This window comes from Myroides sp. TSA_177.3 (assembly GCF_052691955.1).
In genome coordinates this window covers 288,358-376,823 of the sequence record NZ_JBQZGD010000002.1, presented here as the reverse complement: position 1 = coordinate 376,823, position 88,466 = coordinate 288,358, and the positions used below count along the sequence as shown (strand labels likewise).

Annotated in this window: 86 protein-coding genes (1 of these 86 running past the window's edge); 55 read left to right on the top strand and 31 right to left on the bottom strand. The window is 35.2% G+C overall.

The genetic code is table 11. The features are described 5' to 3' along the window. The first annotated feature begins 75 nt into the window (after nucleotides 1–75). The 4 genes from ACUTSE_RS03755 (at nucleotide 76) to ACUTSE_RS03740 (ending at nucleotide 3,550) form a co-directional block, all read left to right on the top strand. Nucleotides 76–849 (top strand): hypothetical protein, encoded by a 774-nt coding sequence (locus tag ACUTSE_RS03755; RefSeq protein ID WP_445639292.1) that lies wholly within the window; start codon nucleotides 76–78, stop codon nucleotides 847–849. Nucleotides 850–859: 10 nt separating this feature from the next. Then, entirely contained in the window at nucleotides 860–1,264 is a 405-nt protein-coding gene (locus ACUTSE_RS03750) for a hypothetical protein (RefSeq protein WP_445639291.1), read from the top strand. A gap of 962 nt (nucleotides 1,265–2,226) precedes the next feature. Then, complete coding sequence (locus ACUTSE_RS03745) at nucleotides 2,227–2,985, top strand: hypothetical protein (RefSeq protein ID WP_445639290.1); 759 nt, start codon at nucleotides 2,227–2,229, stop codon at nucleotides 2,983–2,985. A gap of 1 nt (nucleotide 2,986) precedes the next feature. After that, entirely contained in the window at nucleotides 2,987–3,550 is a 564-nt protein-coding gene (locus ACUTSE_RS03740) for a hypothetical protein (protein ID WP_445639289.1), read from the top strand. A 153-nt stretch (nucleotides 3,551–3,703) separates the two neighbouring features. On the opposite strand, the gene ACUTSE_RS03735 is transcribed toward ACUTSE_RS03740, so the two are convergent. Then, complete coding sequence (locus tag ACUTSE_RS03735; protein WP_445639288.1) at nucleotides 3,704–3,892, bottom strand: hypothetical protein; 189 nt, start codon at nucleotides 3,890–3,892, stop codon at nucleotides 3,704–3,706. Between the two features lie 250 nt (nucleotides 3,893–4,142). Between ACUTSE_RS03735 and ACUTSE_RS03730 the strand changes: the two genes are divergently transcribed. From ACUTSE_RS03730 to ACUTSE_RS03655, 16 genes are all read left to right on the top strand, one after another. Next, complete coding sequence (locus ACUTSE_RS03730) at nucleotides 4,143–4,811, top strand: hypothetical protein (protein ID WP_445639287.1); 669 nt, start codon at nucleotides 4,143–4,145, stop codon at nucleotides 4,809–4,811. A gap of 4 nt (nucleotides 4,812–4,815) precedes the next feature. Beyond that, the gene (locus tag ACUTSE_RS03725) at nucleotides 4,816–5,313 is read left to right on the top strand and encodes a hypothetical protein (protein WP_445639286.1); all 498 of its coding nucleotides are present in this window, start codon (nucleotides 4,816–4,818) and stop codon (nucleotides 5,311–5,313) included. A 339-nt stretch (nucleotides 5,314–5,652) separates the two neighbouring features. Beyond that, nucleotides 5,653–6,189 (top strand): hypothetical protein, encoded by a 537-nt coding sequence (locus ACUTSE_RS03720; protein WP_445639285.1) that lies wholly within the window; start codon nucleotides 5,653–5,655, stop codon nucleotides 6,187–6,189. Further along, a complete protein-coding gene (locus tag ACUTSE_RS03715) occupies nucleotides 6,186–6,599 on the top strand; it encodes a hypothetical protein (RefSeq protein WP_445639284.1) in 414 nt (137 codons plus the stop codon). Before ACUTSE_RS03720 ends, ACUTSE_RS03715 begins: the two co-directional genes overlap by 4 nt. After that, nucleotides 6,556–7,212 (top strand): hypothetical protein, encoded by a 657-nt coding sequence (locus tag ACUTSE_RS03710; RefSeq protein WP_445639283.1) that lies wholly within the window; start codon nucleotides 6,556–6,558, stop codon nucleotides 7,210–7,212. The genes ACUTSE_RS03715 and ACUTSE_RS03710 overlap by 44 nt, the downstream gene beginning before the upstream one ends. A 41-nt stretch (nucleotides 7,213–7,253) precedes the next feature. Next, nucleotides 7,254–7,985, top strand: coding sequence for a hypothetical protein (locus ACUTSE_RS03705; RefSeq protein ID WP_445639282.1), 732 nt, complete (start codon nucleotides 7,254–7,256; stop codon nucleotides 7,983–7,985). Nucleotides 7,986–8,026: 41 nt separating this feature from the next. Then, a complete protein-coding gene (locus ACUTSE_RS03700) occupies nucleotides 8,027–8,305 on the top strand; it encodes a hypothetical protein (protein WP_445639281.1) in 279 nt (92 codons plus the stop codon). Between the two features lie 106 nt (nucleotides 8,306–8,411). Then, nucleotides 8,412–8,822: a hypothetical protein gene (locus ACUTSE_RS03695; RefSeq protein WP_445639280.1), complete on the top strand. Its 411-nt coding sequence runs from the start codon at nucleotides 8,412–8,414 to the stop codon at nucleotides 8,820–8,822. A 14-nt stretch (nucleotides 8,823–8,836) separates the two neighbouring features. Next, complete coding sequence (locus ACUTSE_RS03690) at nucleotides 8,837–9,346, top strand: hypothetical protein (protein ID WP_445639279.1); 510 nt, start codon at nucleotides 8,837–8,839, stop codon at nucleotides 9,344–9,346. A gap of 26 nt (nucleotides 9,347–9,372) precedes the next feature. Beyond that, the gene (locus ACUTSE_RS03685) at nucleotides 9,373–9,588 is read left to right on the top strand and encodes a hypothetical protein (RefSeq protein WP_445639278.1); all 216 of its coding nucleotides are present in this window, start codon (nucleotides 9,373–9,375) and stop codon (nucleotides 9,586–9,588) included. 71 nt (nucleotides 9,589–9,659) lie between these two features. Beyond that, nucleotides 9,660–10,076, top strand: a complete 417-nt coding sequence (locus ACUTSE_RS03680; RefSeq protein ID WP_445639277.1) for a hypothetical protein — start codon at nucleotides 9,660–9,662, stop codon at nucleotides 10,074–10,076. Between the two features lie 326 nt (nucleotides 10,077–10,402). Next, complete coding sequence (locus ACUTSE_RS03675) at nucleotides 10,403–10,909, top strand: hypothetical protein (RefSeq protein ID WP_445639276.1); 507 nt, start codon at nucleotides 10,403–10,405, stop codon at nucleotides 10,907–10,909. Nucleotides 10,910–11,572: 663 nt separating this feature from the next. Further along, nucleotides 11,573–12,013 (top strand): nucleoside 2-deoxyribosyltransferase, encoded by a 441-nt coding sequence (locus ACUTSE_RS03670; RefSeq protein ID WP_445639275.1) that lies wholly within the window; start codon nucleotides 11,573–11,575, stop codon nucleotides 12,011–12,013. A gap of 57 nt (nucleotides 12,014–12,070) precedes the next feature. Then, nucleotides 12,071–12,715 carry a hypothetical protein gene (locus ACUTSE_RS03665; RefSeq protein ID WP_445639274.1) on the top strand — a complete coding sequence of 215 codons (645 nt, stop codon included), beginning with the start codon at nucleotides 12,071–12,073 and terminating at the stop codon, nucleotides 12,713–12,715. After that, the gene (locus ACUTSE_RS03660) at nucleotides 12,712–13,728 is read left to right on the top strand and encodes a hypothetical protein (RefSeq protein WP_445639273.1); all 1,017 of its coding nucleotides are present in this window, start codon (nucleotides 12,712–12,714) and stop codon (nucleotides 13,726–13,728) included. Before ACUTSE_RS03665 ends, ACUTSE_RS03660 begins: the two co-directional genes overlap by 4 nt. 76 nt (nucleotides 13,729–13,804) lie before the next feature. Continuing rightward, nucleotides 13,805–14,125, top strand: a complete 321-nt coding sequence (locus ACUTSE_RS03655; RefSeq protein ID WP_445639272.1) for a rhodanese-like domain-containing protein — start codon at nucleotides 13,805–13,807, stop codon at nucleotides 14,123–14,125. A gap of 38 nt (nucleotides 14,126–14,163) precedes the next feature. On the opposite strand, the gene ACUTSE_RS03650 is transcribed toward ACUTSE_RS03655, so the two are convergent. The 7 genes from ACUTSE_RS03650 to ACUTSE_RS03620 form a co-directional block, all read right to left on the bottom strand. Continuing rightward, nucleotides 14,164–14,388: a hypothetical protein gene (locus tag ACUTSE_RS03650; RefSeq protein WP_002985766.1), complete on the bottom strand. Its 225-nt coding sequence runs from the start codon at nucleotides 14,386–14,388 to the stop codon at nucleotides 14,164–14,166. A gap of 161 nt (nucleotides 14,389–14,549) precedes the next feature. After that, nucleotides 14,550–18,218 carry a phosphoribosylformylglycinamidine synthase gene (purL, locus tag ACUTSE_RS03645; RefSeq protein WP_445639271.1) on the bottom strand — a complete coding sequence of 1,223 codons (3,669 nt, stop codon included), beginning with the start codon at nucleotides 18,216–18,218 and terminating at the stop codon, nucleotides 14,550–14,552. 67 nt (nucleotides 18,219–18,285) lie between these two features. Next, nucleotides 18,286–19,770, bottom strand: coding sequence for a hypothetical protein (locus ACUTSE_RS03640; protein ID WP_445639270.1), 1,485 nt, complete (start codon nucleotides 19,768–19,770; stop codon nucleotides 18,286–18,288). Between the two features lie 50 nt (nucleotides 19,771–19,820). Beyond that, nucleotides 19,821–20,585, bottom strand: coding sequence for a glycosyltransferase family 2 protein (locus tag ACUTSE_RS03635; RefSeq protein WP_445639269.1), 765 nt, complete (start codon nucleotides 20,583–20,585; stop codon nucleotides 19,821–19,823). A gap of 45 nt (nucleotides 20,586–20,630) precedes the next feature. Further along, the gene (locus ACUTSE_RS03630) at nucleotides 20,631–21,380 is read right to left on the bottom strand and encodes a glycosyltransferase family 2 protein (protein WP_002985758.1); all 750 of its coding nucleotides are present in this window, start codon (nucleotides 21,378–21,380) and stop codon (nucleotides 20,631–20,633) included. A 57-nt stretch (nucleotides 21,381–21,437) separates the two neighbouring features. Beyond that, complete coding sequence (locus ACUTSE_RS03625) at nucleotides 21,438–23,309, bottom strand: LTA synthase family protein (protein WP_445639268.1); 1,872 nt, start codon at nucleotides 23,307–23,309, stop codon at nucleotides 21,438–21,440. A gap of 81 nt (nucleotides 23,310–23,390) precedes the next feature. Then, nucleotides 23,391–24,206, bottom strand: a complete 816-nt coding sequence (locus ACUTSE_RS03620) for a 2,3,4,5-tetrahydropyridine-2,6-dicarboxylate N-succinyltransferase (protein ID WP_002985754.1) — start codon at nucleotides 24,204–24,206, stop codon at nucleotides 23,391–23,393. 495 nt (nucleotides 24,207–24,701) lie between these two features. Here ACUTSE_RS03620 and ACUTSE_RS03615 point away from each other — a divergent pair, with 495 nt between their 5' ends. Then, nucleotides 24,702–25,736 carry a hypothetical protein gene (locus tag ACUTSE_RS03615; RefSeq protein ID WP_445639267.1) on the top strand — a complete coding sequence of 345 codons (1,035 nt, stop codon included), beginning with the start codon at nucleotides 24,702–24,704 and terminating at the stop codon, nucleotides 25,734–25,736. A gap of 92 nt (nucleotides 25,737–25,828) precedes the next feature. Here the strand turns inward: ACUTSE_RS03615 and ACUTSE_RS03610 are convergent, their stop codons facing one another. Further along, nucleotides 25,829–27,163, bottom strand: a complete 1,335-nt coding sequence (locus ACUTSE_RS03610; RefSeq protein WP_445639266.1) for an amidohydrolase family protein — start codon at nucleotides 27,161–27,163, stop codon at nucleotides 25,829–25,831. A 161-nt stretch (nucleotides 27,164–27,324) separates the two neighbouring features. Between ACUTSE_RS03610 and ACUTSE_RS03605 the strand changes: the two genes are divergently transcribed. Continuing rightward, nucleotides 27,325–28,038 (top strand): SDR family oxidoreductase, encoded by a 714-nt coding sequence (locus ACUTSE_RS03605; protein ID WP_445639265.1) that lies wholly within the window; start codon nucleotides 27,325–27,327, stop codon nucleotides 28,036–28,038. A 53-nt stretch (nucleotides 28,039–28,091) separates the two neighbouring features. After that, on the top strand, nucleotides 28,092–29,480 hold the full coding sequence (locus ACUTSE_RS03600; RefSeq protein ID WP_445639264.1) for an aminopeptidase P family protein: 1,389 nt from the start codon (nucleotides 28,092–28,094) through the stop codon (nucleotides 29,478–29,480). Nucleotides 29,481–29,644: 164 nt separating this feature from the next. Here the strand turns inward: ACUTSE_RS03600 and creD are convergent, their stop codons facing one another. Genes creD through ACUTSE_RS03585 form a run of 3 tightly spaced genes read right to left on the bottom strand, consistent with a single transcriptional unit; the run spans nucleotide 29,645 to nucleotide 31,895 of the window. Further along, the gene (gene creD / locus ACUTSE_RS03595; protein WP_445639263.1) at nucleotides 29,645–30,931 is read right to left on the bottom strand and encodes a cell envelope integrity protein CreD; all 1,287 of its coding nucleotides are present in this window, start codon (nucleotides 30,929–30,931) and stop codon (nucleotides 29,645–29,647) included. 52 nt (nucleotides 30,932–30,983) lie between these two features. Continuing rightward, entirely contained in the window at nucleotides 30,984–31,283 is a 300-nt protein-coding gene (locus ACUTSE_RS03590) for a winged helix-turn-helix domain-containing protein (RefSeq protein ID WP_002985740.1), read from the bottom strand. A 6-nt stretch (nucleotides 31,284–31,289) separates the two neighbouring features. Beyond that, nucleotides 31,290–31,895 (bottom strand): hypothetical protein, encoded by a 606-nt coding sequence (locus ACUTSE_RS03585; protein WP_445639262.1) that lies wholly within the window; start codon nucleotides 31,893–31,895, stop codon nucleotides 31,290–31,292. 191 nt (nucleotides 31,896–32,086) lie between these two features. On the opposite strand from ACUTSE_RS03585, the gene ACUTSE_RS03580 reads away from it, so the two are divergent. From ACUTSE_RS03580 to ACUTSE_RS03565, 4 genes are all read left to right on the top strand, one after another. Then, on the top strand, nucleotides 32,087–32,479 hold the full coding sequence (locus ACUTSE_RS03580; protein ID WP_445639261.1) for a hypothetical protein: 393 nt from the start codon (nucleotides 32,087–32,089) through the stop codon (nucleotides 32,477–32,479). A gap of 198 nt (nucleotides 32,480–32,677) precedes the next feature. Next, nucleotides 32,678–33,241: a DUF3347 domain-containing protein gene (locus ACUTSE_RS03575; protein WP_445639260.1), complete on the top strand. Its 564-nt coding sequence runs from the start codon at nucleotides 32,678–32,680 to the stop codon at nucleotides 33,239–33,241. A 71-nt stretch (nucleotides 33,242–33,312) separates the two neighbouring features. Further along, nucleotides 33,313–33,768 carry a heme-binding domain-containing protein gene (locus tag ACUTSE_RS03570; RefSeq protein WP_445639259.1) on the top strand — a complete coding sequence of 152 codons (456 nt, stop codon included), beginning with the start codon at nucleotides 33,313–33,315 and terminating at the stop codon, nucleotides 33,766–33,768. A 4-nt stretch (nucleotides 33,769–33,772) separates the two neighbouring features. After that, nucleotides 33,773–35,872, top strand: coding sequence for a heavy metal translocating P-type ATPase (locus tag ACUTSE_RS03565; RefSeq protein ID WP_445639258.1), 2,100 nt, complete (start codon nucleotides 33,773–33,775; stop codon nucleotides 35,870–35,872). A gap of 108 nt (nucleotides 35,873–35,980) precedes the next feature. Here ACUTSE_RS03565 and ACUTSE_RS03560 read toward each other — a convergent pair whose 3' ends face one another. From ACUTSE_RS03560 to ACUTSE_RS03520, 9 genes are all read right to left on the bottom strand, one after another. After that, nucleotides 35,981–36,331: a hypothetical protein gene (locus ACUTSE_RS03560; protein ID WP_115090759.1), complete on the bottom strand. Its 351-nt coding sequence runs from the start codon at nucleotides 36,329–36,331 to the stop codon at nucleotides 35,981–35,983. 34 nt (nucleotides 36,332–36,365) lie between these two features. Next, the gene (locus tag ACUTSE_RS03555; RefSeq protein ID WP_445639257.1) at nucleotides 36,366–37,475 is read right to left on the bottom strand and encodes an FUSC family protein; all 1,110 of its coding nucleotides are present in this window, start codon (nucleotides 37,473–37,475) and stop codon (nucleotides 36,366–36,368) included. 239 nt (nucleotides 37,476–37,714) lie between these two features. Next, on the bottom strand, nucleotides 37,715–38,248 hold the full coding sequence (locus ACUTSE_RS03550) for an NADPH-dependent FMN reductase (RefSeq protein WP_002985725.1): 534 nt from the start codon (nucleotides 38,246–38,248) through the stop codon (nucleotides 37,715–37,717). A gap of 218 nt (nucleotides 38,249–38,466) precedes the next feature. Next, nucleotides 38,467–38,724 carry a DUF6952 family protein gene (locus ACUTSE_RS03545; RefSeq protein WP_002985723.1) on the bottom strand — a complete coding sequence of 86 codons (258 nt, stop codon included), beginning with the start codon at nucleotides 38,722–38,724 and terminating at the stop codon, nucleotides 38,467–38,469. Between the two features lie 17 nt (nucleotides 38,725–38,741). After that, a complete protein-coding gene (locus ACUTSE_RS03540; protein ID WP_002985721.1) occupies nucleotides 38,742–39,050 on the bottom strand; it encodes a thioredoxin family protein in 309 nt (102 codons plus the stop codon). A 29-nt stretch (nucleotides 39,051–39,079) separates the two neighbouring features. Further along, nucleotides 39,080–39,718 (bottom strand): peroxiredoxin, encoded by a 639-nt coding sequence (locus tag ACUTSE_RS03535; RefSeq protein WP_002985718.1) that lies wholly within the window; start codon nucleotides 39,716–39,718, stop codon nucleotides 39,080–39,082. 380 nt (nucleotides 39,719–40,098) lie between these two features. Beyond that, nucleotides 40,099–41,547 (bottom strand): Na+/H+ antiporter NhaC, encoded by a 1,449-nt coding sequence (gene nhaC / locus ACUTSE_RS03530; RefSeq protein WP_445639256.1) that lies wholly within the window; start codon nucleotides 41,545–41,547, stop codon nucleotides 40,099–40,101. A gap of 422 nt (nucleotides 41,548–41,969) precedes the next feature. After that, a complete protein-coding gene (locus ACUTSE_RS03525; RefSeq protein WP_445639255.1) occupies nucleotides 41,970–42,410 on the bottom strand; it encodes a tetratricopeptide repeat protein in 441 nt (146 codons plus the stop codon). A 2-nt stretch (nucleotides 42,411–42,412) separates the two neighbouring features. Further along, entirely contained in the window at nucleotides 42,413–43,009 is a 597-nt protein-coding gene (locus ACUTSE_RS03520) for a superoxide dismutase (RefSeq protein WP_445639254.1), read from the bottom strand. A 272-nt stretch (nucleotides 43,010–43,281) separates the two neighbouring features. On the opposite strand from ACUTSE_RS03520, the gene ACUTSE_RS03515 reads away from it, so the two are divergent. From ACUTSE_RS03515 to ACUTSE_RS03500, 4 genes are all read left to right on the top strand, one after another. Beyond that, nucleotides 43,282–44,208 (top strand): bestrophin family protein, encoded by a 927-nt coding sequence (locus tag ACUTSE_RS03515; RefSeq protein WP_445639253.1) that lies wholly within the window; start codon nucleotides 43,282–43,284, stop codon nucleotides 44,206–44,208. A 184-nt stretch (nucleotides 44,209–44,392) separates the two neighbouring features. Next, a complete protein-coding gene (locus ACUTSE_RS03510; RefSeq protein ID WP_445639252.1) occupies nucleotides 44,393–45,019 on the top strand; it encodes a 2OG-Fe(II) oxygenase in 627 nt (208 codons plus the stop codon). 266 nt (nucleotides 45,020–45,285) lie between these two features. Beyond that, nucleotides 45,286–46,182 carry a LysR family transcriptional regulator gene (locus tag ACUTSE_RS03505; RefSeq protein WP_115090751.1) on the top strand — a complete coding sequence of 299 codons (897 nt, stop codon included), beginning with the start codon at nucleotides 45,286–45,288 and terminating at the stop codon, nucleotides 46,180–46,182. Between the two features lie 71 nt (nucleotides 46,183–46,253). Then, nucleotides 46,254–47,195: a YeiH family protein gene (locus tag ACUTSE_RS03500; RefSeq protein ID WP_445639251.1), complete on the top strand. Its 942-nt coding sequence runs from the start codon at nucleotides 46,254–46,256 to the stop codon at nucleotides 47,193–47,195. Between the two features lie 1,023 nt (nucleotides 47,196–48,218). Here the strand turns inward: ACUTSE_RS03500 and ACUTSE_RS03495 are convergent. Further along, nucleotides 48,219–49,847 carry an acyl-CoA carboxylase subunit beta gene (locus ACUTSE_RS03495; protein ID WP_002985701.1) on the bottom strand — a complete coding sequence of 543 codons (1,629 nt, stop codon included), beginning with the start codon at nucleotides 49,845–49,847 and terminating at the stop codon, nucleotides 48,219–48,221. Between the two features lie 200 nt (nucleotides 49,848–50,047). Here ACUTSE_RS03495 and ACUTSE_RS03490 point away from each other — a divergent pair, with 200 nt between their 5' ends. From ACUTSE_RS03490 to ACUTSE_RS03460, 7 genes are all read left to right on the top strand, one after another. Further along, entirely contained in the window at nucleotides 50,048–50,554 is a 507-nt protein-coding gene (locus tag ACUTSE_RS03490; RefSeq protein ID WP_445639250.1) for a hypothetical protein, read from the top strand. 281 nt (nucleotides 50,555–50,835) lie between these two features. Beyond that, nucleotides 50,836–51,480: a DUF47 domain-containing protein gene (locus ACUTSE_RS03485; protein WP_002985696.1), complete on the top strand. Its 645-nt coding sequence runs from the start codon at nucleotides 50,836–50,838 to the stop codon at nucleotides 51,478–51,480. A 17-nt stretch (nucleotides 51,481–51,497) separates the two neighbouring features. Continuing rightward, a complete protein-coding gene (locus tag ACUTSE_RS03480; RefSeq protein ID WP_445639249.1) occupies nucleotides 51,498–52,595 on the top strand; it encodes an anion permease in 1,098 nt (365 codons plus the stop codon). Nucleotides 52,596–53,104: 509 nt separating this feature from the next. Beyond that, a complete protein-coding gene (locus ACUTSE_RS03475; RefSeq protein ID WP_445639248.1) occupies nucleotides 53,105–53,797 on the top strand; it encodes a hypothetical protein in 693 nt (230 codons plus the stop codon). Between the two features lie 36 nt (nucleotides 53,798–53,833). Then, nucleotides 53,834–54,466 carry a hypothetical protein gene (locus tag ACUTSE_RS03470; protein ID WP_445639247.1) on the top strand — a complete coding sequence of 211 codons (633 nt, stop codon included), beginning with the start codon at nucleotides 53,834–53,836 and terminating at the stop codon, nucleotides 54,464–54,466. 44 nt (nucleotides 54,467–54,510) lie between these two features. Further along, the gene (locus ACUTSE_RS03465) at nucleotides 54,511–55,959 is read left to right on the top strand and encodes a hypothetical protein (RefSeq protein ID WP_445639246.1); all 1,449 of its coding nucleotides are present in this window, start codon (nucleotides 54,511–54,513) and stop codon (nucleotides 55,957–55,959) included. A gap of 9 nt (nucleotides 55,960–55,968) precedes the next feature. Continuing rightward, the gene (locus ACUTSE_RS03460) at nucleotides 55,969–57,483 is read left to right on the top strand and encodes a hypothetical protein (protein WP_445639245.1); all 1,515 of its coding nucleotides are present in this window, start codon (nucleotides 55,969–55,971) and stop codon (nucleotides 57,481–57,483) included. Between the two features lie 97 nt (nucleotides 57,484–57,580). On the opposite strand, the gene metK is transcribed toward ACUTSE_RS03460, so the two are convergent. Next, nucleotides 57,581–58,873, bottom strand: coding sequence for a methionine adenosyltransferase (gene metK, locus ACUTSE_RS03455; protein ID WP_445639244.1), 1,293 nt, complete (start codon nucleotides 58,871–58,873; stop codon nucleotides 57,581–57,583). Between the two features lie 389 nt (nucleotides 58,874–59,262). Between metK and ACUTSE_RS03450 the strand changes: the two genes are divergently transcribed. Together ACUTSE_RS03450 and can are read left to right on the top strand one after the other, a co-directional pair. Beyond that, nucleotides 59,263–59,901 (top strand): carbonic anhydrase family protein, encoded by a 639-nt coding sequence (locus ACUTSE_RS03450; protein ID WP_036462615.1) that lies wholly within the window; start codon nucleotides 59,263–59,265, stop codon nucleotides 59,899–59,901. An 11-nt stretch (nucleotides 59,902–59,912) separates the two neighbouring features. Continuing rightward, the gene (can, locus tag ACUTSE_RS03445) at nucleotides 59,913–60,563 is read left to right on the top strand and encodes a carbonate dehydratase (protein WP_445639243.1); all 651 of its coding nucleotides are present in this window, start codon (nucleotides 59,913–59,915) and stop codon (nucleotides 60,561–60,563) included. On the opposite strand, the gene ACUTSE_RS03440 is transcribed toward can, so the two are convergent. The 5 genes from ACUTSE_RS03440 to ACUTSE_RS03420 form a co-directional block, all read right to left on the bottom strand. After that, on the bottom strand, nucleotides 60,560–61,708 hold the full coding sequence (locus tag ACUTSE_RS03440; RefSeq protein ID WP_259187949.1) for an LETM1-related biofilm-associated protein: 1,149 nt from the start codon (nucleotides 61,706–61,708) through the stop codon (nucleotides 60,560–60,562). The two genes, can and ACUTSE_RS03440, sit on opposite strands and share 4 nt — an antisense overlap. A gap of 52 nt (nucleotides 61,709–61,760) precedes the next feature. Next, complete coding sequence (gene rimK / locus ACUTSE_RS03435) at nucleotides 61,761–63,125, bottom strand: 30S ribosomal protein S6--L-glutamate ligase (protein ID WP_002985675.1); 1,365 nt, start codon at nucleotides 63,123–63,125, stop codon at nucleotides 61,761–61,763. A gap of 145 nt (nucleotides 63,126–63,270) precedes the next feature. After that, nucleotides 63,271–65,829 (bottom strand): ATP-dependent Clp protease ATP-binding subunit, encoded by a 2,559-nt coding sequence (locus tag ACUTSE_RS03430; protein ID WP_445639242.1) that lies wholly within the window; start codon nucleotides 65,827–65,829, stop codon nucleotides 63,271–63,273. Between the two features lie 1,398 nt (nucleotides 65,830–67,227). Continuing rightward, complete coding sequence (locus ACUTSE_RS03425) at nucleotides 67,228–68,292, bottom strand: CNNM domain-containing protein (RefSeq protein WP_259187950.1); 1,065 nt, start codon at nucleotides 68,290–68,292, stop codon at nucleotides 67,228–67,230. A 427-nt stretch (nucleotides 68,293–68,719) separates the two neighbouring features. Next, a complete protein-coding gene (locus tag ACUTSE_RS03420; protein WP_445639241.1) occupies nucleotides 68,720–69,154 on the bottom strand; it encodes a helix-turn-helix domain-containing protein in 435 nt (144 codons plus the stop codon). Between the two features lie 303 nt (nucleotides 69,155–69,457). On the opposite strand from ACUTSE_RS03420, the gene ACUTSE_RS03415 reads away from it, so the two are divergent. The 12 genes from ACUTSE_RS03415 to sucD all read left to right on the top strand — a co-directional run bounded on the left by ACUTSE_RS03415 (nucleotide 69,458) and on the right by sucD (nucleotide 81,801). Then, nucleotides 69,458–70,612, top strand: coding sequence for a M14 family metallopeptidase (locus tag ACUTSE_RS03415; RefSeq protein WP_445639240.1), 1,155 nt, complete (start codon nucleotides 69,458–69,460; stop codon nucleotides 70,610–70,612). A 90-nt stretch (nucleotides 70,613–70,702) separates the two neighbouring features. Beyond that, on the top strand, nucleotides 70,703–71,182 hold the full coding sequence (locus ACUTSE_RS03410) for an Lrp/AsnC family transcriptional regulator (RefSeq protein WP_002985664.1): 480 nt from the start codon (nucleotides 70,703–70,705) through the stop codon (nucleotides 71,180–71,182). 81 nt (nucleotides 71,183–71,263) lie between these two features. Continuing rightward, nucleotides 71,264–72,277 carry a metal-dependent hydrolase gene (locus ACUTSE_RS03405; protein WP_445639239.1) on the top strand — a complete coding sequence of 338 codons (1,014 nt, stop codon included), beginning with the start codon at nucleotides 71,264–71,266 and terminating at the stop codon, nucleotides 72,275–72,277. Between the two features lie 33 nt (nucleotides 72,278–72,310). After that, nucleotides 72,311–73,078: a peroxide stress protein YaaA gene (gene yaaA / locus ACUTSE_RS03400; RefSeq protein WP_445639238.1), complete on the top strand. Its 768-nt coding sequence runs from the start codon at nucleotides 72,311–72,313 to the stop codon at nucleotides 73,076–73,078. A gap of 28 nt (nucleotides 73,079–73,106) precedes the next feature. Then, nucleotides 73,107–74,609 (top strand): histidine ammonia-lyase, encoded by a 1,503-nt coding sequence (gene hutH, locus ACUTSE_RS03395; protein ID WP_445639237.1) that lies wholly within the window; start codon nucleotides 73,107–73,109, stop codon nucleotides 74,607–74,609. 114 nt (nucleotides 74,610–74,723) lie between these two features. Continuing rightward, nucleotides 74,724–75,962 (top strand): HD domain-containing protein, encoded by a 1,239-nt coding sequence (locus ACUTSE_RS03390; RefSeq protein ID WP_259187955.1) that lies wholly within the window; start codon nucleotides 74,724–74,726, stop codon nucleotides 75,960–75,962. A gap of 30 nt (nucleotides 75,963–75,992) precedes the next feature. Then, the gene (gene lpxD / locus ACUTSE_RS03385; RefSeq protein WP_002985654.1) at nucleotides 75,993–77,009 is read left to right on the top strand and encodes a UDP-3-O-(3-hydroxymyristoyl)glucosamine N-acyltransferase; all 1,017 of its coding nucleotides are present in this window, start codon (nucleotides 75,993–75,995) and stop codon (nucleotides 77,007–77,009) included. A 30-nt stretch (nucleotides 77,010–77,039) separates the two neighbouring features. Further along, nucleotides 77,040–78,431 carry a bifunctional UDP-3-O-[3-hydroxymyristoyl] N-acetylglucosamine deacetylase/3-hydroxyacyl-ACP dehydratase gene (locus ACUTSE_RS03380; RefSeq protein WP_002985652.1) on the top strand — a complete coding sequence of 464 codons (1,392 nt, stop codon included), beginning with the start codon at nucleotides 77,040–77,042 and terminating at the stop codon, nucleotides 78,429–78,431. An 11-nt stretch (nucleotides 78,432–78,442) separates the two neighbouring features. After that, on the top strand, nucleotides 78,443–79,228 hold the full coding sequence (lpxA, locus tag ACUTSE_RS03375; protein WP_002985650.1) for an acyl-ACP--UDP-N-acetylglucosamine O-acyltransferase: 786 nt from the start codon (nucleotides 78,443–78,445) through the stop codon (nucleotides 79,226–79,228). 22 nt (nucleotides 79,229–79,250) lie between these two features. Further along, nucleotides 79,251–79,817 (top strand): elongation factor P, encoded by a 567-nt coding sequence (gene efp / locus ACUTSE_RS03370; protein WP_002985648.1) that lies wholly within the window; start codon nucleotides 79,251–79,253, stop codon nucleotides 79,815–79,817. A gap of 24 nt (nucleotides 79,818–79,841) precedes the next feature. Next, nucleotides 79,842–80,783 carry a UDP-3-O-(3-hydroxymyristoyl)glucosamine N-acyltransferase gene (locus tag ACUTSE_RS03365; RefSeq protein WP_002985646.1) on the top strand — a complete coding sequence of 314 codons (942 nt, stop codon included), beginning with the start codon at nucleotides 79,842–79,844 and terminating at the stop codon, nucleotides 80,781–80,783. 145 nt (nucleotides 80,784–80,928) lie between these two features. Further along, complete coding sequence (gene sucD, locus ACUTSE_RS03360; RefSeq protein WP_445639236.1) at nucleotides 80,929–81,801, top strand: succinate--CoA ligase subunit alpha; 873 nt, start codon at nucleotides 80,929–80,931, stop codon at nucleotides 81,799–81,801. Nucleotides 81,802–81,937: 136 nt separating this feature from the next. Here sucD and pheT read toward each other — a convergent pair whose 3' ends face one another. The 3 genes from pheT to ACUTSE_RS03345 form a co-directional block, all read right to left on the bottom strand. Beyond that, nucleotides 81,938–84,373, bottom strand: a complete 2,436-nt coding sequence (pheT, locus tag ACUTSE_RS03355; RefSeq protein WP_445639235.1) for a phenylalanine--tRNA ligase subunit beta — start codon at nucleotides 84,371–84,373, stop codon at nucleotides 81,938–81,940. Nucleotides 84,374–84,467: 94 nt separating this feature from the next. Continuing rightward, the gene (locus ACUTSE_RS03350; protein ID WP_002985640.1) at nucleotides 84,468–84,884 is read right to left on the bottom strand and encodes a thiol-disulfide oxidoreductase DCC family protein; all 417 of its coding nucleotides are present in this window, start codon (nucleotides 84,882–84,884) and stop codon (nucleotides 84,468–84,470) included. Next, entirely contained in the window at nucleotides 84,881–87,055 is a 2,175-nt protein-coding gene (locus ACUTSE_RS03345) for an endonuclease MutS2 (protein WP_002985638.1), read from the bottom strand. The genes ACUTSE_RS03350 and ACUTSE_RS03345 overlap by 4 nt, the downstream gene beginning before the upstream one ends. 166 nt (nucleotides 87,056–87,221) lie before the next feature. On the opposite strand from ACUTSE_RS03345, the gene ACUTSE_RS03340 reads away from it, so the two are divergent. The 3 genes from ACUTSE_RS03340 to ACUTSE_RS03330 all read left to right on the top strand — a co-directional run. Next, the gene (locus tag ACUTSE_RS03340) at nucleotides 87,222–87,785 is read left to right on the top strand and encodes a Crp/Fnr family transcriptional regulator (protein ID WP_445639234.1); all 564 of its coding nucleotides are present in this window, start codon (nucleotides 87,222–87,224) and stop codon (nucleotides 87,783–87,785) included. A gap of 58 nt (nucleotides 87,786–87,843) precedes the next feature. Then, entirely contained in the window at nucleotides 87,844–88,242 is a 399-nt protein-coding gene (locus ACUTSE_RS03335) for a DUF3995 domain-containing protein (RefSeq protein ID WP_445639233.1), read from the top strand. Nucleotides 88,243–88,355: 113 nt separating this feature from the next. Then, a protein-coding gene (locus ACUTSE_RS03330; protein WP_445639232.1) for an acetyl-CoA hydrolase/transferase family protein crosses the window boundary here: on the top strand, nucleotides 88,356–88,466 show its beginning. It continues 1,158 nt past the right edge of the window; only the first 111 of its 1,269 coding nucleotides appear in the window; it begins with the start codon at nucleotides 88,356–88,358; its stop codon lies off the right edge, out of view.

The following is an 88,466-nucleotide window of genomic DNA, read 5'->3' as shown; positions in this document are numbered from 1 at the left end:
CCGAGTCTTAAAAAAATAATAACGAGGAGGTAAACAGGTTACTATTACTATGGTGCGCGTTATTATGATCCGACGATGAGTATATTTTTGAGTGTGGATCCGTTGGCGGAGAAATATCCAAATATTAACCCTTATGTATATGTGGCTAATAATCCGATTAATGCAATTGATCCTGATGGTCGAGATATCATTCATTTAAATGGTAAGGGGAGTATTACTAAGGTTGTTAATGATAATAAATCTCATATTACCATTATGGATGGAGGAAAAGTTAGATCATTATCAGATTATTCGATTGGAAAAAGTTGGTTTGGTTTAAATAGTAGGGATAGACAATCTGTAGCTAATATTGTAGGTTATTATGCCAACCAAATTGGAGTTGAAGGGGTTGGCGCAACTAATGAAGTGGGAGGTATAGCGCATTATAATTCAAATAATAATAAAATTTGGATTGCTCCTGTCGGAGATAACGGTACAGTAAGTAGTTTATTGAATGATAAAAATAATTTGATGAATGTATTAGTTCATGAAAGAGAGCATAGGATTGATAATGCTAATGGAGTAATAACTTCATTCGAAAGTCATGTAGATGTTTATGTTAGACAGATGAGTGATGAATCTTTTAGTGGAACTACGGAGGACTTTCAGAAGGGAATGATTAGTGCAATGGCCTCATACTTAGGTGGTATAAGGAGCCGCAGTACACGTAGTGAATTGATTAATAAATTTAATAGTAATAATGTAGGAGGATATAAGCTAGAAGATTTTAAATCAGGGTACGGATATGGATTAGAAAAAAACGGTGAGAAAAAGTATTTTAGGGTTAAGGCACAAAAGGAACCTAATTAATGTTTTTAGTATGAAGTATATAAAATTGTTTTGTTTATTGTTATTATTGACTCATTGTGATAATCACAAAAATGATTTTTTGGATACATTGTTAAGTGATGCTAATGATATAAAAATTTGGAATTATTATGTGTTAGAAAACCGGCAAGAATTCCGTTATTTAGGATATAAATTTAAGTTTGAGAAAGATAAGTATGAAATTTATAGAGGAGACGTTAATGAGGCTGAGAATAATTTTTCTGAAGATTTTGAGATAGGTAATTTAGATAGTAATTGGTATTTTGATTCCAAATTGTTAATGCTAAATTTTGGATTAGATTCTTTTATAATAGAACGATATACTACTGATAGTATTTTTATGAAAGGCAATGGTTTTGAAGGTAATTTTCTTATGGTTAAGATGAAAGATTTATAATAATTAAGGTCTTATAAAAATGCGATTTTTTTAGTTGAAAAAAATACTTAAAGATGTAACTCTACCCCAACCTTCGAAACGGATCGTTGGGGTTTTGTTATTTAAGGGGTATTGTTTAGTGGATAAAAAGAAACACCCTACCACCGTTACACTATTTGGCCACCACGCCACCTGGCTCCATCGCTAAAAATGTCTACCAGACATTTTCTTAACGCTCGGCCCTGACATATCCAACGACAATGGTAAAGTGTTTCAAAAATGTAAAGTACAGCTGAAGACTACAAAAAAGCAACAGCGGAGTAGTAAAAGTAGTAGTTGGGTTTTGGGCAGTGGTTTATATAATAGCAAACAATTACAACGTAGACTGCAATCTAAAGGCGTACAATTGATTTAAAAAGTGTTTTGCAGTACGTTATCTATTGCAATAAACTAAATAGTTGTAGCGTATATTTTAAAAGTAGTTTATCGTCGGTGGAGTAGTAAAGAGGAACGAAGTGAGTCGAAGGCTACGACAGTGGGGAAAAATATGGTGGTACCATAGCGACCATTTAGGAAGTTCTTCTTACCTTACAGACATCAATGGAATACCAACGCATTACTATGGGTATCTACCGTTTACCTCATTAATGATTTTATTTGTTTTGGTATTCGGTGCACTGCGTGAGGAGAGCTGATGGTAGAACACAACAATAGTAATTATGATAATGTGTATAAGTTTAATGATTTCGGAGACTAAAGCGAGTAGCTTTAGTTGAACGAACCGCACGAAGTGCAGAGTTAGATTCACGAATCAAAACGCAGTGGAAATCGAAACGCAGTGTAGATTCATCGAACACCAAAACCAATATTAAATAGGTGAGATATATTCACCGAGTCTTAAAAAAATAATAACGAGGAGGTAAACAGGTTACTATTATTACGGTGCGCGTTATTATGATCCGACGATGAGTATATTTTTGAGTGTGGACCCGTTAGCGGAGCAGTTCCCAGGGTGGACACCGTACCATTATGTACACAATAACCCGATTAATATGACTGACCCTACGGGGATGAGTGCAAATCCAGTTTTTGGTTCTAATGGTGATTATAGAGGAAATACGAAGGAAGGATATACGGGAGAAGTACTTATTTATGATGGAAATAAATATTTCAGTAAGATGTCTGCGGATGAACTTCTCTATGATAATTTTGATGTAAATACACAACGTGGAGAAGGGAATACTTATGACCGAGTGAGAGGCGAATTATCAGGCAACTCTAAATCAAAAATTTGGACTCATATTGCATCTCAATTAGAAGGGCAACAGATATATGATGAAATATTTATTATGAATGATTTAGAAGGCGGTAAGATACATTTTAGTAATAGAAATGGAGCTGGTTGGATTTCTGAATATAGATTAGGAACAGGAACTGGCAAAATCTCAGGAACAGATAAATATCAATATGACACCACAGTAGAAAATATTCAATCATCTATAGGTGTTCATGAATTTTATTCTCATATTAAGAAGAATCAAGGAGGGCAAATATTCAGTTCTCACCGTTTAGTATATAAGAATGTAATAAATTTTAAATCTCTTTGGAATAACACAACAGATAACTATAAAGGATTTAATTTACAAAGATTACGAGATTATACTGAAAAAGAAACAGGTAGAAAAACAGTAGATCCGCTTTATCGAAATTTGTTTAATAAGTATGGTAAATATAGTTATTGATATGTTTAGAATGGTATTTTTTTTAGGATTGATAATAGTAGTTTCTTGTGGGGAGAATGGAAAAGGAGATAAGATTCAAAAAGTAACAGAAAGTACAAAAGTAGTTTTACCTGAAATAGATTCTACTGTATATGGTGAAAAGACAAAAATAGATAAGGATTCTTTATTTCTACCTTGTGATATAGATAGTGTTGAAATACTTTGTTTATTTTTTGGAGAATATGGGGAAAAATCTTTTAGAATCTTTCTCACAAATAAGGAGTATAGTATATCTAGAACTTCTGATGAAAGAAATGTGATTAGTCGTGGAGTTAATAATATTAAAGACTCATTAATAAGTAATATTACTCAATTTTATATAAATAAAGAAGATAAGATAATATTGAATAAGACAAAAAGAGACTATATAAGATCTATGGATTATCCCTACATAAAAGTTATAGGCTATCGGAATAAAAAGGAAATTTTTAATGAAGCTATGAAAATAGGAGATGAAGAATATGATATTGAATATAATCCCAAGTTTTTAGAGTTTTATGAATTCTTAGATCTTTTGGTTAAGTAAGAGTAAAACATCCCGATTGTGCGGACTTAACTTCGTTCAATTCGGCTAAAGTCTCGGGTGCAGTCCGTGCGCATCAATTATAAAAGAAGAAAACCCCGCTAATCTTTTGATTAGCGGGGTCTGTATTTTATATAAAATTGTGAATCAACTCTTTTACTTCTTAAATGCTTGTTTTGTTTTAAAATTTTGGATGTAGGTATCAATGACATTGAACAAGACTTTTTTAGTTTCGTCGTCCATTTTTTGTATATCGTTGATACGATTCACTGTTTCTTTGTCGTAGGAGGCATTTTCCCCTTCTCCAATTAAAAAGTCTACGGTTACGGAAAATACTTTAGCCATTTTAACTACCATTTCAATAGAAGGCAAATTTTCATTGCATTCATATTTACCGATAATCTCACGAAAACCTTTGATCTTTTTAATAAACGTGTTGTTTCAATTGAAATAAACTTTATTTTTATAAGGACAGGTGGTCTTGTAAAACAAGGTTGAGTTCGCGGGCGGGAAAAGTTGAGTAAATGTGGATCCGTTGGCGGAGCAGTTTGTTGGTTGGACATCGTACCATTATGTACACAACAACCCGATTAATTTGATTGATCCTACAGGGATGAGTGCGGAGGTGAGAGATGGAGGAGAGGATCATTGGGAAATAAAGAATGGAAAAGCTCATTTAATAGATACCAAAGGAGATGATATTTTTATTAGAAATGAAGGGGAGAAAGATTTTAAGAAACTCTCTGAATTTGACTTCACTAATAAAGCTAAAGCTGCTCAAAATATTATTGATTATTATTCAAAGGAATACCCATTGGCGTCATCTGATGAAGGAGGTTTTCAAGTTAAAGCAAATTATTTCTCAAGTAAAGAGAATGCTGAAAGTTATGGATATGGTTCTACTTTAATGGGACTTGATTATCCTACAGTTGATAAAGGAGGTTGGTTTAGAGATGATAAAGTTAAACTTAGGTTAACAATGCCTTTAATCGAAGGAAAGTTTAGTTGGATGTTGAACAATAAGTTTAACATGAGAAATACTATAGGACATGAGTATAAACACTATAAAGATTTTTTGCAATTGCGAACTTACTTTAATTATGGTTTTAATTTTAATACGGTGATAGGTAATGATTTTTTTAGTAGAGGTAATTTGGAAATCAGAGCAATAAATGAACAAATGTCTTTACCAAGTTGGGAAGATACTACTGACGTATATAAACAACACACTAATAATTATTTAAATAAGTTTAAAAAACAATAGACTGATGAATTATGTACGTTTTTATAGAATAGGAATAGTTATAGTTTTCTTATTTCTTATTATAGGGTGTAAGAATAATGATTATTTTGTTATTTCCAAAAAGGCGCCCAATCAACGATATTATGGAAAAATAGAAGAAATTAGAATTTATAACTCTCTTCCCAACAATATTTGTTTAGATCTTATCATTGATAATGAGATTTTAAATTTAGTAAAATCAATGGAGATCGGTTTTTATTTAAAAACAGAAGATCTACAATGCTATTTCTATAATTTTTATAGAATTGACGATAATAAATTAAGCATATGTATTTATGTTGATGAATTGAATTGTAGTTTAGATGATAAGGTTTTAAATGATAGAGAAAGAAGAGAAGAGTTTTTTAATAAAATTGAGTTTTATGTTGTTGATAATAAAATAAAAAAAGAATATCCTATCGATTTATCAAAATCTATGGTTTTTCTTAACGAAGTTGGAGGGGATTATCAAAGACCTCTTTAGCAACAACCCCAACCTTCCAAATTAGATCATTTTTTTAGTTAACAATAATACCAAGAATAAGAAAAGGAGAAGAACATTCAAAAATTAATAATGATAGCAATAATAATCCTATTTCCCCCAGTAGGAGACTTGGTGATAAAATAATCGTTTTGAATTATTTAAAGATAAAATATAAACAAGGCAATCTATATTTCTAGATTGTCTTGTTTGATTATTGCAATTTCTTGAAAGGTTTTTTTATAGAATTGTGAATGTTAATTTTTTCAAAAAATATGCTTACCTTTTCACAAAGAATAAAGTGGTTTTTTTCTTTTTTAATGGGTTTGAATGGGTATACGTATGAAATACAATTGGCTATTAAGTACACTTCTATTCCTTTTTATCGGAATAGGATGTGGCAAAGTAAAAAAACAAGTAACCTTTTCTCAATTAATAGCATATCAGGCAATCGATACAATGAAAAGGGTGAAACAAATAGACATCTATAAATTAGAGGTAGAATCTTTAAAAGACAAGATGGAAACTAGTCAACGAGATAGCTTTGAAACTGCGGAAGGAGGTAGGATAAAATACTTCTATATCAAAGAAGATACAGTAAAAAAAGAGCTGGATTATTATGGAGAAACAGGAAGAAAACATCTTGTGTTATATCAGGAAAAGGGAATACCATTGCTAATTGAAGAAATAGAGATTACGTATGAAACTCCTTTGGGTGTTGCTAATTCAGTTGAAATTAAGGATAGTGTAGTTCAAACTTTCTATTATCATGAACAAAAGTTGATCTATTGGTTGAAAAATGATCAACACGTTGATGTATCGAAATACGCAGTGAAAGAAGGAGAATTAGTTGATTTTTTTAAACATAATGAAGGATGAGAATACGACTCTTGTTTTTGTTTTTATGCGGACTATATACTTTTGCACAAGAGACTAAATTTGACTTAAAAGGAACAGTATGGCAATGTAGCATAAGTAAGGATTGTGTAAATCAATATTCTTTTTTAACAGCAGATACATTTGAATTTTATAGCTGTGAAAGGGAAGAAACTTACTACGGTGAATACTATTTTGAAAATGATTTTTTAATGATTTACGAAAAAGGTTCTTATGAAGAATCAGAGGATTATTATGAACAAAAATTATATAAAGTAAGTCTAAAAGCAGGATGTTTAGTTCATGTACAACTAAGTTACAAAAAGGGTGAACAATGGATAGCTTCTAATTTTGTATTGGATGATAAATATGAGTATTGTAAAGCAAAGAGTAAAATTTCTTCTTTGGATTAGTTGTAGTGTTTTAGTAGCATCTTGTTGGACAAAATCACGGGATAAAGGAGACACAAAAAATGAAATAGTAACTAATAGACAGGTAGATTCCTCTTTTTTACAAATCGGTTCGGAAACAATATCTTTTGTGACTGATACACTGGTGCTTAATTATCTTACGTTGCGTAATCACGAGGCTGTTTTTCAATTTGCACCTCAATTTAAAGGAGAAAAATTAGTTGAAAATGTAAGAGAAAGCCCCATTTTTATTTTTGTTAATCAAGATGATACGAGTTATTTATTTGCTTACCAATATGAAGGCTCAACACGATATGCTTTTGATTGTTTTGAAATTGGATATATACAGGACTTGGAGTACAAAAAGGAGGCTTTAAAAGTAGATCAGGCATTTTTTGTACTAGAAAGTGGTTTAAAATTAGGACTCTCATTAGAGGAATTAATTGAAATAAAAGGAGAAAAATACACGCAAGAAGGAAATCAAATTATATATCGAATAAATGATGAGATGCATAATCTTTTTTTAAAACAATACAATATGCCTAGTTACTTTCTCATTTGCACTTTAGTTCATGATGTGATTATAACTATCAAATTTGGATTTGAACAACCTTGAGAAACAATGTTTTTGTATAACAAACAGCTAAAATAGTACGGATGAAATCTTTATATACCCTTGTACTCCTATGTTTATTAATGAGTTGTAAATCAGCCAAAGATTTTGATATCAAAGCCTGTTTTGTTTTTGAAGAGCGATATAAGAAGATTGAAGATTTTCACCAAAGAAAAGGAGAGCTTCAAATGGATGAAATCACTCAAATGATTCGATTGACGGGAATTGAAGTAGATCATGATTTTTCAATTGGTATTATTTATTACTTAACTAAACGCAATTTAAAAGATTGGAAACAGTGGTATCAATTAAATAAAAAACAGTTGTATTGGAATGAGGAAATGCAAGAAATACAACTTAAAAATGGGGCAAGTGAAAAAGTAATTCCCGTTGAACCTTTATTCGGCTCCTGTACAAATAAGAAAGAATTGTTTTCTGAAGCATACCAGTTTGTAATCATTGATTTATGTATAACAGAAATTACCTCCAAAAGAGAATATTATCATCTAAAAGGGGTGAATGGAAAAGATACATTGGACTTAATAGCACCAAGTCTTTTCGTTTTAGTTAGAGAAAAGAAGAAAAGAAGAACTAGAGAAATAAAGGTAAATGATGTATACGAATTTGATTTGTTAGAACTATATAAAGCTCGTGATTTTGGAGGATTGCTTCAACCGGATGAAATAGAACTACTTACTCAGGGGGATTATCAGTCAAAAGCCCATTTTGGTCCAAAGTATTATCGAATTTTAAATCGATATGGCTTTGAAAAATAAGGGGAGTTAGTGATTTGTACTACTTTTTATACAAAAAAAATATGGCAATTAATATAGAAGAATTAAAGCAAATAACACTACGTGTGCTTTCAGAAATTCAATCATGTAGAGGAAATGAAATTGAGTTAGTTGAAGATTACTATTGGGATATTCCGAGCGCAGCGCGTTATAATCCATATGAGGAACCTAAACAATTGTCTTTAGGGCAATTGTCTTTTGATGAAGAGGAAGTAAAGCGATTGTTGCGTACTGATGATGCAGTTGCTTATGATTTAAAGCGAATTGCAGCTATTTTTTATGCTTTAAGTATAGATGGATAAATAAGTCAGTATGCGATATAAAATTTGGATCTATGGCCTAGGCATACTGATTTGTATGTCCTGTCAAAGACAAGCTTTTCAATCTGATATACTTTGCATTTTGAATATGAAGGCAAAAGAAATAAAATGTTTGGATGCTTATCATCAGTTTGGCGGATTTGGAGAGGGGTTTATACTGGAAGAATATAGTTTGTCTCCAAGGAGTGTTGCGGACTTTTTGTATTTAAAAAACAAAGTTTTACCAAGTAGAAATACAACCGATTCATGGCAAAAGTTAGATTGGAAACAAGGTCCTCCTGAGGAGTGCTTGGAAGAACTATTTTTATTGTGTTTAAGCTATGAAGATGGCAATAAAAGAATAACACAACAATTAAAGGAATTAAGACAACTTGTAGAATATACTTGGGTTTATTATTCCTTTTATTATCAACCTTCATTAGATATCCCAGAAGTAGTTCAACTGTTTATTTTGGATACAAGAACAAAAAAAATATACGCTATAGAGAGTAGTATTTAAATTAGATAAGATAAATGAGAAGAATCTGGATGTTTATACTTTTAATGGTCCTTTGTATAAGTTGCCATAATAAAATTGCAGGAACTTTAGGAGGAGGGTACGTTTATGAATTTGATTGTAGTGAAAATGAATTAAATTATTGCTTAGAATCTTTTAAAGAAAGACATTTAAACCTAGCTATTCCTGAAAAATGGAAGGAATTTGATGATTGGGAAAAACGTGGTTACCATTTTCTTAATGGGAAGATTTTTTATTTTGAAGGTAATGCTGATTTGAAAGAAGAGATGTATTATGTTACAGTACTAAGATTTAATGAAGAAAAGACAAAAGTAGCAAGGGTTTCGATACGATCAGTTTTTAGGAAAACAACAAAATTTGGGCAATGGCTTCTGTTTGAAGATTTAAAAAAATCAGAACAACAAAGGATTGAAAGAAGATTTCAAGAATTAGTATTGAACGAAATGATAAAAAATGATTGTAGTTGTAAGGAATATACAACTATTACAAATTGGCCTTCAAAATAAGAATATGGTTTTTTAGCTAGATAATAATGATAGTAATATTGATCCCTTTTCAGTCAGTAGGAGACTTTGTGTTTAAGTCGAAGATAAATAACTACCTAAAGAAATATTCATTTGAAGTTCGTGATTATTCATCTGATTTAGCGACACCAACTGTTCACTATTCAATTGAATTTCCTCGAATGACTTTGTTTGTTGAAAATGGTTTAATAGAGGAAATTGGTTGCTATGAAGATAGGTTGTAGATGGGAGGCAAAAAAATAATGAAGCAGATTCTCTTAGAGCTCTTAAAAAAAGTAGAAAAATTTAAATGCTTATGAAAAGAATAATAGTTTATTTGTTTTATGTTCTTTTTTTTATTTCATGCAAAGAAAAGAATGATATAGAGGAGATTTTATTAGATAAAAATGGGAAAAAACTCGAATATTGGGATTATTATGCTTCAGAAGATAGTGTTACTTATGAGTTTTTAGGGTATAAAATGTTATTTGTTTCAAAGAATAAATATCAATTATTTTATTTAAAAAGGAAGAACCAAATAGCTACAGATTATAAAAAAGAGGATAATTTAATCGAAAGTATCTCTGAAAGAGATTGGCATGTGGATACAAAGAATATGAAAATGAATTTAGATGTAGATTCTTTTATAATTGAAAAATATAATAAGGATACAATATTTATGAAGGGAGATGGCTTTGATGGAAAATTCATGCTTATAAAATATAGAAAATGATGTTGATAATGCTTGTGTTTTGAATGTGAATCCATTGTCTGAGTAAGAGGATAATACAAATTTCTACACTTATGTTGTAAATATTCCTGCAATTAACCTTGAAATTTGATAGCGATTATTTTGATTTTAATAATCTTGAGAATGTTGATAAAAGATGTTTTGGAATAAGGAAGAAACATTTTTTTTGAAAATATAGTATATAACCCCTTAATTTTCTAAAGCGGATCGTTAGCTTTTTTTAGCTAACAGTTGAGAGTAGTTATGTAAAAGGATAATTAGAACTGTACACAGTAAACTGCTTATTGAAAACCAAAGTATTATTGATTATGAAAATCAAATTTAAAATATATCTGTTACTGTTTTTTGCTATTGCCTTATTTTCATATTATAGTTTTAATCCTATTGTTTTGAATATAAATAATCAGTCTACAGTAAATGATGTAGAGAATTTACAAAAAGAAGTTGTTCCTATTTTTGATGGAATTAATTTTAATGTAGGAAGCTTTAAAGCACTTCTAATTATAAATGATAAGATAGATATTCACAGTAATTTTACTCGTGGACGTGTTTTTTATACAGAAGATGTTGATTTGTTGAAAAAAATGCAAAAAAAATGTGTATTTCATGTAACTAATTCTGATTTGACTACTGTCGAAAATAAACTTTTGCTCTATAAAAATGATAGTATTGTTTATGAAGAATATGTTGTATTAGAAGTGAATAAACAAGGAATACAGAATTCGAATCATGGATGGCTACTATCAAAATCACAAGATTTGATAAATTTTTTAAGTGAATTTGAAAGATTATATATTCCAATTGTTTTTATTTAAAATAGAGTACTTAATTAGTATTAAAATTAATTGCAACTCTAAGATTCCAAAGCGAAAAGTTTATCCTTTAGATAGAATATACATTACAAGAAGTTTTTTTGTTTCTAACATTTAGGAGGGTAGCTCAGATTACAAGAAGGAGAAAAAGTTTTCCTTTATTTTTTATACGAATAGATTTTTTGAAAAAATTTGTAATGAAACTAATGTATTAAAGGAGATATTATAGTAAAGCTACAATTAATTCAATTCAAAAATGAGAAAAAAAATATTGTTTTTAATACTTATTGGAGGGCTATATCTTATAGTAACTTTTATTATGAGTTTTTTTATAAAATTTCCACCTTTCAATCAAGGTTTATCTATTGGCTTTCCAGTCGTGTATTATCAGTTTAATACTTCTTCAAATGAATTGCAGTATGGGATTATAAGAGAAAATCTTTATTTTAATCTGTTGTTTATAGTTGTATTGTATATTATTATAAATAGATTCTTTAGAAGATCATAACTTTTAAATCGGACGGAGTTTACCATTAACGGATTACAAAAATTACTCAATAAAAGAGAATCAAAACAGTACACAGTAAACCAAATAAAACACCCAACAAGACAACAACCCGCGAAAAAAATTAACTTTGTTTCTGTTGCGTGTAAAAAGAATCGCGTGTGCATAAAAATAAATCGGACCAAACCATGAACAACCAAGTCTATATCTCTTGTAGTTTTGCTTTACGAAAGGCATTAGAACCAGAATTGCAAACGATGAAAGAGGTGTTGTTGAGCCATCAATATCAACCCTGGGTATTTGTAGAGCACTATACATTTACGGCACAACAAGAAAAAGAAATGATGCAACAGGCGATGCAGGATATTGAAAATAGCGCATTTTTACTCGCAGAGACTACGGATAAAGGAATTGGTATAGGTATAGAGGCAGGATATGCAAAAGCCTTAAAGAAACCAGTTGTATATTTGAGAAAAGAAACGGCAGAACATTCTACGACGTTGTCGGGATTAAGTGATTATCAAATTGTATATCAAGATACCACTGATTTAGCAAACAAATTAGAGGAAGTGATAAAGGCATTAAGGAAAAAGAAAGGATAATATTTTAGTTGAAAAGAGATTTTACTTTAAAAAACGAAAATACGTCCACATCAAAATATGAAAAAAGAAATTTTAGATCGAATTAGTCAATTAGGAGGTGATATTAGCCAAGTAAAAGGACAAACGATACTTGACGATTTGCTGTCTATTACCTTCAATACAGTGTTGTATAAAAGACCCGTGGATACACCTTGGGCAAAAGCAGAGGAGGAAGAACCTATTTTTGGATTAGGCGAATTCATTGAAGAACATCAAGAACTCGTAGAAACGAATCGAGAAGCGCTGTATCAAAAAATAATCACTCATTTTTATCAAAATACAGAAGAAGCGTATGGGCAAACTTTTTGGAAGCCTGTACTTTTTACGCCCTTTAAAGAAGGAACTGCGGATTATGACAATTGGTATGAGGGGTATTTTGATGATGAGACGCTGGTAGATTTAAGTGAAGTGGAGAAAGTAACAGGTACTCAAACGGGCGATTTCTTACAGTTGTTTTACAGCTATGGATTTCCAGATCAGTTGTATATTAGTTTAGATGATCCTGAAAAAGAGAATCCAACAGTGTTTGGTACGGATCATGAAGTATTTTTTGGAGAAATTACCAATGAAGGTGCTCTAGAAACATATTTCAATCAATTTATGACGAGGGACGAGCTTATTGAAATAGTAGCAAAAGCGTTAGATAAACAGCAAAACAAATGAAAATACAAGAACTACTAAAGCAGTTAACAGCAAAGGAGAAAGCTCAAATAAAAGCCGTTGAAGTGCGAGAGTTAGATGAGGAAGATACGGGACATTTTGTTGCTTTTGTTGATGAAGCAGAAGAAACCTATGATGTACATATTCAGTTAAACGAACAAAGTGTGCAACAGATGACTTGTGATTGTGGAACGGCTCAAAAAATTTGTATCCATCAAGGAGCTGTATTGTTGCAAATCACGGAAAAAGGATTGAAAGTGGCTCCAACACAAGTGGTCAAAAAAAGAAGAACAAAGGCCAAACAAACGGTTAGTGAAGCTTTGGTACTGGAGCAAAGCAAAGAAATATTAGCCCAATGGTTGATTGATGTGTTTAAGAAAAATAAAACCTTAGAACAGCAGTTTATTGTTACTTTTTCTCAAGAAAAAAGAGAGTACACCGTCGAATATGTGGAGGAAATCATGCAGCAAACATTTAAGGCTGTAGCGGGGAAACGCAAAACCCTAGAAGGAGTAAAGATTAAAAAAATATTGGATACCCTTGCTATTGCCTTTGAACCAGTCAATGATTTTATTACGGTGAATATGGTTAAGCCCATCGCATACGAACTCTTTTCAAAAATCATGTTGGATATACAAATCTTTGATAAGCGTATTTCACATCACAGTAAGAAATTCATCGATTTTTACCAAAGTTATAGCACTTGGTTTGCGCTAACATTGAATAATATGCAAAATCAACTTGCTTGGCAAACGCAGGTTCAACACGTGATTGATCGTGTGTTTTTGGAAAATAACACAACGAAAACAATTGATTGTGTGTTGTTAAAAGGCATTTATGACTGTGCGGATGCGAAGCAGCAGAAAGATTTTGCAGCAGCCTTATATCCAAGTGTATTTAAAACAACGCATACCCGATATGATTTCAAAGTGGATTTCATTAGCTTTATTCGAGATGTCGCTTTAACCTATGATTTCTTTGATGAATTACACCTGTTTTTTAAAATTAGAGCTTAAAAAAAACTGAGAATGTAACTTAAGTTACTGTAGGGGACCAAAAAGAGAAATACCTTCGTTTTTTAAATAGAACAAGATGTTACAGTGGTTTAAAAATATATTCGGCTCATCTGAGACAAAACCTTCTCTAGCAACACGAGTACAAGAAGGTGCTATATTGATTGATGTACGCACCCAAGGAGAATACCTCAGTGGGAGTGTAAATAAAGCAGTTAATATCCCTTTAGACCAATTGGTCGCTAAAAGTGGTAGATATAGCAAAGAAACGCCTTTAATTGTCTTTTGTAGAAGCGGTATGCGTAGCCAGCAAGCAAAAAGAGTATTAGAACAGCTGGGATACCGAAACGTATACAATGGAGGAGGAGTTCGCGCCGTGAGGAATCAATTAGATAAATAACAAAAAAAACCAACTGGAATTTCAGTTGGTTTTTTTGTTTATTCTTCTTTCTCGTCTGAGAAATATTGATTGTAAATTTTGATACTGTCAATCGGGTCAGGCATACCCATGGGAGCATTGTCGCGCTCGTATTTCTCAATTAGAATTTGTAGTACCTCTAGTTCATCTACAGTATCTTTATTTTGTGGACTACTTTCTAATAGTTGTACTTTGATCATAGCCATGTGGTAATCTTCTTCCGTACGAATAGGTCTTAATTTCATAATACTATAATTTATTGCACTTTTTGGTTGAATCAAGGCTCGTATTTTCTAGCCTTTCCTATAAAACTACACATTTTTTTTGATTAAAGCACCTGATCGATTGCTAATTACTGTTAAGAGCCATAAAAAAAGCCCTCTAGTAAGAGGGCTTTCATTGTCTATTATTTTGTTTGATTTGCTTCAATCCATTGACGTGCATTAACAAAAGCTTCCATCCAAGGAGAAACTTCGTCTTTGCGTCCTTCTGGGTAATTCGCCCAATGCCATTGGAACAATGAACGCTCAATATGAGGCATCATAACCAAGTGACGTCCTGTATTGTCACACATCATAGCGGTGTTGTAATCAGAACCATTTGGATTCGCAGGATAGCTATCGTAAGCGTATTTTGCTACAATATTATAGTTGCTTTCTGCTTCTGGCAAGTTGAATTTACCTTCACCATGTGAAATCCAAACACCTAAGGTACTACCTGCTAAAGTAGATAACATGATTGAGTTATTCTCTTGAATAGTAACAGAAGTAAAGTTACTTTCGTGTTTTTGAGAATCGTTGTGTAGCATTTTTCCGTGCACTGCATGCTCAGGATTAATTAACTCCAACTCCATAAACAACTGACAACCATTACAAATACCTACTGATAAAGTATCTTGACGTGCAAAGAAGTTTTTCAATGCTGTATTTGCTTTTTCATTGTACATGAAGGCACCAGCCCATCCTTTTGCCGATCCTAATACGTCCGAGTTAGAGAAACCTCCAACAGCTCCAATGAATTGGATATCTTCTAATGTTTCTCGACCTGAAATTAAATCCGTCATGTGAACGTCTTTCACATCAAATCCTGCTAAGAACATTGCGTTGGCAACTTCTCTTTCAGAGTTACTTCCTTTTTCGCGGATAATTGCTGCTTTTGGACGTGGTTTAGACGCATCAATTGCAGGTTTCTTACCGTCAAATTGCGAGGGGAAAGCAAACTGTAAAGGTTGGTTTTTATAGTTGTTAAAGCGCTCAGTCGCTTTGTTGTTTTTTGTTTGTTTTTGATCCAACAAATACGATGTTTTATACCATGTATCGCGGATTGCTGGAACACTATAGCTAAAGCTATCAGTTCCATTTTGGAACGATACCGTTTCTTCAGCTAAAACCGTTCCGATTTTAGTCACTTCAACACCTGCAGCGTTCATTGCTTTTTCGAAAGTTTCGTCGTTTTTCGCTTGAATCACTAAACCGATATTTTCGTTGAAAAGAACTTTTACTGTATCTTTTTCATTTAAAGCAGTTAAGTCATAACGAGCTCCTAAGTTGATGTCAGCAAATGTCATTTCTAAAAGTGTAGTGATTAATCCACCACTTCCAATATCATGACCAGCAGCAATTTGATTGTCTTGCACTAAGTTCTGAACTGCATTGAATGCCTTTTTGAAATAAGCTGCATCTTGAATTGTTGGTACTTCATGTCCGATTTTATTTAAAATCTGAGCAAATGATGAACCTCCTAATTTGAAATCATCTTGTGATAAACGGATATAGTAGATAGAACCTGCATTTTTCTTTAATGTTGGCTCTACGATTTTCGTAATATCTGTACAGTTTGCAGCAGCAGAAATAATAACCGTTCCAGGAGCAATTACCTCGTCATTTGGGTATTTTTGCTTCATGGATAAGGAATCTTTTCCAGTTGGAATATTGATGCCTAATTCAATAGCGAAATCTGAACACGCTTGTACGGCTTCGTATAAACGAGCATCTTCCCCTGGGTTATTACAAGCCCACATCCAGTTTGCAGATAAAGAAATTCCTTTCATTTGGTCTTTTAATGGAGCCCAAACAATGTTAGATAACGCTTCTGCAATCGCATTTCTACTTCCTGCAGTAGGATCAACTAAAGCAACAACTGGCGCATGTCCAACTGTTGTAGCAATTCCTTCTTTTCCTTTATAATCAAGAGCCATAGCTCCTAAGTTATTCAATGGTAATTGTAATGGACCTGTACATTGTTGTTTAGCCACACGACCACCCACACAACGATCCACCTTATTCGTTAACCAATCTTTAGAAGCAACAGCTTCTAATTGTAATAATTGAGTTAAATAAGTATCCACTTTTTCAACAGCATAATCTAAATCAGCGTAGATACGCTCGATGGTTTGATCTGCCATAATTGTTTTTGGAGAACTACCAAACATCTCTTCAATGGCAAAATCCATTGGTTTAGCTCCTGTTTTTGCAGATTCAATCGTAAAGCGATGATCATTAGTGATTTCACCAACTGTGTACATGGGTGCACGTTCTCTCTCCGCAATACGCTCCAACGTATCCATATCTTTTTTACCGATAACCAATCCCATTCTTTCTTGAGATTCGTTTCCGATTGTTTCTTTAGCAGAAAGCGTTGGATCTCCAATTGGCAACTGATCTAAATTGATATGTCCTCCTGTTTCTTCTACTAATTCAGATAAACAGTTCAAGTGCCCACCCGCACCGTGATCGTGAATGGACACGATAGGGTTGTGGTCTGCTTCAACTAAACCGCGAATCGCGTTCGCTGCACGTTTTTGCATTTCAGGGTTTGAACGTTGAATGGCATTCAATTCAATTCCAGATCCGAATGCTCCCGTATTTGCAGAAGAAACTGCTGCTCCTCCCATACCAATACGGTAGTTTTCACCTCCTAAGATGACTACTTGATCTCCGAGTTCTGGTTTGTGTTTTTTCGCTTGATCTAACTTTCCGTATCCGATACCACCCGCTTGCATAATCACTTTGTCAAAACCAAGTTTACGCGCATCTTCTTCGTGTTCGAAAGTTAAAATAGACCCCGTAATTAACGGTTGTCCGAATTTATTTCCAAAATCAGAAGCTCCATTAGAAGCTTTGATTAAAATATCAATTGGTGTTTGGTATAACCAAGCTCTTTCATCCATGGCTTTTTCCCAAGGACGATTCTCCTCTAAACGAGAATAAGAAGTCATGTAGATTGCAGTACCCGCTAAAGGCAATGATCCTTGTCCTCCAGCTAAACGGTCGCGAATTTCTCCTCCAGAACCTGTAGCTGCACCATTAAATGGCTCTACCGTAGTAGGGAAGTTATGCGTTTCTGCTTTTAATGAAATAACAGAATCAAATTCTTTTTCTGCATAAAAATCCGGTTTGTCCGCTGATAACGGAGCAAATTGCGTAACACGTGGTCCTTTTACAAAAGCCACATTATCTTTATAAGCAGAAACAATATCATTTGGATGAGTCTCTGAAGTCTTCTTAATTAATTTGAATAAAGAAGTTGGTTTTTCTTCTCCATCAATTACAAATGTTCCGTTAAATATCTTATGACGACAGTGCTCTGAGTTTACTTGTGAGAAACCGAAAACCTCTGAATCCGTTAGTTTACGGCCTATTTTTTGAGCTAAATCTTCTAAATAGGTAATCTCTTCTTCGTTTAGCGCTAATCCTTCTTCTTGGTTGTATTTCGCAATATCTTCAATGTAAATGATTGGCTCTGGTTGAATGTTAATCGCAAAAATATCTTGATCTAACAATTCAAACACTTGCGATAACATCGGATCAAATGCTTCTTGGTTAGCCTCAAAAAATTCTTCAATGCGAATAATTCCATTAATCCCCATGTTTTGCGTGATTTCAACCGCATTGGTACTCCAAGGTGTAATCATGGTAGCACGTGGACCAATAAATTGACTGTTAATTACTTTTTGATCTAAGTGTTTAGCGTTGCCAAAAAGCCAATTTAGTTTTTGAATATCTTCAATAGATAAAGCGTTCTCCACCTGTACAGCGTAGAACTTTTTCGAAGGGTTTTCGAAGAAATAAATCATTGCGATAAGATTATTTTAGTTGTTGTTGTAAGATGCAAAAATATACTAAAAAAAGACAATTAAAAAATTATTCTTTTGTAGTTTCAATATGTTGATAAGCACCCAAATCAGCGGATTGACGACGGTCTTTTCCATCGATATCTCGAGGAATACTACGCGCAATTTCTTTGTCCCCCTTGCCAATTAAGTGTGTCATCTGACTAGAGTAGTAGAAGAGGTTCTTTTTTGGGTCAGAAAAATCAATGGTCGCCGAGGAAGGGGTATCCATTAAAATAGTATTGAAATACATCATTTCATTGGCGTAATTGTAAACAGAAGCGTTGTTGTTTCGTTTACTTGTGTCTTTTAAAGCACTTGATTCAAAGCGAATATTAGCCGTTTCTTCAAGCTGAAGAACAAAACTTTGTGCAATCGATGCATGTAAAATACTGTTTTGAATCGTTAAATGCTCAAAAGGAGTTGCTGTATTATTTGCAATAAGCAAGGCCGTCTGATCGGGGCGGAGCCCTGTGTTGCTAAAGGTACAATGTTGGAATACATAATTCCCACCGTTGCGCAACACAACTGTTGCGTTTTGCGTATTAGAAGCAACGATATTTTGTCCCAGAACTTGCGAGTTTATTGCAACTAATGAAGAATATAAATGATTGAATAATTTTGTATTACGCAGCGTGAAATCTGTTGCATGATCAAGATACAAACCAATTTTGGCATGAGCGATTGTTACGTGATTGAAAACACTAGCGCCTGGATTTTGTAAACGAATTCCCGACCATTGACCCGCTGTATACTCATAAGCAGGTTCCAAACGATCATTGCGCATGATAATAGGTTGCTCTAATGTTCCTTGTGCTTGTATAGCGCTACCTGGTAAACCAATGATTCCAGAATTTTCATGAAAATAAAGTTCCGTTCCTTGTTTTAGGGTTAAGGTTTGATTTTCAGGAATGAATGCATAGCCATAGATGACATAAGGTTTCGTATTATCTAGGGTTAATGTATTTCGAACATGTACATCAGAATCACCCAGATAAAACCCTTCAACAGTGGTTTGATTGTCCAATTGAACGGAGTGTAAAACTTGTTTCTCCACCTTTCCAGGATGTAAAAAATAAGCATCCTTGATTAGGGTTACAAGTTCTATACTTTGAGGTTGTGCAGCTCCAAGTAGGCGTATTTGATCCGTATAAATAAAATCTTTCGCTTGAGGATCTGCTTTACCTAAGGTATGAACAAAAACGTACAAGCTATCTTTAGGGAGTAGTTCAACATTGGAGAACTGTTTTCCAGACACGCCCTCAATTAACAAATTAAAATAGGATTGCGCTCCTTTGCCTAAAGTTAATTGTGGAATTTTGATGTTTTTATTACTCGGATTGTAGATTTTTACCAAATAAGAGCTAGACTGTGTTTCTGTAAAAACAGGATCTAAGAATACGGTATCAGCAGAAAACAGCAAAGGTTGGGTATTGGGTTCAAAATCCATGTCTGTTCGGCAACTAACGATGCTAAACAAAACGATAAAGAACATAATAAACCTAGGTGTATTCATAGCTGATGTTTAATGGTAAATGTAGTGAAAATAACGAGACAATGAACAGGCTAATTGTTAATGTTGTTGCGTAACATCCAGAGTTTTACGTAACGTAAAAACGTCGCATAAGCATTCAACGAAGATAGAATTAATCCTGGTACACCATCTCTGAAACCTTGTTTCAAAATATAATGCTTGAGAAAGCGCATGCCTGGTTTAAAGATGAAATGATATCCTGTTAGCTTACCCGTTTTCTTATCGTAATCTTCGGCTTGTAAACTAGCATATCGACTCAATTTGGCAATGTGAAAATCAAATCCTCTATAGGTGTTGTGATACAGTTTAGCAGATAGATAACCAAGGGTGCCATTGACGTGTAAACACTCGTGAACGCGATTGGTATAACTAGAAATATCTTTTTTAAACAAACGGATAACCTTGTCATTTTGATAGCCCGAATAGTTGATTTCTCGATTAAAAAAGAAGTTTTTTCGATACACCCAATACGCATCATATGCATCTAATGTATTCTGTTCTTGTAAGGTTGTAATCTCTTGGTTTAGCTCTGGAGTCAACTGCTCATCTGCATCAAGTAAGAGAATCCATTCACTTGGCATTTGTGTAATCGCCCAATTCTTCTGATCGGAGTAATTGTCAAATTCTCGTACAAGTACTTTTGCTCCAAGTTCTTGTGCGATTTCTGCTGTTTTGTCTGTACTGAAAGAATCTACAATATAAATATCGTCCACTAAATTTTTAGCAGATAAAATACATGCTCTAATATTTGACTCTTCATTCTTTGTGGGAATTAAAAGAGTTATCTTCTTTTTCATAAATACGGTGACACAATTTAGTTTGTTTTCTGAAAAAATATACTTTTAGCTTTTGGATTTATGCAAACGAATGAGTTTTACATATTTCATAAACGAAAAGAATGATTGTATTATTGCAAAAGCCAAGCCATCTATACCATTTAAGACTCCTTTTTTGAAAAAATAACATCTTACAAAAGCTACTGCACCATTTAATACGGGTTTGAACGAAGAAACTTTTTTTCCTTTTTCGAATAATTGTTGCGCAGCCCAGGTCGAGTATTGGTTCTTTTTATCAATTACTTGTTTGTAATTTTGCCAACCATAATGAAGAATGTGTACATTCACACTTTTCTCCTGAGTAGTCACAATATATTGATGTGTAATATCAGCAGAAGGACCAGCTGTTTTTTTATTAAAAAAGCGAACTTTTGAATCTGGATACCATCCAGAGAAGTTAATCAATTTATCTCCTAAAAAGTTTTTAACTCTGAATTTATAGCCATCATATGGACTATGTTCATATTCTTTCTTTTGAATAAAAGCCAGTGCATCTACGTCTAGGAATTCATCTGCATCTAAATTCATAATCCAATCATGTTTACAGAATTGTAAACCGTGGGTGCGTTGTGGTCCATCTCCTAAAAAGGCTTGAAGATGAACTTGTGCTCCTTTGCTTTCGGCAATTGCTACTGTATTGTCTGTACTATTAGAATCAATGATGATAACTTCATCACAGTATTGAAATAAAGCATCAATACATTTGCCTATATTTTTTTCTTCATTAAATGTAATTACTAATCCACTGATAGCCATGGTATACTGTATTTTGTAACTTTAAATTGTTTGATAACCGTTGTAAAGATGCTAAAATTATAGCTTTTTTTTAACAATTAGTTGATTGTTTTTTACTCGTGAATTAAAAGTTTGTATATAAGCTTTTAAGAAACGCTCCATTTCTTTTACTTTTTCAGGGTTTTTGGTAAGCAGATTATCTTTTAATTCAGGATCAATTTTCCAATTGTAAAGGCCTAAACTTTTGGTCCCATCGAAAGCAAGGTAGTAGTCTCCTTCTTCATAGTTGTAAATATTGTTTAAATAACTGATGGCAAAGTCACGATCGGATTGATAAGATTTACCAAAAGAAACTACTTCTGTATTGATTTGCAAATAATCCATTAAACTTGGAAGGATGTCAATTTGCTGAAAGTTACGTTCTATTTTTGCTACTGGTATGCGCTCATCTCCAGGGGCATAGAATAAAATGGGAATTCTAAATTTACCTACATTGGTTTTCCATTTTTCTTCCTGGCCATCCGAAGAGGTATGATCGGCTACAACAATAAAAATAGTGTTGTTATACCAAGCTTTGGTTTTCGCTGTTTTAAAAAATTGTTGCAGTGCATAATCTGCATAGGCAATTGATTCGTGTATGGCAGCTGTTCCTTTAGGAAATTTCCCTTTGTATTGCTCAGGAATTGTATAGGGGTTATGAGAGGAAATTGTAAATAGAGTAGTGAAGAATGGAGCCTGGAAATCATCTAGTTTTTGAGCAAAAAACTGCAAGAATTCTTCATCAAAAATTCCCCAAGCACCATCAAAAGCTTCTGGACCTTCGTATTCATTTTTTCCATAATATTCCTTAAAGCCTGCTACCGTTGAGTATTGATCAAAGTTTTGACTTCCATTAAAAGCCCCATGGAAAAAAGCGGTATGATACCCTTGATCATTGAGGATTTTCGGTAGGGGATAAATGTCGTTTAAGGCATAACTTGACGTAATATATGTACGATCCATTAAGCTAGGAACACTTGAAATTGAAGAAGGAACAGCATCAATTGATACCTTTCCATTAGCAAATCCATTTTCAAAGAAATAGCTATTCTGAGCCAAAGAATCCATAAAAGGAGTCAAGCCGATGTTCATGTTTTCGCGTCCAAAGCTTTCGACAATTAATAAAACAACATTCTTTTTGTTGATAGAGTCATATTGAAATACTTGTACAGGATTAAAAATATCGAGTAATTCCTCTTCGCTGTAAAAATTATAATCGGGTAAAGTTTCCTTTTTACCCATCGTTTTCAAGACAGAGAAAGGGGTGTTTAATACTAAGGCCGTATTTTTCATTCCTCCATATCCCGCTGCATCAACTAAGCGAATGGGTTTGGGTTGAAATCCACCGCGTCCTAAAATAAGTAAAATACCCAAGACCAAAACAAGTACAATGACTTGTGAAAAATTGAAACGAGAATCGTGTATTTTGTAGTCTATTTTTCTGTATATCAACCAAAAGAAGAAAAAAGAACCCAGCATAAAAAGCGGAATCCACCAATAATCTACAATGAAGTTTTTCAGTAAACCAGGCAATTCATTTTCCATACCAGAAGCCGTGATAAAGGCATACGAACTGCGTCTACCAATAAAACGGAAGTATTCATAATCCACGAAATTTAAGCATAGAATAAAAATATTGACAAGGTAAAAACTGTAAAATAAAAACGTTTGATACCCCTTTTTGGTTTGGAACTTACCTGGCCAAAGATGCAAAAGAGCAAAAGCAAGGTTAATAAAGCCCAAAGCGGCGAAGTCGAATCGGATACCACCCCAAATGACTTTAGCATCAAAAGGGTCTAATAAGTGGTTGTTATACCAATAAAAACCGAGTCTGCACAATTGATAGAAAGCAAAAATAAGCAAGAAACGCAACGTGAAAACCTTGAGGTTTTTAGAAAATATTTTAGTCATAAAATAATCGTGTGATTTTAAAGCGAAATTACCACAGCCAATGCATGGACTGTGGTAATCTATTAGTTGTACGGTGCCGTATTAAACAGCAACATTGTATTCTCTTAAAGCATCGTTCAACGATGTTTTTAAATCTGTAGAAGGTTTGCGTTTTCCAATAATTAAGGCACAAGGTACTTGATATTCTCCTGCTGGGAATTGCTTGGTATAAGAACCTGGGATAACAACAGATCGCTCCGGAACGTACCCTTTGATTTCTACAGGAGTTTCTCCTGTTACATCAATAATTTTCGTTGAGGCAGTTAAGACTACATTGGCCCCTAAAACCGCTTCTTTTCCTACGCGAACTCCTTCAACAACAATACAGCGTGAGCCAATAAAGGCATGATCTTCAATAATAACTGGAGCCGCTTGTAAAGGTTCTAAAACACCTCCAATACCCACACCGCCAGAAAGGTGAACGTGTTTGCCAATTTGAGCACAAGAACCTACGGTTGCCCATGTATCTACCATGGTTCCTTCATCTACATAAGCGCCAATATTAACATACGAAGGCATTAAAATTACACCCGATGAAATATAAGCCCCATGTCGAGCAACAGCATTAGGTACAACGCGAATTCCCTTTGCTGCATAATGCTGCTTTAAAGGCATTTTATCGTGATACTCGAAAATTCCTACCTCAAAGGTTTCCATTTTTTGAATCGGGAAGTATAAAACAACCGCTTTTTTTACCCATTCATTAACTTGCCATCCTTCTGCCGTAGGTTCTGCAACGCGTAATTTACCTTGATCAACCGCATCGATTACTTCGCGGATTGCGTCTTGTGTATCTTGATGTTGAAGTAAGGAACGATCATTCCATGCCGTTTCAATAATGTGTTGTAGCTGATTCATTATCCGGTTGTTTTGAGATTAAAATTAATTTCGAATTGTCTTGCGATAATCCTTGTACTCGTTTGTTTTTTAGGTTTTACTCTTCTTTCGATGTAGTAAAATAAAAATCGGATAAGCTGCATCGTATTGACAGAGACAAAAACTGATTTTTTTACTGAAAAACAGCTACAAATATAAGTATAAATGTTTAGAAAAATTAAGCAGAAATGAAGGAAATCAGGTAAAAATCAAGGGTAAAAATAGAACAAGAAAGGGAGAGAAGAGGGTGAAATCAGAACGCAGTGAAAATCGAAACGCAGTGTAGATTCATCGAACACCAAAACCAATATTAAGTAGGTGAGATATATTCATCGAATACGAAAACAAATATAATTCCATGAGATAGATAATGAAAGGGCGAGGCGATGAGATTTAGGTGTTTGATAGTAAAAAATAGGATGATTTATAGTTTACCTTTACTTTTACAAAAAAATGTTAAAAAAGAAAAGACAGGGTATGCAAATAAAAAAAATAGGCTTTGGACTAGCAGCTCTACTATTGCTGGGGTATGTATTTATTTGGAGTAAATATGATTGGATGTATGAGGAATATGATCCTCAAAAAGCAGCAGAACTTTTTGCAGCCAAAAAAATAAGAACTCCAGTTTACGATACCTTGAGAGTGAATAACTTTAAGATTGGGTACTTGAGTAATAAGCGATATACTTATGTAGACGGATATGATTATTTAGGGGGTGTACGAAATCCTTACTTAGTTTTGGTGCCACGTAATGGAGATAATATTACCAGCTTATTGCCTTATTTTCTAGATGAGGAATTAACCAATAATTTTCATCTTATCGCCATCGATCGCATTGGGTTTGGTGGAAGTAAGGTAGGGAAGAATATTCAAGGAGAGCCCTATGGATACTATGATTCAAAAAAGGCTTTTGAAGAAAATGCGGTTTATGCTACTATTTCGATGCTAGATCGGATTGTAGACAACGAAGGAAAACACCTTGATGAAGGGCGTTTTATCTTAGGTGGACCTACAGCAGCTATGGGGTTAGGTGCTGCGTATTCCGCTTATTTGTCTTCAGATAAATTTTTGATGGTTGATGCAACTCTTACCAAGCGATTCCTTTTCAGTCAATGGTACAGCCAATTGGTGGTGAGTGGAATAGGACGTGCAATTTTTCCAGCCAATTACGTGAGTAAACAATGGGATTTATTGCTCAATGATCGCGTTTTAGCCGAATATAAAGAACCTTGGTTAGAAGGAGTAAAGTATACCGAAAATAAGGAAAATGAAAATGAATATAGCATGTACAAAGGGGCTTCTGAAGCTGGCATGGGAAAAATTTTGTTTTTCAGAGGTTTGAGTCAATCCGATAAGAAGGAAATAGAAGAATTAACGGACGAAAAAGCGTGGAAAGCTAAAGATCATGCAGTAGATTTATATGCTCCTGAAGAGGTGATGCAAGTGCTAAAAGAAATGGATGTTTATACGTTAAACTTTAACCGATTAGATCGATGGAAAACGACTGAATAGGATGAAGTGATAAATAATATTCAACTAAAAAGGTTCGATTGCATCCAATCGAACCTTTTTAGTTTCTTGTTTTTTCTATGGCTAGCGCACTATTATTTCGTTGTCAATTGATCCTTGAATACTTTACCATCCTTGACAATCAAAAGCAAATTGTTTTTAGGATCTCCAATCACAGCAATATCTTCTAGTGGACTTTTGTCAAATAGTAAAATATCTGCATAAGCTCCTTCTGCTAGGGTTCCTAAATCACTTGGATATGGATTTCTTGGACCGCTCATCTTTAGCAATTGTGCATTGTCATACGTAATCATCTTTAAGATTTCAAAATTGCTAAACCATTGTTGTAAATTCACCACTAATTCATTTTGTCTCAATGGATTTTTTGGTGGAGCAACTAAGTCTGTTCCAAAAGCGACTTTTACGTTGTGTTTTTTAGCCCAAGTATATACGTTTTCTGTTCCCATTCCTACCGCTCTTTTATTTGAAGCTTGCTCAGGGTTGGTATAAGCACTTGCATCTAAGTCAAAAGGTTGCATGCTCAACCAAATATTTTTCTCTCCTAAAAGTTTTACCGTTGCTTCATCTAATAAGTGACCGTGATCAATACATCTAACACCAGCTTCAACGGCTTGTCTTACTGCTTTAGGGGTATAAGCATGTACTGTTACATAGGTACCCCAATTGTCAGCTGCTTCTACTGCTGCTTTAATTTCTTTTGTTGTGTATTGTGTGGCATCTAAAGGGTCATAGATGGTCGCCACACCGCCGCCAGCCATCACTTTTAGTTGGGAAGCTCCTTTTCTTAATTGCTCTCTTGCCGCAACCGTAACTTCTTGTTCGCCATCTGCAATGATACTACCTCCTAAGACTTGAAATCGAGGGGGAGTATGATCAACCATACGAGGTTCTGACCAAGGAAAACTAGCGTCTCCATGTCCTCCTGTTTGTGATATCATTGCTTCACTAGGGTAAATACGAGGACCTTTATTGATGCCATAATCATTCGCTTGTTTAATTCCCATAACATGGCCACCTAAATCTCGAACTGTTGTAAAACCACGTTGTAAGGTGTTCTCCGATTCTTTTGCCGCATTGATAAACAGAAAACTCTCATCGCCCAACATAATCGCTTGGTTAGAGTTGGCTGCTAAAAAAGAATGCCAGTGGGCATCAATCATCCCTGGCATGGCAAATTTTCCTTTTCCATCAATCACTTGAGCTCCCTCAAGATCAGTTGCGGTAAGTGTTCCAGAAACAATTTTTACAATTTTATTCTTCTCTACAACAATAGACCCGACTTTCGTCTTGCTGTCTTTTCCATTAAAAATCTCTACGTTTTGAAGAACAAGTTTGTTTTGTGCAAAACCTGCAGTAGCCAAACAAAGTGCACCGAAAAGTAAACTAACTTTTAAAAAATTATGTATCATCTTAAATTTTTAGGGTAAATATACACTTATTAAATTTTATTTTGGCTTATTTTCAATTAAAAAAGTTATTTTGTCTGTATATATTGAGAATAATTTAATTTTTTCTTAAAAAGAGGGAATGTCATAGAAACTCAGCTAGCTTTGTGTGTAAATAAGTAATGATGACTAAAAAATATTTAATATACGGAATCAGCAAAGGTTTAGGAAGAGCCCTTGCACAAGCAATTCCTCAGGAACAAGACGTGGTATTTGGCGTTTCTCGATCAAAACCAACTGATGCGAAAGATAATTTGGTGTGGATTCAGGCTGATTTGTCTCAACCAACAGAAGCGGTAAGTGCGGTTGAAGCAATCGTAGGCGATACGCCTCTCGATTATCTGATTTACAATGTTGGTATTTGGGAACAAGAAGCATTTTCGGATGCTTATGATTTTGAACAATCTTCTACTGCTGAAATTGTACAAATTATACAAACAAATATTACGGCTTGTATTTTATCCTTACACGCTTTTCTTAAGAATCTAAAAGGCAGTGAAAACGCGAAGATTATCCTCATAGGATCAACTTGGGGGCTAGAAAACCACAAGGGAAAAGAGGTGGCTTTTTCAACTTCTAAATTTGCTTTGAGGGGCATGGTTCATGCCTTGCGCGAAACGTTGCGCGAGCACGCTATTGGCATTAGCATCCTCAATTTAGGATACTTGGCTACGGAATGTGATTATACTGTATCACCAGAGCAAGTAATCGAAGAAACAGCGGGTGCATTAATTCCTTTAACGGATGTATTGGCTGCTATTCGCTTTATCTTGAGTACAAGTAAAGCTACTTGTGTGAAGGAAATTGACATGCCAGCCATGCAAGATTTTAACGTATAAGTTGATTATCGTGCTCCAAATAAATCGTACCTTACTTTTTTAAATCAAACACCATGTTTAGTACACAAACCTATCTCAAACGAAGAGAAAAATTAATACAACGAGTAGAAGACACCGGACTTTTATTGTTCTTAAGTAATGGAGAAAATCCCATTAATTTTGAAGATAATACCTATCGTTTTAGACAAGATAGTACGTTTTTGTACTATTTCGGTATTCAACAGGCGCATATCGCAGCAGTTGTTGATTTGGATGCAAATAAAACGTTGATTTTTGGTGATGAATTGTCGATGGATGCTTTAGTTTGGATGGGAAGACAAGAAACGTTAAAAGCGAAATGCGAGAAAACAGGGGTGACAGAAACGCGGCCGTATGGCGAATTAGCAACGTATATTGCTGATGCTCAAAAAACAAAGCGCAAAATCCATTATCTGCCGCCTTATCAACCCGCAAACAAGATTGCACTCAGTGCATTACTTCACGTTGCAATCACTGATCTTCATCCTTCAACAGCGTTGATTCAAGCCATAGTGGCACAAAGAGAAATTAAAGAAGAACAAGAAATTAGCGAAATTGAAAAAGCCTTGACTATTTCTACACGTATGCATTTAGCAGCAATGCGTTTAGCAAAACCAGGGGTGAAAGAATACGAAATTGCAGCAGCTATTCAACAAATTGCAGCGCAAGAAGATTGTGCCTTAGCATATCCGTCAATTGTAACGGTTCAAGGAGGGATTTTACACAATCACTATCAGGGAAATACGCTACAATCGGGACAATTACTACTGAATGATTCGGGCTGTGAAGTGCCCATGGGCTATGCTTCCGATTTAACGCGAACTTTTCCGGTTGATCTGCGTTTTACAGCGGAACAACGCGATTTATATCAAGTCGTACTCACCGCTTTTGAAGAGGCGAAAAATCAATTGAAAGCAGGCGTAAAGTTTAAAGACGTACACTTGCATGCTGCCTTAATTCTTACGCAAGGATTAATAGATTTTGGATTGATGAAAGGGAATGCTGCAGATGCAGTAGAAGCACACGCACATACTATGTTTTTTCAATGTGGTTTAGGGCATATGATGGGATTGGATGTACATGATATGGAAGATTTGGGAGAACAATTTGTGGGGTATACGCCAAGTGAACCTAAAGAAAAACAGCAATTTGGACTTAAATCACTTCGTTTAGGTAAAGCGCTAAAAGCAGGCCATGTAGTAACTGTTGAACCTGGAATTTACTTTATTCCAGAACTGATTCAACGTTGGGAGGCTGAAAAGAAATACCTCGATTTCATCAATTATGAAAAGCTAAAACAATACCAAGGATTTGGTGGAATTCGAATTGAAGATAACTTTCTCATTCAAGAAAAGGGATATCGCCAATTAGGGCCTGAATTAATCCGTACAGTAGAAGAAATTGAAGCTTATAAAATGGGGTAGTACTTGTTATCTTCGTTTTTTGTAAAATGAAGTGATCGAGAAAGAATAACGGAGTAAAGTCAATGGAACTTAGCATAAAATAGAAAAACACGGTATGCAGTTAATTTTGCATGCCGTGTTTTTTTATGTTCATATTATAAAATAGAAATGTTCTTCAGTCTTTTTTATTCTTCCTCTTTTTTAGATGCTGTCATTTTGATCGAAAATTGCATTAAGACAGCAAGTATAATAAAGATACTGATACTTCCTACAAGTAAGGCCGTTTCTTTTAATTCGATTAAAAAGTAGAGTAAACCATATAGTAGTAGGAGTAGACCAAATATAGTTCCCGTACTGCTCTTGTTTTTGGAAATTTTCCAGGTAAAAATCGTGATGAGTATTATCGTAGATAAAGTGGAAAGAACATAGGAAATGCTAAATCCTAGGTATTCTGAAAAAGAAAGCAATAAAATGTAGTTTAGGAAAATAGCAAACCCAATCAAAGCGTATTGGATTAAATTGATTTTTAAGTTTTTAATATTCTCTAAAAAGTAAAAGACAATAAAGGTAAGTCCTACAAAGAGTAAGGCATACTTAATAGAACGATCAATTTTAGAATAAAAATTGTTGAGTTCTAAAAATTCAATCCCAAAGGTGTATTTATCAAACGTTAGGTTGCGTATAGATGTTGTATTTAGAGGTAAGGGCTGATAAATATTCCAAGTGCTATTAGCTTGTTCTTTCCCTTTTTCAGATTCCTCAGGCAGGTAATTTCCGATGTATTTTACATCGTGGTAATCGCTTTTTATATTGACTTTTGTCGTCGTTGCGTGAGCGAGAAATTGCAAATTTGAAGAGCCTTTTAGTTTGAGAGGGAGTTTGATTGCAGTTGGTGTTGATTCTTCTGCGGTATAGTCTAAGCTTAAAAAGGGAATTTGCTCTATAATGGGATTGTCGTTCAACGTAAATACTTTGCCAGGTGTATTCAATAAGGCTAGAGCTTCGGAAAGCCCTTTGGTATCCGAAATTCCATAGAGAATTTTCTTACTTGTAATTTCAGGATTCCCTTGAATACCAAGAGAGGCAAGGAGCTTTTCTTGTGCTTCAAATTGAGCCTCAATAAGAAGATCCGTATTGTATAACGTAACTTGGTACAAGCTTCTTTTTTTGGTTGTTGTTGAAATAGAACCTGTTATCGTTTGTGTTGTAGGGGAGAATAATGCTCTTTCTCGTTGATACAAGACTTCATTTTTTTCATTGATAGTAGCAACTCTGTATTCTAATAAGATAAATGGACCATATAAGGTCTGTTGATCTCCCCATTTTTCAGATACTTCTTGTACAACTTCGGTTTGAAAAGCTGAACGTTCAGAAATAATACTTCCGATGATTGGGATAAAAATTAGTAAGCCCAAGGTTAAGGCTGCGATGGCTAACCCTTTAAACAGGTGTTTTTTTGTTTCTTTTTCCATATTTTTAGTTTTTAAAAGTACTTTGTTTTTCAAAGTGAATGAGTAAAAAAAATTATTTTAGTTTCTGTATTAAATTTTCTAAATAAGCCAAGTGTTGTTTGAAGGCCAATTTGCCTTCTGCTGTAGCGCTATAAACAGTATTGGTTTTGCGACCAATAAAACCTTTGTGTACGGTAATATATTGACTGTCCTCTAAATTTTTTAAATGAGAAGCAAGGTTGCCATCGGTAAGTGCTAAGTATTCTTTTAAATCTTTGAAAGACAATGTTTCATTAACCATCAATCCGCTCATGATTCCAACGCGAATACGATTGTCAAATACTTTATTTAATTGTTCAATATCAAATTTCATGTCTTTCTAATTTGCTCTTTTGTCGTACTTATTCCATAAAATTAAACCATAAAGGAGATGAGTTAACCCAAATCCTAAAGCCCAAAATACAAGTGAATGTGCGGAAAAATAAAAAGCCAATAAACCCAATACAATTTCGATAAAAGCAATAGCTTTAATTTCTTTAACGGTATCTTCTTGAATACTGTACAAAGCTAACCCATAAAATAAAAGGGTAGTAGGTAACGTAAGTTCGAGGAGAGATTTAGAATAAAATACAATACACAGTATTCCTCCTAGTACTAGAGGAAATAAAAAGCGAAGGAGTAAGCGTTTCGTCACGTTAGTTAGAAAAGGGATACCTTGCTTTCTTGTTTTTTGGATCGTAAAGTAAAGTCCACCACCTAAAGCAACGCCAAGCGTAATTAACGCTAATAGGATTAAGTTTACAGCATTATAAGATAAAACTTGTGCTGCGCTTGTATTGGATTGCCATGTATATAAAATAGCACTTGCAGCTAAGCCACAAATACCAACCCAGATACCGCTCCAACCACTTAAGCTTAAAAACTTAGTAGAACGTTCCATGATGGACTTGATTTGCTGTAAATCTTCGATTGCTTTTGTGTTCATTTAAAAAGTACTTTGAAAAACAAAGTTATAAATAATTTTGATAAAAAAAAGGAAGAAGCAAAAAAAGAGTGAATTTGTAGAAAGGAAAGTTCTTACTTCGAATTGTAAAGCTTTAATAGTAGTTTCTCTTTCTTGTATTCCAAAAAATAAAACCTATCTTTGGTATTACTGTCAGAAATAGAAGACTTTGTATGCATAAAGTATGGAATATAGTAATAAAATTAGTTCTACTTGGAGTTTTTTTCCTTCCAAGTGAACTATTGGCTTGTGCTGTCCATACTGATGATATTAGGGTATCTCATGAAACAGTTGTAGGGACTACTATGTCTTGTTCATCAACCCATTATGAAGATAGTTTTTGCGGAAATGCTTGTTGTGCAGATGCAGGAGAAGGTTCTCGTTCTCATGGCGATTGTTGTCAATTTTTTTGCCAAGGTCCGTGCCATATTTTGCTACTTGCTCCATTGGAAAAGCAGTCTTATACTGTGCTTGTATTTAAAGATAAACACAGTTATCCCGTTTATCGTCAACCCCAATATCCTTCGGGGGAATTTTCAATTTGGTTACCTCCTAAAATAGGTTAAATAATAGGCTGTATAGCCTAAGATGTGTCTTGTCGAAAGCGAAAAATAGTTTTCGAATCCTTTATTTTCACAATCCTTCTTTGGTAAGGATTGCGCTAGCTGTTGTTCCATTTACAAGATTGAAAATAGAGTAGCGTATTGAAAATAAATGTTTTTATAAATACATAATATATAATCTAATTTAAAAATTCACAAAAGATGAAATACTTAGTTTTAGGGTTAATCGTCACTTCATTGGTTACTTTAACAGCGTGTAACGATAAAAAAGAAGCTGCACCAACAGTAGCGGATACACCAACGGAAACGATACAGGAAAAGCCAGCAGAAGCGGTAGATTTTACAGAGTTGTTGGGGCATTATGATCATATGACTTTTGCTTTGTCCTCTGATAATGCTGAAGAAACAGCTAAGGCAGCGACGGGGATGTTAGCGGCTTTACAAAAGATGAAGGGCGCTCATTTTGATGAAGAACACAAGGATACTTACCAAGATATTGCTGCTAATATTAAAGAAAATGCAGAACATATTGAAGATAATGTTGGGGATATTACACACCAAAGAGAACATTTAGTGGAAATTAGCACAGATATCTATGATTTAGTACAACTATTTGGTATTTCAAAACCATATTACAAAGTTTTCTGCCCTATGGTCAATGGAGGAGAAGGTGCTTTTTGGTTGAGTACAGCGAAAGATTTTAGAAACCCTTATATGGGCGAAAAAATGTTGTCTTGTGGGTCAATCCAAGAAGAATTAAATTAATTGCCCCCCTTTATTTTATCCCCTTTGATGTAAGCATATAAGGGGGTAAAATACTTTGTAATCTTAAGGCTATGTTTAGTAAAAGTAGTACCTATATCTTCTTCTTCTTACTGGTCTGTTTTGCTTTAATTCAATTGAAAAGACCAGAAATCAAGGCCTATACGGTACCTGCAGAGGAAAGTTTCAATGTGGCCTTTCAAGTTCCTTCAGAAGTGCAATCGATCTTGAAAACCTCCTGTTATGACTGCCATAGTAATGAAACGACGTACCCTTGGTACAGCAAAGTTCAACCGATGGCCTGGTTGATGGAACAGCACATTGTAGAAGGAAAAGAAAAACTGAACTTTGATGAGGTAGCTGCCTATGGAACGCGAAAAAGAAGGTCGAAGTTCAAGCAAATTATCAATCAGATTCAGCAAGGAAAAATGCCTTTGACGTCCTATACCCTAATGCACAAAGGGACAGCTTTGACGAAAGAGGAAGAAGAGATTTTAATTCGTTATTTTAATTCATTAGTAAAACCATAAAACAATGAAAAAATATACTTGTCCCATGCATCTTCAAATTTTAGAAGATCAGCCTGGAAAATGCCCCATTTGCGGAATGGATTTAGTTCCATTCGGAGCCACTGGAGGACATGCCGATGATGAACATCACCATCATCATATGGAACATACCCATGATAAACATAAAGGGCATAATACCAATGCTTTCTTAAGTAAATTTTGGGTGAGCTTAGCAGTGACGATTCCCATTCTCATCTTATCTCCCATGATACAGCACTGGTTGGGTTTTACTTTGAGCTTTACAGGTGATAAATATGTGTTATTTGCTTTGGGAACATTTATTTATTGCTATGGGGGAATGCCTTTCTTAAAGGGAATGATAGGGGAAGTAAAAGCAAAGAATATTGGAATGATGACATTAGTCGCAATTGCAATTACAGTCGCCTATACGTATTCAACGGCAGTTGTATTTGGCTTAGAAGGGATGGATTTCTTCTGGGAATTGGCTACCCTTATTGTTATTATGCTCCTTGGACATTGGTTAGAGATGCGTTCCCAAATGGCGGCTTCTAAGGCATTACAATCCTTAGTGGCTTTATTACCCAATGAAGTAACAGTAGAACGAGAAGGGGAGGCTGTAAAAATCAAGTTGAGTGAACTAACAGATAAAGAAACAGTCATTATCAAACCTGGTGAAAAAATTCCCGCAGATGGAGAAGTAATAGAAGGGATGTCCTATGTTAATGAGAGTATGCTGACGGGTGAAAGTGTTCCAGTGAAAAAGGAAGTAAAAGCAAAAGTAATCGCGGGCTCTATCAATGGCGATGGCGCGTTAAAAGTATGGGTAACCGGTGTTGGAAAAGACAGCTACTTAAACAAAGTTATTACCCTGGTTCAAGATGCACAAACAGCTAAATCGAATACCCAAAATCTAGCGGATAAAGTAGCGAAATGGCTAACTTTTATCGCCCTATTTGCTGGGGTTGCAACCTTTGCATATTGGTATAGTGTAGAAGGAAACTTGAGTTTTGCTTTAGAGCGTATGGTGACGGTTATGGTAACGGCATGTCCGCATGCTTTAGGTGTTGCAATTCCATTGGTTGTGGCTATTTCGACGACACTCTCCGCTACTAATGGGCTATTAATCAGAAACCGAACAGCTTTTGAAATTACCAGAAACTTAACGACTATTATTTTTGATAAAACGGGTACGTTAACTGAAGGTTCCCATGAAGTACAAGATATTATTCCTTTAGGGGATTATTCCTCCCAAGAAATTATTCAATACGCAGCTGCAGTTCAACAAAACTCAGAACATCACATCGCTAAGGGAATTATGCGCGTACTCCAAGCAAATGCTTATCCTTTGTGGAAATCAGAAGATTTTCTGTATATGCAAGGAATAGGTGTAAAGGGGAAGGTAAATGGAAAAGAAGTAATTGCTGCTGGACCAAACTATTTTACAACAAATAATCTCGCTGTCCCACCAATTCCAAAAGAAATAGATCAAGATACAGCCACTGTCAACTTTGTATTAATAGACAATCAAGTTGTTGGTATTTTAAGCTTAGCGGATAGAATTAGAACAGGATCCGCAGAGGCTATTGCAGAATTAAAAGCAATGGGAATTAAGTCCTTTCTGCTTACAGGTGATAATGAGAAAATAGCGGCTTCGGTAGCAGCTAAATTGGGTATGGATGGTTATTTGGCGAATGTACTTCCCCATAATAAACAAGAAATTGTGAAAGAATACCAAGCTAAAGGAGAAATAGTAGCGATGACTGGGGATGGAGTGAATGATGCACCTGCTTTAGCGCAAGCAAATGTAGGGATTGCCATCGGATCAGGAACGGATGTAGCGGCAGAAACAGCAGATATTATTTTAGTGAATAGCGACCCAAGAGATGTGGTAAAATTAATTGGATTTGGTAAGAAAACATACCGTAAGATGATTCAAAACCTTTTGTGGGCCGTAGGATATAACGTGATCGCAATACCTTTAGCTGCTGGAATATTGTATCCACATTTTATGCTTAGTCCTGCTTTAGGTGCGGTATTAATGAGTGCAAGTACAATTGTCGTAGCATTAAATGCAAGCTTATTAAAAATGAATACAATAAAATAACTTACTTTATGACAGTGGAAGTTATAAAGTGAAATACTTTGAAAACCGGTAGTTTGACTATCGGTTTTTTTTATTTACAAGTTTAATGGAACTGAAGTAAGAATCAAATTACAGTTTTTGATTACGCATGTATTGGAAAAAAGCATAGGTTTTGCGTTGCTTTAAATACGCAAGATTAGCTTCATTTTTATAGGCTTCTTGTTCAAATGAAATGGCGCGATACGCTTTTTTTCTGTTTCTCAAATATAGTAATCGAATGAGAAATTCAATTCCATACCAAAGATAAAAAGGAAGAATAAGAAGTTCGAGTTGTTGTTTTAGGTGAATGCGTTCATGATTGACTAGAATAGCATCTTCAGCAAAAGAGGCATCTTTGTAGATAATAAAGGGGTATAAGGTGAGGGCTGCTATATGTTTAGGCAGTTGTTTACAAACGATAACAGATTGCTTTTGCTTCATACCTTGCAAAGGTTAATAAGAAATATGAAGCAAATTACGCTTTTTTTCGTCTTCTTTTTAGGCTAATACGCGTGCTTCTAATTTGATCGACTGTATGGTGTCGTAAGTATTCGTGGTGTAGGAGCCAACCACCAATACCACCCAATAAACTGCCAATAACAATATCCGTTAATCGCGCTTGTATAAGTTCGTTAGGAGAGTGAATCAATGAACTTCCTGCTTCTGCTAATAAAACCGTTAAAGCGGTAATGAATATCACAGCAAGAGCATAGTTTCTCGAAATGAAAATTTCAATGATAAATTGCAAAAGCATGATGCAAATACACAAGTATAGCGGATCTTGTGAGATGGAAATAAGAATCCAACAAAGTCCAATGCCAATGAAAGTTCCCGCAATACGATGCAAGGCTCTTTGCCAGACGTGATAAAGGGAAATCCCTTGCATAATTGCCAAGCAAGAAATGGGAATCCAATAGGGATTGTTGAAATTCAGTAAATTACCAATCAATAGCGATAAGCACATAAAAGCCCCCACAATAAGAGAACGAATGAAGTAATCGACTTGTGTTTTTATAGGAACAGGTATAATAATGCGAACAGGCGTTTTAGAGGTGTATTTGCGCCCAACAATAAAGCTGTAAATCAAAGCTAAGGTACAAGCGAAAATAGTTCCCAAAACAAAATAGCCAATTCGCGTGGCAATGGTGTCAAAGTCAAACGGAGTATTACTAGCCATTGAGGCAATCATGATAAAGAAAAAACTACCAGGAGGAGGCATCGAAAAATACAAGGATATCCAGTGTACAGCTGTCGCAAATAATCCAAATACAAGGGCAGATACAATAAAATTAAAGCTAAAAATAACCCCTACTACATAGGAAAACATAAAGCCAAATGAACACACCAACATGATAAACATACGTTGAGGAGTAGGTAAATTGGAAGGGAGATATAAAATAACCAAACCGGCTAAACAAGCTAATAGACCTGCTTGTAAGTTATCAAAATACCACCCGACTAACAAGGGAACTCCAATGGCAAACATAGCCATAAAAGGAATGTGCCATAAGCGATCACTGTGTTTGAGTTGGAATAAATTTTTACTTTCTTGTTTGAGTAATTGAACGAAGAAGTTACTTCTCATGGTTAAAATTGGTTTTTTAGCTTACGATGAGTAAACTGTACTGCGTTGATTAATCGTGTCTTACATAAGAGGTAAAGGCCTTAATAATCAACTTGTAAGGTAGGGCAAAGGTACGAATCAATTTGCAGTTTAAAAATAGAAGAAACGAGTAAAATAGAGGACAAAAGAAGGAGATGAAATAATTCAATAAAAAAAGGCTATCCTCGAAAGGATAACCTCTTTTGTTGAAAAAGTAGTTGTTAGTTTTGGTGAAGCGTTGATTTAAAATCGTTTAATCGCGCTTCAAATTCTTGTTGTAAGTTGTCATTGACAATCGTTCCTTCTTTAAAATTATCCTGGAAACTTGGCAAGGAGAAATGAGATTTAATATTTCCACCAAAGAAAGGAAAGATTGTTTTGGCTGATTCCATAACAAACTGCCCTCCTCTAGGTCCAGGTGATGTTGATAATAATAGCATTGGTTTTTGTTGAAACAAAGCTTTATCCGCACGTGATCCCCAGTCAAAGATGTTTTTGAAAGCGGTACTGAATGTTCCGTTGTGTTCAGCGAGACCAATAACTAAGGCATCACTTTCTTTTAAGATTTGATTGAAAGCGAGTGCTTTTTCAGGAATACCGGCTTGGTTTCGCTCTGGCGAATAAATAGGCATCTCGTAATCGTTGAGGTCTAAAATTTGTATTTCGTATTCTTGTAAAGTATCTAAAGCGCTCTTTACTAACTCAAGGTTGATAGATTGCGTACTATTTGTAGCTGCAAAGGCTGTAATTTTCATGGTTGAATTGTTTTTTATTACACTACAAAGATACAAGCAGAAGACTCAACCGTTTCTTAATCTAGAATAAGAAAAAAAATAAGAGCAAATGATGATGTGACTTTTAACTTAAAAAGGAAAGATTCATAGAAGTAAATAGAAGTCACTCTTAAACATGGAAATAAAAAAAAAGCTGCAAAAAATAAATTTTGCAGCTTTTTGTATGTAAAATATAAAGATTATTTGTCGATTGACCCTAAAACGCGTTGCATAAAGCTATTTAAAGCTTCTTTTTGCGTTGCACCTTCTTTCATTAATTTCTGAACTTCTAGTGCTCCATACATATTGGAAATTAATTCGCCAATTACATCTAATTCTTCGTCTTTTAACGAAGGAACTTCCGTAAGGTTTTCCAATACTTCAAGGGTTTCAATGATATAGTCTTGGTCATTTTGCTCAATAAATTGAGTTAAATGTTTAATTACAGGTAATTTCATACTCGTTGTATTTAGAATTAAGCGATTTCACCAACTAACTCGTGTAAAACTTCCGTTTTATTTGTTTGCGTTTGGTTCACTAATTTTCCATTTACGAAAGTAGCGAATGTAGGTAGATTACTCACGTCAGCTAGTTTTCTAGATTCAGGGAATTTCTCAGCATCTGCAACTACAAATGTGATATTCTCTTTTTCTGTTGAAAGCTTTTTAAACTTCGGTTTCATAATTCTACAATTACCACACCATGTAGCTGAAAATTGAACAACTACTTTTTCATTTTGACTTACAATTTCTTGTAAGTTATCTTGATCTAATTCTAAAAGCATTTTTTAAGTTTTTTTACGTTAGTATCTAATTAGTGTTTGCTTAAGTAATCAGCAACACCTTTTCTGTCAGCATTCATTGCATCTTTTCCTTCTTCCCAGTTTGCTGGACATACTTCACCATGTGTTTGAACGTGTGTGTAAGCGTCGATTAAACGCACGTACTCATTTACGTTTCTTCCTAATGGCATATCGTTTACTGACTCATGGAAAATTTTTCCTGTCTCGTCAATTAAATAAGTAGCTCTGTATGTAACGTTTGATCCTTCGATTTGAACTGAATCTAACTCTTCGTTGTATACTTCACTTTCTACGTCTAAAATTCCTAATACAGAAGATAAGTTTCTTTGTGTATCAGCAATGATAGGGTAAGTAACTCCTTCAATACCTCCGTTGTCTTTTGCTGTGTTTAACCAAGCAAAGTGAACTTCGTTTGTATCGCAAGATGCTCCAATTACCATTGTATTTCTTTTTTCAAATTCAGGAAGAGCCTCTTGGAAAGCATGTAATTCTGTTGGACATACGAAAGTAAAGTCTTTTGGATACCAGAATAATAATACTTTTTTGTTATTTTTTGTAGCTTCTTCGAAAATGTTGATTCTTAAATTATCACCCATTTCTGAAATTGCATCTACTGTAATGTTTGGAAACTTTTTACCTACTAAAGACATAATGTTTATTTTTAAAAGTTAATATTTGTTTTTTTCTTTCTTATTTCTAGTACAAAAGTAGCCCACAAAAGTGGCTTATACTATTATTTCTGATTATTGTTTTTTATTTTACTATAAGATTTATTTATAGTAGTGAGGCCTGTCCGATTGATTTACGTTCAACTGTATATCAAATTTCGACGAGACTAAATATACGGAGAAAAAACGAGTTTTAGTGTGAAGGATTTGTTATAAATAGGGGTTGAGAGTTAAGAGTTAAGGGTTAAGAGTTAAGGGTTAAGAGTTAAGGTTATGGAGTGAGAGTTGTGGGGTGAGAGTTAAGAGTTATGGGCGACTTTTCACCTTTTACTGTCAACCGTCTACTGTCCACTGCCAACTGTCTACTGTTTACTATTCACAATTCGTCTTATTTTAATATCAAAAGCAGCGTACAACAAAGTAACAAATGGGCTTAAGTAATTAAAAAAGGCATAGGGTAAATAGGTGAGTGTTGGAATTCCCAATACTCCTGCATGATAAGCACCACAGGTATTCCATGGAATCAATACAGAGGTTACCGTTCCTGAGTCTTCAAGTGTTCTACTTAAGTTTTCAGGAGCGAGTCCTTTTTGTTTATAAGCATCTGCAAACATTTTTCCAGGTACTACGATGGATAAATACTGATCTGAAGTTGTGATATTAACCGCTAAACAACTAGCAACTGTACTGGCAAATAAACCAAATAAACTACTAGCAATAGACAGTAAAGCAGTAGATATTTTTTGCAATGCACCAATAGCTTCCATTGTTCCACCAAAAAACATGGCGCATAGAATCAACCAAACGGTATTAAGCATACTGGCCATTCCTCCAGCTTCAAATAGCCCATTGAGGCTTTCTAAAGGCGATAAAATGCGAATATCAGTGGTTAAAGCTAACATTACTCCCTTATATGCATTGTAGAAATTAAATTCTTCTCCACCTGCTACTGCAACAACAATATTGGGTTGGAAAATCAAAGCAAATACAGCACCTAATAAGGTACCAATTAACAAGGCTGCAATAGGTTGTACTTTCTTTACAATAAGAACAATAACTAATACTGGAACAATAAATAAAAGGGGGGTAATATGAAAGGTAGCACTAATAGCTTCTAGTGTTTCTGCAGTATTTACTTGACCTTCTGCACCATAGATAAATCCTAAAATGATAAATAAGATGAGGGTAACTACATAGGTAGGAACTGTAGTATACAGCATATAGCGAATATGAGTAAACAAATCCGTACCTGCCATTACAGGAGCTAAATTGGTAGTATCCGATAGCGGAGATAATTTATCTCCAAAATACGCACCAGAAACAACGGCTCCACCAATTACCCCTAAAGGCATCCCCAAGGCATTTCCGATTCCTACGAGCGCTATTCCGACAGTCGCAGAGGTGGTCCAAGAACTACCCGTTGCAATAGAAATAATAGACGTGATAATAACACATGCTGGTAGATAAATGGATGGATGTAGAATTTCTAAACCGTAGTAAATCATACTGGGAATAATACCACTCAATAACCAAGTACCCGATAAAGCACCTACTAACAGCAAAATAAAAATGGCATTCGACGTATCACGTACATTATTGACAATTTGCTGTAGAATCTTATCATAAGAAACGCGATTGTACATCCCTACAAGAATTGCAATAGCACCACCCAATAATAAAATGAATTGATTGGTTCCCGATAAAGCATCATCCCGGAATACATAAACATTAATAGCTAGTAATACAACGAGTAATACGACAGGAATTAATGATTGTGTGAGCGAAATTGACTTTTCTTGTTTTTCTTGCATTTCAAGTTTTGTTTAAAGTAATAATTGTTTAAAAAGTAAAAGTACTTAATTTTGATCGAATCGTAAATAATACCCCTCATAAACTGTACCAAAAAAGGGAAGGAAATATTTTTTTAAGGTCAGGTGGTGAGAGGTTAGGCGGTGAGAAGGTTAGGCGGTGAGAGGTTAGGCGGTGAGAGGTTAGGCGATGAGAGGTTAGGCGGTGAGAGGTTAGGCGGTGAGAGGTCAGGTGGTGAGAGGTCAGGTGACGAGAGGGGGAGGTGGTGAGAAGGTGAGAAGATGAGAAGATGAGCAAACCTCACAAAGTACAACCCTCACAAATCACTTTAAAAGATAGTCCCAAGTAAAAACCTCACCAATCTCACCCTCTCATCGCCTCACCACTTCACAAAGCACAAACCTCACAAAGAGCAAACCTCCCCCTATCGAGGTAGCGTTTGTATCAACCGATCTAGCGTAGTATCTTCAGCAGGATAAAATTGAGTACGCTGTTTAAAATCGGCATAAGCAAGTAAAGCTTGTTTGAGATCTCCCTGAATTGATTCCGTTGAAATTGCAATTTGTTCCACAAGGTGAATCAAAAAGTAAATGACGCGTTTTAAATAAGCATGTGCTTGATGGAGTTCCTGAAGTTCTTCGTGGGTATGTGCTAAGTTATTACACGAAATGATATATACTTGGATAACAGGGATCTTTAATCGCATGCACAATTCCCAATGGTTATTTAGTACTTCAGCTCTATACAGCGCCTCTTTGTAGCCCTCTAAGGCTTCCAGGTAGTTTTCCTGGTTGAATTTCTCATTGCTGGATACCGTCAAGGTTTTCCAATAGCGTTCTAGGTGATTTATACAAGTATCGCTCATAATTATTTTAAATTTTGATTCGCAAATTCCCAGTTGACCATTTCCCAAAAATTGGCAATAAATTGAGGTCTTGCATTTCTATAGTCAATATAATAAGCATGTTCCCAAACGTCTAAGGTTAGAATAGGCGTTTTGTTAAGCGTCAAAGGAGTATGTGCCTCTTTTAAGGGGATAATTTCCAACTTATCTTCTTCATTTTGAGCTAGCCAAGTCCAGCCACAACCAAAAAGCTTGGCAGCTGTAGTGGAAAAAAGTGTTTTGAAATGGTCAAAACTACCAAAATCACGAATGATTAAGTCCTTGATTTTTCCCGTAGGAGCTTTTCCTCCAGCAGGGGATAGGCTATGCCAAAAAAAGGTGTGATTCCAGTGTTGAGCGGCATTGTTAAAAATCGCCATATCACCTATTTGATAGCTGTGTAGAATAATTTCAGGTACAGATTTCTCAAGTAAAGGCGTATTTTGAATCAAATCATTGAGGTTATTGACATAAGCAGCATGATGTTTACCGTAATGATAGTCGAAGGTTTCTTCTGTAATTAAAGGGGTAAGTGCATTTTTTTCATAGGGTAATGCAGGTAATTGTAAGTCGATTTCCATTTTTGTTCATTTTATAATTAGTGGACTTATGTCCGTATTTAGGTGGTGTTTTCACCAAATGAAGTGAAGTATGTTTGTACAAATATAGTAGTTATTTAGTATTATGAAAATATAATTTTAGAGTAATCTAAAATTATATTTAGAGTATGTTGATTAATGAGAGTTTATCAAGCTGCCACACTGCGTTTCTATTTTGTTTTTATTTTTGGTGTTTTAGGAGCTATTTTTCCCTCAGTATGGGTTAATTTTGTAAAATATAAATTCTATAGCATATGATAGTTAGAGACAAAAAGCATATTATTCAAATGCTTTTTATTTGGAAAGGATCTGTGTTGAAGAAGATTGCGCCTACTTTATTAGCCATCTTTATTTTTTCTTGGTTAGTCTATTGGAGTCATTATTTTTTTCCAGACATCATTATACCCTTAAATGTTGGAGCATTTACCTTAGTGGGGATTTCCCTTGCCATTTTCTTAGGGTTTTGCAATAGTGCAGCCTATGATCGGTATTGGGAGGGACGAAAGCAATGGGGAAGTTTAGTGATCTACAGTCGCTCTTTGGCTTTTCAGCTGTTGCATTTCATCAAAGAAGATGACAATTTTACTTTGAAAGAGAAGCAAAAGGGCATTCAGTTGATTATTGCATTTTGTTATGCATTAAATAAGCAATTGAGAAATAAAACCGATTGGACGATTGTCCGTTCTTATCTAACGGAAGAAATGTATCAAGAGATGCTGACCAAGCGTTTTAAACCTGCTTTTTTGTTGAGTGAATTAACGAAGTGGGTGAATGAACAGTATAGAGCAGGGCGTATAGATTCAATTACACAGGCGAGAATAGATCAAAATATTGAACAATTGTCGATTGTACTGGCTGCTTGTGAGCGCATTGTACATACTAAGATTCCTTTTGTTTACTTTATTATCTTGCATCGTACTGTTTACGTTTATAGCTTCCTTCTTCCTTTTGGGTTGATTGATTTGATTGTATGGACGATGCCTTTCTTTGTGACCTTCGTGGCTTATACGTTCATCGCTTTAGATGCGGTAGTAGCGGAAATTGCTGAACCTTTTGGAGAAGAAGAAAATGATTTGGCTTTGGATCAAATGTGTGGCAATATCGCCTATTCGTTATCGGAAATTTCAGGACTAGAGCTTCCTGCTTTGGTACTACCAGACGAAAATTACATTGTAAAATAAGGGAACAAGCCCTATATGATAAAAAAAAACACGCCTAATTCGCGTGTTTTTTTGTCTCTAATGACATGGAGTCTTCTTTTTGTTAAGAAAAAATTAACGCAATCAATACCAAAAAAAAGTGACCTATTCGCATTATTTTTTTTGTCTTGTAAATTATTTTTGCTTAGTTTTTATCTAATGATATATGAGTGACTTTGAAGTAAATTCATTTTATGAGTTAATAATACACGATTTAGTGAATCGTGGTTACTCCGTGGTAGATTGTTTTTTCACTGAAAGGGAAATTGACCTGTTGCGCGCTAACTTTTTTATGAAACAAGATTTACAAGTGTTTAAAAAAGCAGCGATTGGACAAGCAAGTGAAGAGCAAATAGTGGAAGAGGTAAGAGGGGATTTTATTTTATGGTTGAATGAACAAACCCCCGATGAGGTTGAGGCGATGTACTTCCAAAAGATGAATGAATTTATTGCTTATGTAAACCGCACGTGTTTCTTGGGAATTAAAGAAGGAGAATTTCACTACGCAAGTTATCCAGTTGGTACAGGATATCAACGTCACTTGGATGTGTTTCACAAAGATACACGTCGTACTTTATCCGTTGTGTTGTATTTAAATGAAAAAGATTGGACCCCAGCTAATGGAGGGGAGTTAGTCTTATTCCTACCAGATGGAGAAGGAAATGAACGAGAGGAAATTGTGTATGCTTTACCAGGTCGATTAGTGATTTTTGACAGTAAATCTATTGAACACGAAGTTCGAACAGTAAACAAACCCCGCTATAGTATTACGGGATGGTTGAAAACAAGATAAGAGAGTTAGGAATACCTAACTCTTTTTTTATTATTAGTTCTTGTGCGAATTTATACATGTTAGAAGCGTATGAATAAATTAGAATAAATACAATAGGTCCAATTGGATTAAAAAGACTTGTTAACTAGTGTAATTAGTGTGATGTTATGAATCAATGTATTGCTGCTATCAAAACAAAAAAACACGAAGCATCCAATATTTTCAGTATTTTTGTTAACACAACAGATATTGCTTCCGAATAGAAGTATCATTTAATAGAGAAAACTATGTTTGATTTTCGGTTAAAAGTTTTTTATACCGTGGCAAAAAGAGAAAGCTTTACAAAAGCAGCCAAAGAACTATTGATTTCTCAACCCGCTGTATCGAAACATATTCGCGAAATAGAGGGACATTATCAAACGAAACTCTTTGTACGGGATGGAATCAATATTCGTTTAACTGAATCTGGACAATTACTCTATACCTATGCAGAAGATATTTTCTCTACCTATCGCAATTTAGAGTTTGACATGCATGCACTCAATGCAAAAATGGATGGTAACTTGCGTATCGGTGCAAGTACAACCGTTTCTCAATATGTTTTACCCCCGCTTCTAGCTGAATTTAGAGCTAAAGTTCACGATATACACCTCGATATTCTGTCTGAAAATTCAGCCGTAATAGAGCAACTACTCTTGAGTAAAAATATCGATGTCGGAGTAGTTGAAGGGTGTTCTAAAAATCCTCAAATCAAGTATATCGATTTTATTGATGATGAAATTGTATTGGTTTGTCGAGCGGATAACCCGAAATTCAAAACGGGAATTATTGAACCAGATGAATTAAAAGAGTATTCCTTCCTATTAAGGGAAGCAGGATCTGGTACGTTAGATGTGATTGAAAGCAACTTAAATCAAGTGGGAATGTCATTGAATCAGTTGCGAAATGAAATGAATTTCTCGAGTACTGAAAGTATCAAGATGTATCTAAAGCACTCCGATAGTTTTGCATTTTTGTCGATTCATGCTATTCTCAAAGAATTAAAATACAACGAATTGGTTGTCGTGGATATTAATGGCTTAGATATCAGACGAAAATTCAGTATTGTACAACGTCAAGGGCAAGAAAGTGCCTTAGTAGAATTATTTATTCGATTCATTAAATCATATAACCTAAAGTTATAACCGATAACTATTATGTATTTTTTCCGCTAGTATAGATGATTGACCTTTGTAGGGTTGAAAATAGATACGTTATGACAGTACAAAATAGCAATACTGCACTCGGTAGTAAAATAATATTCATGGGCTTAGCGATTCTAAGCTTATTTCCTTTTATTTCTTCTGCAACAGCTTTGGTGTTGGGAATCATTTACGCTCAAATCTTTGAAAATCCCTATGCGAAGCAAACGAAAAAAGCCACAGGACTTCTATTGAAGGTGGCTGTAGTTGGATTGGGATTTGGAATGAACGTTTACAGCGCTTTAGCTGCGGGAAAGGATGGCTTTGTCTTGACGATTTTCTCCATCTTTTTAACCTTAACCTTGGGATTCGGAATAGGGAAACTATTGAAAATTGACAAGAAAATATCCTACTTAATTTCTTCTGGAACAGCTATCTGTGGAGGTAGTGCGATTGCGGCTGTATCGCCTGTTATTGATGCAGACGAAAAACAAATCTCAGTTGCTTTGGGGATTGTATTTATCTTGAATTCAGTCGCTTTAATCTTATTTCCTCCTATAGGACATGCGTTAGGGTTGAGCCAAGTAGATTTCGGACTTTGGTCTGCGATTGCTATTCACGATACGAGTTCTGTAGTTGGTGCAGCTGCCAAATATGGAGATGAAGCGTTAGAAGTGGCTACAACGGTTAAATTAGCCCGTGCCTTATGGGTGATTCCAGTTGCATTTTTATCTACAATGCTCTTCAAAAATAAAGGATCTAAAGTGAAAATACCGTATTTTATTGGGTTGTTTGTTTTAGCAATGTTAGCCAATTCCTATATTCCTTTTATTCAACCTTTAGGACCATATATTGTTGAGGTTTCAAAAGCTGCCTTGACACTTACTTTATTTTTAATTGGTACATCACTGTCGTTTAGAACAGTGAAAAATGTGGGTGCCAAACCTTTTATTGAAGGAGTCTTGTTGTGGATCTTTATTTCGGTAAGTTCATTAGCATATATCTTGTATGTGTAGTTTTTTGTGAGGCGATGAGATGGTGAGATGGTGAAATCGGAACGCAGTGGAGATTCATCGAATACGCAAACAAATATAAACCCATGAGATAGATGGTGAGATGGTGAGGTTTGCTCTTTGTGAGGTTTGTGAAATCGGGGGTTTTATCGATTAAAGAGAATTGTTGCAAGAAAACAATACCCCCACAGTATCCCGCGCTCACGCTAGGTTGTGAGGTTTGTGCTTTGTGAGATTTGTGAAATCGTGGGTTTTATCGATTGAAGAAGATGAAATCAGACTATACCCATAATCTCATCAACCATAACCATAATGAGGAGCCACTCTTCTTTAACCGAAGAAATCATCAAAAAAAGCCTCTGACAAAAAAGCGAAAAAGCAATACTCTAATCAGTTGCTCCGCTCTGTATGTCCCCCTGACGAAGGAAGGGTCGCATCCCGTGCTCACGCTAGGCTGTGAAGTTTGTTCTTTGTGAGGTTTGTGAAATCGGGGGTTTTATCGATTAAAGAGAATTGTTGCAAAAAAACAATACCCCCACAGTATCCCGCGCTCACGCTAGGTTGTGAGGTTTGTGCTTTGTGAGATTTGTGAATTCGTGGGTTTTATCGATTGAAGAAGATGAAATCAGACTATACCCATAATCTCATCAACCATAACCATAATGAGGAGCCACTCTTCTTTAACCGCAGAAATCATCAAAAAAGCCTCTGACAAAAAAGCGAAAAAGCAATACTCTAATCAGTTGCTCCCGATTAGTAATCCCCCTGACGAAGGAAGGGTCGCATCCCGCGCTCACGCTAGGCTGTGAGGTTTGTGCTTTGTGACAATCCTTCAAAAAGGCAAAGAAGTGAAAAAGCAAAACACACTTTTTACAAAAACTAATTTGACCTTTATTTGAGTTAGTTGAAGGGTTTTTTGTTTCTTTTTTACCCTTTAAAAAAGAAAAGATTATTCTTTGTGAGGTTTGCTTTTGCGAAGCAATAAAAAAAAATCGGCAATTTTAAATTGCCGATTTTTTTTTATACTTATACTTGGATCACACCTAAGTTAAACGGTTTTTCGATAGGAGCGTGGTTCGCCGCTTCAATTCCCATAGAAATCCACTTTCTCGTATCTAATGGATCGATGATAGCATCAGTCCAAATGCGAGCAGCAGCGTAATAAGGAGAAACTTGTTTGTCGTATTTCGCTTTAATCTTATCGAATAATTTTTGTTCTTCTTCAGCTGATAATTCTTGTCCTTTTGCTTTTAAAGAAGAAGCTTCAATTTGCAACAATACTTTTGCTGCTTGTGCTCCTCCCATTACAGCAAGTTCAGCACTTGGCCAGGCAAAGATTAAACGTGGGTCATAAGCTTTTCCACACATTGCATAATTACCTGCTCCGTATGAGTTTCCTACAACTACCGTAAATTTAGGAACAACAGAGTTAGATACCGCATTCACCATCTTCGCTCCATCCTTGATAATTCCTCCGTGCTCTGATTTAGAACCTACCATGAATCCTGTTACGTCTTGTAAGAATACCAATGGAATTTTCTTTTGGTTACAGTTCGCAATAAAACGAGTCGCTTTATCTGCAGAATCAGAATAGATTACTCCTCCAAACTGCATTTCACCTTTTTTCGTTTTTACTACTTTACGTTGATTCGCAACAATTCCCACAGCCCATCCATCAATACGAGCATACCCCGTAATCAAGGATTGACCATATCCTGCTTTGTATTCTTCAAATTCAGACTCATCAACTAAGCGTTTGATGATTTCCATCATATCATATTGCTCTGCACGAGATTTAGGTAGAATACCGTAAATTTCATTTGGATCTGCAGCTGGTTTTTTAGCTGCAATTCGATTATAACCTGCTTTGTCAAAATCACCAATCTTATCTACAATATTTTTGATGGTATCTAAAGCATCTTTATCGTCTTTTGCTTTGTAATCTGTAACACCTGAAATCTCACAGTGTGTCGTTGCACCACCAAGGGTTTCATTGTCAATACTCTCGCCAATAGCTGCTTTTACTAAGTAGCTTCCAGCCAAGAAAATACTCCCCGTTTTATCTACGATTAATGCTTCATCACTCATGATTGGCAAGTAAGCACCACCTGCAACACAGCTTCCCATTACAGCAGCAATTTGCGTGATACCCATGCTACTCATGATTGCGTTGTTTCTGAAAATTCTTCCGAAGTGCTCTTTATCAGGGAAAATCTCATCTTGAAGAGGTAAATATACTCCAGCACTATCTACCAAGTAAATAATTGGAAGTTTATTCTCAATCGCGATTTCTTGTGCACGTAAATTTTTCTTTCCTGTAATCGGAAACCAAGCACCCGCTTTTACTGTAGCATCATTTGCTACAACGATACATTGTTTTCCTTTGATATAACCTATTTTGACTACAACACCAGCAGAAGGACATCCTCCGTGTTCTTCATACATCTCATCTCCTGCAAAAGCACCAATTTCGATACTATTAGTTTTAGGATCTAATAGGTAATCAATGCGCTCTCTGGCTGTCATTTTTCCTTGTTGGTGTAATTTTTCAATTCGTTTTTCACCTCCACCAAGTTTAACTTTTGCTAGTTTTCGTTTTAAATCTGAAAGCAATAACTTGTTGTGATCTTCGTTTTTATTGAAGTTAATATCCATAGTTATCTAGGTTGTTGTATAATGTTATTAGTTTTCGCTAAAGTACAAAATAAAAATTTATAGGAATAGCCATAGTGTGAATATTCAAGAATGCTTAAATATAAAAGACAATACAAAAGAAAGTAATTCATCCACAAAGAGAGCATCAAATAAATAGCTGTATTTTTGTTAAATTTATAGGGTCAACTAAAAAATAGCCTATGCAGGTGCGAGATTTATTTATTTTGGTAATTAAGCTTGTCGTATTAGTCTTGCTAATTGATATAGTTTTTTCTACCATTCCTTTTGTAGCCATAGAAGTTGCTACAACTCACAGTATTTTAGAAACAAATAAAGTCAATGGAGTAACCTTGCTGATTTCTCTTGTACTATTAATTCTACTCTTTCGATATGCTGGGAAATTGGTTGACTGGCTAAAAATCGAACAATGCTTTTCGAATCCAGTTCTTCCTTTACAACATATTACGTTGTCTATGCTTGCACAGTCGGGTATCTTTTTTGTAGGATTAAGCTTATTTATTCATAATCTCCCTTCTTTTTTGAGTAATACGTGGTTTTGGTTCAAAGCAACAGCAACAGAAAATCCGTATGAATATGTACAAACTGGCAATTATTGGTTTATTAGTGTATTCAATTTAGTTTTGGGGTATCTTTTGGTGTTTAATACACATCGTATCGCACGTTGGATGCTCAAGAATCAAGAATAGGGTGTGAAAAATTGAAAATATTGAATTTCAGTGGGTTAAATAAATGAGGTGCTAATAATATACCATGCTATATTACTCCAATGTTACCTTAATGTTAAGTGATTATTGAATTTTAATACTCATGTTAATTCTGTAAGTGGTTAAAAATCAATAAATAGTCGTAAATTGTATCAATAAAATAAAGGGAAACCGTGTTTTGACGTAAAAATTAACGTTAAGGAAACATTAGGTTGATTTTATTGCGTAATTTTGCCTCTGTTTATAACATATATTATTATATAATGTCATTGAATAACATTTTTCAATTTTTAGTTCCAAAGGACAAAACGTTTTATCCTTTATTTGAACAAGCAGCTGTAAAGCTTAAAAAATTATCAGAAACGCTGAATGAAGCTGTGAATACACCAGCTAAGGAGAGAGAGAAATTACTTAAAGATGTTGAAGTAATTAAGGTGGAAATCGAAGCGATCGCACAGAAAACAAGAATTGAATTGGGAAAAAACTTTATCACACCTTTTGATAGAGAAGATATCCACAGTTTAATTACTGCGGTTGATGATGTAGCGGATCACTTATCTGATGCTGCTTCTCGTATGAGATTGTATCAAATTGATAAAGTTACTAAGCCTTTGCGTAAATTAACGGAAGCGAATTTAGAAGCTTGTAGTGAGGTTTACAAAGGACTATTACACTTGAAAGATTTAAAAAAGCTAGAAGAGTTAGCTACTGTATGTAAAAACATTTCACGCTTAGAAAGAAAAGCGGATAAAGTTTTTGATAAGGCCGTGGCCGATATTTTTGAAAATGAAAATAACGCGATCGAAATTATAAAATACAAAGAGGTAATGGTGGCTTTAGAAACGGCTACAGATAGTTGTAGAGACGTGGCTAACGTTTTAGAAACTGTTATCGTTAAATACTCTTAATGATCTAGCGCAAGTATATGGAATTTTTTACAGAAATATTGAGTAATCAAAGCGGGATATTGCTAATTGTTATTATCATTTTAGCTTTAGGTTTTGATTATATCAATGGTTTTCATGATGCCGCAAACTCAATTGCTACTATTGTAACAACACGAGTTTTGACGCCTTTCCAAGCAGTGCTTTGGGCAGCGGCTTTTAACTTCGCAGCTTATTTTATCTCCTTATACATTATTGGTGAATTTAAAATTGGTAATACCATCGCCAAATCCGTAAATGAGAATTTTATTAGCTTAGAAGTTATTTTTGCAGGTTTAATTGCTGCGATTATTTGGAATTTAGCCACATGGAAGTTAGGTATTCCTTCTTCTTCTTCGCATACCTTAATTGGTGGTTTTATTGGAGCTGCTGTTGCTCACGCAGGTGGTTTCTCTATTGAAGGAGTTGATGTAGTGGTGTACTCGAAAGTAATTCCAATTTTCTTATTCATTTTTGGAGCTCCTTTATTAGGTTTAATACTCGCTTATTTTATTACCATCGCTATTATGTGGATTTGTAGAAATCAAAACCACTACAAATGCGAAAAATGGTTTAAACGCTTACAATTAGTTTCTTCTGCTTTGTTCTCTTTAGGACATGGAGGAAACGATGCTCAGAAAGTAATGGGTATTATTGGAGCTGCAGTAATTTTCTATCACGTAAATGTTGATATGGACCCAGATTACTTAGTAGATGGAGTAGATACATTTAAAGTGTTCGTAGAGCACTGGTGGTGGGTTCCGCTTGCTTCTTTCTTATTCATTGGTTTAGGAACGTTATCTGGAGGATGGAAGATTGTTAAAACAATGGGAAGTAAGATTACCAAAGTAACGCCATTAGAAGGTGTTGCTGCTGAAACAGCTGGAGCTGTAGCGTTATACGTAACAGAGCACTTAGGTATCCCAGTTTCAACAACACATACGATTACAGGTTCTATTATTGGGGTTGGTGTAACAAAACGCGTATCAGCGGTACGTTGGGGAGTTACAATTAACTTATTATGGGCTTGGGTATTGACTATCCCTGTATCAGCTATTATCGCTATGATTGTATATTATATCGTATCAGCAGTGATTTAATTAGACACAAGTTTTTAAGTATAGATAAAAAAGGAATGATTGAAAAATCATTCCTTTTTTTGTTGGATATACCTAGGTAAATAAGATTAGTAAAGCGAGAAGAAGTAAGGTTATGTGCTTTTATTCTTGACTCATAAAGAATAAATAACTACTACTAAAAAGGAGATAAAAGGATAACGTATTCTTATTTTTCTTTTCTTTTCTATAACTAGTTTGAAGGTTTAAAAAATAGAGGAAAAAGAAATAAAAACCACCAATAAGTAAGGCGGTGAAAATTTAAATAATTGAATTCTTTTTTTATAAAAATGCAACTGTATTTTATGCTTAACGCCTGTAATTCCTACAGGTGTATTCTTTTTATAGATTAGTGTCAAAAAGTTGTTTTTTAAAATATAAACACTTTTATCATCAAGGAAAAGAGTAAATACAAATTTACATGAACCTTTTTACAGTTTAAATCTGCTGTTTTTTCCATCTTTAGTTGTTTTGTACCATTAAATATGTAAAAAATGAAAAAGAAAAAAAGGTTAGTTGTTGGGCTAATTGCTTTAACTGCAACAACAATTCACGCACAAGATAACATTGGTATTGGAACTGCAGAGCCCCATCAAGCAGCAATTTTAGATATAAGTGCAACAGATAAAGGGGTATTATTTCCTAGGTTGGCTCTGAATACACAAACGGTTTTAACTGGTGGAACAAATCCTATTGGAGTTATTGTATTTAATGATGGAGCAGGAGAAATTTCTAAAAAAGGATTCTACTTCTGGAATGGAAATGGATGGGAATTATTAGCCTTAGAATCTGAAGTAACGATTGAAATTGATAAGGTCTATCAAAAAATAGAACAGATTAAAAGCCCTGCTCTTGTTATTGGTAATACTCCAGTTTTTGCCAATGAAATTCTAGATAATCGACAAGTGTATATTGGAAAATTTGAAATAGAAGTAAGTGCCCCTAATGCAACAACCTTGTCCTACAATACGACAATCAAACAACCGCTGACGGTAACTAATTTTGATCAAGTAATTGATGCAAAAATATACGATAGTACAGGCACTTTAGTTTTACAACATATTGCTGACATTACAACAAATGGCGGTTTGTCTTTCCATTTCGGAACAAAGGGAATGTATACTACATTACCTACAGGAACCTATACAATGATCTTAAAATACAAAACTACACTACCAACTAGTTAGAAACTAAATCGCATATATAATTATAAAGGAAAGAAAATGAAAAGTAAAATACTAATTACCTTATTGCTTGTATTGGGATATGGGCATTTGTTTTATGGACAAGTGGTTATAGGTGGGGCAACTTATCCTGTTGAAGGCGCTTTGTTGGATATCAAAGAATATCAGGCAGATGCAGAGAATACCACCGCAACGAAAGGACTCTTATTACCGCGTGTAAAATTGAGTGATTTATCTAGTTTAAAGCCAGTGGTACAGACCGAAACAGAGGCAAATAAAAAAGAACACATTGGTTTACAAGTTTATCACATCGGAGATGATGAAATCCCAGCGGGAGTAAAAACATGGAATGGCTCGATATGGACAGGTGGAGGAGGTGCGGAACAAGATCCTTGGATTTATATGCCTGCATTTCCCATTCAAATGTATAAAACAACAGAACAGAAAATTTACCTCTATGAGGAATATAAGAAACAATTGGGAACTGTTGGGGCTATGGTTATTTGGGAAGAAAATGAAGTGAAGTTTGTAGTGACAAGCTTTGATACTACTGCCTTTAGTACGGCTCCCACTGTTAAAACGGAAAATGGAAAACAGTATTTGGTCTATAAATCGAATGCCAATAAGGTGACAGCATCGAGTTACTTAAATATAATTATAGTGAAAATATAATGAGGACACATTTTTATTTGATATTGTGTTGTTACACAATTTTTATGTCTTCATGGACTGTAGTTTATGCACAATTGCCTTATAATAACACAGCTATTTCTGCGGACGAATTTAGTTTATTTACTGGGTCTGGTAAAGTTGAGTTTAAAGCTCACGGTATGGAATTAACAACAAAAGCGAATGAAACGAATGGGATATTCTTGAATGAAGTACTCCTTGCTTCGGAACGTGGGTTTGTTTTGGGGTTTGATTATCTCATGACGGGAAGAGGAGGAGATGCTAGTGAACAAGGAGCTCATGGCCTTGCTCTTGTGCTTTTTGATGGTAGTTTAAATAACCCCGCAATAGGCTCTAAAACTTCTGGCCTAGGATACAGTTATAGCAAAGCTACAGATGAAACTAAAGCTGTGCAAGGGATAAGTAGAGGTTTTTTGAGTATTGGATTGGATTTGTATGGTGGTTTTAAAGAGCGTACAGCACTTGATGCTGAATTTAGAAACGGAATCAAGATAACAACAAAACAGTCTAATCATATTACAGTGAGAGGGCAAGGAAATCAATTAGAAGGATATCCTGTACTACTTTCCCAGAGTGTTACTACTATTGGAGAACGCTATAAACTTGATTTAGATACTGGCGTTTATAGAAGTGTTTTTGAAGCACCTGATTCCAAGGGATTTAGTTTTAAATTGAGAGAGAACCAGGCCAATAATGAGTCTGATATTAATGCTGGTTTTGGGCATGCTTCGTATAGAAGAGTAATTGTAAATTTTTTGCCAGGTAAGAAGTCCGGAGATTCAGGGTTTTATTTGAATGTAGATATTATTCACGGTAGTGAAATGAGCCGAGTAATTAATGCTTTGTTTATTCCTATTAATTCTAATTTTAAGTATCAAGAAGCAATTTCTAAAACAGCTAATACTTTAAAAATAAAACAAATCATTGCACCAGCGTTTTTGAAGCTAGGTTTTACGGCTACTACAGGAACAGTATTTCAAAAAAATATCATTCGAAATATTAGTGTGAGCCTTCCTTTTTCTCCGGTAGTACAAGATGTACAAGTATCTAATGCTTGTAAAGACCATACTACTACTTTGGATGTATTAGCTAATAGTGTTGGTTTCGATACGGATAAATATGTAGAAGGACAAAATATTGCTGCCATAGGTAGTAAAGAACATTTAGATCCCTATAGTTTCAATTTTTTAACGCTAGTGGATAATGAGCGAGAAAATACGTTAGAACCTTATGTTGCAGTTACAGCCGCAGGTCGATATCAATACAATCCTCAAACAATGGAAGTTGTTTTTATCCCTAAAAAAGGACTAACGGCTGGGCAAGATGTGGTGTACTTTAGTATAAAAAATAAAAGAAAAGTAGTAGGAGATATTGATTTAGGAGGGGAGCAATATCGATCAGAAAGTGCTAAGATTGAGTTGAATTTTACCCATAATTGTAATGATATTATCATGGTAAATGGAAGTGCTTTATAAAAATATAAGATGAAAAAGAAAAAACAACAACAAATAAAATATGCATTACTCGGGTTTAGTTTACTTCAGAGCGTTATTTTTTATGCTCAGTTTCCCTATTTTACCTCTGGCCAAAATGAAGCAGATTTTCAATTAATATCCGAAAGTAAACCTGGTATAGTTCGTTTTTATCAATATGGTGTTAAATTGACACAGGATCGAAATGAGTTTTCAGGAGTGTATTTAAAGAATTTAAGTTTTACAACACAAAAAGGATTCATTTTAGAATTTGAATATGCTTTTGATATAGGAAATACAGAGAATGGTAAATATGGAGATGGATTGGCAATGATCCTCTTTGATGCAAGTGAGCCAACACCAAAGACAGGTGATAGAGGAGGAGCATTAGGATATGCTTATACTAAAACGGGGGCAAATGTTAATGAACCAGGGTTTACAAAAGGAATCTTTGGACTTGGTTTGGATTTATTTGGAAATTATAAGAAAATAAACCAAGGAAGAAATGAAATTAGAAATGGAATAACAACTAATGGAGATGGGAATTTTATTGTTCTTCGAGGTCCTTATAGCCCTCCACATGCATCAGAAGGGTATCCCGTTCTCTTTGCTGTAGGGACCCAAAAAAACAGTAATTTGTATTTAGATACGAATACAGGAGAAGTAATTAGTAAGCAAAAGGGATTTAAAGGGAAGCGATTTAACTTACGTAGTAGCGCATTGAACGCTAAGCCAGGAGAAGCGGGGTATAGAAAAATTCGCATAGCCTTCGTTCCCGGGATTGATGACTTTAGTCAACAACAAGGTTTTTTTGTTTTTGTTGACAATGTTAGCGGAATAAATAGTTCTTCTGTTATTAGAGACTATTTTATACCGATATCAGGGAATATCAAATACCAAGAGCAGGTAATTCAAAATGCTGTAGGAGTTCCAGAAATCAGAGATTTAGCTATTAATATTCCCACTTCAATGAAAATGGGCTTTACAGCTTCTACAGGAGGTGCTTCTACTCGTTCACATGTGCGAAATATTACTGTAAGTCTGCCTTTTTCACCTGTTGTACAAGATATTACTATTCCAGATGTGATTCGAAGTAGAGAATTCGTGTGCAACCCATTATATAGTGCGGTAGGATATGATACCAATAGCTATTCAATCCTTAATCCACCAAGTCCTTCAACGATGTTTTTAGATTTTACTTCTTTTCGATTTAAAGTATTTAATGAGACAACGAAGACTTATGAAGTGAATAGTGATCCTTTCAATTTGGCTGTGCGCAATGTAGGAGATTTCACTTATGACAAAGATACTGGAGCAGTTACTTTTACTCCTGTCCAAGGATATAAGGGGGCAAGTCATACGTTTTACTATGACATTAAAAATAAAAAACCTACTACAGGTGTAAATATTGGTGCGGAAGAATATCGATCAACTACTGCTTCCGTAACGTTGAATTTCACAGATGAAATTCCGCTCTACCAAAATCCGCCTTTGTTGGTCAATAAAGGGGTGAAAAAAGTAAAGTAATAAAAGTAAAATTTAATAGTAAGTCGGTTATTTTGATTCAAAAGAAAAACGCTTAGCCTTTTAAGGTTAAGCGTTTTTTATAGGATAAGAATAGCTTTTACAATTGAAAAGCTTGTTTGATATCTTCTACTCGGTCTAATTTCTCCCAAGTAAACAATTCAACTTCTACTTGTTTGGTTTCGCCACCAGGTCTAGTAAATGTTTTAGTTACTACTTGTGGTTTGCGTCCCATATGTCCATAAGCCGCTGTTTCACTGTAGATAGGATTACGCAACTTTAACGTTGTTTCAATAAAGTAAGGGCGTAAATCAAATAGCTCACTTACTTTTTTCGCAATCTCACCATCTGTTAGATTTACTTTAGATGTACCATATGTATTTACGTAAATCCCTGTTGGTTTTGCAATACCAATGGCATAAGAAACTTGCACTAAAACTTCTTCTGCTACACCAGCTGCAACAAGGTTTTTCGCGATGTGACGTGTAGCGTAAGCTGCACTGCGGTCTACTTTACTCGGGTCTTTTCCTGAGAAAGCACCTCCACCGTGTGCTCCTTTTCCTCCATACGTATCAACGATAATTTTTCTACCTGTTAAGCCTGTATCTCCATGAGGTCCTCCAATAATGAAAACACCTGTAGGGTTGATCAAGAACTCAATTTCTTCTTTTGATTCAAACAAGTATTGGTACTGTGGATATTTAGCTAATACACGTGGAATTAATACCTCGATGATGTCTTTTTTAATTTGAGCTTGCATCGCTGTTTCAGCTTTTGCTTTTGCCTCAGGAGTTGCATTTTCCGCCTGAATAAAGTCATCGTGTTGCGTAGACAGTACAATCGTTACAATGCGAACTGGTTTGTTGTCGTCATTATACTCTAAAGTAACCTGACTTTTTGCATCTGGACGAAGGTAAGTCACTTCTTTATTCTCTCTGCGGATTACAGCAAGTTCTTGCAATAATTTATGAGATAAATCCAAAGCTAAAGGCATATAGTCTTCGGTCTCCGTAGATGCATAACCAAACATCATTCCTTGGTCTCCTGCTCCTTGATCTTCTTTGTTTGTACGCTCAACACCTTGGCTAATCTCTGCCGATTGTTCGTGAATCGCCGATAAAATACCACATGAATTGCCATCAAACATATACTCACTCTTCGTATAACCAATCTTGTTGATTACATCGCGAGCAATTTGTTGTACATCTAAATAGGTTTTTGATTTTACTTCCCCAGCAAGAATGACCTGCCCAGTAGTAACTAAAGTCTCACATGCTACTTTTGATTCTAAATCAAAAGCCAAGAAATTGTCGATTAAAGCATCTGATATTTGATCTGCAATTTTATCAGGATGTCCTTCACTTACAGATTCCGATGTGAAGTAATAAGCCATATGATTTGTTTTTTTTAATGTTTTAAAAAAAGAGGAAATGGCTAAAGTGAAGATACAATATATTCTGCTTTAGCATTTTTTACCGAGGTTGCAATCAGTACAAATTTTTCCTCCCGTGAAATTCTTTGCAAATGTATTAACTATTTTTGAATCTATACAAATTTTCTCTTTTTTATATTTCCCTTAACGATTATGTGATTTTTAGTAATCCCGAGCAAATACACCTTTATATGAATTGGAACTGAAACATATAGAGCCATAAAATCCTTAAAAACTGTTATGTTTTTTTTAAATTGATAAAAATATAGAGGTTTATTGCTTTATTTATATTTTAAAAGTCATTTTTGGTTACATTTGTTTCGAATTATTATCGTACAAATCGCGTAAAAATGAGACTACATAATATAGACGATCAAAAGTCAATGACTCCGCAAATGGCGCTGTCTTTTTTAAAAGAAGGAAACAAACGCTTTGTTGAAAACTTAAAAGCACATGCTAATTTACTGGAGCAAGTAAATGAAACTAAAGAGAGCCAATTTCCTTTCGCTATTATCCTAAGCTGTATCGATAGCCGTACTTCTGCTGAACTTATTTTCGACCAAGGATTGGGCGATGTATTTAGCACGCGTATCGCTGGAAATGTATTGAATGAAGATATTATCGGTTCGATGGAATTCGCTTGTAAATTAGCAGGTTCTAAATTGATTATGGTTTTGGGACATTCACACTGTGGTGCAATCACAGGAGCGTGTAAAGACGTGAAATTAGGCCATTTAAGCAACTTATTAGCTAAAGTAGATCCTGCCGTTGAACATGTAAAAAAATACTACCCTGATTTAGATATTAAGTCGAAAGAAGGGGTTGATATGGTTGCGTTTTACAATGTTGAATACACCATCAATCATATTTTGACTAAAAGTACGGTACTTTGTGAGATGTATGAAAAAGGAGAAATCGGTATTGTAGGTGCTTTTTATAAAGTGGAAACGGGAGAAGTAGATTTCGTCAAAGAAATGTTTGTTGAATAAAAGAGGAAGTTTTGAAACACAACGAATTTTACAAAAAAATATTAGAGAATAACAAAGCTTGGGTAGAAGAAAAACTAGCCATAAATCCAGAATATTTTAAGCGCCTTTGCCACAGACAAACACCACCTGTTTTATGGATTGGTTGTTCGGATAGCCGTGTACCAGCAAACGAAATTATTGGGGCGGAACCGGGGGATGTATTTGTACACCGTAATATCGCTAATATGGTTATCCACTCGGACATGAATATGTTGAGCGTGCTAGATTACGCGGTGAATATCCTAAAAGTAACCAACATCATTGTATGTGGGCATTATGGATGTGGTGGTGTAGAAGCTGCAATGAAAAATGAATCTTACGGATTGATTGACAACTGGATCAGACACATCAAAACCGTTTACCGCTTGCACAATGTGGAATTAGATGGTATTGAAGATACCACGGAGCGATTCAACCGATTTGTAGAATTAAACGTACAAGAACAAGTGTACGATTTAGCAAAAACATCAATCATACAAGGGGCTTGGGCAAGAAACCAAGACTTGAGCATTCACGGATGGGTTTACGGACTAAATTCGGGTTATGTGACCGATTTAGAAGTAAACGTAACCAATAATCAAGATCTTGACGAAGTTTATCAACTTCGTTTCAAAAAAATTTAATCCTCTGAATCTAAATTCTCATTGAATGAGGAAGGTAGGAGTGAAGGGATAAATTTTAAAATTATAGGGAGTAATATCGTACCACCTGGTAATAAAAATATAGCAAGAGAAGGAATTGTTTTAATCACCTCTAAGGTTTGTTTCTTAATCAATTTCTTTTCTTGTATATCTAAATTTCGATGGGTTGAATCCATCAATAACTGCATCAATTGCTTGTTTTTCTGAATTTCCTTTAGAATTCTTCCCTTATTTCGTCCAACTAAAAACTCGACATAATTGGTCGAATTATTAATCATATTGTTGAATAAATTCGATGATTTTAAATAGAAGTAGTTGTAATCATTTTGCTGTAAGAAAAGCATGAAACACAAACGACTATCCTCGATTTGTTCTGTAGTAAAGGCTAATCTACTGAATGGCTCCACAGAAAAATCAGGTAATTCCAATGTCTTTACTTCATTATTCCAAGAACTACACATCACAATATCCAAGAGTAAACTCGATTCCAAATAAGAAGATTGCACTTCCATAATCTCATCAATGGCAAAGTCATTCGGATTCTCGGATAAAAGAACTTCCGTGTGCTGTTGCGGTTGGGTGCGATTTAAGATGGATTGAATCAGATCTTCCAAGTAAACATGGTATAGATTCGGGTGAATTTGCCCAGCTAAATACGTCTCAAAAGTTAAGAGATAAATAGACAGAACAAGTAAATTCAACACAATATTATTGCTCTTAGACTGCGAAAAGAAGTTTTCTTTCCACTTAATTGCAAAGAGGTGTTCTAAACGAGCATAGGTGTTTTTATCTTCAAATAAACTCGTGAAGAAATTGGTCTTATGTGGTACAAATAACTGGTAAAAATCAAGCAATCGACTGATGAATTCATCGGTGGTATGCGTCGGATACTTGAAGAAGTAAATCTTTTCTAATAGCTGTAAGAAGCAGATTTTAGCAAATTCCTCTTGGGTATACTTAAATGTAGTGTAAATCTCAGGAAATCCACTAGCATTGATTTGACCAAAACTAAAACCAGTCGCTCTTATTTCATGTGCTAACGTTTTGGTATCAGTAGCTTTGAAAATGGCGTATTTATCTTGTTCAGCGAAGTATTTTTTTATCCAGCCAGTTGTCGATGGGTTCATAAATACAAGGTGCGTTTATAATGAAGGTAAGAAATAGCACGAGGCTATTTCTTTACCATTTAACTTGTTTTTCGATTGCTTTAATCATCTCAGAGGCAATATCTTTATTCGTTGCGCCTTCAATACCTTCTAATCCAGGTGAAGAGTTCACTTCTAACAACAAAGGCCCCTTAGCTGAACGAATGATATCAACACCCGCTACTTTTAAATTCATCGCTTTCGCTGCGCGAATAGCAATGCGTTTTTCCTCTGGAGTTACTTTGATGATTGAAGCAGTTCCTCCTAAGTGGATATTCGCTCTGAATTCTCCAGGAACAGCCTCACGTTGAATTGCAGCAACTACTTTGCCATCCACCACAAAACAACGAATGTCTTTCCCATTCGCTTCTTTGATGAATTCTTGAACTAAAATGTTGGCATTTAAGCTCTTGAAAGCATTGATTACACTTTCTGCTGCTTTCTTTGTCTCTGCTAATACGACCCCTTTTCCTTGTGTACCTTCTAATAATTTGACAATTAGCGGACTTCCGCCAACCATTTTAATCAAATCGTTCGTATCCAAAGGAGAGTTAGCAAATCCCGTTGTAGGAATGTCAATTCCGTGATTTAAAAGCAATTGCAAAGAGAATAATTTATCTCTTGATTGTGCAATAGCTGCAGCGCTATTCAAACTGTATACTTTTAGCGATTCGAAATGACGTGTCAACGCACAACCATAGTACGTCATACTCGGTCTAATACGCGGAATAACGGCGTCAAAATCATTCAATACGCGTCCCCCTCTATAGTGAATTTCAGGTTGATTCGCGTCCAATTTCATGTAACAGTATTTCAGGTTTAAGAAGTGCATTTCATGCCCTCTTAATTCTCCTGCTTCAATAATACGTTGGTTACTGTATAAGTCTGGATTACTAGCTAATAACCCAATTCTCAAGCCACTTTTGGCTTCTTTGGGTTTATTGTAGTATTCATCTAGTTTTTCTACTGTCGGTTGACCCAATAAAAAGTGCTTTTCAGGATCAACTAAAATACGACCGCCCATCGCTTCTCGTCCCAATAGCATGCGATACCCCATAGAGTCTCTATTGGTTAGGGTTAATTCAATATCCCAAGAAGTTTCACCCAAAACAAGGGTGGTTTTGATAACATAGCGAGATTCTCTAGATCCACTAGAGCTTTTGACGATTCTCTTATCCACCATTTTGGCTTCACAATGTATAATGGTCTTGCCATTATTTTGTAAAGGATTTACATCAAACTTGACCCATTTTTCACCGTCTTTTTCAAAAGCACTAATGTTTACCGCATGTAAAGCAGAAGTCTTTGCTCCAGAATCTACGCGAGCTTTAATCGCTGGGATATTTAATGTAGAGAAAGAACACCATTCTTCACTACCAACAATGAGTTTATCTACCATTTTATTTAATTATGCAACCGCGAAAGTACTACTTTAAAGCAATTGCTATGATGTAATAAAGATAAAAAAATAAAAAATAACGATTAAATAACATGTCTATTATCTTTAGTCTAAAAACAACTAAGATAGAAAAAGGAAAAACCTGCTAATTAGCAGGTTTTTTTGTTTTTATTTTAATCAGTAAAGCTTCTCCTTTTTCATCTTTAGGCGCATCCAATGTAATGGTATCTCCTACAGTGAGCTTGGCGTTTACAATTTCTTCGGCAATTGGATCTTCAATATACTTCTGAATCGCTCGTTTTAATGGTCGCGCTCCATATTGTTTATCAAACCCTTTTTCCGCAATAAAATTCTTCGCTTTATCTGTTAAGTTCAATTTATACCCTAAATCATCAATGCGTTGGAATAATTTAGCTAACTCAATGTCAATAATAGAGTGAATGTGTTCCTTCTCTAACGAGTTGAAAACAACAATATCATCAATTCTGTTTAAGAATTCAGGAGCAAAGGCTTTTTTCAATGCACTTTCAATCACTGATTTACTGTGTTGATCCGTTTGTTCCTTACGAGCTTGTGTACCAAACCCAACGCCTTGTCCAAAATCTTTCAATTGACGAACTCCAATGTTGGAAGTCATCACAATAATCGTATTTCTAAAATCGACTTTACGACCTAAGCTATCCGTTAAATGCCCATCATCTAAAACCTGTAATAACATATTGAAGATATCAGGGTGTGCTTTTTCAATTTCATCAAATAGAATAACACTGTATGGTTTTCTGCGGATTTTTTCTGTTAATTGACCTCCTTCTTCATAACCAACATATCCTGGAGGCGCTCCAATCAAACGAGATAAAGCAAATTTCTCCATGTATTCACTCATATCGATGCGAATTAAGGCATCTTCAGAATCAAAAAGCTCTTTAGCAATAACTTTGGCCAATTGCGTTTTACCAACCCCGGTTTGACCTAAAAAGATAAAGGATCCAATCGGTTTGTTCGGGTCTTTTAACCCCGCGCGATTACGTTGAATAGCTTTGGCAATTTTTCCAACTGCCTCGTCTTGTCCAATTACTTTTCCTTTTATAATAGCTGGTAGGTTCGCTAATTTGGTAATCTCTTTTTCAGCAATTCGATTCACTGGAATTCCCGTCATCATCGATACAACATCCGCAACATCATCTTCTGTGATGAGAATGCGATTGTCTTTTACTTCTTTTTCCCATGCTTCTTGCGCAATCTCAAGTTCTTTTTCGATGTTTTTCTCTTTGTCCCTTAGATTGGCTGCTTCTTCATATTTTTGCTTTTGAACCATTAGGTTTTTATTCTCGCGAACTTCTTCTAATTCTTGTTCTAAGTTGAGTATGTTTTGAGGTACATTAATATTGGTGATGTGCACACGAGATCCTACTTCATCCAAAGCATCAATTGCCTTGTCTGGTAAGAATCGATCCGTCATATAACGATTAGTCAATTTCACACAAGCCTCAATAGCTGCATCAGTATAAATAACGTTATGGTGACTCTCATATTTGTCCTTAATGTTGTTCAAAATAATAATGGTTTCATCTACGGAAGTAGGCTCTACCAATACTTTTTGGAAACGACGCTCTAAAGCTCCATCTTTCTCAATGTGCTGTCTGAATTCATCTAGCGTTGTGGCACCAATACATTGGATTTCCCCTCTAGCCAAAGCAGGCTTGAACATATTAGAGGCATCTAATGAACCAGTTGCTCCACCCGCACCAACAATGGTGTGAATTTCATCTATGAACAAAATGATATCCGTATTTTTCTCTAGCTCATTCATGACCGCTTTCATGCGCTCTTCGAATTGTCCTCTGTATTTCGTTCCTGCTACTAAGCTCGCTAAATCTAACGTTACGACGCGTTTGTTGAATAAAACACGAGAAACTTTTTTCTGGATAATCTTTAAAGCTAACCCCTCCGCAATAGCTGATTTACCAACGCCTGGCTCACCAATTAATAACGGGTTGTTTTTCTTTCTACGGCTCAAAATCTGTGAAACGCGCTCAATTTCTTTCTCACGCCCAACAACAGGATCTAATTTGCCTTCAATAGCCATCTCTGTTAAATCTCTACCAAAATTATCTAATACCGGAGTTTTACTCTTTTTATTTGGTGGAGTAGATTGAGTGTCAGATTTTTTGCTACTTGAACTGTCATTTTGTCCTGATTCTTCAAAAGTCTCCGCTTTGGGACTGTGGAAGATATCTTCACTATCTGATTCTGTCTTCTCTTCAGAAAGAAATTCTACATAATATTTCTTTACATTCTCATAATCCACATTCATTTTGTTGAGGATTTGAGTAATAGGATCTTCGTTGTTCTTTAAAATACACAATAGCAAATGGGCAGAAGTAACTTCAATGTTCTTGAATACTTTAACTTCTAAATAGGTTAAGCGCAAAGCTCTTTCCGCTTGCTTGGTAAGATATAGGGATCCTTTCTCGTTTACTGCTGTCTTGGTGGTAGAATAAGGTGTTAAATTCTCAACTTTATGTCGTAAAAAATCAATGTCGACTTCTAAATTTTGGAGAATCGTTGACGCTTCACCTTGCTCAATTCTCAATAAGGCTAACAAAAAGTGCTCAGTTCCAATAAAGTCATGACCTAGACGTAATGCCTCGTCCTTACTAAAGGAAATAACATCTTTTATTTCTTGTGAAAAATTTTCGTCCATATTAACTGAATTTAGGTGATTATTTGTTTTTATACATAAACTAAGGCAAAAAGCATACCTAGTTGGTAAAAGTTGCCCTTCTGTCATACGCTAATTGACAAAAAAAATCTGGTAAATAAAAATATTATGGGGTCTTTTTTTTATACTAAAGCCAAAGTTTGCAAGAGGAGAAGTTGTTGTTGTAAATAAATGACGCAATATCATTTTAATAGTGATAGGGTAACGGGGAGGTGAGGTTTGCTTTTTGTGAGGTTTGTGCTTTGTGAAGGGGTGAGGCGGTGAGAGGGTGAGGCGGTGAGAGGGTGAGGCGGTGAGATTCGTGAGAGGGTGAGATTGGTGAGAGGGTGAGATTGGTGAGAGGGTGAGGCGGTGTGTGATGTAAAGTTCCGTAGTGGCAAATGGTAATTTGCCAAGTAACTAGAGAAATTATGAAAAAAGGCGATAAGGCGATGATAAGATGAGGCGGTGTGTGATGTAAAGTTCCGTAGTGGCAAATGGTAATTTGCCAAGTAACAAGATAAATTCTGAAAAAAGGTGATAAGGCGATAAGGCGATGAGGCGATGATAAGATGAGGCGGTGTGTGATGTAAAGTTCCGTAGTGGCAAATGGTAATTTTCCAGGTAACTAGAGAAATTATGAAAAAAAGGCGATAAGGCGATGAGGCACTTTACAAGGGAGGATTTTGTGTATTTTGTTTTTTCCTTTCATCGAGATTGATTCATATCAGAGGCCAATTGCCATTGGTCCTTACACTTTTTGCCTTCGAAAATAAAAAATCGATGATTTAACTTCTTTAAAAACAATAACTTAGTGTCTTAATCCCAAGTTTGGAACCTAAAAAAATATTTTAGGGAGGAAGAAGGTTTCTTCAGTATTCCTAGGACTCTTCTTGGGCTCTCCTTTGACTCTCTCTGGACTCTTCTTGGAGATTCCTAGGACATTCCTTCGACAAAAGTGTCTATTTTCCTAGTATTCTCCAAGCATTGTCCAAGGAATGTCGAAGGAATGTCTAACAAAACTACTAGGAACTCTTTTTGAGAGGCGAATGGAGGGGTAGGTGATGAGGAGGTTAGGTGATGAGGGGGTTAGGTGATGAGGGGGTTAGGTGATGAGGAGGTGAGGCGATGAGGAGGTTAGGTGATGAGGAGGTTAGGTGATGAGGAGGTGAGGCGATGAGGAGGTTAGGTGATGAGGAGGTTAGGTGATGAGGAGGTTAGGTGATGAGGAGGTTAGGTGATGAGGAGGTTAGGTGATGAGGAGGTTAGGTGATGAGGAGGTGATGAGAAGGTGAGACGAAATGTCTCTTTAATCGATAAACCTACAACCTCACCGCCTCATCTTCTCACCGCCTCACAAAGAGCAAACCTCACAAAGAGCAAACCTCACAAACTCCCTCATTATTCCTCAACGTTTTTATGATTTTCGATAAACTGGTATTTGCGTTGTTTGCTTTTCCATCTTTCTTCGGCATATTGTCTCAAATCGACAATTTTATCCTTTTCATCGACAATTTCAAATCCCAAAAGGGTTTCTAAGATATCTTCTAATGTTAGAAGTCCTTGAACTTCTCCATACTCATTGGTAATGATGGCAATGTGTTCGTGTTTTTCCGTCAATCGACTCCAAGCTTCTAAAACGCTTGTTCGCTCGTTGAACTGAAGGATGTTTCGTTTTAGGTCTTTTAGTTGAATATCAAATTGATCGTCTGCTAAGTGTTCAAAGATGAGGTCGCGGAGTACATATCCCACGATGTTTTCTGTTTGTCCGCTATAAATAGGAATACGCGAAAAGTGAAGCAATTCTTTATTCGCTAAAAACTCTTGAAGCCTTAGCTCTTCATCTGCGTGAATCATCATAATACGAGGAGTAAAGATGGCTGAAACAGAAACATCTTTGAGTTGGATTAAGTTTTGGATGATTTTCGTTTCCTTTCCTTCTAAGATACCTTCCTGTTCACCAATACTTGCTAAACTCGATAACTCTTCTCGGCTAATACTTGATTCTTGTTGTTTTTTACTCAAGCGTTTGGTTAAGAAGGAAGAAAGTAAAACTAAAGGATAGCAGAGAATAACCATACTAGAAATCGTAGTCGCGGTTGAGCTATACAAAGATTTATAATAGTTTGCACCCAATGTTTTAGGGATAATCTCAGTTAGTACTAAGATGAGTAAGGTTAGAAGGGCAGAGATAACACCAAAATAAGCCTCTCCAAAAACGGCTGTGGCTTGTGCTCCAACACCAGCAGCTCCAACAGTGTGTGCAATGGTATTTAAAGATAGGATGGCAGATAAAGGCTTGTCAATATCCTTTTTCATGTGAATCAAAGCTTTTGCTTTGGTGTCCCCTTGATCCGATTTTGAATGCAGGAATGCAAGAGGGGTAGATAATAATACTGCTTCTGCAATGGAGCAGATAAAAGAAACCGTTAAGGCTAAAAATAAATAAATTAATAATAAAGTCATTCAATTAAAACTTAAAGGAACAATACTATTCTTTTTTCTTTTTCAATAAGGGTTAAATATAACTCAAGCAAACAAATTGTTTACTGAAGTAGCGGTAAGAGAAAATAAATAGACAAGAGCTAAAAGTGAAGTGGAAGAGTAAGGGGTATTTTTTCTTTTACTTCCGTTTGAATCAAAAAGTAGTTTGTTGTTTAAAGTCAGTTGTTTTTCTGAAGTTGATACGAACTTCGCTCGTAGATGTTTCAAAGGAAAAATCAACTGAAAAAAGTAGTGAAGAAGAGGAGAGAATAAAAATGAAATTCACCATCAAATAAAATTTACCTTCATGGGTTAATTATTTTTAGATTGTGCTTGTTTTTATTTTAATAAAGTTGGTTTTATATTATTTAGATAATGCTAAATAATAGATTAGTCTTATGTGTTGTTTTTATCTAGGCTTGTATGTGATGAAAGTTCCGTCTTTATAAAAAACAACGATTTGTTCCATGTCTGAGGAAGTTAAAAAATCAGGAATAGGTTTGGGTGTTATTGCCTCTTTTTTACCCTCCAAAGGAGCGGGTGGAAGTGTAGTGTTTGGCGTTTCAATTTTACTTGTTGAAGAAAATAAATCGACAGTAGGAGTACCTAAATCACCTTGTTTTTTTTCACCAGAAAAAGAGCCAATTCCCTTAATCAACCATTCGAGATTTAGCTCTGGAAAAGTGTCGTTTATTTTTAAAATAAAATCCAAACTTGCTTTATTTCTTCCTGATAAAATATGAGATAAACTTGAACGTTGAACACCTATTTTATCTGCAAAAGCAGAGGCAGAGAGTTCAAAATGCTCTAATAAAAACTCCAGTCTGTTTACAAAATTTTCCATGGATACAAATGTATATTTTTAAGTTATATAGTTTACAAATGTAATAAAAATAATGAATTAACAAATGTATACAAGTAAAATATGTGCTAGATTTGTTGTATTTTTAGTTTAGGTAATAGTATGTAACTAGTTGAATTTTAATTAAAAATATGTTTTAAAATAAAAATGTAAAATCTTAGAGTATTCATTGGAAAAGGACAGGTCGTAATTGTTGACAAATGTAAAATACAAAAAGCAAAACAATGTTTACATTTGTAAAAAATGAAATGTTTACATTTGTAATATTGTAAATAGATTGAGACAATGAACGAACAACAGAAAGCTAACGCGTATAAAGTGCCAACAATTTCAGGACGATATATAACCAATGAAATGGTGGAGGATTTCTTATCTGACTTAAACCATTACTTTAAGGTTGATGTGGTTGGGAAATCAGTTGAAAATAGATCGATTTATACCGTGCAATTTGGTCAAGGAAAAACGAAAATTTTGATGTGGTCACAGATGCATGGAAATGAATCGACAACAACAAAAGCGGTGTTGGATTTACTTCATTATTTAAACGAATCTAAAGAAGAACAAATTGCAAAATGGGCGGAGCAATTTACCCTTACAATTGTTCCAATTTTAAATCCGGATGGGGCGTTTTATTATACACGAGTAAACGCAAATCAGGTCGATTTAAATCGAGATTCGGTTGAATTAAGTCAGCCCGAAAGTAAATTATTGCGACAATTATTGGAGAACATACAACCCGATTTTGCATTTAATTTACATGATCAACGCAGTATTTTTGGTGTAGGGGATACTGGAAAATCGGCTGCAATATCATTTTTAGCGCCTGCTTTTAATGCCGAAAGAGAGATGAATGCAACCCGAAAAAAGGCCGTACAATTAATTGTAGCGATGAATGAAATCGCACAAGAAATGGCTCCTGGACATGTTGGACGCTTTGATGATGGTTTTAATTTAAATTGTATTGGAGATTATGCGCAAGCAATGGGGATTCCTACTATATTAATAGAGGCAGGTCATTGGGCGAATGATTATCAGCGTGAAAACACCAGAACCTTAGTCTGTGTAAGTTTGTTGCGTGTATTGGATGTATTGGCTCATACTAATGGATATGAAGCCTATTCTCCTGAAGTTTACTTTTCGCTCCCTGAGAATACAAAGAGCTTTTGCGATGTTGAATTGAGAAGTGTAATTATCCCATCTTTACAGCGAAAAATTATAGTGAAAATTCAATATAAAGAGGTATTAACGGATGGAAGTGTTAAATTTTGTCCTATTATTGTGGGTATTGATAAAAAAGGGAGTAAATTTGTGCATACATTAATAGAAAAAGATTGCATCTTGAAATCTTTCATTGAGAACCCACACGATATTTTAGACCAAAATTTTGAGGATGTTATAGCGTTATCAGTCGAAGAGGTTAATTATTTATTAAAAAAATAGGTAAAATTGCTATTTTTTGAATAAATAAGATTTTTTTTTATTATTATTGTACTGAAATATAGATTTAGAATTAACATAAATAATTGATTTATGAGTAAGTTTCGTTTAGATGAAATCGATCACCAGATTTTAGATATGCTGATTGATAATACGAGAGTGCCTTTTACAGATATCGCTAAGAAATTATTAATTTCAGCAGGTACAGTTCACGTACGTGTGAAAAAAATGGAAGATGCTGGTATTATCCAGGGGTCTTCGTTGACGCTTGATTATGAAAAATTAGGATATGCATTCATTGCATATATCGGAATATTTTTACATAATACTTCACAAACTAAATTTGTTTTAGAACGTATCAATGAAATTCCATATGTGACAGTTGCTCACGTAACTACTGGTAAATTCAATGTGTTCTGCAAAATTAGAGCGAAAAACACACGTCACGCAAAAGAAGTTATCTACATGATTGATGATATCGATGGAGTGTACAGAACAGAGTCAATGATTTCTTTAGAAGAAAGTATCAACGACAAAAAACGATTAATGCATACAATTTTTAAAGAATTGTAGTCAATTTTTTAAAAAAGTAAATGAATAAAAAACTGCCCTTGTGCAGTTTTTTTTTATATTCGTTTTTTATACAGAATAAAAATGGATTCGTTTACTCAAATTGTTTTAGGTGGTGCTGTCGGAAACGCGCTATTGGGGGAGAAACTAAAAAATAAAGCCGTCTTATATGGAGCAATAGCAGGTACTATTCCTGATTTAGATGTTCTTGCTACTTTTTTTACTGATCCGTTAAGTGCATTAGAATTCCATCGTGGTATCACGCATTCAATATTATTTGCCATTTTTGGCGCATTCCTTTTTGGTTTCTTGCTGTATTGGCTTGAAAAGAAAAAAGGAGTAACCTATGAAGAAGGGGTTTGGCTCTTCTTTTGGGGATTTTTCACCCATGCCGCATTGGATGTCTTTACCACTTGGGGGACACGCGTGTTATGGCCACTAGATTATTCCTTCGCTTTTAAATCAATCTTTGTGATTGATCCACTCTATACCTTACCTTTTCTATTTTTCCTTATTAAATCTATGAGGGAAAAAACCGATATGAAACGACGTTTGTACTTCAATCGATTGGGGTTGTATGTCAGTAGTGCATACTTAGTGCTGACGCTTTTACTCAAGGCTGTTGCTTTTTATAGTTTTACAGGGGTTTTGGATCAGCAACATATTTCTTATAAGTCCATGTCGGTTAAACCTACAATCATGAATACCATTCTGTGGACTGCTATTGTAGAAACGGATGATGCTTTCTTGATAGGAACGTATTCCTTTTTTAGTCCAGAGCCTGTTGAATTTAAAACGTACCCAAAAAATAGAGAGGTGATAGGGAGTTTGGAAAAACACAGCCTTATTAATCGTCTAGTTAAACTTTCAGAGGGGTATTATACTTTTTCTGAAGTGAATAATGAAATATACTTCAATGATCTTCGCTTTGGTGTCTTGCGAGAGCAGGAGGGGGATGTGCAGTTTGCATTTAGCTACAAATTCTACATCGATGAAAAAGGAGAATTGAATGTGAAGGAAGTGAAAAAGGATAGAGGGGACGGAATTAAATTGTTGAAATCTATTGGACGAAAGATTTTTGGATTGAAAGAAGATTAAGGGAAGAATGGCTATATTTGAAAAAAAAATAAGATGAAGATAGTTGTGTCGCCTGCTAAGAGCTTGGATTATAATACAAAAGTGCCTTTTACAGCTACTACAGAGCCTTTATTTGTAAAAGAAAGTAAAATAATCAATGGGGTTTTGAAAGAAAAAACACCAGTTGAATTGATGGAGTTAATGAAAATCTCTACTAATTTAGCAGAACTGAATTGGCAGAGAAATCAAGAGCGAAATTACAAGAAGAATAAAAAGAACGAAGCTGATTTTAGACAAGCAGTATATGCATTCAGCGGAGATGTGTATGTTGGATTAGATGCTTATACGTTGTCTGAAGATAAAATAGAACGCTTGCAAAATAGCTTGCGCATCTTGTCTGGATTATATGGGATTTTACGTCCATTGGATGAAATCGAACCGTATCGTTTGGAAATGGGAACTAAAATGCCAATTGGCGATAAAGCGAATCTACCTGCATTTTGGAAACCGATTATCGTAGATTACTTAAATAAGGAGATGGAGGAAGGAGAAGTATTGGTTAATTTAGCTAGTAACGAATATTTTAGCGCTATTGATCAAAAGAAACTCAAAGCACCTATTGTAGTTCCAGAATTTAAAGAGTTGAGAGATGGAAAGCTAAAAACAATTAGTTTTTACGCGAAAAAAGCAAGAGGGATGATGGTGCGTTACATTATTGATCACAATATTCAAGATGTAGAGGGATTGAAGCGATTTAACCTAGATGGATATGCATGGAGCGAAAGTGAATCTACAGCAAATAATTTGATATTTACAAGATAATAAATAAAAGAATAGAGCCAATAAAATTATGGAAACAGTACATTATATAAGTTCAGATGTATTTACAATTGAAAAATTAAATGAGATTATCACCCAAGATCAAAAGTTGGATATCTCAGAAGAAGCGCGTGCAAATATTGTAAATTGTCGTGCCTATCTGGACAATAAAATGGAAACACAAAAAGATCCAATCTATGGAATCAATACCGGATTTGGATCGTTATGTGATGTAAAGATCAACGATAGTGATTTAACGAAATTACAAGAGAACTTAATGAAATCTCATGCTTGTGGTACAGGTGAAATTGTGCCAAATGAGATTGTGAAAATTATGTTGTTGTTGAAAGTTAAATCGTTGAGCTATGGTAATTCTGGAGTTCAATTAGAAACGGTAGAACGCTTAGTAGATTTCTTTAACCACGATATTTTACCTGTTGTTTATACACAGGGATCTTTAGGAGCATCAGGAGATTTGGCGCCTTTGGCACATTTGACGTTGCCTTTGATTGGTGAAGGAGAAGTAGTGTATGAAGGATTCAGACAACCGGCGAGTAAAGTGTTGGAGAAAATGGGATGGGAGCCTATTCAGCTGAAATCAAAAGAAGGATTAGCTTTGCTTAATGGAACGCAGTTCATGAGTGCTTATGGATGCTACGTGATGATTAAATCAAAAAAAATGTCTTATTTGGCAGATTTAATTGGAGCGGTTTCTTTAGAAGGTTTTGATGGAAGAATCGAGCCGTTTAATGAATTGATTCACCATGTAAGACCACACCGTGGGCAAATTGAAACAGCTTCTTTCTTTAATGAAGTGTTAGAAGGATCTGAATTGATTGCGCGTCATAAAGAACACGTACAAGATCCATATTCATTCAGATGTATTCCACAAGTACACGGAGCATCAAAAGATGCTATTGAATATGTGAGTAAAGTATTTAAAACCGAAATCAACTCGGTAACAGATAACCCTAATGTATTCTATAAAGATGATTTGGTGGTGTCTGGAGGAAACTTCCATGGACAACCTTTAGCATTGGCTTTTGATTTCTTGGGGATTGCTTTGGCTGAGTTAGGAAATATTTCAGAAAGACGTACGTATCAGTTGATTTCAGGATTGAGAGGATTACCTGCTTTCTTGGTGTCTGACCCAGGATTAAATTCAGGATTTATGATTCCTCAATATACAGCTGCGAGTATTGTAAGTCAAAATAAACATTTGGCAAACCCTACAAGTACAGATAGTATTGTTTCAAGTAATGGGCAGGAAGATCACGTGAGTATGGGAGCAAATGGAGCTACGAAAACGTTGCGTATCATTGATAACTTAGAGCGTATTTTGGCGATCGAGTTATTCAATGCAGCACAAGCGTTAGAGTTTAGACGTCCGGCTAAATCAAGTGAATTTATCGAATCATTTATTAAGTCTTACCGCGAAGAGGTGCCTTTTGTTTCAGAAGATCGTATTCTACATTATGATATTGAAAAAACAATTGCATTTTTAGGAAGCTTTCAAATCGATTTAGAAGAATAATATTGGTTTTTTAAAACCGTTTATATAAAAGCTGCATCTTTTTCTAAAAAAGAGATGTGGCTTTTTATTATATTGTTATCTTTGTTTTACGTATTACAAAATAATTTATCATCGTTGATTACAAGCAATAAATTAAAAATACTGAACGATCCAATTTATGGATTTATTTCTATTCCCAATTCATTCGTTTATGATTTGATCGAGCATCCTTATTTTCAAAGATTAAGAAGGATTTCTCAAATGGGAGTGTCTTATTTGGTTTATCCAGGGGCACATCATACTCGTTTTCATCACGCTTTAGGCTGTATGCATCTGATGCAAAAAGCTGTACAAGTACTCCGTTTTAAAAATATCGCTATCTCTGAAGAAGAAGAAACTGCTTTGTATGTTGCTATTTTGTTGCACGATATCGGACATGGTCCGTTTTCGCATGCAATGGAAGAAAGTATCGTAGAAGGGGTGCATCACGAGGCGATTTCCCTTTATTTTATGCATCAATTAAATAAAGAATTTAATGGAAAACTCGACTTAGCAATTCAGATTTTTAAAGGAGAATATCATCGTCAATTTATGTTACAATTGATTTCTAGTCAGTTGGATATGGATCGTATGGATTACCTGAAGAGAGATAGTTTTTACAGTGGCGTTGCTGAGGGAGATATCAATTCCGAGCGGTTGATTCAAATGCTTAATGTTGTGGATGACCGATTGGTTGTGGAGGAAAAAGGCGTTTATTCTGTAGAGATGTTTTTAGTTGGACGCCGTTTGATGTATTGGCAAGCTTACCTACATAAAACAAGTGTTTGTGCAGAATTAATATTGGTGCGCATTTTAAAACGCGCCAAAGAATTAGTCAGCAAAGGAGTGAAACTATGGGGCAGTCCAGCCTTGTTGTTTTTCTTAGAACACAAGGGGGAGTTTGTAGATTTTGAACAAACTGCTTTAGAGCAATTTGCTTTGTTAGATGATTCAGATATTGTTAGTGCATTAAAATCGTGGCAGTTTCACGACGATTTTGTCTTGGCTCAGTTGAGTAAGATGATCGTGAATCGAAAATTGTTGCGCATAGAAATTATAGAAGACAAGAAATTAGTTAAAGAAGAATTGAAAAAACGTTTAGAAGACGTTCAGACCAAAAATAAAATTTCGGCAGAATGGGCGAGCTACTTTGTGTTTAAAGGAAAGGTTAGGAATCAGGCTTATAGCAAGGATAAGGAGCCAATTATGATTGTGAGAAAAGATGGACAAGTTGCGGATGTTTTATCCGTTTCGGATCAATTAAATCTCAAAGCGTTAACCAAACCAGTGACAAAGCACTTCGTTTGTTATCCAAAAAGCGTTTTTGAAAGTTAATTTTCAATTATATTTTATATTTTTGCGGTGATGAAAATAACAGCAGAACAAATAGCGTCAGTATTAGGAGGAGAAATAGTTGGGAATCCTCAAGTAGAGGTATCTACATTAGCTAAGATTGAAGAAGGGGCAAAAGGCTCTATTTCGTTTTTAGCCAATCCAAAGTATGTCCATTATATCTATACCACCCAGGCATCGGTTGTCATTGTGAATAAAACATTTGAACCGGAGCATGAAGTGGAAGCAACATTAATTAAAGTTGATGATGCATATAAAGCTTTCTCAAAACTCTTGGAATATTACAACCAAGTGAAATTAATGAAATCTGGAATTGAACAACCTAGCGTAATCTCAGAAGGGGCTACGTATGGTACAGATTTGTATTTAGGGAGCTTTTGTTATGTAGGGAAAAATACAAAAATTGGAAACAATGTAAAAGTGTATCCAAATACTTTTATTGGAGATAATGTAGTAATTGGAGATAATACTGTGCTGTTTGCAGGAGTGCGTATTTATTCCGAATCAATTATCGGGTCGGGTTGTACGCTTCATGCGGGAACTATTGTAGGATCAGATGGATTTGGTTTTGCGCCAAATGGAGATGGAACTTACAGTAAAGTACCACAAATTGGAAATGTTATCATTGAAGATAATGTTGAAATTGGTGCTGCAACAACAATTGACCGCGCAACATTGGGGTCAACCATTATCCGTAAAGGTGTTAAACTAGACAATCAAATTCAAATTGCACATAACGTTGAAATCGGTGAAAATACCGTTATTGCTTCACAAACAGGAGTAGCAGGATCAACGAAAATTGGCAAAAACTGTATGATTGGCGGACAAGTGGGGATTGTTGGACACTTAACAATTGGAGACAATGTTAAGATTCAAGCACAATCAGGAGTAACGAAGAATTTAGAATCGAATATTGCTGTTCAGGGATCACCAGCTATTGGCCATACTGATTTCTTAAAATCATATAGCCATTTTAGAAATCTACCGAAAATCGTAGATGACCTAGACATGCTAAAGAACGAAAAATAGTAACCTATCGAAATACAAAAAGATTTTATTATGGTTAAGCAAAAAACCATCCAAAGTGAAGTTACCTTAGAAGGAGTTGGATTACACACAGGTCAAAATGTTATCATGACGTTAAAACCTGCGCCAATTAACAATGGGTTTACTTTTGTCAGAGTGGATTTAGAAGGGCATCCAGTTATTGAAGCAGATGCAAATTATGTTGTTAATACACAACGCGGGACAAACTTAGAGAAAAAAGGAGTTCGTGTTCAAACGACGGAACACGTATTAGCGGCTTTCGTAGGGTGCGACCTTGATAACGTGATTGTTGAGTTGAATGCATCTGAACCACCTATCATGGATGGATCATCTAAGTATTTTGTTGAAGCCGTTGAAAAAGCGGGTGTTGTTGAACAAGATGCAGAAAGAGAGGAGTACATCGTAAAAGAAGTAATCTCTTATGTAGATGAAGCAACAGGTAGTGAAATCATTGTAATGCCAGCGGATAGTTACCAAGTAACAACGATGGTTGATTTCGGTACAAAAGTTTTAGGTACACAGAATGCTACTTTAAAAGATATGAATGATTTTAAAGTGGAAATTTCTGAAGCACGTACATTTAGCTTTTTACATGAATTAGAAGCTTTGCTAGCAAATGGATTAATTAAAGGAGGCGATTTAAATAATGCTATCGTTTATGTGGATAAAGAGATTTCTCCAGAAACGATGGGACATTTGAAAAAAGCTTTTGGTAAAGAAGAGATTAGTGTAAAACCAAATGGGGTTTTAGATAACTTAACTTTGCATTATCCAAACGAAGCAGCAAGACATAAATTATTAGATGTAATTGGAGATTTAGCTTTAATCGGTACTCGTATTCGAGGAAAAGTAATTGCTAATAAACCAGGACATGCTATCAATACAGGTTTCGCTAAAAAAATGTCGAAGATTATTCGCAACGAAAAGCGCAACCAAGTACCTACCTATGATTTACATCAAGAACCTTTGATGGATATCGTTAAAATCATGGAATTTTTACCACATAGACCTCCGTTCTTATTGGTAGATAAGATTTTAGAGATGTCGAAAACGCATGTGGTTGGATTGAAAAATGTAACAATGAATGAGTCTTTCTTCGTTGGACACTTCCCAGGAGCGCCAGTTATGCCAGGTGTATTAATTTGCGAGGCAATGGCTCAATCAGGAGGAATTTTAATCTTAAGTACTGTTCCAGATCCAGAAAATTATTTAACGTATTTCATGAAAATGGATAATGTGAAATTTAAAAATAAAGTTGCCCCTGGGGATACTTTAATTTTTAAATTAGAATTAATTACGCCTATTCGCCGTGGAATATGTCATATGCAAGGTTATGCCTATGCTAATGGAAAATTAGTAGCAGAGGCTGAGCTAATGGCTCAAATATCAAAAGTTAAAAATTAAATATAAATAGTATGAATCAGCCTTTAGCATATGTTCATCCAGGAGCAAAAATAGCTAGAAATGTCGTAATAGAACCATTTACTACGATTCATAATAATGTGGAAATTGGCGAGGGAACTTGGATTGGTTCTAATGTAACTATCATGGAAGGCGCTCGTATTGGAAGAAATTGTAAAATTTTTCCTGGTGCTGTAATTTCTGCTGAACCACAAGATTTAAAATTTGAAGGTGAAGTAACTACTGTTGAAATCGGAGATAACACAACGATTCGTGAGTGTGTTACGATTAACAGAGGAACAAGAGATAGATATAAAACAGTAATTGGACAAAATTGCTTGATTCAAGCGTATAGCCACATTGCGCATGATTGTATTGTTGGAGATAATTGTATCTTCTCTAACTCAAGTACTTTAGCTGGACACGTGACAGTGGGAGACTTTGTTGTGTTAGCGGGATTAGTTGCTGTTCACCAATTCTGTACCATTGGGTCACATTCTTTTGTAACAGGTGGTACTTTAGTTCGTAAAGATGTACCTCCTTATATCAAAGCAGCAAGAGAGCCAATCTCTTATGCCGGAATCAACTCTGTTGGTTTACGTAGAAGAGGGTATGAACCCGAAAAAATTAGAGAGATTCAAGAAATCTACAGAATTTTATTTCAAAAGAACTATAACACAAGTCAAGCACTAGAGATTATAGAAACTGAAATGGAAGCAACTCCAGAAAGAGATGAGATTCTTATGTTTGTTCGCAATAGTTCAAGAGGAATTATGCGTGGATATTCAGGAATGTATTAATAATAAAATAAAGACTTAAAAAATGGCAACAACTTCAGATATTAGAAATGGTTTGTGTATCCGTCATAACAATGACATTTACAAGATTATAGAATTCTTACACGTTAAACCAGGAAAAGGACCTGCATTTGTTAGAACAAAAATGAAGAGTTTGACAAACGGAAAAGTATTAGAAAATACATTTTCTGCTGGTCATAAAATTGAGACAGTACGTGTCGAAACACATAAATTTCAATACTTATACCCAGAAGGAGATCAGTTTCATTTCATGAATGTTGAATCTTACGAACAAATTACTTTACTAAAAGATATTTTAGATGCTCCAGAATTATTGAAAGAAGGAGAAATGGTAATGGTTCAAATTAATACTGATACAGATTTACCACTTGCTGTGGATATGCCAGCTTCTGTAATTTTAGAAGTAACATATGCTGAGCCAGGTGTAAAAGGAAATACTGCAACGAATGCTACTAAACCAGCAACAGTTGAAACAGGAGCTTCTGTAAACGTACCTTTATTTATCAACGAAGGAGATAAAATTAAAATCGATACAGCTACAGGTTCTTATATCGAGCGTATCAAAGAATAGTCTATAATAGTCTAAGAAGAGAAGATGCGTTTTTCAAAAGTTCAAGATTTACAAACGATAGCCGAAATTATCGGCTGTAAATTCGTAGGGTCAGCAGATTTTCCGGTTTACGGGATGAATGAAATTCACGTAGTACAAGAAGGAGAAATAGTATTTGTGGATCACCCTAAATACTATGATAAAGCCTTAAATTCTAATGCAACCATTGTCCTAATTAACAAGGATGTGGAATGCCCAGAAGGGAAAGCTTTATTGATCTCTGACGATCCATTTAGAGATTTTAATAAGTTGTCAACTTATTTCAATCCATTCAAACCTGCTACGCAATTGCAAGCAAAAGATGCAGTGATTGGCGAGGGTACAGTAATTCAACCAGGAACTTTTGTTGGAAACAATGTGGTGATTGGAAAAAACTGTTTGATTCATCCAAATGTTGTCATCTACGATGGTACAGTAATTGGGGATAACGTAGTTATTCACGCAGGTACGATCTTAGGAGCAGATGCATTCTATTACAAAAAGAGACCAGAAGGATTTGATCCATTGATTTCTTGTGGTAGAGTCGTGATTGAAGATAACGTTGGTATTGGAGCAGCTTGTACAATCGATCGCGGTGTAACAGGGGATACAACCATCAAAGAAGGGGCTAAAATTGACAATCAAGTACATATTGGACACGACACCGTTATTGGTGTACGTTGTTTAATTGCTGCTCAAACAGGAATTGCAGGATGTGTTGTGATTGAAGATGAGGTAACGCTTTGGGGGCAAGTAGGTACAACAAGTGGAATTACCATTGGTACAAAAGCGGTTGTTTTAGCGCAATCAGGTGTTTCTAAGAGCTTAGAAGGAGGAAAAGTCTACTTTGGATATCCTGCAGAAGAGTCGAGAGAAAAGCTAAAACAAATGGCTAATATGAAAAAAATACCATCTATTTTAGAAGATCTAAAGAGATTAGAGAAATAACTAGAAGTAGAGGAAAAGAATAGATAATTAATCGATAATTGTTAAGGCTTATTTAACGAAGATTGCACCTAAAAAGTTTTAAAGCTGATTAGAATTGTTTATTTTTGTAGGAAGTAAGTTTTAAAAATAAATTAAAAACAAGATCATGAGTGTTTTAGTAAATAAAGATTCAAAAATAATCGTTCAAGGATTTACTGGAAGCGAAGGTACTTTTCATGCTTCTCAGATGATTGAATATGGAACAAACGTTGTAGGTGGTGTAACTCCAGGAAAAGGTGGAACAAGTCATTTAGATCGTCCAGTATTCAATACAGTATCAGATGCTGTTGAAAAAGTAGGTGCAGATACATCTATCATTTTTGTACCACCTGCATTCGCTGCAGACGCTATTATGGAAGCTGCAGACGCTGGTATCAAAGTAATTATTTGTATTACTGAAGGTATTCCAGTAGCGGATATGATTAAAGCTTATGACTACATTAAAACAAGAGACTGTAGATTAGTAGGACCAAACTGTCCAGGAGTTATCACTCCAGGTGAAGCTAAAGTTGGTATTATGCCAGGTTTCGTATTCAAAAAAGGAACTGTAGGAATCGTTTCTAAATCAGGTACTTTAACTTACGAAGCTGCTGACCAAGTAGTAAAAGAAGGTTTAGGAATTACTACAGCAATCGGAATTGGTGGAGATCCAATCATTGGAACTACAACAAAAGAAGCTGTACAATTATTAATGGCTGACCCTGAAACAGAAGCAATCATCATGATTGGTGAAATCGGAGGACAGTTAGAAGCTGATGCTGCAAGATGGATCAAAGAAAATGGGAACAAAAAACCAGTTATCGGATTCATCGCTGGAGAAACTGCACCTAAAGGAAGAACAATGGGACACGCTGGTGCTATTGTAGGTGGAGCAGATGATACAGCTGCTGCTAAGAAAAGAATCATGAGTGAGTGCGGAATTCACGTTGTTGATTCTCCTGCTGAAATCGGGAAAAAAGTAAAAGAAGTTTTAGATTAGTCCTAGGTTCAAATATAAAAAAAGCCCCATCTTTTGATGGGGCTTTTTTTGTTTACAGTTGATGGTTTACTGTTAACCGTAAACTGTCATATCAACTGTAAACCAAAAAAAAGCGGTCATATGACCGCTTTTTTTATTATCTCAATTGAGCTCCTATATTATTTTCTAATTGGTATTGAATTTTACCCATAATCTTCTCAATCTGGCTTTCAGTAAGTGTTTTAGTACTGTCTTCCATTAAGATTGAAATCGCATAGGATTTCTTACCGTCTTCAATCTTATCGCCTTGGTAAACGTCAAATAACGTAACATCTTTAATGATGGCTTTATCTACTTGTTTAACGATATTGAAGATTTCATCGAAGGTTACTTTTTCATCCAATAGTAAAGCGTAATCTCTTTTTACCGTTGGGAATTTATTCAAATCTGTAAATTTGATTTTGCTGCTTACTAATTTTAAGATTGCATCCCATTTGAAATCAGCGTAGCTAACCTCTTGTTTGATATCAAATTGCTTTGTTATAGCCTTTTTAAGGACTCCAAAGTCAACAATTGCCTCTTTCCCTACGAAATAAGTAATCCCTTCTGAAAACACGTCGTTTTCTGTTGGTTGTGTTGTGAACTTCGTTAAGCCTAATCGGCTTAAGATACTCAAGATATACCCTTTGAATTCGAAGAAGTCGCTTGGTTTTTGTTGAGAGTTCCATGAAGCTGGAGCACTATTACCCGTTACAAATAGAGCAAAGTGTTTATTCTCTTCAAAGTTATTCAACATCTTGTGGTATGTTTTACCAAATTCGAATAAACGTAAATCGCTGTTTTTTCTATTGATATTGTAAGAAATAGACTCTAAACCACCAAACAATAAAGATTGTCTCATTACAGATAAATCTGCACTTAATGGGTTTACGATATCTACTTGATAGCTCTTGTTGATACTTTCTGTTAGATTGCTATACTCAGGCGTAGTCAATGAATTGTTCATGATTTCGTGGAATCCTTGAGCAACTAATTGATTTGCGATGATATTTTGAACGCGGTGATCTTCTGTTCTTGAACTATTGGAGATTGTTGCGTTTAATTTTGAAGAGAAGCTAATGTTGTTGTATCCATACACACGTAGGATTTCTTCTATAACGTCAATTTCTCTTGTTACATCTGCTCGATAAGCAGGAACTGTAATTCCCAATCCAACATCAGACATGCTGTGTACTTTGATATCTAGCGAAACTAAAATCGTTTTGATTGTTTCTTTAGAGATATCTTCTCCTAAGATGCGGTTGATGTTATTGAAATTCAAGAATACCGAATGATCTTCTACTTTCTTAGGGTATAAGTCAACGATATCCGATGTAATTTCACCACCAGCTACACTTTGAATTAATAGAGCCGCATGTTTTAATGCGTATTCTGTAATAGATGGGTCAATTCCTCTTTCAAAACGGAAAGATGAATCAGTATTTAAACTATGTCTTTTTGCTGTTTTTCTAACGCTAACTGGGTTGAAGTATGCACTTTCTAAGAAAATAGTTGTTGTGTTTTCTGAAACGGCCGATTTTAATCCACCAAATACACCAGCGATACACATTGGTCCATTTTCGTCACAAATCATCAAATCGTCTTGATGTAAGGTGCGTTCTACACCGTCTAAAGTAACGAATTTGGTTCCTTCAGCTACTGTTTTTACAATAACTTTACTTCCTTTGATTTTAGCTGCGTCAAAAGCATGTAAGGGCTGCCCTAAGTCGTGTAATACGTAGTTTGTTACGTCTACAATGTTGTTTTTAGGTGTAATACCAATAGCTTTTAAGCGATTTTGTAACCATTCTGGAGAAGATTTTACTTCAATTCCGGAAATGGTAACCCCGCAATAGCGCGGCGCTTTTTTGTAATCATCAACGATTACATCCATTTTAAGGGTTCTTCGCTCTACTTTGAATTTACTTACAGCAGGTGTAATTAATTCTTTGTGTGGAGTTTCTATTTTTGGATTTTGTAAAAGACCTGCACGCAAATCTCTCGCAACGCCCCAGTGGCTCATTGCATCAGAACGGTTTGGTGTAAGTCCGATTTCAAAAACTTGATCTGTTGTAATATTGAAGATCGTAGCAGCAGGAGTTCCAGGAGCAATAGACTCATCTAAAACTAAGATTCCACTTCCATCTGTTCCGATGCCTAATTCAACAGCAGAACAAATCATTCCGAAGCTATCTTCTCCTCTGATTTTACCTTTTTTAATTTGAAATGCATTTCCTTCAGCATCGTACAACTCTGTGCCAATAGTTGCAACTGGTACTTTCTGTCCAGCAGCTACGTTTGGAGCACCACAAACGATTTGTACAGGTTCCCCCGTTCCTAAATCAACTTTTGTAACATTTAGTTTATCTGCATTGGGGTGTTTACTGCAAGATAATACATGTCCTACAACAACTCCTCTTAAACCTCCTTTTAAGCTTTCATATTGAGTAATTCCCTCAACCTCAAGACCTAAATCCGTAAGAATTTCTGATGTTTCTTCTGGCGTGATGTCTAACTTAATGAATTGCTTTAACCAATTGTATGAAATATGCATTCGAAAATAATTTTATTGTAGGCAAATATACGGATTGCCTTAGTTTAAGTGAAATAAATTTGGTGTTAATATTTAAAATCTAAAGTTCGTATTATTATAAGAACTTTTTTCGGATTGACTCACTGGGAATCATACATTGATCTTTTTTCCCGTACCATTTGTAGCGATTTTTTGCTATATAATCATAAAGCGAATCAGCCAATTTGGTAGGTAAAATCAGAAAAATTGTCAATAGTGAATGCCAACCACCAAGATATTTGGCAATCATCAATGCAGCTTGTGACTTGACATAATAAGCTTCTCCAGGTATGTATAGTACAATACTGTCTGTTTGTGCGCGATCTACACCAATTTGCTGTAGAATTTGTTGGCCCAATTCCGAATCCAATGAGGTAAATCGGAATTGATCTTGTCGATCTGCGGCAATCACCTTTTTGACTACATTGTCACATAGGTTGCATACGCCGTCAAAAAGAACAATTTTTTTGTTTTTAGGGAGTTCTTCTATCATTTTTTACGCTCTACCATTTCAAGTTGATCTATGTTTACTTTTGACGTAAAGAAACCATAATTCACCGTAGCGGTTTTCTTTTCAATACTGTCAATCGTTCCAACAGCTCTTCCTTCAAGCATTCTAACACGATCACCAACTTTTAGTGGGAATTTCGTCTTATTGCTCTCTTCTTGCTGTTTTTGAATCTCTTTTTTCTCTTTCTTCTCCTTGCGAATAACTTCTACTTTTTTCTCTACTTCTTGGAGTAAAGCCTTTTGTTCTGTCTCTTTTTTCTTTTTCTCCTGAAGGGTAACTTTTTTGCGCTTGGAGTTTTCAATTTCAACTACTTTGAGCAATTCACTAAATAGGGTCTTTTTGCTCTTGTTGTTGAAGTATTTTTCGGATAAGTCATCTAATTTCTGACCGAGATAAACCAAACGTTGGTTGGAATCATATAATTCCTGGTAACGTTCCAGCTTATCCTGAACCTTCGCATTGATGCCCTCTAATTTTTTGCTTTCTTCTCTTGCCTTTGTTTCTTCTTCTTTTAGATTTTGAGAGGTGCGTTCCAGTTTGTGTCTTTCCTTCTGTAAATTGGCAATGGTTTTGTCGAAGCGAACTTTTTCCGTTTCTACTTTCTTCTTTGCTCGGTTGATTAAACTAAAAGGAATACCATTCTTTTGTGCGACTTCAAAAGTAAAGGAACTACCTGCTTGACCGATATTCAATTTGTACAGGGGTTCTAACGACTTTTCGTCAAAAAGCATATTAGCATTGGTTGCATCTGGCAATTGATCAGCTAAGATCTTTAAATTCGTATAGTGGGTGGTAATGATACCATAAGCCTCTCGATCATAGAATTCTTCTAAGAAAACTTCGGCTAATGCACCTCCTAATTCTGGATCAGATCCTGTTCCGAATTCATCTATTAAAAATAAGGTATTTGAATTACATTTCTTCAAAAAATAATTCATATTTTTTAATCGATAGCTGTATGTGCTTAAATGATTTTCAATTGATTGATTATCACCAATATCCGTTAAGATGCGATCAAATAAAAATGTATGACTGCGTTCGTGTACCGGAATTAATAATCCCGATTGCAACATCAGCTGTAGTAATCCAACAGTTTTTAATGTGATACTTTTTCCTCCTGCATTCGGTCCTGAAATCACAATGATTCGACTGTCTTGTTCCAATTGAATCGTCTGCGGATGCGTAACCTTTCTCTTTTCTTTGTTGTTTAACCACAAAATAGGGTGGTAAGCTTCTCTGAAATACAGACTCTTTTCTTCGCGTATTTCAGGAAGTAAGCCATTGATCTTTAGTGCATATTTTGCCTTTCCTGCCGTAATGTCAAGTAAGCTCAAATATTGGGTATACTCCAACAATAATGTTCTGAAAGGACGAATGCTATTGGTTAGCGTTTTTAAAATGCGAACGATTTCTTCGCGTTCTTCGTATTCTAAATTGTTGAGCTCTCTCGAAAAATGCAAGGTCGCTTCTGGTTCAATGTAAATGATACTTCCCGTTTTGGACTGCCCTAAAACACTTCCCTTAACTTTTCGACGGTGCATAGCTATTACCGCTAATACACGTCGGTTGTCTACAATAGTTTCTCGAATATCATCAAGATATCCCGCGCTGTTGTATTGAGATAAGGCATAACCAAAACTCTGGTTAATCTTACCGCGAACCAAATTAATGCTCTTGCGGATCGATAATAAATCTACTGAAGCATTGTCTTTAATCTCCCCATATTTATCCAATACATTTTCAATTTCTTTTAAAATGCTCTTTTCTAAGGTTAGGGTAGCGGTATCTGAAGAGAGATACGGATAATAATCACTGAATTTTTTGAAATAGGTGATTAAATTACTCGTTGTCTCTGTTAGGTTATATATCTTTTTAAAACTACTTACTTCTAGGAAGCTGTCTTCAATGCCTAAGAATTTCAGTTCATAGTCAATCCCTTCAAAATAATGATTAGGAATAACGTTGTTATTGGTAAAAGAAGCTAAATATTCTGAGGTTTGTTGGAGGGCATGTAAAGTTTGTTCTTTTGTTTTGTACGGAACAATTTCCATGGCCAATTCTTTTCCGCTTTCTGTCACACAGAGATTGGAAACGAAAGTTAAAACGGTATTAAATTCTAAATCTTGTAAAGTCTTTGTATTAATCGATGTCATGTGTTACAATGAGATTATCTAGCAAAAATACTACTTATTTATGTAAAAAAAGAGAGAAGAGCGATAAAGATACGCGGTAATTCGCCGTGCAAAGGAGGGAATGGAATAGAATAGTTTACCTTTGATAGGCAAGAAATAAAGCGGAGATAGCAGTAAAAGAAAACAGATGAAAAATACGGTTTGGGTAGATGAGATTTTAGAAGCATTGCACGATGTTGTGATGGAAAGAGAATTCAAAAAAGGGGAATCTCTTCTGCGTATCGGCGAGGTATGTGAATATGTGGGTCGAGTAGAGGAAGGAGCCTTGCGTATGTTTTATCTCGATGCAGAAGGAAAAGATATTTCGTTTTCCTTTTCTTTAACACACGATATTTTTACGCATTATGAAGGGTTGCTTTCAGGACAAGCTTCTACCATGGAGATTGAAGCTCTTGTGGATACGAAAGTTTTGCTCATTCGAAAAAAAGAGTTGTTTGAGCTATATGAATCCTCTTTTTATTGGCAAAAAATAGGAAGATTAATGTCGGATGCTATTTTCTTATCCGCAAAAGAGCGCATCGACTTTTTACTTTTTTACACCATTGAGCAGCGTTATACCTATTTGCTGATGAAACAGCCTGAAATTTTGGATGTAGTGGCGCAGAAACATATTGCCAGCTATATCGGAATTCAACCGCAATCGCTCTCTCGATTAAAAAAGCGCATCAATAAAAACGAAGAGTTAACTTAAGTGAATGTACCTTTTTTGCTGATGCATTAGTTTTGCAGTTCACAATAAACTAAACGTGATGATAGAAGGTATTCAAGGGATAAATGCAGTAGTCTTTCTTTTATTAGGAGGAGTACACCTGTTTTGGGTATTCGGCGGTCTTTGGGGAACGCAATTTGCCATTCCTAGTACAACCACAGGAGAGCCTGTTTTTCAACCTAGAAAAGGAGGGACTTTACTCGTGGCTTGTTGCTTGTTTGCTGCGGCAATTCTAAATTTAGGTTTTTTAGCGATTGGACCCTGGGCGTATTTTTGGATTGGCCTCTTGTTCGGATTGCGTGTTATTGGGGATTTTAAATACGTTGGACTTGGTAAAAAAGTAAAAAATACTCCTTTTGCTCAGAAAGATGCAACCATTTTTATTCCCATTTGTATATATTTGAGTTTAAGTCATTTTTTCTTGTTTTTTTGGCAATAGTTTGAGTTTTTTGGTAGATATGATGAATATCAGTTCTTTTCTTTGTTAAAAAGCAGTAATTTGTATTCGGAATTAAAAAGCTAAAAATTAACCTGATAAGAAAAACTGAATCTATGAAATATGTATCTGCTCAAGAAGCTGCTAAAGTTGTACAATCTGGAGATCGAATTTATGTCCATGCGGCGGCTGCAACCCCCAATGTTTTAACCAAAGCGATTAGTGAT

Excerpts from the sequence above, each read along its gene's own strand:
- ACUTSE_RS03755 (WP_445639292.1), top strand. The coding sequence starts at position 76 with ATGAGTATATTTTTGAGTGTGGATCCGTTGGCGGAGAAATATCCAAAT.
- ACUTSE_RS03750 (WP_445639291.1), top strand. The coding sequence starts at position 860 with ATGAAGTATATAAAATTGTTTTGTTTATTGTTATTATTGACTCATTGT.
- ACUTSE_RS03740 (WP_445639289.1), top strand. The coding sequence starts at position 2,987 with ATGTTTAGAATGGTATTTTTTTTAGGATTGATAATAGTAGTTTCTTGT.
- ACUTSE_RS03735 (WP_445639288.1), bottom strand. The coding sequence starts at position 3,892 with ATGGCTAAAGTATTTTCCGTAACCGTAGACTTTTTAATTGGAGAAGGG.
- ACUTSE_RS03725 (WP_445639286.1), top strand. The coding sequence starts at position 4,816 with ATGAATTATGTACGTTTTTATAGAATAGGAATAGTTATAGTTTTCTTA.
- ACUTSE_RS03720 (WP_445639285.1), top strand. The coding sequence starts at position 5,653 with ATGAAATACAATTGGCTATTAAGTACACTTCTATTCCTTTTTATCGGA.
- ACUTSE_RS03715 (WP_445639284.1), top strand. The coding sequence starts at position 6,186 with ATGAGAATACGACTCTTGTTTTTGTTTTTATGCGGACTATATACTTTT.
- ACUTSE_RS03710 (WP_445639283.1), top strand. The coding sequence starts at position 6,556 with ATGAGTATTGTAAAGCAAAGAGTAAAATTTCTTCTTTGGATTAGTTGT.
- ACUTSE_RS03705 (WP_445639282.1), top strand. The coding sequence starts at position 7,254 with ATGAAATCTTTATATACCCTTGTACTCCTATGTTTATTAATGAGTTGT.
- ACUTSE_RS03700 (WP_445639281.1), top strand. The coding sequence starts at position 8,027 with ATGGCAATTAATATAGAAGAATTAAAGCAAATAACACTACGTGTGCTT.
- ACUTSE_RS03695 (WP_445639280.1), top strand. The coding sequence starts at position 8,412 with ATGAAGGCAAAAGAAATAAAATGTTTGGATGCTTATCATCAGTTTGGC.
- ACUTSE_RS03690 (WP_445639279.1), top strand. The coding sequence starts at position 8,837 with ATGAGAAGAATCTGGATGTTTATACTTTTAATGGTCCTTTGTATAAGT.
- ACUTSE_RS03685 (WP_445639278.1), top strand. The coding sequence starts at position 9,373 with ATGATAGTAATATTGATCCCTTTTCAGTCAGTAGGAGACTTTGTGTTT.
- ACUTSE_RS03680 (WP_445639277.1), top strand. The coding sequence starts at position 9,660 with ATGAAAAGAATAATAGTTTATTTGTTTTATGTTCTTTTTTTTATTTCA.
- ACUTSE_RS03675 (WP_445639276.1), top strand. The coding sequence starts at position 10,403 with ATGAAAATCAAATTTAAAATATATCTGTTACTGTTTTTTGCTATTGCC.
- ACUTSE_RS03665 (WP_445639274.1), top strand. The coding sequence starts at position 12,071 with ATGAAAAAAGAAATTTTAGATCGAATTAGTCAATTAGGAGGTGATATT.
- ACUTSE_RS03660 (WP_445639273.1), top strand. The coding sequence starts at position 12,712 with ATGAAAATACAAGAACTACTAAAGCAGTTAACAGCAAAGGAGAAAGCT.
- ACUTSE_RS03655 (WP_445639272.1), top strand. The coding sequence starts at position 13,805 with ATGTTACAGTGGTTTAAAAATATATTCGGCTCATCTGAGACAAAACCT.
- ACUTSE_RS03650 (WP_002985766.1), bottom strand. The coding sequence starts at position 14,388 with ATGAAATTAAGACCTATTCGTACGGAAGAAGATTACCACATGGCTATG.
- purL (WP_445639271.1), bottom strand. The coding sequence starts at position 18,218 with ATGATTTATTTCTTCGAAAACCCTTCGAAAAAGTTCTACGCTGTACAG.
- ACUTSE_RS03640 (WP_445639270.1), bottom strand. The coding sequence starts at position 19,770 with ATGAATACACCTAGGTTTATTATGTTCTTTATCGTTTTGTTTAGCATC.
- ACUTSE_RS03635 (WP_445639269.1), bottom strand. The coding sequence starts at position 20,585 with ATGAAAAAGAAGATAACTCTTTTAATTCCCACAAAGAATGAAGAGTCA.
- ACUTSE_RS03630 (WP_002985758.1), bottom strand. The coding sequence starts at position 21,380 with ATGGCTATCAGTGGATTAGTAATTACATTTAATGAAGAAAAAAATATA.
- ACUTSE_RS03625 (WP_445639268.1), bottom strand. The coding sequence starts at position 23,309 with ATGACTAAAATATTTTCTAAAAACCTCAAGGTTTTCACGTTGCGTTTC.
- ACUTSE_RS03620 (WP_002985754.1), bottom strand. The coding sequence starts at position 24,206 with ATGAATCAGCTACAACACATTATTGAAACGGCATGGAATGATCGTTCC.
- ACUTSE_RS03615 (WP_445639267.1), top strand. The coding sequence starts at position 24,702 with ATGCAAATAAAAAAAATAGGCTTTGGACTAGCAGCTCTACTATTGCTG.
- ACUTSE_RS03610 (WP_445639266.1), bottom strand. The coding sequence starts at position 27,163 with ATGATACATAATTTTTTAAAAGTTAGTTTACTTTTCGGTGCACTTTGT.
- ACUTSE_RS03605 (WP_445639265.1), top strand. The coding sequence starts at position 27,325 with ATGACTAAAAAATATTTAATATACGGAATCAGCAAAGGTTTAGGAAGA.
- ACUTSE_RS03600 (WP_445639264.1), top strand. The coding sequence starts at position 28,092 with ATGTTTAGTACACAAACCTATCTCAAACGAAGAGAAAAATTAATACAA.
- creD (WP_445639263.1), bottom strand. The coding sequence starts at position 30,931 with ATGGAAAAAGAAACAAAAAAACACCTGTTTAAAGGGTTAGCCATCGCA.
- ACUTSE_RS03590 (WP_002985740.1), bottom strand. The coding sequence starts at position 31,283 with ATGAAATTTGATATTGAACAATTAAATAAAGTATTTGACAATCGTATT.
- ACUTSE_RS03585 (WP_445639262.1), bottom strand. The coding sequence starts at position 31,895 with ATGAACACAAAAGCAATCGAAGATTTACAGCAAATCAAGTCCATCATG.
- ACUTSE_RS03580 (WP_445639261.1), top strand. The coding sequence starts at position 32,087 with ATGCATAAAGTATGGAATATAGTAATAAAATTAGTTCTACTTGGAGTT.
- ACUTSE_RS03575 (WP_445639260.1), top strand. The coding sequence starts at position 32,678 with ATGAAATACTTAGTTTTAGGGTTAATCGTCACTTCATTGGTTACTTTA.
- ACUTSE_RS03570 (WP_445639259.1), top strand. The coding sequence starts at position 33,313 with ATGTTTAGTAAAAGTAGTACCTATATCTTCTTCTTCTTACTGGTCTGT.
- ACUTSE_RS03565 (WP_445639258.1), top strand. The coding sequence starts at position 33,773 with ATGAAAAAATATACTTGTCCCATGCATCTTCAAATTTTAGAAGATCAG.
- ACUTSE_RS03560 (WP_115090759.1), bottom strand. The coding sequence starts at position 36,331 with ATGAAGCAAAAGCAATCTGTTATCGTTTGTAAACAACTGCCTAAACAT.
- ACUTSE_RS03555 (WP_445639257.1), bottom strand. The coding sequence starts at position 37,475 with ATGAGAAGTAACTTCTTCGTTCAATTACTCAAACAAGAAAGTAAAAAT.
- ACUTSE_RS03550 (WP_002985725.1), bottom strand. The coding sequence starts at position 38,248 with ATGAAAATTACAGCCTTTGCAGCTACAAATAGTACGCAATCTATCAAC.
- ACUTSE_RS03545 (WP_002985723.1), bottom strand. The coding sequence starts at position 38,724 with ATGAAATTACCTGTAATTAAACATTTAACTCAATTTATTGAGCAAAAT.
- ACUTSE_RS03540 (WP_002985721.1), bottom strand. The coding sequence starts at position 39,050 with ATGCTTTTAGAATTAGATCAAGATAACTTACAAGAAATTGTAAGTCAA.
- ACUTSE_RS03535 (WP_002985718.1), bottom strand. The coding sequence starts at position 39,718 with ATGTCTTTAGTAGGTAAAAAGTTTCCAAACATTACAGTAGATGCAATT.
- nhaC (WP_445639256.1), bottom strand. The coding sequence starts at position 41,547 with ATGCAAGAAAAACAAGAAAAGTCAATTTCGCTCACACAATCATTAATT.
- ACUTSE_RS03525 (WP_445639255.1), bottom strand. The coding sequence starts at position 42,410 with ATGAGCGATACTTGTATAAATCACCTAGAACGCTATTGGAAAACCTTG.
- ACUTSE_RS03520 (WP_445639254.1), bottom strand. The coding sequence starts at position 43,009 with ATGGAAATCGACTTACAATTACCTGCATTACCCTATGAAAAAAATGCA.
- ACUTSE_RS03515 (WP_445639253.1), top strand. The coding sequence starts at position 43,282 with ATGATAGTTAGAGACAAAAAGCATATTATTCAAATGCTTTTTATTTGG.
- ACUTSE_RS03510 (WP_445639252.1), top strand. The coding sequence starts at position 44,393 with ATGAGTGACTTTGAAGTAAATTCATTTTATGAGTTAATAATACACGAT.
- ACUTSE_RS03505 (WP_115090751.1), top strand. The coding sequence starts at position 45,286 with ATGTTTGATTTTCGGTTAAAAGTTTTTTATACCGTGGCAAAAAGAGAA.
- ACUTSE_RS03500 (WP_445639251.1), top strand. The coding sequence starts at position 46,254 with ATGACAGTACAAAATAGCAATACTGCACTCGGTAGTAAAATAATATTC.
- ACUTSE_RS03495 (WP_002985701.1), bottom strand. The coding sequence starts at position 49,847 with ATGGATATTAACTTCAATAAAAACGAAGATCACAACAAGTTATTGCTT.
- ACUTSE_RS03490 (WP_445639250.1), top strand. The coding sequence starts at position 50,048 with ATGCAGGTGCGAGATTTATTTATTTTGGTAATTAAGCTTGTCGTATTA.
- ACUTSE_RS03485 (WP_002985696.1), top strand. The coding sequence starts at position 50,836 with ATGTCATTGAATAACATTTTTCAATTTTTAGTTCCAAAGGACAAAACG.
- ACUTSE_RS03480 (WP_445639249.1), top strand. The coding sequence starts at position 51,498 with ATGGAATTTTTTACAGAAATATTGAGTAATCAAAGCGGGATATTGCTA.
- ACUTSE_RS03475 (WP_445639248.1), top strand. The coding sequence starts at position 53,105 with ATGAAAAAGAAAAAAAGGTTAGTTGTTGGGCTAATTGCTTTAACTGCA.
- ACUTSE_RS03470 (WP_445639247.1), top strand. The coding sequence starts at position 53,834 with ATGAAAAGTAAAATACTAATTACCTTATTGCTTGTATTGGGATATGGG.
- ACUTSE_RS03465 (WP_445639246.1), top strand. The coding sequence starts at position 54,511 with ATGTCTTCATGGACTGTAGTTTATGCACAATTGCCTTATAATAACACA.
- ACUTSE_RS03460 (WP_445639245.1), top strand. The coding sequence starts at position 55,969 with ATGAAAAAGAAAAAACAACAACAAATAAAATATGCATTACTCGGGTTT.
- metK (WP_445639244.1), bottom strand. The coding sequence starts at position 58,873 with ATGGCTTATTACTTCACATCGGAATCTGTAAGTGAAGGACATCCTGAT.
- ACUTSE_RS03450 (WP_036462615.1), top strand. The coding sequence starts at position 59,263 with ATGAGACTACATAATATAGACGATCAAAAGTCAATGACTCCGCAAATG.
- ACUTSE_RS03440 (WP_259187949.1), bottom strand. The coding sequence starts at position 61,708 with ATGAACCCATCGACAACTGGCTGGATAAAAAAATACTTCGCTGAACAA.
- rimK (WP_002985675.1), bottom strand. The coding sequence starts at position 63,125 with ATGGTAGATAAACTCATTGTTGGTAGTGAAGAATGGTGTTCTTTCTCT.
- ACUTSE_RS03430 (WP_445639242.1), bottom strand. The coding sequence starts at position 65,829 with ATGGACGAAAATTTTTCACAAGAAATAAAAGATGTTATTTCCTTTAGT.
- ACUTSE_RS03425 (WP_259187950.1), bottom strand. The coding sequence starts at position 68,292 with ATGACTTTATTATTAATTTATTTATTTTTAGCCTTAACGGTTTCTTTT.
- ACUTSE_RS03420 (WP_445639241.1), bottom strand. The coding sequence starts at position 69,154 with ATGGAAAATTTTGTAAACAGACTGGAGTTTTTATTAGAGCATTTTGAA.
- ACUTSE_RS03415 (WP_445639240.1), top strand. The coding sequence starts at position 69,458 with ATGAACGAACAACAGAAAGCTAACGCGTATAAAGTGCCAACAATTTCA.
- ACUTSE_RS03410 (WP_002985664.1), top strand. The coding sequence starts at position 70,703 with ATGAGTAAGTTTCGTTTAGATGAAATCGATCACCAGATTTTAGATATG.
- ACUTSE_RS03405 (WP_445639239.1), top strand. The coding sequence starts at position 71,264 with ATGGATTCGTTTACTCAAATTGTTTTAGGTGGTGCTGTCGGAAACGCG.
- yaaA (WP_445639238.1), top strand. The coding sequence starts at position 72,311 with ATGAAGATAGTTGTGTCGCCTGCTAAGAGCTTGGATTATAATACAAAA.
- hutH (WP_445639237.1), top strand. The coding sequence starts at position 73,107 with ATGGAAACAGTACATTATATAAGTTCAGATGTATTTACAATTGAAAAA.
- lpxD (WP_002985654.1), top strand. The coding sequence starts at position 75,993 with ATGAAAATAACAGCAGAACAAATAGCGTCAGTATTAGGAGGAGAAATA.
- ACUTSE_RS03380 (WP_002985652.1), top strand. The coding sequence starts at position 77,040 with ATGGTTAAGCAAAAAACCATCCAAAGTGAAGTTACCTTAGAAGGAGTT.
- lpxA (WP_002985650.1), top strand. The coding sequence starts at position 78,443 with ATGAATCAGCCTTTAGCATATGTTCATCCAGGAGCAAAAATAGCTAGA.
- efp (WP_002985648.1), top strand. The coding sequence starts at position 79,251 with ATGGCAACAACTTCAGATATTAGAAATGGTTTGTGTATCCGTCATAAC.
- ACUTSE_RS03365 (WP_002985646.1), top strand. The coding sequence starts at position 79,842 with ATGCGTTTTTCAAAAGTTCAAGATTTACAAACGATAGCCGAAATTATC.
- sucD (WP_445639236.1), top strand. The coding sequence starts at position 80,929 with ATGAGTGTTTTAGTAAATAAAGATTCAAAAATAATCGTTCAAGGATTT.
- pheT (WP_445639235.1), bottom strand. The coding sequence starts at position 84,373 with ATGCATATTTCATACAATTGGTTAAAGCAATTCATTAAGTTAGACATC.
- ACUTSE_RS03350 (WP_002985640.1), bottom strand. The coding sequence starts at position 84,884 with ATGATAGAAGAACTCCCTAAAAACAAAAAAATTGTTCTTTTTGACGGC.
- ACUTSE_RS03345 (WP_002985638.1), bottom strand. The coding sequence starts at position 87,055 with ATGACATCGATTAATACAAAGACTTTACAAGATTTAGAATTTAATACC.
- ACUTSE_RS03340 (WP_445639234.1), top strand. The coding sequence starts at position 87,222 with ATGAAAAATACGGTTTGGGTAGATGAGATTTTAGAAGCATTGCACGAT.
- ACUTSE_RS03335 (WP_445639233.1), top strand. The coding sequence starts at position 87,844 with ATGATAGAAGGTATTCAAGGGATAAATGCAGTAGTCTTTCTTTTATTA.